We start from the raw sequence: 115,343 nt of genomic DNA on the forward strand, positions 1-115,343 counted from the left end.
ATTTTTGAATCTCAAATTCCAATCATTTCAAGTGTAGGGCATGAAACAGATACGACTTTGGCAGATTTTGTTGCAGATAGACGCGCTGCAACACCAACTGCCGCTGCAGAACTAGCAACGCCTGTAACAAAATTGGATCTCTTAGCGCACATACAGCAGCAACAAAATCGTTTGGCTACTGCTACATCTAATCGTCTTACTTATAATCGTGAGCGATGGGGTAAGTTGAGCCAGTCTGTCATTTTTCGTCAACCGGAACGATTATATGATGGCTATCTTCAAAAATTAGATCAATTAAATTTGCGACTCAAGCAACAAATTCGCGAATATTATAGTGAAGGGATGCAGCAAGCAAGGCTGTTAGAACATCGTTTGGAGGCTTTATCTCCCTTAAGGATGGTTCAGACTTATCAAGAACGTGCAGTCCAGTTGGAACGCCTTTTACGTAGCAATACGGCAGTGATTTATGATTACAAGGTAGCAGAAGTCAAGCGATTATCTGATGCATTGCTTATGTTGGATACCAGTCGAATTGTGGCTCGTGGCTATGCGATTGTTCAAAAAGACGACAAGGTGGTGTCGGGTGCCAAAGATATAGAAACAGGTGACAAGGTCAGTGTGGTTATGCGTGATGGTCATCTGGAAGTTGAGGTAAAAAATGTCAAAAGAAAAGAAATTTGAAGAAAATTTAGCTGATTTAGAAGTCATTGTGCAAAAGTTAGAAAACGGAGATGTCCCTTTGGAAGAAGCGATTTCTGAGTTTCAAAAAGGAATGCAACTTTCAAAAGAACTTCAAGCAACCTTAGATAAGGCAGAAAAAACACTAGTCAAGGTTATGCAGGCTGACGGCACAGAAACGGAAGTGGAATGAAACAAGACGAAAAATTGGTTAGAATTGGACGGACTATTGAGAATTTTTATGTTCAAAAGATGGTATCGGCTGATTTGATTGAAGCGATTCTTTACTCGATCAATGCAGGTGGCAAGCGGATTCGCCCTCTGCTGCTTTTGGAATTGTTAGAAGGTATGGGTTTGGAATTGACAGAGGCCCATTTTCAGGTGGCCGCAGCGCTTGAGATGATTCATACTGGAAGTTTGATTCATGACGATTTACCAGCTATGGATGATGATGATTATCGTCGTGGCCGTTTAACCAGCCACAAAAAATTTGGAGAGGATATGGCTATTTTAGCTGGGGATTCGCTCTTTTTGGATTCTTATGCCTTAGTAGCAGAAGCGGCATTACCTAGTCAGATTAGGGCAAACTTAATTGCAGAATTATCTCAAGCTGCTGGAACCTTTGGCATGGTTGGAGGTCAAGTTCTTGATATGCAAGGAGAAGGTCGTGACGTTAGTTTGGAAGAGTTACAGGTTATTCATGCTAACAAAACTGGTAAGCTCCTGACCTATCCTTTTATTGCAGCTGGTTTGATTGCTGAACTAGCAGAACCGCAGCAAGAAAAATTAAGAAAAACGGGTCAATTACTTGGACTAGCTTTTCAGGTGCGAGATGATATTCTAGATGAGACAGCTAGCTTTGAGGACTTGGGGAAGACACCACAAAAAGATGTAGCAGCAGGGAAGGCCACTTATCCAGCTATCTTGGGCTTGGATGGTGCTAAGCATTTCTTTGAAGAACAGTTGAGCGCAGCTGAGATTTTATTAGCAGAAGTAGAAATGGACATAGATTTTTCAGGGTCTGCTATCAGAAAAATAATAGAAAGTTTGAGGCTGAATGACGAAGGAAAGAGTAGATGTTCTAGCTTATAAGCAAGGTTTGTTTGAAACGAGAGAACAAGCTAAACGAGGGGTCATGGCAGGTTTAGTTGTTGCCATTGCCAATGGTCAACGTTTTGATAAACCTGGTGAAAAAATTGATGAAAGTATGGAGTTGAAACTCAAGGGAGAAAAGCTCAAATATGTCAGTCGTGGTGGTTTAAAATTAGAAAAAGCTTTGCAGGTGTTTGATATTTCAGTTGAGGAGCAGGTCACGTTGGACATTGGAGCCTCGACAGGTGGCTTTACGGATGTTATGCTGCAAAATGGTGCACAGCAAGTCTACGCAGTAGATGTCGGCACGAATCAGCTGGCATGGAAACTCCGTCAAGATGAGCGAGTGGTCAGCATGGAGCAATTTAACTTTCGTTATGCTGAAGCAACTGATTTTGAGAAGATACCTAGTTTTGCCTCCATTGATGTCAGTTTTATCTCGCTTCATCTCATTCTACCAGCTTTGCATAAGGTTTTGGCTAAAAATGGAGAAGTTGTGGCACTCATTAAGCCGCAGTTTGAGGCCGGTAGAGAGCAAATTGGCAAGAATGGAATTGTAAAAGATAAAAAAGTGCATCAAGCAGTTTTAGAAAAAGTAACGGACTTTATGGTTGAAGCCGGATTCTCTGTCAAAGGTCTGGATTTCTCCCCTATTCAAGGTGGACATGGGAATGTGGAATTTCTGGCCTATTTAGAAAAAAGGCTTCACCCCGAAAACCTAGTAAAGCCAATGATTACAACTGTCGTGGAAACAGCACATAAGGAATTTAAGGATGAATAAAAAAGAAAGATTAGAAAAAATTAGACATTTTGTGTCGGACTATGAAGTTGGAACACAAGAAGCCATTGTAGAATATCTGAAACAATCGGGAATCACAGCAACACAGGCAACCATTTCACGAGACATTAAAGAGTTGGGAATTGTCAAAATTCCGCAGAAGGATAACACCTATATCTATGAATTACCAAAATCAGCTAGTACAAGCTTAAAATTAGCGGATAACAATATTTTAGACTCTGAGTTGTTAAGAAATATGATCAACCTTCGCCTTGTCCCTGGAAGCACAGCTTTTGTGAAGCGACAAATTGTAGAAGATTTTTCTGATGACATTTTTAGTATTTTAGCGGATGATGACACAATCCTCCTTATTTTCCGTAATGAAGAAATGGCTCATAAGGTATTGGAAGAGATAAAAAATTGGTAGGTAGCCTATGTTACTTGAAATTTCCATTAAAAATTTTGCAATTATTGAAGAGGTTTCTCTCAATTTTGAGCAAGGCATGACCGTTTTGACAGGTGAAACGGGTGCTGGGAAGTCTATTATCATTGATGCTATGAATATGATGTTGGGAAGCCGAGCAACAACAGATGTGATTCGTCATGGCGCGCCAAAAGCTGAGATTGAAGGAATGTTTGCGATTGAACAGAGTAAAGCTTTGATTGAAATCTTTGAGCAGCAAGGGCTTGATATGACAGATGAGTTGATTATTCGACGAGAAATTTTCCAAAACGGTCGCAGTATCAGCCGTATTAATGGTCAAATGGTCAATTTATCCGTTTTGCGATCGGTTGGACAGCATTTGGTGGATATTCATGGTCAGCACGACCAAGAAGAGTTGATGCGTTCCCAGTTACATATTGCTATGTTGGACGAGTTTGGAGATGAAGTATTTTTTAAACTCAAAGCGGATTATCAGCAAACTTTTGATCAGTATCGTCAGTTGCGTAAGCAAGTCATAACGATTCAGAAGAATCAAGAAGAAAATAAGGCGCGAATTGATATGCTGGAATATCAGATTGCAGAGATTGAGGCGGCTAATTTAAGAGCTGGCGAAGATTTGGCATTAAACCAAGAACGCGATAAATTACTCAACCATAAGCAGATTGCAGACACTTTGACAAATGTCTACGCTATGCTGGATAATGAGGAATTTTCGAGTTTATCTAATATTCGAGCTGCCATGAATGATATGGAAGCTATCGAAGAGTACGATGTTACTTACAAAGAAATTGCGACTAGTCTTTCTGAGTCTTACTATGTACTGGAAGACGCAACAAAGCGTTTGGAAGACATTCTAGATAACATGGATTTTGATGGTGATCGTCTCTTAGAAATTGAAAGGCGTCTAGATCTGATTTATAGCATTACTCGTAAATACGGTGGGCATGTGGATGATGTGTTAGCTTATTTAGAGCAAATTTCTAAAGAATATGCGCTTCTGACTGGAAAGAATCTCTCATCAAATGATTTGGATCAAGAGCTGAGAAAGCTAGAGAAAGATTTGGTCTCTCTAGCAGGTCGTCTGAGTCGGGAACGGCACGAATTAGCCCAGCAATTAGAAGCAGAGATTCAGCAAGAATTAAAAGATCTCTATATGGAAAAGGCGAATTTTCGAGTTCAATTTACCAAAGGAAAGTTTAGCCGCGAGGGAAATGAGCATGTTGAATTTTACATTTCGACTAATCCGGGCGAAGATTACAAACCGCTCGTTAAGATTGCCTCCGGTGGTGAATTGTCACGTTTGATGTTAGCAATCAAGTCTGCTTTTTCTCGTAAAGAAGGCAAGACAAGCATTGTTTTTGATGAGGTAGACACAGGCGTATCTGGACGTGTTGCGCAAGCTATTGCTCAGAAAATTCATAAAATTGGCTCCAATGGACAAGTTCTTGCCATCTCGCACCTGCCACAAGTGATTGCTATTGCAGACTATCAATTTTTCATCGAGAAAATATCAGATGAATATTCAACCGTTTCAACAGTTCGCTTGTTGTCTGATGAAGAGCGTATCGAAGAGATTGCTAAAATGTTAGCGGGTGAAAATGTGACTGAAGCAGCTCTCACTCAGGCTAGAGAACTATTGAAACAGTAAATAGGCTGACGTTGTTTGTCTCCTTCGTTATGCCAAAGTTCTGGTATAATGCCCCTGGATATTTGTATAATCTAATTTTTACAAAGTTGCTTAAGCACCTAGAAGGCTGCTAAGTCAGCAATGGAATAAAACGAAGTTTTCGTCAAAAGCACTCTTCCAAATTTGGAAGAGTGACTTGCTTCGCAAGTTTTATCTGTAACTTTAAAGTAGTAGTTTGAGTAGTTCGTTTCTGCACCAGTTGTTTACTATACAAGAGGCTTTGAAGTTGGAGACTTGCGTTTCAATCTCTTCTTTTATCAGGAGGAAAACCATGACAAATTATTTTGTAATTGGAGATGTACATGGAAAGGCAAATATGCTAAAAATGCTACTCAAAAAATGGGATGGAAAAAGCCAGCTCATTTTTTTAGGAGATTTGATTGACCGTGGTGAGGATAGTAGAGCAGTTTTAGAGTGTGTGAAGAACCTTGTTGTAAAGCAAGGAGCGATTTGCATTTCTGGAAATCATGAGTATATGTTTCTAACTTGGTTAGATAATCCCGAGAGAGGATATGAACATTATCGCCGTAATGGTGGAGATACGACAATCAATTCCATTTTAAGACGACCTTTAGATACTCCTGTTGATGGAGTGGAAGATGCTAAGCGCGTATTAGAAGAGGCACCAGATCTCGTGACTTTCATCCGTCAGATGCCCTTCTTTGTTGAAACAGAACAGTATATTTTTGTGCATGCCGGTATTGATTTAGATTTGAAAGATTGGCACCAAACTAGTGATTATCAAAAGGTTTGGTTGCGTGAACCCTTTCATCAGGGATACAATCAAACCGGAAAGACAATCGTATTTGGTCATACCCCAACTTTTTATCTTTTTTCTGAGAGACCTGGGACAAGTCGCCTTTGGAGAACGCAGGATCAAAAAATTGGTATGGATGGTGGAGCTGTTTATGGTGGGGTTCTCCATGGAGTTTTATTCGGAGACGAGGGCATTTTAGAACATTATTTCGTCAAAAAATCATACATTGGTGGTTGAAGATAATTGAATGTTGTACAACAAAAGAGTTGAAAGAACTTTTCAAGTAAGTTTTCTTTCAACTCTTTTTGTTTATTTTCCAGCTATATTTTTGACATCTTTAATCATCAATTTAGTAGACTCGAGACCACCACCGCTAAGGTACCAAAGATCCGATGTTAAATTAACAATCGCTTTCTTTTTAGCAGCATTTGTCTCTTGAATTAATGAATTATTCAATAAATCTTTATTCACTGAATTATCACCGCCGATAGCAAGAGTTCGGTTGAGAGAGAAAATAATGTCTGGGTTAATTTGTTTGACACTTTCGAAACTGACCTCTTGACCGTGCCGAGAGTCTTTAATTTTGGCATCAGTGGCTTTGAATTTCAGGGTGCTATAAAGAAATGCAAAACGTGATTTCGCACCAAATGCTGACATTGCGCCCTCGTTCAACATAAGCGTTAAAGCTTTTTTAGTTGACTTTTCATTTGCACTTGCAACACTTTCAATCTCTTTATCTAATGCAGCTAGTTCGCTTTTAGCTTTTTTTGTTCCATCTTCTCCAAAGATACTTGCCAGGGAGAGAATGTTTTGTTTAGTAGACCCCCAGTAATCTTTATTATCTGCTTTAAAAAGGACAGTAGGAGCAATTTCTTTAAATTTCTTAACATACTGTGCCGTACGTGGAGAAGCAATGATTAAATCTGGTTTCAAGGCAGCGATTGCTTCCATATCAGGCTCTTTCATGGTGCCAACATTTTTGATGTTTTTTGAAAGATTTTTCAAGTAAGCAGGCAAGGTTTTCTTTGGGATCCCAGCGAGACTACTTTCCTTTCCTAGAGCCCGAATGGTATCGGCTGCACCAAGGTCAAACGTAACAATTTTTTTAGGATTGATTGGAACTTTAGTCTCCCCTGCTGCCGATTTAATAGAGACTTCACTTGCAGAAGATGAGGTATTTGTCTTTGTGTTTTGTTTATTATGAGCACCACAAGCTGCTAAAAGCACAACAGCAAAAGCTGTAAGGATAGATAACAATAGTTTTTTTGTATTCTGTTTCATCAGAAATCCTCCAAATTTAAATTATAGATATACACAGATTTTTTTCCCGTTGATTTCACCAAGGGTTATGTCCATTTCGTACAATGAATCTAAAGTTTCTTTTTTCATGATTTGTTCTGTCGTACCTTGACAAAAGAGTTTTCCATCTTTAAAGGCGACAATCTCATCCACATATTGACTAGCGATATTGATATCATGAATGACAATAATAATCGTTTTTCCCAGATCATCCACAAGTGAACGCAAGATTTTCATCATGGCAATACTTTGCTTAATATCCAGATTATTCAGTGGCTCATCCAAAAGAATAAAATCTGTATCCTGTGCCAAAACCATGGCAATGAAGACACGTTGCAATTGCCCTCCTGAAAGTGTATCAATAAAGCGATTTCGCAAGTCAAGGATATTCAGATAAATCAAGGCTTGCTCCACTTTTTGAACATCATCTTTTGTTAAGTGATCTTGGCTATATGGAAAGCGCCCAAATGAAACTAGTTCTTCAACGGTTAATTTCGATTGATAGTTGATTTTTTGCTTTAAAATCGTTAGCTCTTTAGCTAATTCTCTAGAATTCCAAGCTTCAATTTCTTTTCCTTTGATACTGAGAAACCCTTGATCTTTTTTGAGTAAGCGACTCATGATAGAGAGAAGAGTAGATTTTCCAGCACCATTTGGTCCGATAAAGGCGGTGAATTTACTGGGAGAAATTCTTAAACGAATGTCGTCTAAGACTAACTCTTCCCCAAATGATTTGCTAATGTTTTCTAATTGCATTTAACGTTTTGCCTCCTTTGCTAACAGATAGAAGAAGAAAGAACCTCCTACTAACTCGATGACCATGCTGACATTAATTTGTAGTTGAAAGATTCGCTCTACCAGCAGTTGTCCGCTGATTAGAAAGATAAAGCCGAGTAAACTGGCCACTAAAAAGAGCCATTTATGCTGGTATTCTTTGATGAGTAGATAGGCTAGATTAGACATCATAAAGCCAAAAAACATCATGGGTCCAGCTAAAGCAGTCGTTGACGAAGTCAGTAAAACAATAGCCCATAGCAGTTTTTTTTGCTCTTTTTCTACCTCTATGCCTAAAATCATAGCTGTCTTTTTATCTAAACGGAAGACATTGAGCACAGCATTCTTTTTCAGTACATATAGACTGACTAGTCCGATGATGACAGTAGCAATCAGAACAATTTCCATATTCATTCGTTGAAATGAAGGAAATAATTTTGTTTGAAGCTTATCGTATTCGTTAGGATCCATCAATACTTGCAGAAAGGTACTCGTACTTCTAAATAGTGTGCCTAATGCCATACAGATGAGTAAGATGAACACAAAACCTTGTTGTAACAGTTTTTTAATCATAGGCTGCAAACAAAGGAAAAATCCACATTGAATACTCATAATGATAATAAACTCAAACAAGGGATTTGATATCTTTCCAATAAACTGATTGGCAAAAAATAGATAGACAGTCTGCATGAGCACGTAGAGAGCATCCAGGCCTAGGATACTTGGTGTTAAAAATCGATTTTCAGTAATCGTTTGGAAACTGATTGTTGAAAAACTAGCAGCAACTGCAATGATTAGATAGGCCAATAACTTTTGCGATCGCAGTTTTATGATAAAGCCTGTCAAAGGATACTCTGTTGGCATCAGGTAGAAAAATATAGCTACTATAGCCACAAAAAGTAGCAAGATGATGAGCCCTCTTGTTTGGATTTTCATTTTATTCATGAGTGGCACCTCGCCATAAAAGATAAATGAATGTTAAACTTCCAAAAATTCCCAGAATCAAACTAACTGAGATTTCGTAGGGACGGATCACCATGCGTGACATAATATCACAGATTAAAATCAAGCCTGCTCCTGTCAGGGCAGTAATACTTTTGATGCGCGTGATATGATCTCCATAAAATTTTCGCACAATATTTGGTACAATCACGCCTATGAAAGGAAGTGAGCCCACTGTAATCATTGTCACACTGGTTGTGAGAGCAATGAGAAATAGGCTCAATCCTTCCATTTGATAAAAAGATATCCCTAGATTATGGCTAGCATCTTCTCCTAGATTCATGATTGTAAAAGTAGCAGACAACCGCCAGACAGCAATCAGAATAACAAAACTCAAAAAAAGCCACTCATATTGATGTGTCTGAATCATTGCAAAAGATCCTTGCGTCCACGATGTCATACTTTGCACTAGATCAAAACGATAGGCAAGAATTTCAGCAGCTGCACTAATGACACCACTATAAATAATTCCGACAAGTGGCAGCAACCATTTTTCCTTGAATGATAATTTTCTGATAAATCTAATAAAAATAATCGTAAAAAAAATAGAAGAGAGAAAGGCGAAGAGCATTTTTTGAGCCAAATTCGCTGTTGGAAAGAAGAAGAGGCTGAGAAGCATACCGAACTTTGCAGCATTTACTGTTCCAATTGTACTAGGCGCCGCAAAATGATTCTGTGTAACAGATTGCATCAAAAGCCCTGCAATACTCATGCTAGAACCTGCCAAAATGATACTAATGGTCCTTGGTAAGCGTGACTCTAAAAACAACAGCCAAGTGTTCGTCTCACCACTAAGTAGTTTATGCCAAGAAAAACTGCTAGCACCAACCATAATTGAAATGAAAGCCAGTATAAGACAAAGAATTCCTAAAAATTTTGTCTGTTTCATTTGTCAACTATTCCCTCTTTCTCTGAAAATTTACTTTAACTTAAGATACTAGAATAGGCTAACAAAAAAACATTAGAGTGTCAATTATTTTCTGAAAATTTAATAATTCTGTCTATTGAGAACAATAAAGAGCTATACACATCTTTTACATATTTTATTCAGAAAAATTATTCCACAAAATATTATTTTTTTGATATAATAAATTAAATAGATAAAAATTATAAAGTAGGGAAAACATGGCAAAAATCAAAATTGTAACGGATTCATCTATTACGATTGAACCGCAAGTTGTAGAGGATTTAGAGATTACAATCGTCCCTTTGTCTGTAATGGTAGATGGTGTTGTTTATTCCGACGCTGATCTGAAAGAAGGAGAATTTCTTCGCTTGATGCAGTCCAGTAGAAATCTTCCTAAAACAAGTCAACCGCCCGTTGGAGTCTTTGCAGAGGTTTTTGAACGATTAGGTGAACATGCTGATAAAATCATTTCAATTCATATGTCCCATGCTTTATCTGGAACAGTTGAAGCCGCCCGGCAAGGTGCTACTTTATCAAATGTTGATGTCACAGTCATTGATAGCTCTTTTACAGATCAAGCTTTGAAGTTTCAAGTGGTAGAAGCTGCCAAATTAGCCAAGGCAGGTGCTGATTTAGAAGATATTTTAGCAAAAATTGAAGAAGTGCGTGAAAAAACGGAACTTTATATTGGTGTATCAACTCTTGAAAATCTTGTAAAAGGAGGTCGCATTGGTCGTGTAACAGGACTTCTCAGCTCGCTTCTGAATATTCGAGTGGTGATGCAAATGAAACAGCATGAACTACAACCAATTGTAAAAGGGCGGGGCGTAAAAACTTTTAAAAAGTGGGTCAATGATTTAGCTGTCAATCTGCAAGATAAAAAAGTGGCAGAAATTGGAATTTCGTATGCAGGGACTGCTGAATTGGCGAACGAGATGAAACAAGTCTTGCAAGAGTATGTGACCATGCCAATTCCTGTTTTAGAAACGGGTTCTATTATTCAAACGCATACGGGAGAAAATGCTTGGGCAGTCCTAGTTCGTTATGAATAAGTTTAATATTTTGTGAAAAATATAAAAAAGTTCGTTTTGTGCTTGACCTAATGGTATTTTTTAGATATGATAATACTTGTTAGGATTAGTAACTACTAATTCATAAAATATTTTGGAGGATTTGTTAAATGGCTAACAAACAAGATTTAATCGCAAAAGTAGCAGAAGCTACAGAATTGACTAAAAAAGATTCAGCAGCAGCAGTTGATGCAGTATTTGCAGCAGTAACTGAATTTCTTTCAGCTGGTGAAAAAGTTCAATTGATTGGTTTTGGTAATTTTGAAGTTCGTGAACGTGCAGCTCGTAAAGGTCGCAACCCACAAACTGGTAAAGAAATCACAATTGCAGCTTCTAAAGTACCAGCTTTCAAAGCAGGTAAAGCTCTTAAAGACGCTGTAAAATAACAGCGATTTAAAAAGCCTATTGCGTCAAGCTTTCTAGCTTGTGCAATAGGCTTTTTTCTATAGTTTGAGGGAGAGGTTTAGCATTTGTTTTGTGTTACAATCATTCTAATACGCATTCTTCTGTTTTCATGATATAATAAAGAAAAATGATTATGAGTGAGTAGGAAATGAGTTTACATCCTTATTTAGAAATTAAAGATCAAAGTGATTATGAAAATGTTATTCAACGATTGAAAAAGAAAGGTGTGCGTATTACAGAAACCAGAAGGGCAGTTATTGCCTATATGATTTGGACGCATGCGCATCCTAGTGCAGAAAAGATTTATCAAGATTTGAGGCCTGAGTTTCCTAGCATGAGCTTAGCAACGGTTTATAATAATTTAAAAGTGCTGACTGACGAGGGGGTTGTGGAGGAAATTAAAATAAAAAATGATAACACGACCTATTTTGATTTTATGGGGCATGAGCATTTGAATATTGTTTGTGAAAAATGTGGGCGAATCGCTGATTTTGATGATGTAGATATTCCAGATATTAAGCGAGAAGCCGAGGAGCAAACAGGCTACAGTATTACAAAAACAAAAGTTTTGATGTATGGAATTTGCTCGGATTGTTTGAAAAACGGCTAAGATTATAGGTGCTATCTAAACAAAGAAAATTTTCAAAAATAGAATATTCTCCCGTTGATACTAGCTTTTTTTGAAAAAATTTTGTAAAATAGAGTAGTGACTGCAATACAGTTTTCAAAAATCAAAGGAGATATCTAATGGTAAAATTAGTTTTTGCTCGCCATGGTGAGTCTGAATGGAACAAAGCTAACTTGTTTACGGGTTGGGCTGATGTTGATTTGTCTGAAAAGGGGACACAACAAGCAATTGATGCTGGTAAGTTGATCAAAGAAGCTGGTATTGAATTTGACCAAGCATATACGTCTGTTTTGACACGTGCTATCAAAACAACAAATCTCGCTCTTGAAGCTGCAGGTCAACTTTGGGTTCCAGTTGAAAAGTCATGGCGTTTGAATGAACGTCACTATGGTGGTTTGACAGGTCAAAACAAAGCTGAAGCAGCTGAAAAATGGGGTGATGAACAAGTTCATATTTGGCGTCGTTCTTATGACGTATTGCCACCAGCAATGGCGAAAGATGATCAATATTCAGCACATACTGATCGCCGTTATGCAAATCTTGATGACTCAGTTATTCCAGATGCAGAAAACTTGAAAGTAACCTTGGAACGTGCACTTCCATTCTGGGAAGATAAAATCGCTCCAGCTTTGAAAGATGGTAAAAATGTGTTTGTTGGGGCACATGGGAACTCAATTCGTGCTCTTGTAAAACACATCAAGCAATTGTCAGATGACGAAATTATGAATGTAGAAATTCCAAACTTCCCACCACTTGTTTTTGAATTTGATGATAAATTGAATCTTGTAAAAGAATACTATCTTGGAAAATAAGTCCAATAAAATATTAAGAGGCTCTGCGTAAGCGGGGCTTTTTGATATTGTACCAAGCTTTCATTCTTTGCTTGTATTTTTTATCAGTATTTTCCATTTTACTTGACTTCATTTTCTTGGATTTGTGGTACAATAAAAGGTAGCATTTTGACTAGAATGAGAGAAAATATGTCTAAGAAAATAAGAAAATTTGATAGTCACTCTATCCCACGACGCTTGAATTTATTATTTGGAATTGTGATTTTATTGTTTATGGGCTTGATCGTTCGCTTGGGCTATATGCAGGTTGTCCATAAACATTTTTATACAAAAAAGTTAGCAACGGCCAGTAAAACCAAAGTGACAACCAGTTCTGTTCGTGGTCAGATTTATGATGCGAGTGGGAAACCTTTGGTTGAGAATACAACCAAGCAAGTTGTTTCCTTTACACGTAGCAATAAAATGACAGCAGAAAAGATTAAAAAAATTGCTCAGAAGTTGCTATCATTCGTTTCTATTTCCAATGTAAAGGTTACTGACCAGCAACAAATAGATTATTATTTAGCAGACAGTGAGATTTATAAGAAAGTTGTTAATCGACTTCCTAAAAATAAAAAATATAGTTCAGATGGAAATCGTTTGGCGGAATCTAAGATTTATAAGAATGCCGTTAAGAGTGTGGATGTGGCTGAGCTAAATTATTCAGATGAAGATAAAAAAACGATTTATTTGTTCAGTCAAATGAATGCCATTGCAAATTTTGAGACAGGAAATATTCGAACAGATGATTTATCGGCTGACCAAATTGCGACAATTGCCTCTAGTTCGAAAGACTTATCTGGTATCAGTATTACCACTAGCTGGGATAGAAAAGTACTAGATACATCTTTAGCCTCTATCGTTGGAAGTGTTTCCAGTGAAAAGGCAGGTCTGCCCGCTGAAGAAGTTAATGCTTATTTGAAAAAGGGTTATTCTCTCAATGATCGTGTTGGAACAAGTTACTTAGAGAAGCAATATGAATCTACTCTTCAAGGGAAACGTGCAGTCAAAGAAATCAATCTTGATAAAAATGGGAATATGGAAAGTGTTAAAAATATTTCCAACGGTAGTAAGGGAAATAATCTGAAATTAACACTGGATTTGGCATTTCAGAATGGTGTTGAAGATATTCTAAAACGATATTTTACGGCCGAGTTAGCTAGTGGACATGCCACTCATTCGGAAGGTGTTTATGCAGTTGCTATGAACCCTAAAACGGGTGCTATTCTAGCAATGGCAGGTCTGAAACATGACATCAATACAGGGAAGTTAACAGCAGATTCTCTGGGGACCATTATGAATAGTTTTGTGCCTGGTTCGGTTGTTAAGGGTGCGACTTTAACAGCTGGCTGGGAATATGGAGCTATCACTGGAAATCAAGTTATGACAGATCAGCCGATTTCTTTTGGAGGTTCCTCTGCAATCACTTCTTGGTTTACACAATATGGAGCGCGACAAATTACAGCTTTAGAAGCGTTGGAATATTCCTCTAATACATACATGGTCCAACTAGCGTTGAATATGATGGGAACGCCTTATTCGCCTAATATGACGATTGATTTGAAAAATTTGAATTCCTCTATGGACAAATTGCGTAAAACTTTTGCGCAATATGGATTAGGAGCATCCACAGGAATTGATTTACCAAGTGAGTCCGAAGGCTATACTCCTAAAAAATATACGTTTGCAAACTATTTAACCAATGCTTTTGGCCAGTTTGATAATTATACACCAATGCAATTAGCTCAGTATGCTGCAACGGTAGCTAATGGTGGTACTCGTATCGCACCACACTTAGTGGAAGGAATTTATGACAATAATGAAAAAGGTGGTCTTGGAAAATTAATTGAAGGAAAAGCCACCAAAGAGTTAAATAAAGTGGACATTTCAAAAGACAATATGGAATTAATTCGTCGAGGTTTTTACCAAGTAGTACATGGCACAAGCGGCTTTACAACAGGGCGTACTTTATCTCAAGGTGAAGCAGTGCCAATCAGCGCGAAAACAGGGACAGCAGAAACCTTTGCAGGTGGAAAAGAAGCCATCAACACCAATGTCGTCGCTTATGCGCCAAGTAATAATCCGCAGATTGCTGTAGCGGTCGTATTTCCACATAACACCAACCTATCTTCAACCGTTAGCCATAGTATAACTCGTGATATTATTAACTTATATCATCAACAACATCCGATGAACTAGAAAGGAACTTATGCTTTATCCAACACCGCTTGCAAAATTGATTGAAAGTTTTTCAAAATTACCAGGAATTGGCATCAAATCAGCAACACGTTTGGCATTTTATACCATTAGCATGAGTGATGATGATGTTAATGAATTTGCTAAAAATTTACTTGCAGCAAAACGTGAGTTAACATATTGCTCTATTTGTGGGAATTTAACGGATGACAATCCCTGTGCTATCTGTACCGATGAGACTCGTGACCAATCGACTATTTTAGTTGTAGAAGATAGCCGAGATGTCTCTGCTATGGAAAACATTCAAGAATATCATGGCTTGTACCATGTTTTGCAGGGATTGATTTCTCCTATGAATGGTATTGGTCCAGATGACATCAATCTGAAAAGTTTAATCACACGATTGATGGATAGTGAAGTGACAGAAGTGATTGTAGCAACTAATGCAACAGCAGATGGAGAAGCAACTTCCATGTATATTTCACGAGTGTTAAAGCCAGCTGGTATCAAAGTGACACGTCTCGCTCGAGGATTAGCAGTTGGTTCTGATATTGAATATGCAGATGAAGTGACTTTGCTTCGAGCTATTGAGAATCGTACGGAGTTGTAAAAGGGTGATAGAGCTTTGTTTAAAAGAAAATGAAAGCTCTGTTTCTGTTCAAAAACAAGCTAAAATATGGTATACTAAAAGGCGATTAAATTTGTAGATTTCTTTTAAGATGAGAAGGTTAGGTATGAAAATGTCAAAACAACAAATCATTCTTCTTTACGGCGGACGCAGTGCGGAAAGAAAAGTCTCTGTCTTATCAGCAGAGAGTGTCATGCGTGCGATTAATTATGACAAATTTTTTGTCAAAACTTATTTCATCACGCAAGCGGGTGATTTTATCAAGACGCAAGAATTTTCAAGCAAACCTGCTGATGATGAAAAATTAATGACCAATGATACCGTCATTGAGAGTCAAAAAATGAAGCCGAGTGACATTTACGAAGAAGGGGCAGTTGTGTTCCCAGTTCTTCATGGCCCAATGGGAGAAGACGGGTCTATCCAAGGATTTCTTGAAGTGTTGAAAATGCCTTATGTTGGCTGCAATATTCTTTCGTCGAGTATTGCGATGGATAAAATCACAACTAAACGTGTGTTAGCTTCTGCTGGTATTCCTCAAGTACCGTATGTAGCCGTAGTGGAAGGGGAAGATGTAGAAGAAAAGATTGCAGAAGTAGAAGTTAATCTGACTTATCCAGTCTTTACTAAACCATCAAATATGGGTTCTAGTGTTGGCATTTCTAAATCTGAAAACAAAGATGAATTGTGTTCTGCTCTTAAGTTAGCTTTTAAATACGATAGTCGTGTCTTGATTGAGCAAGGTGTCAATGCGCGTGAAATTGAAGTTGGTTTATTTGGGAACGAAGGAGCTAAAAGTAGTTTACCAGGTGAAGTGGTGAAAGATGTCGCTTTTTATGATTACGAAGCCAAGTACATTGACAATAAAATTACTATGGATATCCCTGCAAAACTCTCTGAAGATGTTATTGCCACTATGTGTGACTATGCTGAAAAAGCTTTCCATGCAATTGGTGGCGTTGGGTTATCTCGTTGTGATTTCTTTTATACTAATAAGGGTGAGATTTTCCTCAATGAGTTAAACACGATGCCTGGATTCACACAGTGGTCAATGTATCCACTTCTTTGGGAAAATATGGGACTTTCTTACTCTGACTTGATCGAGCAATTAGTCCTCTTAGCCCAAGAAATCTTTGCAAAACGTGAAAAACACTTACTGTGAGAAGATTTTGAGCGAGATGGATTAGGTGCTGTTTCAAGCTTGAAAAGCGAACAAAATTCAAGTTCTACTTTCAACTTTAAAGTTTTGTTCTAAGCAATTAGCCATTAGCGTTAAGATAAGACAGGGATAATATTTTTCCTGCCTTTTCATTTTTTCTGTTATTTTGCTAGATCTTTTAGTGAATCTGTAAAAGTCGGTTTTTCTGTGGTATAATGAGAGAGTTAGAGATATTTAAGATAAGCAGGGGATAAAAATGCAATTAACGTTCTATGAGGTGGCTTCTGTTTTGAAAGCCAAAAATGATGTTCATCTATTTCCAGATTATACATTTAGAAAGGCAGAATTTGACAGCCGATTGATTGGAGAGGGAGATTTATTTCTGCCTCTTAAGGGTGCGCGTGATGGGCATGACTTTATTGCGACAGCATTTGAAAATGGAGCTGTGGCAACCTTATCAGAAAAAGAATTGGAAGACTATCCTTATATTTTAGTAGATGATGTATTAGCAGCACTGCAGCATTTGGCACGGTATTATCTGGAAAAGATGAAGGTAGATGTTTTTGCAGTCACAGGTTCTAATGGTAAGACGACGACCAAAGACATGCTGGCTCACCTCTTGTCAATGGCTTATGAGACTTACAAAACGCAAGGAAACTACAATAATGAAATTGGTCTTCCTTATACGGTCTTGCATATGCCAGATGATACTGAAAAGTTGGTGCTGGAAATGGGGCAAGATCACATGGGGGATATTCATCTTTTATCTACTATCGCTCAGCCAAAAGTAGGCATAGTGACTTTAATTGGAGAAGCACATCTAGAATTTTTTAAAAGCCGTCATGAAATTGCAAAAGGAAAGCTACAAATCGCTGACGGTATGAAAAATGGGGCTCTTTTAGTTGTCCCAGCGGACAAGATTATCAATGACTTTTTACCAAGTCAGCAAAATGTTGTTCGTTTTGGTCCAGACGAAGATATTTGTCTAACAAAATTAGAAGAACGAAAAGATAGCTTGACCTTTGAGACCAACTTTTTAACTAGTGCTATTGACCTTCCAGTAACTGGAAAATACAATGCGGCTAATGCTATGGTTGCAACCTATGTAGCTTTAAAAGAAGGGGTGACAGAAGAGGCCATTCAAAAAGCTTTTTTGACTCTTGAATTAACGCGAAATCGCACTGAATGGAAAAAAGCTAAAAATGGAGCTGATATCCTCTCAGATGTTTATAATGCGAATCCAACAGCTATGCGTCTGATTTTGGAAACTTTTTCTACAATTCCTTATAATGATAATGGTCGGAAGTTGGTTGTTTTAGCTGATATGAAGGAGCTGGGGGCTGAGTCTAAACAAATGCATAGCGCTATGATAACTAGTCTAAATCCGGAAATTTTATCAGAAATATTTCTCTACGGAGAAGATATGGCTGCTCTTTTTAGCTATGCCAAGGAAATTTTCCCGCTAGGGAGAGTCCACTATTTTGTAAAAAATGCTGAAAAAGACCAGTTTCCGGCCTTAGTAAAAGCGATTAAAAAAGTGCTCCAACCAGCAGATCAAGTGTTGATAAAAGGAAGTAACTCTATGAATTTAGCTAATCTAGTAGAGGAATTGGAGAATGAGGTGTAAGCATCAGGTGCAGTATCTTGCTCTTCTTCGCGGTGTGATGCCTATGGGACCAAATCGAATTCCTAAGATGAGTGATTTAGTTCAATTGTTGGAAACATCTGGTTTAGATAATGTTTCAAGCTATATTCAATCAGGTAATGTGATTTGTGAAACGAGTATATCTGCTAAAGAATTGGCTCGACATATTCATCAATTGATTTTAGAGAAAATCGGCGCAAATTTAGCCATTATTGTAAAAGAAAAATCGGATTTAGAAAAAGCTATCTTACAAAATCCTTTCCCCGAGGAATTGGATTCATCACGGATTCATCTGGTTTTTACAAACAGTCATATTTCGACAGAGCGATTGACAGAAGTGAGAGAAATGAACTTTACAGATGAAATATTTGCAGTTGGAGAAACTTGCCTTTATATGTATCTACCAAGAGATGCTAGAATAAAGAAATTAAATAATAATTTTCTTGAAAAGAAATTAGGTATTATTGCTACAACAAGAAAATTAAGTGTCATAAAAAAATTAATTGATAGGATGGATTAGTAGAAGATGAATCTACAAGAATTTTTTACAAACCATAAAACGGAGGCACCACAATTGACCCCGTTTTGGTACGGAATAATGTTTTTAGGAATCATTTACATCATGTACAGTGCTGTAAAATATCATCAAAATAAGCGTTATCAAATTATTTTAAAATTTGTACAAGGATTCCAAATTCTAATGCTTTATAGCTGGTATGTCGCCACTTTGTCACCACTATCTGAGGCACTTCCTTTTTATCATTGTAGATTGGCGATGTTTGCTATTTTGTTTCTGCCTGATTCCTCAGTTTATAAACAATATTTTGCACTTTTGGGAGTATTTGGGCCTATTTGTGCATTGATTTATCCTTTGTTTGATCCATTTACTTTTCCTCATATTACCTTAGTATCTTATCTGATTGGCCACTATGCTCTTTTGGGAAATTCTCTTACGTATTTGATGAATCATTATGATAGTAAGCAATTGGGCTTGCGGCGAATTGTAGAGATTAGTTTTGCTATGAATCTCTTGTTATTATTTGTAAATTTTGTGAGCGGTGGAAATTATGGTTTTTTGAAGGAGCCGCCTTTAGTAGGTGATTATGGGATGATTAGCAATTATCTATTGGTATCATTGCCTCTGATTTTAGCTATTTGGATGATTTCTCTGGTCTTTAAACAAATACAGATTAAGCAAGAACAAGAAGAAACGATAAGACAGGAAAATTAAATTGTGCTGAAGAATTTTTTAACTACTCATACAACAGAACCGCCTCTGATATCGACATTTTGGCATGGATTGATGCTTATGTTTATCTTACTGTTCATCTATGTGGCTGTGAAATATCATGATAATTCATATATTGTAGAAACGTTTAAATGGATTCAAATCATACAGTTAGTTGTTCTTTATACATGGTATATTGGCTTTCGATTACCACTAGCCAATAGTTTACCCCTTTATCATTGTCGTTTAGCCATGCTTGCTGTTGTTTTTTTACCAGACAACTGGCGAATCAAACAGTATTTTGCTTTAATGGGAGTAAGCGGTGCGGTATTTGCTTTGGGCTATCCGGTCTTTGACCCTTATGATTTTCCACATATTACGAGCTTTTCTTTCTTGATTGGTCATTATGCCTTGTTGGGTAATTCCCTTGTGTATCTGATGAATTCGTATGATAAGAAAGCACTAAAAAAATATCAGATTCTTTTTTATACTTTTGCATTAGATTTATTTTTAGTAGGGGTTAATCATTTGACAGGTGGTAACTATGGTCTTATGACACACCCACCTTTTATTAAAGGGGAGAATATTTTGTTTAATTATTTGGTTGTTTCAACCATACTGTCTGTCACCTTGATTCTTCTTGATGAAATATTTAAAAGGCGATGGAAAAAGAAATCAAAAATAATTTCAAACTGATATATCTCAATATTTATTTTCCTGTCAAATTTACTTGGCAGGATTTTTTCCACTATTTTGTGCAATGTAAAAAATTTTTGCTAGATTTTATGCAAGAAAATAGTAAAATGAGAGTAGAAAGATAGGAGAGAGATTATGGAAATTGGTAAAAAATTAAAAGAAGCGCGGCAAATATGTGGCCTGACACAAGAAAGTGTCGCAGAAGAATTAAATGTATCTAGACAAACTATCTCAAATTGGGAAACAGAAAAATTTTATCCGGATATTTTATATGTTTTACAGTTAAGTGATTTGTATCAGGTTAGTTTGGATGAATTGTTGAAAGGAGATGAGCATATGATTCAGCACTTAGAAGATTCCACTAATACTGTTAAGAGCAATCGAAAGATTTTACTAGCCTTTATATGTAATATTTGTTTATTATTCCTTTTCTTCATTTTTGTCACTCCAATCTCTAAGAGTTATCTGTTGACCTTGTTAGCGGTGGCGCTGGTAACTGGGACAAGTGGGTATATCTTGGTGCAGATTATTCGCAAAATATAGGAGGTTTTATCATGACTTGGTATCTGTTGACCTTGATTGGTTTGCTTATCGTAACAAATGGACTGTTTGTTTATCAATTATTTAAATTGATTGAATTAGATGCTGCGGTTCGCGGGATGAAACACCCCAAATTTTGGGCTTTCTTAACGACTGGCGGTCAACGAGGAGAAGGATTGATTTTGTACCTATTAAAACGGAACAAGGCCGTTTTTTCCATGACAGCAGAAGAAACAGAAGAACTTCAAACGAGGAAACAACGGTTAATCTATTTACTGGTGTTAATGGTTATCTTAGCGATTTTTCTCTTTGCTAGTGTGCTTGTGAGATTTTAATAGAAGTCTCGACTATCGAAAAAAATAAATTAATCGCCCGAGAGGGCAATTTTTATCTTCTCTAGATTATTGAAAAAAAGCGCTAAATCCGCTATAATGGATAAGTTGAAAGGATCAAGGATTCCGATGTAAAGATAAAAAGTAGATGCTAACATTCACGATTATTCTAAAATGAAAGAAAGAGAAAAAGATGACTTTACAAGAAGAAATTAAGAAGCGACGGACTTTTGCTATTATTTCCCACCCGGACGCAGGGAAGACGACCATTACGGAGCAGCTGCTCTACTTTGGAGGCGAGATTCGTGAGGCTGGGACAGTCAAGGGGAAAAAGACCGGAAACTTTGCCAAGTCCGACTGGATGGATATTGAGAAGCAGCGGGGAATTTCTGTGACGTCCTCTGTCATGCAGTTTGATTACGATGGCAAACGGGTCAATATTCTGGATACGCCAGGGCATGAGGATTTCTCAGAAGATACTTATCGAACTCTGATGGCGGTCGATGCAGCGGTCATGGTCATTGACTCGGCTAAAGGTATTGAGGCCCAGACTAAGAAGTTATTTGAGGTTGTCAAACATCGCAATATCCCAGTCTTCACCTTTATGAACAAGCTGGATCGAGATGGCCGCGAACCTTTAGATCTACTGGAAGAACTGGAAGAAATTCTAGGCATTGCTAGCTACCCGATGAACTGGCCAATCGGTATGGGAAAAAGTTTTGAGGGTCTCTATGATCTCTATAATGAACGTCTAGAACTGTACAAAGGCGATGAGCGTTTTGCTTCTTTGGAAGATGGCGACCAACTTTTTGCTTCCAATCCTTTCTATAATCAGGTCAAGGAAGATATCGAACTCTTACAAGAAGCTGGAAATGAATTTTCAGAAGAAGCGATTTTAGACGGTAAGCTGACACCCGTTTTCTTCGGTTCAGCCTTGACCAACTTTGGCGTGCAGACTTTCTTAGAAACTTTCCTTAAGTTTGCTCCGGAACCACATGGCCATAAGAAGACAGACGGTGAAGAAGTCGAGCCACTCAGCCCAGACTTTTCAGGTTTTGTCTTTAAAATTCAGGCCAATATGGATCCGCGCCACCGCGATCGTATTGCCTTTGTCCGTATCGTTTCTGGTGAGTTTGAGCGCGGTATGAGTGTCAATCTGCCTCGCACTGGAAAGTCTGCCAAGCTGTCTAATGTCACCCAGTTTATGGCCGAAAGTCGGGAAAATGTCACAAATGCTGTGGCAGGTGATATCATCGGAGTTTACGATACTGGGACTTATCAGGTAGGAGATACTCTAACTGTGGGCAAGAACAAGTTTGAATTTGAACCTCTGCCAACCTTTACACCAGAGATTTTCATGAAGGTTGCAGCTAAGAATGTCATGAAGCAAAAATCCTTCCATAAGGGGATTGAACAGCTGGTGCAAGAGGGAGCCATTCAGCTTTATACCAATTACCAAACTGGCGAGTATATGCTAGGAGCTGTCGGTCAGCTCCAGTTTGAAGTCTTCAAGCATCGCATGGAAAATGAATACAACGCCGAAGTGGTTATGAATCCCATGGGCAAAAAGACAGTTCGCTGGATTTCACCAGATGACCTTGATGAGCGTATGTCCTCGAGTCGCAATATCTTAGCCAAGGACCGCTTTGACCAGCCTGTCTTCCTCTTTGAAAATGATTTTGCTCTTCGCTGGTTCGCAGACAAGTATCCGGATGTCAAGTTAGAAGAGAAGATGTGACGTACCAAAACTATCTGATTACAGACCGTGTATAGCAACATCATAGTTATAATAAAATCGGCTCGCTAGGTTAGTTGCTACAGGATATAAAGATTTACTGATTGTATATATTAAATTTTCCTAAGGATTGAGCTTTCTTCTCTCAGTCCTTTTCCATTGATAGTGAAAGGGGAAAGTAGTGTTTATCGAAAAGAAATTACAGAGTGGAATGGCCTGGATAAATTTGGATGCAGATATTTTAAGTCAACACCCAGGTTCTTATACAAAATACAATATTGATGAAGAAACAATTGAGTATGCACTGGATAAAAATGAACGCGCCCACATGGACTACAATCGTGAGACAGGAACAGTTGTTTTTATTTTCAATGTACTCAATTTAAAAAGATCTAAAAATTACTATGAAACAGTCCCTATGACCTTTGTGGTACAGCAGGATCGGCTCATTACCATTAGCAATAAGGAAAATACTTATGTTGTAGATATGATGAAAAATTATGTTGAACACCATGAACCAGTTACAGTTTACAAATTTCTATTTGCTAGTTTAGAATTGGTGTGTAATTCGTATTATCCTGTGATTGAACAAATGGACGAAACAAAAGATAACATCAATCATCTCTTGCACCAAACAACCACTAAAAAAAATCTCTTTGCTTTGGCAGACTTAGAGACTTCCATGGTCTATCTGGTCGCTGCTGCAAAGCAAAATCGCATGTTATTAGAGCATATTAGAGGACATGCAATTTATCGCCGTTTAGATGAAGTTGAAAAAGAGCAGTTTGATGATGTCATGATTGAAGCTCGCCAGTTAGTAGCAATGACTGACTTAATTTCTCAAGTTCTCAGTCAATTGTCAGGTTCTTACAACAATATTTTGAATAATAATCTGAATGACAATTTAACCGTTTTAACAATCATTTCTGTTCTCTTAGCGGTTCTTGCTGTTATTACTGGGTTCTTTGGCATGAATGTACCACTTCCGTTATCCAATGACAAGAATGCTTGGATTTATATTGTTGTCATTAGTTTAGTTATATGGGGACTTCTGACCAAGGTTCTTAAGTGGCTGGCCAATAAACGGTAATAAATTAAAAAGGCTTCCTTAACTCTTGGAAGCCTCTTCATCGCTTTTTTGTCTTTTTCGATATTCTAATCCCCAACCAATCATCCAGCAGAAAACCAGCAAATAATTTTCAATCCAGCCCAGTAGATTAGCTTGATTGGCTTTTTCCAGATAGCCTAGCAGATGGTTGGTGCCAAAGCCCAGTCCACCCAGAATTAGAGCTAGTAGGGTCATACGCAAATAGAACCAATCATACTTCATGTTGGCGGCAAGTAGTAACGGCAGAATAGCCAGATTCCAGAAGCCGATTTCTCTCTGCCAGTAGGGCGCTAGACCATAGATAGATTCAGCGCCTAAGAGTTGGGGCTGGAAAATCTGGATAATAGCTGCACTCAGCATAGCTAAGATAAGTAAAATGAAAATCACGCGTAAAAATTTATTCATACCTATCTCCTCTCTTCTTTGTAGATTATAATGTTTTTGAAAATGATTTTTAAGTTTTCATTTTTTACAGAGAGAATCTCTAATAAAATATTTTACACTCAAGTCCTATCTTTTTACCTTTCTTTATGTTATACTAGATAAGTTGTAAATTAGTTAGCTTTCTCATTCATCTTTGACAGAAAATTAAGCTGCAGTCGTTTCGATTGGAACCCTTGTGTCAGATTCGTTGAATGAAAAGCAAAATATGTTTGATAAGGTAGCTTCGCACTGCCTTTTTAGAAAGAAGAAGAACATTGAAATTTAATAAATTCCATTTGTCTGCTGAATTGTTAGCAGAGGTTGAAAAAGCTGGCTTTGTTGAAGCCAGCCCAATCCAAGAACAAACAATCCCGCTTGCTATGGAGGGAAAAGATGTGATTGGACAAGCGCAGACTGGTACAGGAAAGACAGCTGCTTTTGGTTTTCCAACTCTTGAAAAAATTAACACAGAAAATCCCTTTATCCAAGCGTTAGTTATTGCACCAACTCGTGAGTTAGCTGTTCAAAGTCAGGAAGAGCTCTTTCGCTTTGGCCGTAGTAAAGGAGTGAAAGTTCGATCAGTTTATGGTGGCTCTAGCATTGAAAAGCAAATTAAAGCCTTGAAATCAGGCGCCCACATTGTCGTAGGAACCCCAGGGCGTTTATTAGACCTCATTAAGCGCAAGGCGTTGAAACTCAATCATGTAGAAATTCTTATTTTGGATGAAGCAGACGAAATGCTCAATATGGGCTTCTTAGAAGACATTGAAGCAATCATCTCACGCGTACCAGAAGAACGCCAAACCTTGCTCTTTTCTGCGACGATGCCAGATGCTATCAAGCGGATTGGTGTGAAGTTTATGAAAGATCCAACACATGTCAAGATTGCAGCTAAAGAATTGACAACTGAGCTGGTGGATCAATATTATATTCGCGTAAAGGAAAATGAAAAATTTGATACCATGACACGCCTGATGGATGTGGAACAGCCTGAGCTATCTATCGTCTTTGGTCGGACCAAGCGACGGGTGGATGAGCTGACTCGTGGGTTTAAACTCCGTGGTTTCCGAGCAGAGGGTATCCATGGTGATTTGGACCAAGGCAAGCGCCTCCGCGTCCTCCGAGACTTTAAAAACGGCAATCTGGATGTCTTGGTGGCGACAGATGTAGCTGCACGTGGATTAGATATTTCTGGTGTTACCCATGTTTACAATTACGATATTCCACAAGACCCCGAAAGTTATGTTCATCGTATCGGACGGACAGGTCGTGCTGGTAAATCTGGTCAGTCTATTACATTTGTAGCGCCAAATGAAATGGGTTATCTTCAAATCATTGAAAGCTTAACCAAAAAACGTATGAAAGGTATGAAGCCAGCATCTGCAGAAGAGGCTTTTCAAGCTAAGAAAAAAGTTGCACTCAAAAAGATTGAACGAGATTTTGCAGATGAAGCTATTCGTAGCAATTTTGAGAAATTTGGTAAGGATGCTCGTAAGCTAGCGGCTAAATTTACACCGGAAGAATTAGCCTTATATATTTTGAGTCTGACAGTACAGGACCCAGATACTCTTCCAGAAGTGGAAATTGCGCGCGAAAAACCACTGCCGTTTAAATATGTTTCTGGTGCCAATAAGGGAAATCGGAATCATAAAGGTGGTAATCGTCGTGATCGTGGTAATAGACGCGATAATTACAAAAAAGGAGCTCGCAATGAGCATTTTGACAAGGAAAAACGCTACCGTAAAGATCACAAAAAACCTCGCAATACTTCAAGCGAAAAGAAAACTGGCTTTGTGATTCGGAATAAAGGGGATAAATAAGGATGCCATAATGATGGGGTGGGACAGAAATCAATCGTTTCGTAGAAACTTGATTCTATCTTCCCACCTCCACGATATGACCTTGGAAAACTTGTGGATTATTGAAGGTCGGAAATAAAGGCAAGTGAAGTGAAGCTTGACCTCTTGAAATCTGCAAAGTTGATTTATCAATGTATTAGAATCCGATCAACTAATGCATTTTGAAATTATAGCTATATAAAAATATGAAGCTGAGATAACAGAGCTCAGCTTCATATTTTTATAAGAAGATATAAAGTTATTAAAATGTAACTGGCGTAGCAGTTTCTTGAAGAACGGTATCTAATTCAATAATGTTTTGTTTGCCCACTGTTTCAAGCCATTTAATTGTAGCTTCTTGGCCACCTTCCTGATATGCTTTTGTAGCATCAGCCCAAGTAGCGCGTCCACAAAGGACACCGTTGAAAGTTGACCCGGCTTCTTTAGCAAAACGTAAAGTATCTTGAAACAGTTGAGCGGAAACACCAGCAGATAAGAAAATAAATGGAAGAGAAGTGGCGTCGCTTTGTTCTTTGTAGAAGGCTGCCGCTTCTTTTTTATTGTATAAGATGTCATCTTTAGCGAAACCTTCAACGTATTTCATATTAACAGGAACTTCAACTTTGAGGACATCAACACCAAATCGTTCTTGTGAGTATAGTTTCATAGCTTCAATGACTTTATGAGGTTTGAGTTTGGCATATTCTTTTTCATCTGTTACTTTGGCATCATAAGAAACCAACTCAAGGAAAAATGGCATATCTTCGGCTTTACACTCAGAAGCGATACGTTCAATAAAGGCCTCTTTAATATCATTGACTTCCTTGCCTTCGTCAATATCTACATAGAGTAAGACTTTTACAGCATCGGCACCTTGGGCTTTGAGGCGTTGAACTGATACATTTTCGACAAGGTCAGGGAAACGACCGGCTACAGTTTTATCATAACCTGTTTTTTCGTAAGCGACAAGTAATCCAGCGTTTTCGGATCGAGCGGTTGCAGCTTCCCATCCTAATTCTGGATCAAGTAAAATAGAAGAAGCATACCTTGTTAAATATTTCGATACTAATACTTTAAACTCTTCCAGTTGCTTAACCGGAGTATCTTCACCAAGCATACGGCGTAAAGCTCCACGTTGGTCAATGGCTAAAGCACCAATAATTCCATTTTTATCACATAAACGGTTTAATTTTTCTTGTTTTGTTGTCATTCCCAGACTCCTTTTATTTTATATGATTTCATTATAAAGTACAAACAAAACAAAGTCAAACAATAACTGACAAAAATGAAAAAAATCTTGTTTTTAATTTTTCAAAATGAATAATTTGTTGTATAATATATTTGAGGAATCTAATTATATGATTAGAAAGGAGACAAAATGAAAGAAGGACGACATAGAGTTATTCTTCAAGAACTGGATCAGCAAGGAGTTGTTTCTGTTAAGAAGTTAAAAGAACTGTTAGATGTGACCGATATGACGATACGTCGAGATTTGATCGATTTAGAAAAGCAGGGCTTGTTGACTCGGGTTCATGGAGGAGCTCATAAAAAAGTCAAAAATGGCTTGAACGAAGCTTCTCATACTGAAAAAACGATGTTGAATATTGAAGAAAAACAAGCTATAGCTCGAAAATGTGCCAGTTTAATTTCTTCTGGTGACACAGTTTTTATCGGTTCAGGAACAACGACGGATTTTATCGGAGATTATTTAGCTGATAAAAGCGTGAGCATTGTGACAAATTCGCTCCCTATTTTTGAAAAATTGAAAGATAATCCTAATTGTGATATTATTCTGATAGGTGGTCGCTATCGGGTGAAGACACAAACGTTTGTCGGGCAGTTTGCTAATAAATTATTGAAGGAAATCAAAGTTGTTAAAGCGTTTATTGGTGTCAATGGGATTGATGGACATAATGTTACTACTGCTAATGAAGAAGAAGGAAATGGCAATGCAATTATCTTGAATAATGCGATTGAAAAGTATATTGTGGCAGATAATAGTAAATTTGATAGTTATTCTTTCTATTGTTTCTACCAATTAGATGATTTGGATGCAGTCATTACAGACGATCATCTATCACCTAAAATCAAGGAAAAATATCAATCGTATACGCGTGTGTTATAGTTAATATTTTAATCACCTGTTCGTGAAGAAGCAGGTGATTTTTTTGAAGAAAGATTGACAGTTTCTATAAAAAACAGGTCTCATCTATGTTAGATTGAGCCTGTTTTTATGAGTATTAACTTTTATTTAATCATGATATTCGCCGCGAGCCCACTTCGCATTTTCTTCGTCAAAAATATGATCATTTTTGGCGACTTCAGGGCTGACTTCAATAATATTATTGATTTTTTCAATCAGTTGTCTATTGGATTCTGTTGGTTGGTATTCTGTTTCAAGAAAAACATCAACGATATTGTGGATGAGGTTTTGACCAAGAATGCGTCCTCCAAAGGCGATGATATTTGCATTCAGTTCTTTTTTTGCATAACGCGCAGTTAGAACGTCACCAACAAGAGCAACACGTGTACCTGGAACTTTATCGGCAGAGGCAGAAATTCCCACACCAGTGCCGCAAAGGGCGATTCCAAGATCAGCTTTTCCTGAAACAACATTTTCTGCAATTAAACGACCAAAGATTGGGTAATGAGTACGATGAAAATCATAGGTCCCAACATCAATGACTTCATGTCCAAGGTCTTTTAAGTGTTCAGAAATTTTCATTTTTGTATCCGTTACGATATGATCACAACCGAGAGCAATTTTCATAATCTTTTCCTCCAACTTTTTAACACAATTTATTAAGCATATCTATGCGTACTTGGTGCCGTCCAGCATCATAATCAGATTTTAAATAAGCCTCTGCGCAAGCATTTGCCAACTCTTCTCCAAGGATAGCTGCCCCCAGAGTGATAATTCGTGTTGAATTGTGACGAATAGTCATCATGGCAGAATGTTCATCTGAGACAGCAGCGCAGATAATGCCTCTATGTTTATTTGCGACCATGTAAGAGCCAATCGCAAAACGATCAAAAAGAATGCCGCGAGCTGTATCATCTTTTCGTAATTCTTTCACAAGAGAGACTGTAGAATCGACAAAGTCCAGTGCTCCTTCTGTTTCATTAAGATCTGTAATATCATAACCGATCTGAAGCAAATGAGTTTTCACTTTATTTTTTAAGTCAAAGCCGTCTCGGTCCGCTGCTAATATAACTTTCATTGTTATACCTCCTTTTTCTTTTACAACAACAATATAACATCTAAAAATAGCATTGTCAAACAAAAAACAACAAAATAAAGCATAATAAATCATTGACAACGCTTTCAAATAATTATATAATGGTTTTACAAACAAAACAACACAAATAAACAGAAGGAGAGGATATGATGGAACTTAATCATTTCTTTGAGAAAGATTTAGTTTTTTGCCTACATGCTGATAATCAAGAAGACCTTTTTAATCAAGTTGCTAATCTCCTTGAGGAGAGACACATTGTAACGTTTTCTTATAAAAATGCCTTGATTGAACGCGAAAGGGCATTTCCTACTGGATTGGATATGAATTTTTTAGGAAAGGATTTGCCGAATGTGGCGATTCCGCATACAGATATTGTCCATAATTTAGCAGAAAAAGTGGTAGTGGTTCGATTGGATCAACCGGTGACCTTTCATAATATGATTGTTCCATCAAATGAAGTGCAAGTATCGCTGTTGTTCTTCATTATCAATAATTCTAATGCTAGCCAAACGAATATTTTGGCTCAATTGATGGACTTTTTTACTGCTGCCGGAAACCTAGAGGCCTTATCTAAGATGGACGATGCAGATAAACTATTTCATTATATTTCGGAAACAATAAATCATTAAAAATAAAATGGAGGATTTTACAATGATTAAAATTTTAGCAGCCTGCGGAGCAGGAGTAAACTCAAGCCATCAAATCAAAAATGCACTGGAAGAAGAACTTTCAAATCGTGGTTATGATGTTCAGTGCGATGCTGTCATGGTAAAAGATGTTAATGAAGATTTGATAAAGGGGTACGATATTTTCACACCAATAGCAGCAACCGATTTAGGATTTGAACCGGGGATTCCGGTTGTTGAAGCTGGACCAATTTTATTCCGTATTCCAGCAATGAGTGCGCCGGTATATGACAATATTGAAGCAGCTATTAAGGAACAGGGACTTAGTTAAATAATCCATTAGAAAATTCATAATGAGAAGTTGAAATGGTAGGTAAGATGGATATTTATTGACTTTAGTATTTTGTCATTTCTCTTTTCGTTCACTATCATTCAAAAAAATAAAATCGGGAGGATTTTTTATGAATGTCATTATTGACTTAGCGAATCGCTTCTTTAAACCCATTTTAGATATGGGCGCACCAATCATCATGTTGATAGTTTTAACAGTACTTGCTTTATGTTTTGGAGTGAAGTTTTCCAAAGCTTTGGAAGGCGGTATTAAACTTGCCATAGCTCTTACTGGTATCGGCGCTATTATCGGTATGCTGAATGGTGCATTCTCAGCTTCGCTTGCAAAATTCGTTGAAAACACCGGTATTCAACTTAATATTACAGACGTTGGTTGGGCACCATTAGCTACGATTACATGGGGTTCTGCTTGGACGCTTTATTTCCTGCTCGTTATGCTCATCGTCAATGTTGTGATGTTGATTACAAAAAAGACAGATACCTTAGATGTTGATATTTTTGATATTTGGCATCTATCAATCACAGGTCTATTGATCAAATGGTATGCGGACAATAATGGTGTTAGTCAAGGTGTTTCTCTCTTTGTCGCAACGCTTGCCGTTGTACTCGTTGGAGTAATGAAAATTATTAACTCGGACTTAATGAAGCCAACATTTGATGACTTGCTCAATGCACCAAGTTCGTCTCCAATGACATCTACTCACATGAACTACATGATGAATCCAGTCATTATGGTTTTGGATAAGATTTTTGATAAATTTTTCCCTTGGCTGGATAAGTATGACTTTGACGCTGCCAAGCTGAATAAGAAAATTGGTTTCTGGGGTTCTAAATTCTTTATTGGATTTATTCTTGGAATTGTTATTGGGATTATGGGAACACCACATCCAGTATCTAGTGTTGCCGAAGCAGCAAAATGGTCACTCGTTATCAAAGGTTGGTTGTCTCTTGGATTAACTGCTGGTGTCTGCTTGGAATTATTCTCTCTTATTGGTTCTTGGTTCATCGCAGCAGTAGAACCTCTGTCGCAAGGGATTACAAATGTTGCGACAAAACGTCTTCAAGGACGTAAATTTAATATTGGATTGGATTGGCCATTTATCGCAGGTCGAGCAGAAATTTGGGCATGTGCTAACGTTTTAGCACCAATTATGTTGATTGAAGCAGTTCTTCTTTCTAAAGTGGGAAATGGTATCTTGCCACTTGCAGGAATCATTGCTATGGGTGTTACGCCAGCGCTTCTTGTTGTAACACGTGGTAAGCTGATCCGCATGATTGTATTTGGAACGTTGTTGCTCCCATTATTCCTTCTTTCAGGAACACTGATTGCACCATTTGTTACTGATTTAGCGAAAGGCGTAGATGCATTTCCTAAAGGTGTAGCAAGTACACAATTAATTACTCACTCTACTCTTGAAGGACCAATTGAAAAATTATTTGGTTGGACAATCGGGAATGCGACTACTGGTGATATAAAGGCTATCTTTGGTGTTATTGCCTTTCTAGCATTTTATATCGGTATCTTTGCTTGGTATAGAAAACAAATGATTAAACGAAATGAAGAATATGCTGCAAATGCAAAATAGAATAATAGAATAAAATAAGCTAGGCTATTCCTTTTGAAATAGTCTGGCTTTTGCTTGAAAAAAGAAAGGAAAAGAATGATTCATTTAGTTTGCCCCAATCCTGCTTTGGATCGGACTATTTTACTACATGATTTGAAAGAAGATCTAGTCAATCGTCCGGACGCAGTACATGAAAATGCTGGTGGAAAGAGTTTCAATGTTGCTTATGTTTTGAACTGTGAGAAAGACAAAGAGCAAGGAAATTTTTGTATTCATACGATGCTGGGTGGCAAAATGGGGGAATACATTGAGCAGTTAAATAAAGAAAACTCCATTCCGCTTGTCGTGACCAGAGTAGTGAAAAATACCCGTACTTGCACGATTACGATTGATACTGAAACTGGAAAGACTTATCTAGTTTATGAAAAAGGTTTTGATTTAGATGAAAAACTGCTGGATACATTTACAGCGAATCTTTTAAAATCTATCAAACCTGGTGACAATGTTGTCTTTTCAGGTTCTTTAATGAAAGGTATGCCAGATGATTATATCGCACAAATTAGTCGTCTTTTACCTCAAAATGTAAATTTAGTAGTTGATACTAGCGGCACAGCTTTACAAGCAGCTTTCTTAGCTCGTCCTAAAGTTGTAAAAATTAACGACGAGGAATTGACAGATCTGACTGGAAAACCAACTGATACAGTAGAGCAAGTGGCAAACATTTTGAAAGAGTATGCAGAAATTCCCTATTTTATCGTCACAATGGGTAGTAAAGGGGTTATTGCTCGTTTGCAAGATGATCTGTTTCAACTGACTTTTCCAAAAATTCAAGTCAAAAATCCTATTGCTTCGGGTGATTTCTTTCTCGGCAGCCTTTGCCATTCTTTAGACAACAAAGGATTCATTGATAGAGAAGCAGTCATTCGTGCCTGTGCTTACGCAACAGCGAACTGTCTGCAATGGATTCCAAAAGTAGATAAGGAGGATGTAAAACATATTATACAAGAGATTCAATTGAGATCTTTATAACATTGATAATTTGCTTGTTTTATGAAATTTTCTAAATGATAGCATTCCATCTTTATAGAAATCTTAAATATAGGAGGATTCATTTAGAGTAGAGTAAGCAAAAGAGCATTTTGGTGTTACAACTGGTTAACAATTCAATGAAAGGAAAATATATGAAGAGAGGACAATGTTTAAAAAAGTGTCGGTGTAGCTCAATCCGAAAGCTCATACTGAGTTTTGGTTTCATCGTTTCTAGTATGTTTTTATATAGTGTATTTTCAGTAGATGGTGATAATTTGTTATCAAATAAAGTTGATGCTGCAACCTATACACAAGCAGCACTTTATAAACAGAAGGAAAAAAATACTGTGAATTCAACTGGGTTAAAAAACGGAGAGGATAAGACAGAACCAACTAAAAAGTTGTTGACAAATCAATCTGAAAAAAAACAGTCAAAAAATTTCACTACCTCTCCAGAACAATGGTACAAAGTAAATCGTTACCTTAAAACTGATAAAACGGTTAATTTTGATTCTGCGTGGAAATTTGCGATGGGGGAACTTCCAGGAGCATCAGAAAGGAATTATGATGATTCTAGTTGGAAGACTTTAAATTTACCGCATGATTTTAGTTTAAAACAAGACTACACCCAAAGTGGTGAAGCAGAGAGTGGTTATAAATTAGGCGGAATTGGCTGGTATCGCAAAACGTTTTCTGTGAATGAAACAATCGCAAAAGGACGTGTCTACCTTAAGTTTGATGGATCTTATATGGAAACGGAAGTTTTCGTAAATGGCCATTCATTAGGAGTTCATTCAAATGGTTATACATCATTTACCTTCGATGTAACAAAATATTTAAAAATTGGGGAAGAGAATACCATAGCTATTAAAGTGACGAATAAAATACCAAGTTCGCGCTGGTATTCTGGTAGTGGTATTTATCGTTCGCTTCAATTAGTATTTACACCTGCGGTCCATTTGGCGGACAATGGAATTGTGATGAAAACGCCAGATTTATCACAGACAGCTCAGTCAGGAACTGGAAGTCAAGTGCATGTTACTGCTAAGGTTTACAATCAATCAGGGAATGCTTCGCAGATTCGTGTAAAATCAATATTGTACGAGCGGAAAGAAGACGGTAGTTTGGGTCAAAAAGCTGCTGAATCAGAATTATCACAACCAGTTGATGTCAAATCAGGTGAGCAAGTACCTGTCAATCAACAGTTTTCAATCGTCAAGCCGAAGTTATGGTCGCCTGACAATCCCACTTTATATGTGTTGAGAACAGAACTGTACCAAAATGGCCAAAAGATTCAGACTGTCGATCAAGAAACTGGTTTTAGATATACATCTTTTAATAGTGAGACGGGCTTTTCACTCAATGGACAAACGATGAAATTGAAAGGTGTCAGTATGCACCATGACCAAGGTGCCTTAGGTTCAGCTGCTTATTACAATGCTATTGAAAGACAAGTTAGCATTCTAAAGCGTATGGGTGTGAATGCTATTCGTGTTACTCATAACCCAGCTTCTCGTGCCCTGAAAGACATTGCGAATCGCATGGGAATGTTACTGATTGATGAGGCTTTTGATGGCTGGCGAGACTATAAAAATGGTAACACTTATGATTATACACGTTTTTTTGATAAAAAAATCGGAAACTCAGTAGAAGGGTTATCAAATGTAGAGTCACCTGATCAGACATGGGCAGAGTACCATATTAAACAAATGGTTCGGAGCGGGATTAATGATCCATCCATTATTATGTGGTCAACAGGAAATGAGGTAACAGAAGGAACTTCAAAAGCTTCTGCAGGCACTTATCCTCAACTGATAGCACAATTAATTAACTGGATTGACCAAGTAGATGGAACTCGTCCATCTACTTTAGGTGACAACTATTTAAAGAGTCGTGATACTACTTCTGTTGGAATGGCAAACGCCTTGACTAACAATAAACTTCAAGGTGTTGTTGGTTATAACTATGCAAATGGAAGCCAATATGATAAGGGACATGAATTGAACCCAAATTGGTTCATCTATGGATCTGAAACAGCTTCTTCTATTAACAGTCGTGGTGTTTATAATGTTAAGAATCAAGAACAACGATCAGATAAGCAATTAAGTTCTTACGATCAAAGCAAAGTTGGCTGGGGACATCTTGCGAGCGAAGCTTGGTATGATGTGATTAAGCGCGATTTTGTAGCAGGTGAATTTGTATGGACGGGATTTGATTATCTTGGTGAGCCTACTCCATGGAATGGAATTGGATCTGGTTCTGTAGGGACATGGCCTGCTCCAAAGAGTTCTTATTTCGGAATTGTTGATACAGCTGGTTTCCCTAAAGATAGCTACTATTTCTACCAAAGCCAATGGAATCAAAAAGTTAAAACACTTCATGTTTTACCAGGGACTTGGAATGAGTCTCTCATTAAAAAAGAGGGTGGCAAAGTAGAAGTTGCGGTTTATTCCAATGCAGCCAAAGTAAAATTAGTTCATGTTAGCGATAAAGGTGTTGAAACTGATCTAGGTACAAAGGCATTTACAAAAGTTACTACCAAAGCAGGACATAGTTATCAAATCTATAAAGGAAATGATAAGCAAGCAGCAGAGCATAAAAATTTATATTTGACTTGGAAGGTACCATACAAAAAAGGTTATCTTAAAGCTATAGCCTATGACGAAAATGGTAAAGTCATTAACAAGACAGAAGGCCGAAAAGAAGTGAAGATGGCTGAGAAAGCGACTAAATTAGCAGCCAAATTAGAAAGTAAAGTCGATTCTAAAGTAACCGATCACTCACTTGCCTATGTAGGAGTTGATGTGCAAGATGCGAAAGGCAATTTGGTAACAGATGCTAACAATAAGGTTGAATTTTCGGTTTCAGGGCCAGCTAAGTTGGTAGGTGTTGACAATGGAAATGCTGTTGATCATCAATCTTATCAAGATACGAATCGCAAAGCTTTTTCAGGGAAAGTTCTAGCCATTGTGAAGATGACTGGTAAGTCTGGGACAGTAACCGTTACAGCTAAGTCTAAAGGTTTGACAACAAGCACTGTTACATTTAAAGTGCAAGCAGGTAAAAAAGAAGTTGTAGATATTGATCAATATAAACTAGCTAAAACAATTTATTTGAAAAAAGGAGCAACGCCTCAGTTACCAAAAACAATCACTGTTAAAAATAGTGAAAATGTCGAATCAAAAGAATCATTAACTTTTGACAAAGAGCAATTAGCAAAAGGCTTGGCTTCAGGAAAAGATTTCACATTGCTTGGAAAGATTGGAAATACGGGTATAACAGTAGAAATTTTGATTTCTATTGTTGGAGATGTAGCTGCTATGAAAAATATCAGTACAGCTGTAGAAAAAGGCAGAGTACCAGATCTTCCAAAATATGTGCAAGCTTATGTGAAAAGTGGTAATCTATTGTCTGCACAATTTCCTGTGACATGGAAGATACCAACCAGTAGTATTTTTGATAAAGTTGGTACTGTAACGGTAAAAGGAGTTGCAGATGTACTAGGAGATAAATTCCCGGTAACAATAACTGTTCGGGTTGCAGAGAAAGGTGTTCAGCTTGGAACGAATGTTGCGCCGTTGACGACAGACTTATCTGCTACTACAACATCGGATACTTTGTCGGCAGTTAATGATGGCAAACGCAAGATGGTACCGAACACAACTTCTGGGCCAAACTCTACGCGATGGTCAAATTACGACGAGGCACAAAAAGGCAATCCAAAGGCAACGTTGACCTTTAATTATGCTACCGCCCAAAATATTAAATTGGTGAATATTGTTTATAACAAAGATAATTGGTCGTTGCGCATTCCAGAAAAAGGAAAAGAACTTGAAGCAGCTAACTTTACTTGGAGTCGTTTAAAAGGTGGAAAACCAGAGAATATTAAAGCCAAAGTTGTTGGTAGAAAAGAGCTGGATGGTAACAACGTATTAGTCACTTATGAACTAGAAAAAGCTGTACCGGCAGTTGAGTTTAAAATCAATGTGAAGAGTACGAATATTGATTTGGGAAATAGAAAATCGTCTCTTGGTATTTCAGAAATTGAATTGATGACAGCGATTGAAACTTTTGATTTGTATAATGAAGCTAAATTAAGTGAAATTCGAGTTGGCGATAAAGTTATTAAAGGGAAACAATTAACAAAGGACATTGTCACGCAAGCTTCAGGAAAAATTACGGCTTCTAATCCTTCTAAAAACGTAGCTGTTACAGTTGTGCAGACGAAGGAAGATGAAACAAGAATCTTTACAGAGTCAGAAGACAAATCGCAGCATGAAACCTATACACTACGTTTGCTTCCAGAAAATCCGAAAGCAAGTGCTAAAGATAAATATGTTCCGAGAAAAGATATTACATTGTCAGCAGGATCTGTTCAGCCGGGTGCAGAGAATGCGGTTGAAAATGCGAATGACTTTAATGTGGATAGCATGTGGCATTCTGATTGGGCAGGCACTTCTGCAAGAAATCTTTGGGCAACTTTTGATACTGGAAAAATAAGAACAATCAATGGTTTAGCTTATCTTGAGCGGATGGATAAAATCCAAAATGGTAAGATTATTGATTATGAAATTTATGCTAGCAAAAATAATAAAGATTGGTTTAAAGTCGCAAAAGGTCGCTTTGCAGATGTTGAAAAATGGCAGGAAGCCTCATTTGCTCCTGTAAAAGCCCGCTATCTCAAATTGGTCGGTGTAAAAACTCTGAGTGATAATTCTAAGAAGTTCATATCGGCTAGTGAACTGCGAGTTCGAGAAACGACTCAAAAAGCTTCTGATGAAATACCATTGACAGATAAAAATGTGACCTTAAAAGAAGATAAAATAGCTTATACAGGACAAGCCCTTACGCCAAAACCGGTTGTGAAAGTGGGAAATGAAGTATTAACTGAGGGTCAAGATTATAAGTTGACTTATGAAAATAATATCGGTAAAGCAGATAAAGATACTGTGGCCACAGTTACAGTAACGGGTATGGGCAAGTATACAGGTACTGTCAAGAAAACCTTTATCATTTCTGCCAATCCAAATCAAAAAGAGCCTGAAAATCCAGAACAAAAACAAAAATTGGCATTAATGAAAGCTATTTCATTAGATGCAGGGCGCAAATACTTCTCTGCTGCTCAAATCAAAGAAATTATTGATGAAGCAAGCAAGAGAGGTTATACACATCTGCATCTTCTGTTAGGAAATGATGCTTTGAGATTCTTGTTAAATGACATGACTCTGAAAGTGAATGGAAAAACGTATAGCAGTGATGAAGTAAAAGCAGCAATTGTACATGGAACAGACGCTTATTATAAAGATCCACATGGCAATCATTTGACACAAGCTGAGATGGATGACATTCTTCAATATGCGAAAACAAAGAATATTGCTCTGATTCCAGCGATTAACAGTCCGGGGCATATGGATGCTATTCTAGATGCAATGGAGCAACTCGGTATTAAAGATGCTCGATTTAGTTACAATGGTAAAAAATCAAAACGAACGATTGATTTGAATAATTCGGATGCAGTTCGTTTTACAAAAGCACTCATTAAAAAATATGCTGAATACTTCTCAAATAAGGTCGAAATCTTTAATATTGGTCTTGATGAATATGCAAATGATGTCAGCAAGGAAAGCGGATTTGGTCTTTTGCAACGAACGGGAAATTATCCTAAATTTATCAATTATGTAAATGAATTAGCAAAAATTGTTAAAGATCTGCATTTGAAACCAATGGCATTTAATGATGGGTTCTACTATAATAACGATAAGAGTTCAGGTGCTTTTGATTCTGACATTATTATTTCTTATTGGACAGCTGGTTGGAGCGGATATACTGTAGCTTCCTCCAAGTATCTATCAGAAAAAGGACATAAAATTCTAAATACGAATGATGCGTGGTACTATGTTTTAGGACGTGAAACGAAACATAGTGGCTGGTATAATCTTGAACAAGGCTTAAATGGAATGGATAAAACACCGCTAGATTCTGTACCGAAATCTGAAGGTGCAAAAATTCCAATTTTAGGTAGTATGATTGCTGCTTGGGCAGATGAGCCAAGTCGAGCGTTTAATAAAGAGAATTTCATTCGTTGGATAGATCGCTTTGTAGAACGCAATTCTTCTTACTTCCGAGCCAACTATAAACAGGTAGATTCTGAGTTAAGTAAAGTTCCTAAAAACTTAGAAGATTATACTTCTGAAAGTGTTGCGAAATTAAAGCAAGTGATGGATTCTATCAATCGAGATTTAAGTCGTGCAGATCAAGCAAAAGTTGATGCTTATGCAAACGCACTAAAGACAGCACGTGAAGGTTTAGTTGCCATTGAGCGAAAAGATTATACGTTAAAAATAATGGAAAATGGAGTACTTGCGAAATCTCAAGTCTTTAAACAATTAAAATTGACAGATTTTAAGAAAAAAATAGATGATGAAATTGCCCAACGCAAAGCAGCTGGTTGGATTTTAGAATCACAAGAGAACGAGGGAAATACCCATATCTTAAAATTTAAAAAGGACAAAGCGACCCCAGATCCAAAAGATAAAGATAAAGAGGGTAAGAGTCCTGACGGGTCAACACCTGAAAAACCGGCTCCTGGTGATAGTTCTCATCCGAAGAATCCAAATGTGCAAGATGGATCCACACCTCCATCTACGAATTCTTCTTCGGCAGAAACTAATCAGCCTTCTAACGATGCAGAGGAAACAAGAGGAAATTCATTACCTAAAGCAAATACGATAAATTCAAATCTTACATTCGTTGGTTTTGCAATCTTAGCTTCGGTTGCTGTTTTGAGATTTTTTGTCAAGAAAAATCGAAAGAAAAAATAACGATATTCTAAAGAGTTTGAATAGCATAAAAAGTTTAGTAGCCGTTTACTTCATAAAAAATGTTTTAAAAACAACACGTAAGGGTTTACAAAACAACTTATTTATGTTATAATAAATATACAATTAAATAGGGTGAGCGTTACTAAGCTTCATTAGGCGTAACCACAGATAAATGTGAAAAATTTATTCTAATTTTCCATTTGTTTGTGGTTACTTTTTATTTTATGAAAACTCAGTATACAATAAGGAGGATAATATGTACCGAATCGTACATCCTATGAATAATAATGTTGCTTTAGCTAAAAATGAACATCATGAAGAAGTGATGCTGATTGGTAGCGGCATAGCATTTAATAAAAAGAAAGGGGATGTTGTTCTTGAAAGTAAGATCGAGAAAATCTTTCATTTGAGAACTGAGGAATCAAAAGAGAATTTTGTTGCGCTTCTAAAAGACGTTCCTTTGGACTTTATTACAATTACTTATGATATCATTGAAAGTCTGTCTAAAAAGTACAATTATCCAGTACAAGAGTATATCTACATCACATTAGCAGATCATATTTATTGTGCCTATCAAGCTGTTATACAGGGAAACTATAAAGAAAGTGATTTACCAGATGCGTCTGATAAGTATCCGATTCCCTATCAGATTTCTAAAGAAGCGGTTGATATATATCGAGAACGAATCTTGGATAGTTTTCCGGATGATGAAATTAGTCGGATCGCCTTTCATTTTATCAATGCAGAAGGAACGACAAGCACAGTTGGACAACAGCATCTAGATCAGCGCAAAGAATTATTAATTTTGGTTGAAGCAGAATTGAGACGAAATGAAATTAGAAGAACAAAAGAGAATAGTAACTTTTATGATCGTTTCATGATTCATCTGAACTATTTCTTGGATTCTTTGAATAGAAGTCGGGATGATAATCGATCTCTGAGGGAAATGGAAACTCAAATCAGACTTACCTATCCTAAGGCATATAAAATTGCGACAGGGATTTATGATATTATCTCTCGTGAGACAGGAGTTGATTTGTATCAAAGTGAGCGTGTATATTTAGTTTTACATATTCAAAGATTGCTATAACATAAATCTATTAAACATAGGAAAGGAAATATACGAATGAATAGGGAAGAAACAACATTACTTGGCTTTGAAATCGTAGCTTATGCAGGCGATGCTCGTTCAAAATTATTAGAAGCTTTAAATGCTGCTCAGAAGGGTGAATTTGAACAGGCAGAAAAGTTAGTAAAAGAAGCAGATATCTGCATTGCAGACGCGCATCGTGCACAGACTGATTTACTGACAAAAGAAGCGGCTGGAGAAGATTTGGCTTATAGTGTTACCATGATGCACGGACAAGATCATTTAATGACAACATTATTATTGAAAGACTTAATGAAGCATTTCATTGAACTATACAAAAAGGAGGCAACAAGATGAATACTTTAATTGCACAGATTGAAAAAGCAAAACCTTTATTTGAGAAGATTTCTCGAAATATCTATTTGCAAGCGATACGTGATGGTTTTATAGCCAGCATGCCAGCGGTTTTGTTTTCCAGTATTTTCTTGCTGATTGCTGCTGTACCAAATATATTTGGTTTTAAATGGGCGCCTGCACATCTAGCACTCATTATGAAACCTTATAATTATACGATGGGATTTTTGGCAGTTTTAGTTGCAGGAACAACTGCTAAATCTTTAACGGATTCAGTCAATCGTAAATTGGAAAAGACCAATCAAATTAACTTTCTTTCAACGATGTTAGCTGCAGTCTGCGGTCTGTTGCTGTTGGCGGCGGATCCAATTAAGAATGGTATTGCAAATGGTCTTCTTGGGACTAGAGGTTTGCTGACTGCTTTTCTGGCTGCTTTTATCACAGTTAATATCTACAAGGTATGTATAAAAAATAATGTCACTATTCGTCTTCCGGAAGAAGTACCACCAAATATTGCACAGGTATTTAAAGATGTGATTCCATTTGCTTTATCTATTCTGTCTCTTTATGGACTTGATTTAATTGTTCGGCAAACATTGGGAACTAATGTTGCAGAATCTGTTGGTAAAATCTTAGCACCACTGTTTTCTGCTACAGATGGCTATATCGGCTTGGCGATTGTGTTTGGTGCCTATGCTTTCTTTTGGTTTGTTGGAATTCACGGGCCTTCAGTAGTTGAACCTTTGATAGTAGCAATCAGTTATGCAAATATTGAAGCAAATGTTAAGCTTGTACAAGCGGGTATGCATGCAGATAAAATTTTGAATCCAGTAACACAGACTTTTATAGTTACTATGGGTGGTACAGGTGCCACACTGGTTGTTCCGTTTATGTTCATGTGGTTATGTAAATCCAAACGCAACAAGGTGATTGGACGTGCGTCTGTTGTGCCAACGTTCTTTGGTGTAAATGAGCCAATCTTATTTGGGGCTCCAATCGTTTTGAACCCAATTTTCTTTATTCCATTTGTTTCTGCACCAATTATCAATGTTTGGATTATGAAGTTCTTTGTAGATGTTTTGCGGATGAACAGCTTCAGTATTATCCTACCTTGGACAACGCCAGCACCAATTGGTATTGTCATGGGAACAGCACTCGCACCGTTGTCATTTGTTTTAGCGATTACTCTCATTCTTGTCGATATTGCTATCTATTATCCATTTGTTAAAGTTTATGACAATCAAATTTTAGAAGAAGAACTCAATGACAAAGTTTCTGATGATTTAAAAGAAAAGGTTTCTGAAAAATTTGATACGAGAAAAGCAGATGCGATTTTGGAAAAGAGTTTTGACAAGCAAGCAAAATCTAATATTTCAAAACAAACCAATGTTCTCGTTTTATGTGCTGGTGGTGGAACGAGCGGTCTTTTAGCAAATGCTTTGACAAAAGCAGCGAAAGAATACAATGTCCCTGTGACAGCGGCGGCAGGAAGTTATGGTTCTCACCGCGATATTTTACCAGAATATCAATTAGTCATTCTTGCTCCTCAAGTTGCTTCTAATTATGAGGATATTAAAATTGAAACTGATAAATTAGGAATTAAACTTGCTAAGACAGAGGGTGGTCAGTACATTAAATTGACCCGTGATGGAAAAGGTGCATTAGCCTTTGTCCAAGAGCAGTTTGAGCAAAAAGGAGAATAGCATGACGAAAACATTGCCTAGAGATTTTATATTTGGTGGTGCTACGGCTGCTTATCAGGCAGAAGGTGCAACACACACCGATGGGAAAGGCCCAGTTGCGTGGGATAAGTATCTAGAAGACAACTACTGGTACACAGCAGAACCTGCCAGTGACTTTTATCATAAATATCCTGTTGATTTAAAGTTGGCAGAAGAGTTCGGTGTAAATGGGATTCGTATTTCAATTGCTTGGTCTCGTATTTTTCCAGCAGGGTATGGTGAAGTCAATCCAAAAGGTGTTGAATTTTATCATCGGTTGTTTGCGGAGTGCCATAAACGACATGTTGAACCATTTGTTACCTTGCACCATTTTGATACGCCAGAGGCGCTTCATGCAAATGGTGATTTCCTCAACCGTGACAATATCAAATATTTTGTAGATTATGCAGCATTTTGCTTTGAGGAATTTTCTGAAGTTAATTTCTGGACAACTTTCAATGAAATTGGTCCGATTGGAGAAGGACAATACATGGTAGGGAAATTTCCTCCAGGCATCACCTATGATTTTGCTAAAGTTTTCCAATCTCATCACAATATGATGGTAGCGCATGCTCAGGCAATCAAGATATATAAAGATAAACAGTATAAGGGAGAAATTGGTATTGTACATGCCTTGCCAACAAAATATCCTTATAATCCTGAAAATCCTGGCGATGTACGAGCAGCAGAATTGGAAGACATCATTCATAACAAATTTATTTTGGATGCCACTTATCTTGGTCACTATTCAGCAAAAACAATTGAAGGTGTCAATCATATTCTTGCTGTCAATGGTGGAGAACTGGATTTGCGTGATGAAGATTTTACTGCTCTTGAAGCAGCTAAGGATTTGAATGATTTTCTGGGAATTAACTATTATATGAGCGATTGGATGCGTGAATTTGATGGAGAAACTGAAATTAGTCATAATTCTAAAGGAGATAAAGGTGGCTCAAAATATCAGTTAAAAGGTGTTGGTCGTCGTGAATTTGACGTAGATGTTCCTCGTACAGATTGGGATTGGATGATTTATCCACAAGGTTTATATGACCAAATTATGCGAATTAAGCGAGATTATCCAAATTATAAGAAAATTTACATCACAGAAAATGGTTTAGGCTATAAAGATGAGTTTGTAGATAATACGGTTTATGATGATGCTCGAATTGACTATGTTAAGAAACATTTGGAAGTTTTAGCTGATGCTATTGCGGACGGCGCCAATGTAAAAGGCTACTTCTTATGGTCGCTGATGGATGTATTTTCTTGGTCAAATGGCTATGAGAAACGTTATGGTCTCTTCTATGTTGACTTTGAAACACAGGAGCGCTACCCTAAAAAGAGTGCTTACTGGTATAAAGAACTATCGCAAACGCGAAAAATTCGTTAATGAAGTTGAATGGCAGTATTGATATTTATCAGTCAAACTGCCATTTCTTATTGTCGCATATTACTTTATATATTTTTTGTAACAATTTCCTACGGTCCGTGTGATATTTTTGGAATCTATTGACTTGAAAAAATTCCTCTTTATATAATGGAATAGAACATTTTTATAAGGAGGTCATATGACTTTATCAGGACTCATTGTTTTGGTGGTATTTATATTTCGGTTGGTATTTTTGAAACGATCTATTAAAAACGAAAAGGCGATTCTGGCAAATGGTGGCCGCGAATATGGCGTTCAAAATACCAAATATATCACCATCCTTCATATTTTATTTTACCTTTCTTGCTTTGCAGAAGCCACAATACGTCAAGTTCATTTTGATACGTTCGGTGTTATGGGGCTAGGGCTCTTAATATTTGCGATGTTTATGCTCTATGTTGTGACAAAACTTTTAGGGGAAATTTGGACTGTAAAGCTGATGCTGGTTAAGAATCATCAATTTGTTGACCATTGGCTTTTCCGTTATGTCAAACATCCAAATTACTTCTTGAATATCATTCCGGAGTTGATTGGTTTAGCACTTCTTTGCCACGCTCTCCTTTCATTTTGCATTTTGTTTCCGTTCTATATTATTGTTCTATACAATCGTATCAAGGAAGAAGAACAGCTCCTTCGAGAAGTCATTATTCCAAATGGAATTGTTGAAAAATAATATTGGAATAACTGCTATTGTTTAAATAGCTGGAGATATAAATGATTCAACCTACAAATAGATAGTATAAAAAGAGGCGAGGCTAGGACAAAAGTCTTTAGTTTAAAAGTGTGCAGTTTAATAAAGCACAGAAGCTCTCTCCAATTGCTCAAAGCTATGCTTTGAGCAATTGGAGAGAGCTTCTGTAAATTTCAAGGTTATCGCTTTTCAGGTTCGGAAGAATACTCTTGATGAAAACTTCGTTTCCTTTATTGGGCACTTCAACAGCCTATCAAATTGTCGAATAAGCTTGTAGGGGTGAGACTATGAACTCAAAAATTTTCTATCTTGAGCATAATCTCACCTCTTTTTCTTATGCTCGTTGATATAGGCTAATTTTTGTTGGCGTGTTTTCCTTTTAAAGAGTGCCTCAGCTGACATGGCAGAGGGTTTATTGGAGAATTCCTCTTGGTATAAAAGAGTAACAGGTAATCGTGCACGTGTATATTTGGCGCCTTTCCCAGCATTGTGTGCGGCCACTCGTTTTTGGACATTGGTCGTATAACCTGTATAGAGAGAACCATCAGCACATTTTAGGACGTACATATAGGCTTTATTTTCCATAGTAGATCTCATGAATTTCGGGAGTGTAGCTGCCATCTTGGTTGTGAATGAACAGTGGTGGTAAGATTTTGAGTCCATCACGGGAGCCATCTTTGATAGCTTCAATAAGGAGCATATTGGCTTCTCGATTTGCCTTGGGATAAACAAACCGAATGCGCTTTGGTGCTAAATTATGAGCTGTCATAGTGTCCATAATGTCAAGAAATCGTTCAGGACGATGCACCATTGCCAAACGCCCATTAGATTTCAAAACTCGCTGAGAAATTTTGCAGATTTCTTCAAGATTTGTCGCAATTTCATGCCGTGCAAGCAGATAATGTCGACTTGCGTTGAGGTTGGAATGCTCATCTACTTTAAAATAAGGTGGATTACAGAGAATCATGTCTACTTGGTTACCACTAATGTATTTGGTAAGGTATTTCAAATCATCTTGAATCACCTGCATTTGACTAGTCAAGTTATTTAGCTCAATGGAGCGCTGAGCCATATCTGTCAATCGTTCTTGAAGTTCTACAGCAATGATTTGAGCTTGTGTGCGCGTGCTTGCAAAAAGGCCGACAGCACCATTGCCGGCACATAGGTCAATAATCAATCCACTCTTAGGTAATTTTGGAAAATGTGAGAGGAGCACGCTATCCACTGAGTAGCTGAAAACCTCTCGGTTTTGGATAATTTTGACGTCAGTGGAAAAGAGCTGATTGACCCGCTCCCCGTCTTTTAAAAAAATTTCTGCCATACAGTCTTATTATATCATGTTTTATAAAGGATGCAGCAATAAAAATAGGTGGTAAGGAAAAAGTGGAAACAACAAATTTGAAAAAGTCATTGCAAAATTTGTAGATCTTTTGGATAGTGCAAAAGATTAGTTTTCCAAGATGGTACCCAAAACGGTACTAAAAGTAAAAAAGCCAATTCCAATTTCTTGGAAAAGGCTTTGTATCAACGCTTTTAAGCAAGCAATGCGGTTGATTATTTGAGACCGTATTTTTTGTTGAAACGATCCACACGTCCGTCTGCTTGAGTGAATTTTTGGCGTCCAGTATAGAATGGATGTGAATCTGATGAAATTTCCACACGGATTAGTGGATAGGTATTTCCATCTTCCCATTCAACAGTTTCGCTAGAATGCTTAGTAGAACCACTAAGGAATTTGTAGCCAGTTGAAGTATCCATAAAGACAACAGGACGGTATTCAGGATGAATATCTTTTCTCATTTTAAAAAATTTCCTTTCTGCCATGGTCTCTCTGCGAGCCATAGATTCATTACTTTGATAGTTTACCAAATTCTACCGATTTTGACAAGTCTTTTCTCTCAATTTTAATGTCTTTTTGCCAATTCTTTTAATTCTTGGTAAATTTTTTCGATTTCTTCTGTAGAGTAAGCATTGGCACCACTAGCAAGTGGATGACCGCCTCCATCATGTTTTTTAGCCACTTCATTGATAGGGATAAATTTACTCCGTAGACGAACTCGGTAATTGCCATTTTCTTGTTCAACAAAAATTCCCCAAAGTTCAACACTGTCAATCCGCCCTGGAGCTGAAACGATAGCAGAAGTATCAGCATCTGTTAACTGATTGGATTTGAGAAGTTCTTGAGTTAAAATAACACGAGCTGCACCATTTTCATCGACTTCTAAATGATCGTAAACGTAGCCTTGAAGTTTAGCGATTTGATAGCTGAAAGAGTCCATTTTCCGCGCTAAAGCAGCAAAGTCAAAAGGATATTCGCGAAGTTTGCTGGCGATAGCCATAGTTCGGGCAGTTGTGGCAGGATATAGGAAACGCCCAGTATCACCAACGATTCCAGCATAAAGTAACTTAGCAGAATAATCATCTAATTTTAGATGATTTTCTAATGCAAAGAGAGCAATTAACTCACTAGCGCTACTTGAGCTAGTATCTACCCAAGCAATGTCTCCATAAATATCATCGTTTGGATGATGATCGATTTTGATGAGAAAATCTCCTTTGCTGTAGCGTTCATCATCAATTCGTGCAGTATTTGCTGTATCGCAAACAATCACTAAAGCATTTTTGTAATCATCATCTGAAATCTCATCCATGGTAGCCAGCCAAGCAAGACTAGGTTCAGTCGTTCCTGCTACTTTAATCTGTTTCTCAGGAAAATTTACTTGAAGTAATTTCTTTAAACCGACTTGGCTACCCAAGGCATCAGGATCAGGTCGCATGTGACGATGGATAATGATCGTATCATATTCTTTGATTTTATGTAAAATTTGCTTAAAAATTTCCATGTTATAACCTCTAATCTACCTTTTATTCATTGTATCATAAGATAACTATTTTAAAAAGAAAAAGTGGAAAGTGACAGGCCTTGGAGAGGTTTGAAGTGCAACTATTTGTTCAATGTGTTATAATAAGCTGATAGAACATTTTGGAGGAAATTATGGCTTTAGCAAAAATTGTATTTGCTAGTATGACAGGAAATACAGAAGAAATCGCAGATATTGTAGCTGATAAATTGAAAGAACTTGGTTTAGAAGTAGATATTGATGAATGCACAATGGTGGATGCAGAGGAATTTTTGGAAGCAGATATCGCAATTGTTGCTTCTTATACATATGGAGACGGTGAATTACCTGATGAGATTATTGACTTTTATGAAGATCTGGCAAGTCTTGATTTGACTGGAAAGGTTTATGGTGTTGTCGGGTCAGGTGACACATTCTATGATGAGTTTTGTAAAGCAGTAGATGACTTTGATCGTGCTTTTGCAGCGACAGGTGCTGAAAAAGGTGCTGAAAATGTCAAAGTTGATTTATCAGCAGAAGAGGAAGACGTTGAAAATTTGGAGAAATTTGCTGAAGAGTTAGCTGCTAAGGTGAGGTAATCATGTAAGAAGGCTAGGGAATTTCCTAGTCTTTTTTAGCTTAATTTATCAGATTTTAGGCATATGTTCTGACATTTTTAATATAGAATAGTATAATGGGAAAAGATGATTTGTAACAATGGGAGGAATAAGATGAAGAAAGAACGAGATTATGCTTTTGGATTTCATGATGATGTGAAACCGTTGTTCTCGACTGGTAAAGGTCTAACAGAAGAGGTTGTTCGTGAAATTTCTGAAATTAAAAATGAACCGCAATGGATGCTGGATTATCGTTTGCGTTCTTTAGAATTATTCCATAAATTGCCTATGCCTAATTTTGGTCCGGATTTATCCGACATACGATTTGATGACATTATCTATTATCAAAAATTAAGTGGAGAACGAGCTAGAAGTTGGGATGAAGTACCAGATGAAATCAAGAAAACCTTTGATCGTCTAGGTATTCCTGAAGCAGAGCGTCAATTCTTATCAGGAACTGTTGCTCAGTATGAATCTGAAGTAGTCTATCACAATATGAAAGAAGAATTTGCCAAGCAAGGGATTATTTTTACAGACACAGACACGGCGGTGCAAGAATATCCTGACTTAGTGAAAAAGTATTTTGGAACAGTAATTTCCAATGCAGAGCATAAGTTTTCTGCTTTGAATAGTGCTGTTTGGTCCGGTGGGACATTTATTTATGTACCTAAGAACGTTCAATGTCAGGTACCGGTTCAGACCTATTTCCGTATCAATGGAGAGAATGCTGGTCAGTTTGAACGTTCCCTCATTATCGTAGATGAGGGGGCCTCTATTCAATACATAGAAGGCTGTACAGCGCCGACTTATACAACCAATAGTCTTCATGCTGCAAATGTGGAAATTATTGTCAAAAAAGATGCCTTTTTCCGTTATACAACGATTCAAAATTGGTCAGACAATGTTTATAATTTGGTGACAGAGCGAGGAACGGTTGAAGAAGGTGGGACTTTGGAATGGATTGATGGCAATCTAGGCAGTAAGGTCAATATGAAATATCCATGCAGCATTCTCAATGGACGCAATGCAAGGACTTCGGTTCTTTCCATGTCCTTTGCTAATTATGGTCAGCACTTGGATGCAGGTTGTAAAGTTTATCATAATGCACCAAAGACTTCTAGCACCTTGATTTCCAAGTCTGTTGCAAAAGATGGAGGTAAAACGGATTATCGGGGGCAAGTCCGTTTTGGAAAGAATAGTGCGGGTTCTAAGTCTCACATTGAGTGCGATACTATTCTTATGGATGGTGAATCTAGTTCAGATACTATTCCATTCAATGAAATTCACAATTCAAATGTTACACTTGAACATGAAGCTAAGGTTTCAAAGGTTTCAGAAGACCAACTTTATTACCTCATGAGTCGTGGCATTAGTGAGGAAGAAGCCACTGCCATGATTATCAATGGCTTTATGGAGCCTATTACTAAAGAACTCCCGATGGAGTACGCAGTTGAACTCAATCAGCTTATCAACATGAGTATGGAAGGATCTGTAGGATAGAAGTAAAAACAGTCGGTAAGACTGTTATTTTTGTCCCTGATTAAAAGAAGAGAACACAAAAAGCACCGAATCGGTGCTCCCTTTTTCAAGTTGAGTACGGACTGGATTAAAAATCACTGCCTTATTTTAACTTGCTGTGTTGTTTCGAATGGTTCCAAAATATATATGCAGTTTTTTTAATTATTCACAAAGTATTACTCTTTCTTCAAGAATTTTTTAGTGAAAAATGCTACAATTAGATAAATAAAGAAAGGGTTGTCTGTATGGAACATAAAAAGAAGGATTTTAGCCTATCATGGTTTTTTCGATGGTTTTTGGATAACAAAGCAATCACCGGTTTTTTGGTGACTTTATTATTGGGGTTGAATATTTTTGTATTAAGCAAAATTAGTTTTATTTTCCTTCCTGTCTTAGAATTTATCGGAGTTATTATGCTGCCAGTTATTCTAGCGGGTCTTTTGTATTATTTATTAAATCCAATTGTTGATTTTATGGAAAAGCATAGAATCAACCGCTTAGTCGCGATTGCGATTGTCTTTATTTTGATTGCATTACTTTTAATTTGGGGATTAGCTGTAGCTATTCCGAGTTTGCAGCATCAGATAGTTAGCTTTGCAAAAAATTTGCCAGCTAATTTGAAAAAATCGAATAAAATTATTCAGGATTTTTTAGAAAATCGGATTTCTGATGATGTCAAGCCCCAATTGGAAGAGATTGCAAATAATTTTTCAAATCAAGTGACAACTTGGGCAAGTCATTTTTCATCGAAAGCAGTGAATTGGGTTAGTACATTGATTAGTACGGCTTCGCAGGTGATTGTAGCGATTATTATCATGCCCTTTATCCTTTTTTATCTTTTACGAGATGGAAAAAATTTGAAATCTTATTTGACAAAATTCATGCCAACAAAATTTCGTGACCCTGTTGGTCAAATTTTGACAGACGTCAATACACAGCTTGCTAATTATGTTCGTGGTCAGGTGACTGTTGCTATCATTGTAGCGATTATGTTTATCATTTTCTTTAAGATAATAGGCCTTCGTTATGCGGTTACGCTTGGAGTAACTGCAGGGATTTTAAATTTGGTTCCCTACTTAGGAAGTTTTCTCGCGATGTTACCGGCTCTTGTCTTAGGTTTGATTGCTGGGCCAATTATGCTATTGAAAGTTATTGTTGTCTTTATTGTAGAGCAAACGATTGAAGGGCGGTTTGTATCCCCATTGATTTTGGGTAGTCAATTGAATATCCATCCGATTAATGTCCTTTTTGTCCTTTTGACAGCTGGTTCTATGTTTGGTATTTGGGGTGTTTTACTGGGAATTCCAATTTATGCTTCTGCAAAAGTTGTGATTACTGCTATTTTTAAATGGTATAAAAAAGTTAGCGGTTTGTACGAAGAGGAATTAGTAGATGAAACAGGAGAGAGAATTGAACAACAGTAAAAAAATGGTTGCTTCTCTACAAAAGCAGGATTTGGCGCATGCTAATAAATATTTTGAGAGAGCCCTAACAAATGATACAGAAGAAGAATTACTTGAATTGGCCGATTACTTAGAAAGTATCGGCTTTTTCCCTCAAGCTAAGCAAATTTATGAAAACTTAGCTCCCCACTATCCAGAATCCTATATTAGTTTAGCACAGATTGCTAGTGAAGATGGGAAAGTGGAAGAGGCCTTTGCTTATCTAGAAGAAATTAAGTTTGATAGTGATTGGTACGTGACAGCTCTATTGGTCAAAGCTGATTTGTACCAAATGGAAGGGTTGCCAGACGTTGCAAGAGAAAAATTAGCCGAGGCAAAGCAATTGTCCGATGAACCCTTAGTAACTTTTGGTTTGGCTGAAATAGATTTTGAATTGGGAAATTTTAATCAAGCCATTAAAGAGTATGCTAGTTTAGACAATCGTATCATTTATGAGCAGACAGGTATTTCTACTTATCAGCGAATTGGCGTTTCCTATGCAAATCTTGGTAAATTTGAAGCAGCAGTTGAATTTCTTCAAAAAGCCTTAGAGATTGAATATGATGATATGGTGGCCTTTGAACTAGCAACTATTTTATATGATCAGAAAGAATATCAAAAAGCCAATCTGTACTTTAAGCAAATTGATACGATTTCGTCAGAATTTGAGGACTATGAGTACGGTTATGCTTTGTCGCTTCATGCAGAACATCAGACAGAAGAAGCTTTACGCCTCACGCAGCAGGGCTTATCGAAAAATCCGTTTGACACTCGTCTTTTGCTACTGGCTTCACAACTTTCTTATGAGCTACACGATGAGCAAAAGGCAGAAGAATATCTGCTGCAAGCGCAAGAAAATGCTGAAGACGAGGAAGAAATCGTACTACGTTTGACGAATCTTTATGTGCAGCAAGAGCGTTTTGATGAAGTTTTAGAATTTGAAAAGCGAGATGTAGACAATGTTCTGACGAGATGGAATATTGCGCGTGCCCATCAAGCGTTGGAACATACAAAAGCAGCTGTAGAGCGCTATCGTCTGTTGCTCTCAGACTTAAAGGAAAATCCAGAATTTTTAGAGCAATATATCTATCTACTTCGTGAAACTGGTGACTTTGAAGAAGCAAAATACCAAGCAGAGCATTATCTTCGCCTCGTTCCAGATGATGGTATTATGCAAGAATTGTATGCTAGTTTGTAAAAAGAGTAACAAGCACTATCCTATAAGGCGCATGAGAATTATGCTATAATGATGATCGTGATATTTAGAAAGGATCAAGAAAATGGCTGAAAAATTTGGTGCTGATTTAATTGTGGATAGTTTAATCAATCACAAGGTGGATTATGTATTTGGGATTCCTGGCGCAAAGATTGACCGTGTGTTTGATACATTAGAAGACAAAGGACCACAGCTTATTGTTGCTCGTCATGAACAAAACGCAGCTTTTATGGCGCAAGGGATCGGACGGATTACTGGAGAACCGGGAGTGGTGATTGCAACGAGCGGACCAGGAGCTTCAAACTTAGCTACAGGCTTAGTAACAGCAACAGCAGAAGGTGATCCAGTGCTAGCTTTAGCCGGTCAGGTCAAACGAGCTGATCTTCTCAAACGTGCACATCAGTCCATGGATAATGCTGCACTGTTTAAGCCGATTACCAAGTATTCTGTCGAAGTGCAAGATGGCAATACTCTTTCAGAAATTATTGCTAATGCTTATCGTCATGCTAAGTCCGGAATGCCGGGGGCAAGTTTCATTTCCATTCCGCAGGATGTGGTGGACAGTCAAGTACGAGTAGAAGCAATCAAACCGCTGACGGGTCCTCAACTGGGGTCTAGCTCAGTGGCAGATATCAACTACCTAGCGCAAGCAATTAAAAATGCTGTATTACCCGTTCTTCTATTGGGGAATGGGGCTTCAAGTGCCAAAGTGACAGCTTCGATTCGTCAGTTGTTGGAGCAAGTACAGTTACCTGTTGTGGAAACTTTCCAAGGTGCAGGGATTTTGTCTCGTGAATTGGAAGAAGCAACTTTCTTTGGACGGGTCGGACTGTTTCGTAATCAGCCAGGAGACATGCTGTTGAAGAAATCTGACCTAGTAATTGCTATCGGTTATGACCCTATTGAATATGAAGCGCGCAACTGGAATGCGGAAATTTCTGCTCGTGTTATTGTTATTGATGTAGAGCCGGCAGAGATTGATACTTACTTTCAACCGGAGCGTGAGTTGATTGGAGATATTGCCAATACTTTAGACTTATTGTTGCCAGCGATTAACGGTTATCAATTACCGGAAGGATCGAGAGAATATTTGCAAGTATTACATAATAAGATGGCTGGTGATGTGAAATTTGACCGCAGCCAAACTGAAACAGGACGACTACACCCGCTGGATATTGTCGAAGTCTTGCAGGAAAATACGACAGACGACATGACGGTTACTGTAGATGTGGGTACGCATTATATTTGGATGGCGCGTTATTTCAAAAGCTATGAACCACGGCACTTGCTCTTTTCAAATGGGATGCAAACGCTAGGCGTGGCATTGCCTTGGGCAATCTCAGCAGCCTTGGTTCGTCCTAACACCAAGATTATTTCTGTGTCTGGAGACGGTGGCTTCCTCTTTTCGGCTCAGGAGCTAGAGACAGCGGTTCGTCTACGATTACCAATTGTGCATCTCATTTGGAACGATGGTCATTATAATATGGTGGAATTCCAAGAAGAAATGAAATACGGTCGTTCATCTGGAGTGGACTTTGGGCCTGTTGATTTTGTTAAATATGCAGAGAGTTTTGGTGCAAAGGGATTTCGAGCAACATCTCCAGTGGAATTAATGCAGTTGCTCCAAAAAGCCTTAAAGGAAAATGGACCGGTTATCATTGATGTGCCAGTGGATTACAAGGACAGCAGCACGCTGGGAGAAACCATTCTGCCAGATGAGTTTTATTAAAGAAGAAGTGGGAAAGAACTCGAAATTTTTAAAAGAGTTCGTTTTTCCACGGTTTTTTCAAGGAAAGATAGTAAACATTGTCTAGGAGGAGAAATGGCAGAGCTTGTAACATTATTTCACTACAATACTTTGGGAGCTTTAATGGCGGGGCTTTACAAAGGAACGATGACGATTGGAGAATTGCTTAAACATGGTGATTTAGGGATTGGTACTTTAGACTCCATTGACGGAGAGCTGATTGTGCTTGACGGCAAGGCCTATCAAGCCAAGGGGATAGGAGCAAGTCCTGAAGTGATAGAAGTTTCAACGGATAGGACGGTTCCTTATGCTGCATTGGCTTTCCACCGAGCGGAAGTGCGTTTTCGTCAGGACATTGAGCTAAGCGATGAAGCGTTGAAGAAGTGCATAGAGGCTAGTTATGTCGGGGAAAATCTTTTTCACTCAATTAAGATTCATGGTGAATTTAGTAGCATGCATGTGCGCATGGCTCCAAAAACCTCTCCGGGAAAGAAGTTCGCAGAAATCGCAGCTCATCAGCCGGAGTATCATGCAGAACACATTTCGGGAACAATCGTTGGCTTTTGGACGCCAGAGCTGTTTCACGGTGTCAGCGTAGCTGGTTTTCATCTTCATTTTCTATCGGATGACCACCAATTTGGCGGACATGTTATGGATTTTATCATGAAAAATGGAGAGGTTGAAATCGGAACAATCGCAACATTAGAGCAACGTTTCCCTGTTCAAGACCAAGATTTTCTATCGGCCAAGCTAAATGTGGCGGAGCTAAAGGAAGATATTGAGAAATCTGAATAAAATAGCAGTTAGATAAAAACTCAAATTCTACTCAAAATTCAAGAAAAATGATACTAAAAAGACTTAAAATCAATTCTTTATCCAAGATGATTTTGAGTCTTTTACTATTGGCGAATTTGTGTTTAGTCTCTTATCATGAAAATTCTTGCGTCATCTTGGTCAATGGGCTGAATCAAAACGGTGTATTTTATTGACTACGGTAACAATCTTCCTGAGATGCGACTGGCTGTATCTGAGTGTTAGGCGTCCTAGTAAACACCTATCCCGTCTGATGAACGAAGAATAGTCCGAAAAAGGTGTCAGTTAGTAGACACCTTACATCTTCATGGATTTAATTTTGACTTCATCAGGAGTAACGCGTAGGGTCTTTTGCCCTGTGTAGGTTACAAAACCAGGTTTACCACCTGTTGGCTTGTTAAGTTTTTTGACTTCAATCATATCCACCTGAACGAGATTGGACAATCTCGCCTTAGAAAAGTATGCCGCCAATTCCGCAGCATCTGTCTTGACATCATCACTTGGATGTAGGTTGCCCGTGATAACGACGTGACTACCGGGAATATCCTTGGCATGAAACCAAAGTTCTTCTTTTTTAGCCATTTTAAAGGTCAGCTCATCATTTTGCAGATTGTTTCGTCCAACCAGAATAATTGTCTGTCCATCAGTAGACAAATATTTCTCAGGTTTCTTCCGTTTTTGGATTTTTTCACGCTGACGTCGACGAATAAAGCCTGTCTGAATCAATTCTTCTCGGATTTCTGTAATTTCTGTGAGATTAGCTTGCGACAAAGCTGTTTCTACGCTCTCCAAATATTGAATGGTTTCTTTAGTTTCTTCAATCAGTCCCGTTAAATGCTTGACTGCTTCTTTTAGCTTTTGGTATTTCTTAAAATAGCGCTGAGCATTTTGGTTAGGGGTCAAAGCTTTATCCAACACAATAGTAATTTTCTCGCTTGTGTAGTAATTGTCCAGTTCTACTTGGTCTTGATTGTTGGGAACTTGGTGCAAAAAAGTAGTGAGGAGTTCTCCCTTTTGTCGAAATTCTTCAGCATTTTCAGTCGCGACCAGTTCTTGCTCTTGTTTCGTTAATTTTTTACGATTCTTTTCTAATTCATTTTCCACTCGATGAATCAGTTCACTGGCTTGTTGATTAACGCGATCGCGTTCCGCCTTATCTTGATAGAAAGCATCTAACAATTGTGATAAACTAGGAAATTCTTTCTGACTATCCGCAAAGAGAATGGGGGTAAATGACTTGCTAGTCAGGGTTGCCTGAGTGGACTTAGCGAAGAAGGCGCGGAAGGTTTTTAACTTATCATTTGTTAAGCGCTGGCTGAGTTCAGCTGCTGTATCGTGTCCCAATCCTTGAAATAAGTTTTGTAAAGAACGGGCTGACAAATCTTCTGTATGCAGAATTTCAAATAGCTTTTCATCAGAAATGGTAAAGGGATTGCGCTTATCTGTTTGAGGTGGAGTGACATAGCTTGAACCAGGCAGAATCGTACGGTAACTATTTTGAGAAAAACCAACATGTTTAATAGCTTCAATAATATTGCCGCTTGCCTTATCCATTAGGATGATATTGCTGTGCTTGCCCATGATTTCGATGATAAGAGTTGCTGCCACGTTATCTCCGATTTCATTTTTATTGGAGACAGAAATTTCTAAAATTCGGTCATTCTCGATTTGTGAAATGTTTTCAATTGTAGCGCCTTGTAGATATTTTCGCATAACCATGATAAATGTAGTGGGCACTGCTGGATTTTCAAAGGCGGTACGGGTTAGTTGAATGCGACTAAAAACAGGGTGAGCAGACAAGAGCAATTTATAATTTTGTCGATTACTGCGAATTTGTAGCACTAATTCCTGATTAAACGGTTGATTGATTTTTTGAATGCGACCGTACAGTAACTGTTGCCGCAATTCATCTATCATGTGATGTAAAAAAAATCCGTCAAAGGACATGGTGTTTCTCCTTGAATGATACTAAAGAAAATTATAACAAAAAATAGCAAGAAAAGGTTGAAAAATTATTATCAGAAAAGTTTGACAAAATACTTGACATTTATTTCAGAAACCTCTAAAATAATATCAAATTAGAAAAGTAATAAAATGTCTGTTGGCAGAGAACTTGTGGTTGGTGGAAACAAGTAGCAGGGTTTTATGAAATTGGGCTAATGGATAGAACTTGAATTTGAAACGATAAAAATTCGGTAAGCACACCTTATAGTGCAACTTGTTGTTAGACAAGATAGAGATGTAGGAAAAGTGTATGATTTTTCCCATAATTGAGGTGGCACCGCGATTTACGCCCTCACACAGGATGAACTGTGTGTGGGTTTTCTTTTATTGTTTCCGTCTTGTTAAATGGAGGGGAAGTATGTTTAAGCGATGGCGACTCTGGATTTTACTTGAATAAACATTTGAAACATACGAAATGGAGAACAGATATGAAAAATAAACGACTAATGGCAATTATTGCACTTTTAGTAGTCTTAGTTGTTGGAAGAATCATTTATTCTAGCATTAATGATGGGAAAACAACGAAAATCAACAATACAACAAAAACAGTAAAAGTCGGCGTACTACAATATGTTAGTCATCCATCGCTGGATTTGATTTATAAGGGCATTCAAGAAGGCTTGGCCCAAGAAGGCTACAAAGGCAAGAAAATCAAGATTGATTTTATGAATGCAGAAGGTGATCAAAGTAAAGTAGCAACGATGAGTAAGCAACTGGTCGCAAATAATAATGATGTGCTGATTGGAATCGCAACGCCTGCTGCTCAGGGGCTAGCTAGTGCAACGAAAGACAAGCCAGTCGTTATGGGAGCAGTGACCGACCCAGCTGGAGCAAATTTGGTCAAAGATTTGAAACAGCCTGACGGTAATATCACAGGTGTTTCTGATCACAATCCAGCTAAGCAACAGTTAAATCTGATTAAACAGTTAACACCGAATGTGAAAACAATTGGTATTCTTTACTCAAGTAGTGAGGACAATTCCAAAACGCAGGTAGAAGAATTTACAACTTTGGCTGAAAAAGCAGGCTATAAGGTGCTTCCTTATTCTGTGCCTTCGACAAATGAGATTGCTTCAACTATGAATGTGATGACAGGGAAAGTAGACGCCATTTGGATTCCAATTGATAACACCATTGCTTCTGCTTTTTCAACGGTTGTTTCCAGCAACCAAACAGTTAAAAAACCTATCTATCCAAGCGCGACGGCTATGGTAAAAGAAGGTGGTCTAGGTTCCGTTGTAGTAGATCAAAAAGAACTTGGAGTAGCGACTGGAAAAATGACTGCGAAGATTTTGAAAGGGGCTAAACCAGCAAGCACAGCGGTTGAAATCTTTACTACTGGAAAAACGGTTATAAATAAAAAAGTGGCTGCTCAGCTAGGAATAACGATTCCAGAAGATATTCTGAAAAAAGCAGGACAAGTCATTGAGTAATCCGATTGATAAGAAATGATATTTTTTAAAGTTAGGACAACATTATGATTATTTCAATTGTCTCACAAGGCCTTGTTTGGGCCATACTAGGTTTGGGGATTTTTATGACTTTTCGTATTTTAAATTTCCCTGACATGACAACAGAAGGCTCTTTTCCATTAGGTGGAGCAGTGGCAGTTACGCTGATTAGTAAAGGCATCAATCCCTTTCTGGCGACTGTTGTTGCCATTCTGGCAGGGTGTTTAGCAGGTATGGCAACAGGACTTCTTTATACCAAGGGGAAAATACCTACTCTACTTTCTGGAATTTTGGTCATGACTTCCTGCCATTCGATTATGCTCATGTTAATGGGGCGAGCTAATCGTGGTCTTCTCGGAACGAAGCAAATTCAAGATTTTCTCCCATTTTCTAGTGAAATCAACAATCTTCTAACAGGGCTACTTTTTGTCAGTTTGGTAATAGCTGCACTGCTCTTTTTCTTAGATACAAAATTGGGTCAAGCTTATATTGCTACAGGAGATAATCCTGATATGGCGAGGAGTTTTGGCATTCACACAGGGCGAATGGAGCTGATGGGGTTGGTGCTATCTAATGGTGTTATTGCTCTAGCTGGAGCCCTCATTGCTCAGCAGGAAGGTTATGCGGATGTCTCGCGCGGTATTGGAGTGATTGTTGTCGGACTTGCTAGCCTCATCATTGGCGAGGTGCTCTTTATTAGTCTGACATTAGCAGAACGTTTACTAACGATTGTTGTCGGAGCTATTTTCTATCAATTTCTGATTTGGGGTGTGATTGCACTTGGTTTTAATACCAGTTATCTCCGTCTGTATAGTGCGGTTATCTTGGCGGTTTGCCTCATGATTCCGGCTTTTAAAAATAAATTCTTTAAAGGAGTCAAGTTAAGCAAATGACAGCAATTGTAGAATTGAAAAATGCAACAAAAATTGTCGATATAGGTGTTGAGGAAGAAAAAATCATTTTGAATGACATTTCGTTGGATATTTTTGAGCATGACTTCATTACCATTTTAGGTGGAAATGGTGCAGGGAAATCCACTCTTTTCAACGTTATTGCGGGTACATTACCATTAACAAGTGGGGACATTTATATTCTAGGTGAAAATGTGACGAGTTATTCGCCAGAGAAACGCGCTAAGTATCTGTCACGTGTCTTTCAAGATCCAAAAATGGGAACAGCTCCTCGTATGACAGTGGCAGAGAATCTGTTAATTGCAAAATTTCGTGGTGAAAAGCGTCGTTTGGTCCCACGTTGTCTGAAGCGTTATCGCAAAGAATTTCAAGAAATAATAGAGAAAATTGGCAATGGTTTAGAAAAACATTTGGATACGCCAATTGAATTTCTTTCTGGTGGTCAGAGACAGGCTTTGAGTTTGCTGATGGCGACTCTCAAGCGCCCAGAACTGCTTCTTCTAGACGAACATACAGCAGCGCTGGATCCAAAAACTAGTGTTGCCCTTATGGAGTTGACTGCTGATTTTGTCCAAAGAGACCAACTGACGGCTCTTATGATTACTCATCACATGGAGGATGCGCTCAAATATGGCAATCGTCTCATTGTCATGAAGGAGGGACAGATCATCTTAGACCTTAAGCAGAAAGAAAAAGCCAAGATGACCATAGCAGATTATTATGGTTTGTTTGAATAAAAAATTCCAATCTCATTTGAGGTTGGAATTTCTTTTTTGTGCTTCTCTAATAGTATTGGGAACGAGACGAATCCGTTTAATATCTGAAATACGAATGATAGTAGACATACTTTTTTGAAAGTTTTTGACAATCAATTGTTGGCGTCCTTTGTCATATTTTACAATATCACCAGTAAAACTTTTATCTAAAAAAATGACATGTACACCTGATTTCTTTTGCAAAGCGGTTTCAATCATCTGCAAGATATCGGCGTTATCTTCTTCCAGATCTTGAGTATCGTTTTTGTAATTGATAAATTCACTGGCTCGTTCTAAAATCATTTCGAGAAATTTTTTCATAGCTAAATTCTCCATAACTTGTTACAATATATTATATAACAAACTTGCTAAAAAAGTAAATTTTTTACGAATAAATCAAGAAAGAAGAAAAAGGAGACAATATGTCAGAGTTCAAATTTGAGATAGAAGAAAAGTTACTGGTGTTATCAGAAAATGATAAAGGCTGGACGAAAGAGCTGAACCGAGTGAGTTTCAATGGTGCACCAGCCAAATATGATATCCGTAGCTGGAGTCCTGATCATACAAAAATGGGAAAAGGGATTACACTTTCCAATGAAGAATTTCAAGTACTGGTGGATGCGTTTAAAAATTGATTGGAATTAAGGGGACATTGTTTTGTTAACAATGTTTTTTTATGTTTAAAAGATATTTTTGATTTTTAATACTTTTTTTCTAGACTAAAATGATAGTTTAAAGTCTACTCTAGTAGAAGAATAGCTTTGTATCAGCTTTTAGATTATGTTATACTCTAAGCTAGTTAGTAAATAATTATTTTATAGGATAACATAAGGAGGTGTTTTATGAAAACGAGGGAATGGATTGTGAAACTGTTACTATTAGTCATACCAATATTATTTATAGGAGGGTGTAAAATGTTTGAGAATAAACTAACTTTGACGAAAGAACAACAGAGGAATGTAGTATATTGGATAGTACGAAAATATGAGGTGAATTCTATCAATTTTACAGATTTTCAAAGAGATAATATGACAGGAAGTTATCACCTTAAATTTAAACTTAACAATCAATATGAAACAGGTTTAACGGTAAATGGCTTTAAAGAATTCAATGTTTCTGATGGAATTGTCACTTTGGGACCAATAGAAGACTTCCGAAAAATCGAAAAAAATCCGTCGCTTTCTGAGAATGACAAGGTGGATATTTCCAGCATTAAAATTACGTATTTAGGAGAATAATATGGCTTTTATAGATGAAGAATATAGATGGCTGTCGGAACAATCCTACTGGGTAGATTCAAAGAAGGATGATAAGGATTATACCCCTAAAGAAGGAAAGAAGAAGAGTACAATGAGTTAGAAAGCGCTTATCGTATTCAGAAAAAGGCATTTGAAGCCAAGCACGAGGAAATTTTTGATCGAAAATTTCAGCTTGCCCGAATCGCAGATGATGAGGCAGGAAAGTTGAATGCATTTTTATATAAGACCAATCATTCTTATCATGATGGAGAACGTTTTTTTCAAAATTTGCAGCAATTAATGGAACAATCAGATAGTGCATTTAGGAAGAGAAGTAGCACTTTGGAGATGGAAGAGGAAAAATTGGATCGTGCTTATCGTAAAGAACGAGCGGCGCTTGAAGAAGAAGTTAATAAATTGAGGAGAGAGTATGCTAACGCCAATTATGAATGACTATTATTCTGATAAGGAATATCATTATGCTTTAGAACAGATGTATCGGATGATGGAACGTAGCCGTATTCAAACGATGGCAATGATTTTGACCAATAGTAAAAAAGCTACTATGCAGACATACAAAGCAAAGGTTTCAGATAGTGCACAGCGAACTAAATTAACGCTTCAAGCTATTGAGGAACAGATGGATACAGCCTTTAAAGGGCAGGTGCAACGAAAAATTGAACAGGTGGTAAGCGAGAAAAGTAGCCAATATGACAAAATCTAGAGGAATTGATATGAAAATTTTTCTTATTTCAAATCAATTAACTCTTTTGTTTTGCTCTTCTACGGGAACTCTTTTTGGTAAGAAAAATTGTTTGAACCTAGAAATAATGGATATCAGTACTTGAAAAAATATTTTTAAAGCGCTATAATCAGTATAAATTTCTATATGCGCATATAGTGAACCTAGAACTGTAGGAGGTTTAGGATGCTTGAAATTCAAAAGTTAGAAAAAAGTTTTGGACAAAAACAAGTTCTATTTGGTGTCGATTTTAGAGCTGAATCAGGACAAATCCTTGGTCTGATTGGAAAAAACGGTGCTGGGAAAACAACGATTTTTCACAGCATTCTGCGTTTTTTAGAATATAGCGGTAGGATTTCTTTTGAGGGCAAAGCTATTTCTCAAGACACTTATCGGGAAATTGGCTATTTACCAGAAGAACGAAGTTTGATGCCTAAGTTGACTGTCTATGAGCAAGTTCGGTATTTGGCAAACTTAAAGGGAGTGCCCAATGCAGTTGTGAAAGAAAAGTTGCCCCAGTGGATGGAACGCTTGCAAGTCAAAGGGAAAGTGACTGACAAAATCAAGAGTTTGTCAAAAGGAAATCAACAGAAAGTGCAGTTAATCATTACACTACTGCATGAGCCAAATTTGATTATCTTAGACGAGCCTTTTAGTGGTCTTGATCCTGTCAATACAGAAATTTTAAAACAAGTTATTGTTGAAGAAAAAGAGCGTGGAGCTACGATTATCTTTTCTGATCATGTCATGACCAATGTAGAAGAATTATGTGATGACGTTGTTATGATTCGTGATGGTAAAGTCATTTTGGATGGTAGTGTACAAGAAGTTCGTAATCAATACGGGAAAACACGCTTATTTGTATCTAGCACACTATCCCAAACTGAATTAGAAGCACTTCCTCACGTAACCAAGGCTAATTTGACCAACCAAGGAACATGGCGGTTGATCTTAGATGACGAAGCGGCTGGTAAGGAATTGTTTGACTTGCTGACTAAGGGACAATATATTGCAACTTTTGACCAACAAGCTCCAACAATAGATGAAATCTTTAAATTAGAATCAGGGGTGGAACTATGAAACAGGCTTTAATTGTTATCCAAGAAACTTATCTTCGGCATGTCAAGTCATGGAGCTTTGTCTTTATGGTAATTTCGCCTTTTATTTTTATCGGTCTTAGTTTGGGAGTTGGCTATCTTTCTTCCATGTCAAGTAGCAATTCTAGCCGCATTGCAGTCGTAGCGAACCATACCCAGATTAAAGAAGTTTTAAAGGATACCAAGAATCTGGACTTCGATTATAAAGATGAAGCAGCAGCCAAGAAAGCTGTAAAAGACGGCGATATTGGTGGCTATTTATTAGTGTCAGAAGTAAATGGTCAGATTAAGGCTACTTACTTTGCGGATACAAGCATGAACAGCACGATTAAAGCTACGATTTCACAGAAACTGATGCAGTTGCAACAGGTGGCCAATATTAGCCAAGCTAATCTATCAGATCAGCAAGTCAAGCTTCTTTCTAGAGGCATTGATTTTAAGGAAAAAATTGACGAAAAGAAAGAGGCTAAGAAAACGATTCAAACAGTTGTTGCAACAGCAATTGGCTTGGTGTTGTACATGATTCTCATTGTTTATACAAGCTCAACTGCGCAGGAAATTGCAAGCGAAAAAGGAACAAAGATTATGGAGGTTATTTTCTCCAGTATCAAGGCATCTGAATATTTTTATGGTCGAATGGCTGGAATTTTTGCAGTTATCTTGACCCATGTGGGTATTTATGTAGTTGGCGCTATAATCTTGCTTGCTTTTTCAGGACAAATTTCTTTTGTGAAGCATTTCTTAGATGCTAATCCAAATTTAATGAAGCATTTAGGTGAGGCAATTTCCTTTAACACGATTGCTTTCATTACTTTGAGTGTCTTTATGTTTGTAGTCTTGTCTGCTTTTTTAGGCTCGATGGTCACGAGAATTGAAGATGTTGGCAAAGCCGTTCAACCAGTTGTGATGCTAGTTGTATTAGGATTCTTAGGTGTAACATCTTTGGGAAATGCAGGCGACACGATTTTACTGAAAGTAGGTTCTTATATTCCGTTTATTTCGACTTTCTTTATGCCTTTCCGTGCGATTAATGGTTATGCGAATGGACTCGAAGCGTGGGTTTCGTTTGCTATTGCTTTTATCTTTACATTAGGAATGACGGTCTATATCGGTCGGATTTATTCGAGTTTGATTTTGCAAACAGATGATATGGGCATTTGGAAGAGCTTCAAAAAGGCTTTAGCTTATCGTTAGTCGTTTATCTTCACAAGTTTTCTTGTGAAGATTTTTTGTTATGCTTCAAGGCAGTTGTTTTCTGTTGAACAGATTCAAAAATGATATAATAAAACTATATTTTGATAGAAAAAGGATGCACATGAAATTACTTTATACAGATATTCGCAATCCCTTAACAACGATTTTGGTGAAAGAAGCAGAGCGTTTGGCACAGGAAGGTAACCGCGTGTTTTATATTGCTCCTAACTCTCTTTCATTTGAAAAGGAGAGAGTAGTTTTAAGCCAGCTCACTCATCAAGCGTCCTTTGCTATTACAGTGACGCGGTTTACCCAGATGGCACGCTATTTTGTCCTCAATGATATACAGCAAGGTAGCCCATTAGATGATATTGGTCTGGGAATGTTATTTTACAAAGTCTTGTCAGAAATGGATGAGAAGGACTTGCGAGTGTATGGCGGTATTCGCACGGATGCACAATTTATTCAGCAGTTGGTTGAACTTTATCATGAGTTGCAGAGTGCTCAGATGACGTTCACGGATTTGGAACATCTGGAAGAAGATGAGAAGAAAGCAGATTTCCTCAAGATTTTGCAGGCTGTTACACAGCAGATCAATCAGAGTGAGTTTAGTTCTGAATCAAATATTATGACCTTTGCCAATCATATAATGACAGGTGATGTAGATAAGGAATTGCAAGATTTAGTCTTGGTGATTGATGGCTTTACGCGTTTTTCTGCTGAGGAAGCCTACTTGGTTGAGCTACTGCATAGCAAGGGAGTGGAAATTGTTATTGGTGTTTATGCAAGCGAAAAAGCATACCGTACAAGTTTTCGAGAGGGAAATCTCTATCAAGCTAGTGTAGATTTCTTACGCTATTTGGCAGATAAATATGAAGTGAAGCCTGAGCATAGACTAGCAACACCATTAGATGATGCATTTGGAAATATTTCAAAACTGTTAGAAAGTCGGTATGATTTCTCAGATGTTGACCTAGAGTTAACGGAGCAGGATCGCTCGCATGTGCAGATTTGGTCAACAGTCAATCAAAAGGAAGAATTAGAATATGTAGCAAAAAGCATTCGTCAGTTAGTTCATGATGGAGTTCGTTATAAGGATATTCGCGTTCTTTTGGGAGATGTGGAAGCGTATCATTTACAGTTAAAGACGATTTTTGATCAGTATCAAATCCCTTTTTATCTGGGACGAAGTGAGGCTATGGCCCATCACCCTTTGGTGCAATTTATTGAAGCTTTAGTGCGCCTAAAACACTACAATTTTCGAACGGAAGATTTGCTCAATCTCTTAAAAACAGGTCTCTATGGTCATTTAAACCAAGAAGAGTTAGACTTGTTTGAGCAATATATCTGCTTTGCAGATATAAAAGGAATGGGTAAGTTTTCTAAGGAATTTACTCACAATCAACATCAAAAATTTGATCTCATTCGCATCAATCACTTAAGAAAAGAAATAGTCATTCCTCTTTTGGATTTTTTAAAATCTCGTAGTCAAACAGCAATGGGGTTACTTCAAAACTTTCATCAATTTTTAACAACAATTTCTTTTTCTCAGAATTTTGCTGGTTTAGTAGATTTTACGAATCCGCAAGATCAAGAACGGCAAGAGGAAGTTTGGAAAGCTTTTTGTCATGTTTTGGAACAGTTTGCCAGTGTCTTTTCAGCCAGCAAGATTAAGCTAGATGATTTTTTGACCTTGGTGCAGTCGGGAATGCTGTTATCTAATTATCGGACTGTTCCAGCAACAGTAGATGTCGTAACTGTTCAGTCTTATGATTTAATTGAGCCTTTGTCGAGTCCTTTTGTCTATGCTATTGGTTTGACCCAAGATTATTTTCCAAAAATTGTCCAAAATAAGAGTCTTTTATCAGATGAAGATCGTTTATTGTTAAATGAAGCGACAGGTGAGTACTCAGAATTGGTGATTGCTACTCAGGAAAATCTTAAGAAAAATCGTTTTGTCGCCTTGTCACTTCTGAATGCGGCAACAGACAGATTAGTTCTCTCTACTCCTCAGATTGTCAATGAAATAGAAAACAATATTTCTTCCTATTTACTAGAACTACATGAACAACCAATTGCTTTGCCAATTGAAGTGAAGCGTCCACAGGCAACGAGTGATGATATTGGTACTTACCGCGGTTTATTGGCAAGGATTATTGAATTAAATCAAGGAGAGATTGACAAAGAGCGTTCTTTGTCTGATAAAGACCAGACTTTTTGGGCAGTTGCCGTACGAGTTTTGCGCAAAAGATTAGAAAATGAAGGTGTTTCGATTCCTAATGTAACATCAAGTCTTGAAACAGAGACTTTGTCAGATCAGACCTTACAGGTTCTTTATCCGTCTCATCAAGTATTTTTACTATCAACTTCAGCCTTGACAGAATTCTATCGTAATCAGTATGCTTATTTTTTGAAGTATGTCCTAGCTCTACAAGATGAAATGACGATCCATCCAGATGCGCGCAGTCATGGAAATTTTCTGCATCGTGTGTTTGAAAAAGTCATGCAAGATTCATCAAGTGAGCAGTTTGATTATCGGCTAGAAAAAGCTATTCAAGAAACGAGCCAGGAAGCGGAATTTAAAGCGATTTATACTGAAAATGCAGTAGCTTTATTTGCGCATGAAGTGTTGCTTGATACGGCGCATGCAACAGGGCTCGTTTTAGAAAAAAATGATTTGGTAGATACTATTCAAGAAGAAGCGGTTTTTGGACAAGAAGATGTGAACTTTTTAAGCTTATCAGATGGACGTAAGCTTCAAATTCGCGGGAAAGTTGACCGAATTGACCGATTGAGGAGTAATAACAGTTTAGGAATTGTAGATTATAAATCAAGTGATACGAATTTTGATTTTCAAAAATTTTTTAATGGCTTAAATTCTCAATTGCCAACCTATCTAGCGGCATTGAAGCAAGAAAAGTGGGTAGATGATGGTACGCAGTTTTTTGGAGCTATGTATTTACAGATGGGTAACCCACTTGTGCCTTTAGCTAAAACGAAGTCGTACGATGATACGGTCAAAGAAGCGATGAAAATTCTGGAATATAAGGGCTTGTTTTTATCTGATCAAGCTCATCAGCTCAATAACTTGTATAATAAAAAGAAAGTCAATTTGTTAAGTCAAGAAGAACTAGAAACTTTGTTAGCTTATAATGCACTTTTGTACCGTCGTGCTGCCGAGCAGATATTGGCAGGGCATTTTAAGATTAATCCTTATACAGAAAATGGCAAAAGTATTGCACCTTTTGTGGAGCAGTACAAGTCGATTACGGGCTTTGAAGCCAATCTTCACCTTTCTAGAGCCCGACATTTGGTTAAGCTAGATAAGCACTCAGCAGGTGAAAAAAAACGTCAAGCGTGGATAGAAAAGATGAAGGAGGAGCTAGAAAAATGAAGAGACTACCATTTTTGAATCAAGCAGAAATTTGTGCTTTGCAGCATCAAGAAGCACAGTCTAATAAAACTCAAAAACGTACAGCAGAGCAAATCGAAGCCATCTACTCCTCTGGTCAAAACATTCTCGTGTCTGCTTCTGCAGGATCAGGAAAAACCTTTGTAATGGTGCAGCGGATTATTGATCAAATTATGCGGGGAGTTCGTATTGAGCAGCTCTTCGTTTCAACTTTCACCGTAAAAGCAGCTAGTGAATTAAAAGAGCGCTTGGAGAAAGAGTTGTCCAAGGCCTTGAAAGAAACAACTAATGAGGAACTTAAACAGCACTTGGCGCAGCAATTAGCTGATATTCCCAATGCAGATATTGGAACTATGGACTCTTTCACTCAAAAAGTCCTGAATAAATATGGTTATCTGTTGGAGTTGGCACCAAATTTTCGCATTTTACAAAGTGCGAGTGAACAATTATTGCTACAAAACGAAGTTTTTGAGCAAGTTTTTGAAGACTTCTATCAATCTGATCAGGCAGCTTTGTTTAAAAAAATGGTCAAAAACTTTACAGGTCAGAGGAAAGATTTGTATGGTTTTCGAGAGCAAGTTTATAAGATTTATTCTTTTTTGCAGTCTACTAGTAATCCAATAGAATGGTTGGAAAAAGACTTTTTGAAAGGTTATGAGTTTGCAGATTTCCAAGAAGAGAAAGCACAACTCTTAACGAAGACTAAAGAAGCCCTCTTTGATTTAGAAGATTTTTTCCATTATCATTTGATCCATGAAGCCAAGGAATTTCCCAAAGCAAAATATCTTGAAAATGTGCAGCGTGTGCTTGATGGCCTTTCAAGTTTACAAGGGCATTCCTCTGAGAAAGTCTATCTCACAGCGCTCAATCATATTGTAGAAATATCGCGTGACAGCAATGGAAAAGCCTTGACGAACAGCGGTCGTAAAGAAGAATTAAAAGAAATCATCAACGCCTATAACGAAAAACGCAAAGAAAAAATTCAAGTTCTACGAGACTTGGCGGATCAATTTTATCGTTTTGAATTTCAAATGACCTACCATGAGGAAGCAAAAGAAATTTTGCTTGTTTTGCAGCAATTTATGAAATCGTTTGTTACAAGCTATTTGAATCGCAAAAAAGAAGAAAATGCTTTTGAATTTGCGGACATTAGTCATTTTGCTATTCAGATTTTAGAAGAATGTTCGGATGTGCGTCAGTTTTATAGGAACAAATACCATGAAGTTATGGTAGATGAATATCAAGATACTAACCACACGCAAGAGCGGATGCTAGAACTGTTATCAAATGGGGATAATCGCTTTATGGTAGGGGATATTAAACAGTCTATTTACCGTTTTCGTCAAGCGGATCCGCAGATTTTCAATGAGAAATTCAAAACCTATAAAGAAGATAGCAGACAAGGGAAATTGATTGTCTTAAAAGAGAATTTTCGCAGTCATTTGGAAGTCTTGGAAGCCACCAATGATGTGTTTAAGCGCCTCATGGATGAGGAAGTGGGAGAAATTGATTACAATGAAACGCATTATCTGGTCGCTGGAAATCCTGATAAAAAAGAACCAAATCCCTTGTATCAGACAGAATTTCTCATTTATGATGGAGCGCTTGAAGCGGATAAGGAAGAGAATGACAAGGAGGTTTCTTCTGTTTCTGCAGGAGAAGTAGAACTGGTAATTAAAGAAATTATTCGCCTGTACAATGAAGAAAATGTCCAATTTGAGGATATTACTTTGCTAACGGCTTCGCGGACGCGCAACGATGTGATTTTAGCTGAATTTGCTAAATATGGTATTCCTGTCGTTTCAGACGGTGGTGAGGACAATTACCTTCAGTCTGTTGAAGTCATGGTGATGTTAGACACCTTGCGTACAATTAACAACCCTCTCAATGATTATGCTTTAGTGGCGCTTTTAAAATCGCCAATGTTTAACTTTACAGAAGATGAATTGGCACGTTTAGCTTTGCAAAAGAAGGTGACTGAGACAAATTATGTTGTCCATCAGGAAAATCTCTATGAGAAGTTGAAGAATGCTCGGAATGGGTACGGGCAATATCCTGAACTTATCACGCCTCCTCTTTTAAAAAAAATCCAGCAATTTCAAGGAACACTACAGGCTTGGCGAGAGTATGTGAAAACAAATTCACTATATGATTTGCTTTGGAAAATTTATCAAGATCGCTTTTATTACGATTATGTGGGAGCTTTACCAAATGGAGCGGGACGCCAGGCCAATCTTTATGCACTGACCTTACGAGCAAATGATTACGAAAAAATGAGTTTTAAAGGCTTGTCACGTTTTATTGGGATGATTGATAAAATCTTGGAAACACAGAATGATTTAGCCAGTGTAGTCAGTGCAGCTCCGAAACATGCGGTTCGCCTGATGACGGTTCATAAGAGCAAAGGTTTGGAATTTAAATATGTCTTTTTGCTTAATATGGACAAAGTATTTAATCGTAAAGATAGCAGTTCTGCTTTGATTCTCAGTCGTCAAAATGGTGTTGGAATCAAGTATGTGGCTGATGTAGCAGTAGATGTTGCTGATAAGTTAGCTCCAAACCATGTTCGCTTGTCTATTGATACTCTGCCTTATGAGCAAAATGAACGTGAGATCCATTTAGCCAGCATTTCGGAACAAATGCGTCTACTCTATGTTGCCATGACACGGGCTGAAAGGAAACTGTATTTAGTTGGTAAAGGTCATCAGAACAGTTTGGAGAAAAAAAGCTTCCCTACTCCAGTGAAGGGGCATTTAGCTGCATCTATCAGGCAAAGTATGACAAGTTTTCAAGATTGGATGTGGGCTTTACATGTAGTATTTGAGAAAGATAATCTAGCTTTTTCAACGCGATTTGTGACAGATAATGACTTGACAAGTGAAAAAATAGGTCAACTGAAATTGAAAGATGCGGTTATTGAAGAGGATTTAATAGAGAATCGCCAATCTGAGGATATTCGCAGGGCTTTGGATATTTTGGAAAATGTAGATCGACTGAATACTCAGTATCGAGCTGCCATTCATCTACCGAGTGTTCAAACACCAAGTCAAATCAAGAAATTTTATGAACCAGTTATAGATACAGATGGTGTTGAAATTATGGAGAAAAGGAATCCGACCATTGTAGGAAAAGCTTCTTTTGAGCTACCAAATTTTGCTAAAAAAGCTCCAGTTACAGGAGCGCAAATTGGTAGCGCCGTCCATGAACTGATGCAGCGTATTCCTTTGGATCAAGCCCCTACGATAGCTATTTTGAGAAAAGTTTTAAAACAGGTTCAGGCAGAAGCAAGTGTTAAAAAGAAAATTAATTTGCAAAAGATAGCTAGTTTCTTTGGGACTGAACTTGGACAGCTCCTTTTGAAGTATACAGACAGAGTATATCGTGAAGCCCCTTTTGCTATGTTAAAGCAGGATCCAGCAAGTGGACAAGATTTTGTTGTTCGTGGGATATTAGATGGCTATCTTCTATTAGCTGACCGAATTATTCTCTTTGACTATAAAACGGATCAATACACTCATTCAAGTGAATTAGTCAAACGATACCGAGGGCAATTAGCACTTTATGCCGAAGCTCTTAGGCGTTCGTATGGTATTGAAAAAATTGAAAAATACCTAGTGCTACTAGGTGAATCTCAACTTCAAGTAGTCAAGGTGGATTAGATAAGATTTGGAAAGAAGTGGGCTGCTGAATGCGCCCACTTCTTTTTTAGAAAAAACCATTTTCCCGAACGTTAAAACATCACGAAGGATGAAAAGTTCATAAAATGTACAATTTATTTCAAAAAAATATTGAAAATTTCAGAAAAATTAGGTAAACTACTATGTAACCGGATGATGGAGGAATGATATTTGAAATTATATTCTGATGTTACAATTCAATATTATAAAAGAAATCAAAAGGCAGCTTTGTGCGGCCTTTTTGTTAAACTGAATAGAACTTTATGAAAATTTTCACTTAAAAAGTTTAAACCTTTTCGTGGGAATTTTGCAGCAATAGAATGAAAAGTATTAAACTCTATCAGAATCTAGTTATTTTTGATAATAGTACTCATTGTTTGAAGAAATGTTCGATTTTGAGAATTTTTTGTAATATTATTGGAAATTTACTTGAAAAGCAATAGGAAAAATAGTAAAATAGAATTAAAGAAAACGCTTACAAAAGTGAGGTGGCAGAATGGATAGACAAGAAGCATTAAGAACTTTTACCACAGGTGAAAATTTCCATTTACAGCACTATTTGGGAGCTCATCAAGATGAAGTAGATGGGCAAAGTGGCTACACATTTCGTGTGTGGGCACCAAACGCTCAAAGTGTTTATCTGATTGGAGACTTTACGGATTGGTATGAACATCAAATTCCCATGGTACGTAATGAAGGTGGCGTATGGGAAGTATTTACGGAGTTACCTCAGGAAGGAGACATTTACAAATATAACATTAAGCGAAGTAGCGGCCAAGAAATTTTGAAAATTGATCCACTGGCAGTTTATTTTGAAAAACGTCCGGGTACAGGAGCTGTTGTGCAAACGCTTCCTGAAAAGAAATGGAAAGATGGCCTATGGTTGGCCCGCAGAAAGCGCTGGGGATTTTTCTCTAGGCCAGTAAATATTTATGAAGTTCATGCAGGATCTTGGAAGAAAAATGAAGACGGAACTCCTTATTCATTTGCCCAATTAAAAGATGACCTCATTCCATATCTGGTCAAAATGAATTATACTCATGTGGAATTTATGCCACTAATGGCACACCCACTTGGCTTGAGTTGGGGCTATCAGTTGATGGGATATTTTGCCCTTGAACATACATATGGAACACCGGAGGAATTCCGTGATTTTGTAGAAGAATGTCATATCAATAATATCGGAGTTATCGTAGATTGGGTGCCTGGGCATTTCACGATTAATGATGATGCTTTGGCTTATTATGATGGCACACCTACATTTGAGTATCAAGATCATGATCGTGCCCATAATTATGGCTGGGGTGCTCTTAACTTTGATTTAGGAAAGAATGAAGTACAGTCTTTCTTGATTTCTAGTATCAAGTTTTGGATCGACTTTTATCACTTAGATGGAATCCGTGTGGATGCGGTTAGCAATATGCTTTATCTAGACTATGACAGCGGCCCATGGCAACCAAATATAGACGGTGGCAATCGCAACTACGAAGGTTATTACTTCCTTCAACGCTTGAATACTGTTATCAAGCTTGCTCATCCAGATGTTATGATGATTGCAGAAGAAAGCACGAGTGATACGAAGATTACGGGTATGACGGAAATGGGTGGTCTTGGATTTGACTACAAGTGGAACATGGGCTGGATGAATGATATTTTGCGCTTCTACGAAGAAGATCCAATTTACCGCAAGTATGATTTTAATCTAGTAACCTTTAGTTTCATGTACGCCTTCTCTGAAAATTTCTTACTGCCTTTCTCTCATGATGAAGTGGTGCATGGTAAGAAGAGCCTCATGCATAAAATGTGGGGAGATCGCTATAATCAATTCGCTGGCTTACGAAATCTCTATACATATCAAATGTGTCACCCAGGGAAGAAACTTCTTTTCATGGGTAGTGAATGGGGACAATTTTTAGAATGGAAATGCGAAGAATCTTTGGAATGGCATGACTTGGCGGATGATATGAATGCCAAGATGCAGCATTTCACTTCTCAGCTCAATCAGCTTTACAAAGAACATCGTGTTCTATGGGAAAATGATTTGAATTGGGACGGTTTAGAGATTATTGATGCGGATAACATTGACCAGAGTGTACTTTCCTTTATTCGTAAAAATGACAAAGGAGATATGTTGGTATGTGTATTTAATATGGTTCCAGTAGAACGTAAAGACTTTACCATTGGCGTTCCAGTAGCAGCAATATATGCAGAAATTTGGAATACCGAATTAGAAGAATGGGGAGGTGTATGGAAAGAGTACAATCAAACAGTTCAGTCTCAAGAAGGGTTGTGGAAGGATTATCCTCAGACGCTGACCTTTACTTTGCCAGCATTAGGGGCAAGTATTTGGAAAATTAAACGTCGTGTGAAATCAGCAAATGGAAGCAAAAAGTCCAAAAAGGAGTAGCAGATGAAGAATGAAATGTTAGCTTTAATTCTTGCCGGTGGGCAAGGAACACGTCTTGGAAAACTCACTCAAAGTATTGCCAAACCGGCAGTACAGTTTGGTGGGCGTTACCGCATTATTGACTTTGCATTGTCAAATTGTGCTAACTCAGGGATTCATAATGTAGGTGTCATTACTCAATACCAACCGTTAGCTTTGAATAGTCATATTGGAAATGGTTCTAGTTGGGGACTGGACGGTATTAACACAGGAGTATCTATTCTCCAGCCATATTCAGCAAGTGAGGGCAATCGTTGGTTTGAAGGAACGAGTCATGCGATTTATCAAAACATTGATTATATTGATACTATCAATCCTGAATATGTCTTGATTTTATCTGGTGATCATATTTACAAAATGGATTATGATGATATGCTTCAGTCTCATAAGGACAACAATGCTAGCTTGACAGTAGCTGTTCTAGACGTTCCGTTGAAAGAGGCAAGCCGCTTTGGTATTATGAATACGGATGCTAATAATCGTATTGTTGAATTTGAAGAAAAACCGGCTGAACCTAAGTCAACAAAAGCTTCTATGGGAATTTATATTTTCGATTGGAAACGTCTGCGCAATATGCTTGTCGCTGCTGAAAAGAGCAATGTAGATATGTCTGATTTTGGTAAAAATGTTATTCCAAATTATCTAGAATCTGGTGAAAGTGTCTATGCTTATGAATTCAACGGCTACTGGAAAGATGTTGGTACGATTGAATCGCTTTGGGAAGCCAATATGGAATATATCGATCCAAACAATGCTTTGGATAGTCGCGATCGCCAATGGAAGATTTATTCGCGAAATTTGATTTCCACACCAAATTTTCTTGGTAAACATGCTCATGTCGAAGATTCTTTGGTTGTGGATGGCTGTTTTGTAGATGGAACGGTTAAGCATTCCATTCTTTCTACGGAAGCCCAAGTGCGTAAAGATGCAGTCGTAGAAGATTCTGTTGTAATGAGTGGTGCTATCATTGGTCAAGGCGCAAAAATCAAACGTGCGATTATCGGTGAAGGAGCTATCATTTCTGATGGTGTAGAAATTGATGGAACAGATGAAGTGCAAGTTATCGGATACAATGAGAAAGTGGGGGTACCATCAGATGAAGATTGATAAATATTCAGCAATTTTAGGAAATACAGTTGGATTTCATGATATGCCTACTTTGACAAATCATCGTCCGGTTGCTAGTTTGCCGTTTGGTGGGAAATATCGTTTGATTGACTTTCCGTTGTCCAGCTTGGCTAATGCAGGGATTCGGAGCGTTTTTGGTATTTTCCAACAAGATAATATCAGCTCTGTCTTTGACCATATCCGTTCTGGACGTGAATGGGGGCTGTCTACTCTTTTGAGTCACTACTATCTTGGTATTTATAATACGCGTGTAGAAAGTTCTACTGTTGCTAAAGAATACTACGAGCAATTGTTAACTTACTTAAAACGTTCGGGTAGTGATCAGACAGTAGCATTGAACTGTGATGTTTTAGTGAATATTGACTTAAATCAAGTTTTCCACTTACATACGACAACTGACCAGCCTATTACAGTGGTCTATAAAAAATTGCCAAAAGAAGGTATCTCTGAAGTTAACGCGGTATTAGAGATTGATGAAACAGACCATGTGAAAAATCATCATCTTTTTGATGATAAAGAACAGCAAGATTTGTACAATATGTCAACAGATATTTTTGTTGTAGATACACTCTGGCTGATTGAAAAGTTAGAAGTAGAAGCACAAAAAGAATTTCCTCAAAAATTACGTTACGTTTTACGTGATTTAGCTGTTCAGGAAAAGGCATTTGCTTACGAATACACTGGTTATTTAGCAAATATTCATTCTGTCAAGTCATACTTCGATGCTAATATTGATATGCTTGATTCGCATAAATTCTATTCTCTTTTCTCTCCAAATCAAAAGATTTATACTAAAGTAAAAAATGAAGAGCCAACTTATTATGCAATCGGTTCTAAGGTTTCAAATTCTCAATTTGCTTCTGGTAGTATTATCGAAGGAGAAGTGAGCGATTCTGTCATTTCTCGTAATACTCGTATTAAAAAAGGAAGTCGTGTAAAAGACAGTATTCTTTTTCCTCGTGTCCTTATTGGTGAAAACGCAGTGGTTGAGTATGCTATTTTAGATAAGGGGGTTGAGGTTGCTGAAGATGTGACCATTCGAGGAACGGTTGATAACCCCGTTGTTATTAAAAAAGGTGAAAAAGTAACAGAGGATAGAATGCAATGAAAATCTTATTTGTAGCAGCAGAAGGAGCACCTTTTTCAAAAACAGGAGGATTGGGAGACGTCATTGGCGCTCTCCCTAAATCTCTTGTGAAGGCAGGTCATGAAGTGGGCGTGATTCTTCCTTATTATGATATGGTGGATAAAAAATTTGGCGACCAAATGGAAGACTTGTTCCATTTTGAAGTAAAGGTCGGTTGGCGCGGTCAATATGTCGGTGTGAAACGTACAATTTTAAATGGTGTGACCTTCTATTTTATAGACAATCAATACTATTTCTTTCGTGGTCATGTTTATGGTGATTTTGATGATGGTGAGCGTTTTGCTTATTTCCAAATGGCTGCTGTTGAGTTGATGGAAAGAGTAGATTTCATTCCAGATGTATTGCATGTGCATGATTATCATACCGCGATGATTCCATTTTTAGTGAAAGAAAAATACCATTGGATTCAAGCTTATCATGGAATTCGGACTGTGTTAACCATTCATAATTTAGAATTTCAAGGTCAATTTTCTGATGGGATGCTCTGGGATTTATTCGGAGTGGGTTATGAGCGCTATGCTGATGGAACATTGCGCTGGAATGATTGCCTTAACTGGATGAAAGCGGGGATTTTATATGCAGATCGTGTAACAACGGTATCACCAAGTTATGCACATGAAATTATGACACCAGAGTTTGGTTGTGGTTTGGATCAAATTTTGCGGATGGAGTCAGGCAAAGTATCAGGTATTGTCAACGGAATTGATACAGATATTTATAATCCAGAAACAGATGCGTTACTAGAATACCACTTTAACAAGGATGACTTATCTGGTAAGTTAGCAAATAAGCGTAGTTTACAGAAAAAAGTTGGTCTACCTGTGCGAGATGGTGTACCTCTAGTGGGGATTGTATCACGTTTGACTCGGCAAAAAGGTTTTGATTTAGTTGTGGATCAATTACACAATTTACTACAAGATGATGTACAAATTATTCTTTTAGGAACAGGAGAACCATCTTTTGAGCAATCCTTTTCTTGGTTTGGACAAGCTTATCCAGAAAAATTATCCGCTAATATCACTTTTGATGTGAAATTAGCCCAAGAAATTTATGCGGCGTGTGATGCGTTCTTAATGCCGAGCCGTTTTGAACCATGTGGCTTATCTCAAATGATGGCAATGCGTTATGGAACTTTACCGCTTGTACATGAAGTAGGTGGTCTTCGTGATACCGTTCAACCATACAATGCTTATGAAGGAACAGGAACTGGATTTAGTTTCAACAATTTCTCAGGTTATTGGCTGAAATGGACATTTGACAGGGCTATTGATGTATACCACAATGATAAAGAAGCCTGGAAGAAGCTTCAAAGGCAAGCTATGGAGCGTGATTTCTCATGGGATACCGCTAGCCAAGCTTATAGCCATTTGTACCAATCTCTTTATTCATAGAAAGGAGTTTGCCATTCAGAAATGGAGCTAACAAAAGAACAGTTTCTTCAAGATTTTAAAGATATTTTGCATGAAGAACAATTGATTAAGGTAGAAGATGCTACTCCGGCAGAGCTGTTTCAAACCTTAGCACATACTATTCGTAAATATATTACTCCTATGTGGTTAGAACGACGGAACAAACTAGTAGAAGATAAGCAAAAAATTGCTTATTACTTTTCTATTGAATTTCTGCCTGGGCGAATGCTGGAAACCAATTTATTAAATCTTGGAATCCTCGATGTTGTCAAAGAAGGCTTTGACGAATTAGGTGTTGATTTTACAGCTGTAAAACGGGCTGAACACGATATGGCGCTAGGGAATGGCGGTTTGGGTCGCCTTGCAGCAGCTTTTATGGATTCGCTTGCAACTACAGGCTATCCGGGATTTGGTAATGGAATCCGCTATCGCTACGGACTTTTTAAACAAAAAATTGTAAATGGATATCAAGTCGAATTGCCAGATGATTGGTTTGGCAGCCTGGGAAATGTCTGGGAAACGCGGAAAGATCATGATGTTGTAGATGTTAAAATCTTTGGAAATGTCTATCTGCAAGCCAACAAAGAAGGGCGAATGCTTCCCATTTATGAAAATTCACAAACTCTTCGTGCAGTGCCTTACGATGTGCCACAAATTGGCTTTGAAAATGATACTGTCAACAATCTTCGCCTTTGGGATGTCGAAATTCCTGAAGAATATGAGCTAGAATATCCAACGATTGAAGCACGCCGCAAAGTACAAGATATTACAGCTATTTTGTATCCAGATGATTCAAACTATGAAGGAAAAGAACTGCGCTTGATTCAAGAATATTTCATGACCAGTGCTGGCTTGCAGACAATTATCAAATCCTATCGGAAACAAGGTCTGCCTTTAGAGCAAATTCATGAAAAGGTATCGGTTCATATCAACGATACCCACCCAGCAGTAGCACCAGCAGAGTTTATGCGGCTTTTACTTGATGACTGCGGTCTTGAATGGGCAGATGCTTGGAATGCAACAGTAAAGACGATGAGTTATACCAATCACACCATTCTTTCGGAAGCCTTAGAAAAATGGGATGCGGAACTCTTTAAAAATGTTCTTCCTCGTGTTTACCAAATCATCCTTGAAATTGACAATCGCTATGTCTCTGAAATGGCTGCGCGTGGCATTGATCCGCAAGTGATTGAACATACACGGATTGTCAAAGATAATCAAGTGCATATGGCTCACTTGGCTATTATTGGTGGTCATTCTGTGAATGGTGTAGCTAAACTTCACACAGAACTTCTAAAAGAAGATACGCTCCGTGATTTTTATGCCATTTATCCTGAAAAATTCAATAATAAAACGAATGGTATCATTCAACGCCGCTGGCTGCAAATTGCAGATGAACCTTTATCAAATGAAATTGACCACTTGATTGGTAAAGGCTGGCGGACGGATATTCATGAATTGCGCAAACTTTTAGACTACAAAGATAATCAGCATGTTTTGAGCGAATTTTATAATGTTAAGCAGGAAGCTAAAGCACGTTTAGCAACTTTTATCAAAGAATCTACAGGAGTGGAAGTATCAACGAAAGCTATCTTTGATGTGCAAGTGAAACGACTCCATGCTTACAAACGCCAGTTGCTCAACCTGCTTCATATCCTTAAATTGTATTGGGATTTGAAAGATAATCTTGATAAAGATATGGTGCCGCGAGTTTTCATTTTTGGTGCTAAAGCAGCACCAGGTTATCATTTTGCAAAATCTGTTATTAAATTGATCAACGAAGTAGCAAATCTTGTGAATAATGATGAAAGTTTACAAGGCAAATTAAAAGTTATTTTCCTTGAAAATTATCGTGTCAGTTTAGCTGAACTCATCATTCCAGCGGCAGATGTGTCTGAACAAATCTCTCTTGCTTCCAAAGAAGCTTCTGGGACCTCTAATATGAAATTTATGATGACGGGAGCTATTACCTTGGCAACTCTTGATGGCGCCAATATTGAAATCAAAGATGAAGTTGGAGACGACAATATTGTGATTTTCGGTATGGACAAAGATGAAGTCTACGACCATTATGCACGTCATGATTATAATTCACGTGGTGTATACGAAAATAATCCAATCATTCGTCGTGTGGTTGATAGTTTGGTAGATGGTACTCTTCCAAATGTCCGAAATGAAGGCTCTGAGATTTATGAAGCTTTGATTACACACAATGACGAATACTTCCTTCTGGAAGATTTTGCTTCGTATGTAGCTGCACAAGAAAAAATTGATCAACTCTATCGCGACAAAGAAAAATGGGCGCGTATGAACCTTGTTAATATCGCAACGTCTGATAAATTCACATCAGATGATACGATTGAACAATACGCCAAAGAAATTTGGAACCTGAAAAAGGATTAAGCTAGAGGCTGGAACCTATCCAGCCTCTTTGTTGAAAAGTTAGTTTATTTCATTTGATAGAGGAAGATTTTGTGAAGTATCAGATTTCAATAAATAAGAACAAGATTACTGTTTTTTTATAAAGGTAGATTTATAGTGAAACAAACTTCGTATTTTCGCTATCTAGGTTTACCATTATTGCAGAAATAATTTGCTTTTTCAGAAAATGAAATAAATACTTATAAAACGTTTCCAAAAGACAAAAACATTTGACAAAAAGAGTTTTTAGGACTAAACTAAGTAAGTAAATTTTAAACATAAAGGAGAATTCATCATGAATTTAACATTTTTTGGATTATGTCTTGCCTGTATGGGTGTTTCGCTCGCTGAAGGTTTTTTAATGGCAAATCTATTTAAATCCGCATCGCGTCAACCAGAAATCATTGGTCAGTTGAGAACGCTCATGATCATGGGGATTGCCTTTATCGAAGGTACTTTCTTCGTAACACTTGCGATGTCATTCATCATTAAATAAGAAAAGAAAGTTATCCTTTAGAAAAGGGGGTGGAGTTCGTTGGAAGAAAGTGTAAATCCAACCATCACTTTAGGTCCGGTGACCTTTGATCTGACTCTACTTGCTATGTCTCTTCTAACTGTATTTATCGTATTTGCCTTTGTTTATTGGGCTAGTCGGAAAATGACGCTGAAGCCTTCTGGTAAACAAAATGTCTTAGAATACCTCTATGATTTTGTCATTGGCTTTACAAAGGGAAATATTGGCGATAAATATATAAAGAATTATTCTCTATTTATCTTTTCCTTATTCCTTTTCGTTGCAGTAGCTAACAATCTTGGTTTGATGGCAAAAGTGCAGACAACCAATGGTTATAATTTGTGGACATCTCCAACGGCCAATCTTGCCTTTGACTTAGGATTTTCATTTTTGATTACCTTAATTTGTCATGTTGAAGGAATTCGCCGACGGGGAGTGAAAGCTTATCTCAAGGCATTTGCGACACCTGCTGGAATGACTCCAATGAATATTTTGGAAGAATTCACTAATTTTGCCTCTCTGGCTCTGCGTATCTATGGTAATATTTATGCAGGTGAAGTTCTGTCTGGTTTGTTGTTAACTTTATCACAACAAGCTGCTGGTTGGTATCCAATTGCTTTTGTCTTGAATCTTGTTTGGACTGCTTTTTCAGTCTTTATTTCATGTATTCAAGCATATGTATTTACCATGTTGACATCTATGTATCTAGGTAAGAAAATTAACAGTGAGGAATAGAAGGGAGATAAGAGATGAATATTACTTTAGGTAGTCTTATTGGGGATTTTATCCTTGTAGCAGGCTCATTTCTTCTGTTAATCATTTTAATCAAGAAATTTGCCTGGGAGAATATCACAAGTACTTTTGAGCAACGTGCTAAAAAGATTTCAGATGATATTGATGGTGCAGAATCAGCTCGTCAAAAAGCAGAAGATTTGGCGCAAAAAAGAGAAACAGAATTAGCAGGTAGTCGTCAGGAAGCGACAACTATTATTGAGAATGCTAAAGAAACTGCTGAGAAAAATAAGGCAGGAATCTTGGCAGATGCAGCTGATGAAGCTGGACGTTTAAAAGAGAAAGCAAATCAAGAAATTGCTCAAACCAAAGCAGAAGCCTTGAACAGTATTAAAGGTGATGTAGCTGATTTGACTGTAAATCTTGCTAGTAAAATTTTAGGACAACAGTTGGATCAAGAAGCTCATAAAGAGCTGATTGACCGCTACATTGACAAGCTAGGAGATGCTTAATGGACAAAAAAAGATTTGCGGTAGTTGAAAAATATACCACACCTTTTGTCCAGCTTGTGATTGAAAAAGGGCAACAAAAAAATGTCTTTGAACAGCTTTATCAAATGAAAGACATTTTGGATGATACAAACTTAGTTGCCTTTCTATCGCACATTGGTGTTGATGATACAGAAAAAGAAAAAAGCCTTCGCTATTTTCAAGGATCTGATTCGCTTTTGATTGACAACTTCATTGAAGTTATTATTCACAATCATCGTGAAGATCTTTTTTATGATATTTTAGTAGAAAGTCTTCATCAGCTTGAAATGATTAGTAATGAATTTGAAGTGACGATTAAATCCGTTCAGACTTTATCTGAGACTCAAAAATCCAAAATTATTCCAATTGTTGAACGAAAATTTGGATTGCAAGTTCGTTCCTTAAAAGAAGAACTTGATGCGAGTCTTATTGGTGGCTTTATCATCACTGCTAATAATAAGACAATTGATGCAAGTATTAAACGTCAATTACAAATAGTAAAAGAAAAATTGAAATAGAAAGTGGTGTGAATTTTGGCGATTAACGCACAAGAAATCAGCGCTTTAATTAAGCAACAAATTGAAAATTTCCAGCCAAATTTTGACGTCACGGAAACAGGGGTCGTCACTTATATTGGTGATGGAATCGCACGTGCCCATGGTCTTGATAATGCTATGAGTGGTGAGTTGTTGATTTTTGAAAATGGCTCATATGGTATGGCACAAAACTTAGAATCAACAGATGTTGGGATTATCATTCTAGGTGATTTTACTGATATTCGCGAAGGTGATACAATCCGTCGTACTGGTAAAATCATGGAAGTACCTGTTGGAGATGCTTTGATTGGGCGGGTTGTTGATCCACTTGGTCGTCCGGTTGATGGACTTGGTGAAGTTAAGACAGACAAGACACGCCCAGTTGAAACGCCTGCTCCAGGAGTTATGCAACGGAAATCTGTATCAGAACCTCTTCAAACGGGGTTGAAAGCGATTGATGCTTTGGTACCAATTGGTCGTGGTCAACGGGAATTGATTATCGGAGATCGTCAAACTGGTAAAACAAGTATTGCAATTGATGCGATTTTGAACCAAAAGGGACAAGATATGATTTGTATCTACGTTGCTATTGGACAGAAAGAGTCAACGGTTCGTACGCAAGTAGAAACGCTTCGTCAGTATGGAGCGCTTGATTATACAATCGTTGTGACGGCGTCAGCCTCTCAACCGTCACCATTGCTGTTTTTGGCTCCTTATGCTGGTGTGGCAATGGCAGAAGAATTTATGTATAATGGTAAACACGTTTTGATTGTTTATGATGATTTATCCAAACAAGCGGTTGCCTATCGTGAACTGTCGCTTCTACTTCGTCGTCCACCAGGGCGTGAAGCTTTCCCTGGAGATGTGTTCTATCTTCACAGCCGTCTTTTGGAACGGTCTGCAAAAGTTTCAGATGAATTAGGCGGTGGCTCTATCACAGCGTTGCCGTTTATTGAAACACAAGCAGGAGACATTTCAGCTTATATTGCAACTAATGTGATTTCCATTACAGATGGTCAAATCTTCTTGAGCGATAGCCTCTTTAATGGGGGGGTTCGACCAGCTATTGATGCCGGTTCATCTGTATCGCGTGTAGGTGGTTCTGCTCAGATAAAAGCTATGAAAAAGGTAGCTGGTACACTTCGTATCGACCTTGCTTCTTATCGTGAACTAGAAGCCTTTACCAAGTTCGGTAGTGATTTGGATGCTGCGACACAAGCGAAGTTAAACCGTGGCCGTCGGACAGTAGAAGTATTGAAACAGCCTGTTCATGAACCACTACCAGTTGAAAAACAAGTGGTTATCTTGTATGCATTGACACACGGCTTCTTGGATAGTGTACCAGTTGATGATATTCTTCGTTTTGAAGCAGAATTGTTTGATTACTTTGATGCTCATCATGAAGGTATCTATGAAACTATTCGTCGGACAAAAGATCTTCCAGAAGAAGCTGCTCTAGATGCTGCAATTACTGAATTTATCAATCAGTCGAGCTTCAAGTAAGAAGAGAGGTGTCAGATGGCAGTTTCATTAAATGATATAAAAAATAAAATTGCATCCACAAAAAACACCAGTCAAATCACAAATGCTATGCAGATGGTGTCTGCTGCAAAGTTGGGAAAATCTGAAGAAGCAGCCAAAAATTTTCAAATCTATGCTTCTAAGGTCAGAAAATTATTGACGGATTTACTTCATGGACATGAAGCTCAAAATTCCAAATACCATCCTATGCTTGTTAGTCGTCCGGTTAAGAAAACAGCTTATATCGTTATCACATCGGATCGTGGCTTGGTAGGTGGTTATAATGCGACCATTCTCAAATCCATGATGGAACTTTTTGCGGAATACCATGATAAAGATGATTTTGTCATTATTTCAATCGGAAGTATGGGTTCGGATTTCTTTCGTGCTCGTGGTCTCCAACCAATTTATGAACTGCGTGGTTTAGCAGATCAACCAAGCTTTGATGAAGTCCGTAAAATCATTAACAAAACGGTTGAAATGTATCAAAACGAATTATTTGATGAATTGTATGTTTGTTATAATCATCACGTCAATAGTTTAACAAGCCAAATGCGTGTTGAACAAATGCTTCCAATTGTGGATTTGGATCCAAATGAAGCAGATGAAGACTACGTTTTGAATTTGGAATTGGAATCAAGTCGTGATGTCATTTTGGATCAATTGTTGCCTCAATTTGCTGAGAGTATGATTTATGGGGCAATTATTGATGCGAAAACTGCTGAAAATGCAGCAGGAATGACCGCCATGCAGACAGCAACAGATAACGCAAAGAAAGTTATCAGTGATTTAACGATTCAGTATAACCGTGCTAGACAAGCTGCTATCACGCAAGAAATTACTGAAATTGTGGCGGGTGCAAGTGCACTAGAATAGTGTCACATAAAATAAATAGATAGAGGAGAAAAGAATGAGCTCAGGCAAAATTGCTCAGGTTATCGGACCAGTCGTTGATGTCGCGTTTGCAGCTGGTGATAAATTACCTGAGATAAATAATGCACTTGTAGTCTATAAAAATGACGAAAATAAATCAAAAATCGTCCTTGAAGTAGCTCTTGAGCTTGGTGATGGAGTGGTTCGAACTATTGCCATGGAATCCACTGATGGGTTGACTCGTGGCATGGAAGTTCTAGATACTGGTCGACCAATTTCTGTTCCAGTTGGGAAAGAAACACTTGGTCGCGTCTTTAACGTTTTAGGCGATACCATTGATTTGGATACTCCATTCGGCGAAGATGCAGAACGTCAACCAATCCATAAAAAAGCTCCAACTTTTGATGAGTTATCTACTTCATCAGAAATCTTAGAAACAGGAATAAAGGTTATTGACCTTTTAGCCCCCTACCTCAAAGGTGGGAAAGTCGGCCTCTTCGGTGGTGCTGGCGTTGGGAAAACTGTCTTGATTCAAGAGTTGATTCATAATATCGCCCAAGAACACGGCGGGATTTCAGTCTTTACTGGTGTTGGGGAACGAACTCGTGAAGGGAATGACCTGTACTGGGAAATGAAAGAATCTGGTGTTATCGAAAAGACGGCTATGGTCTTTGGGCAAATGAATGAACCGCCTGGAGCACGTATGCGTGTAGCTTTGACTGGGTTAACGATTGCAGAGTATTTCCGTGATGTGGAAGGTCAAGATGTTCTTTTGTTTATTGATAATATTTTCCGTTTCACTCAAGCTGGTTCTGAAGTGTCAGCCCTTCTTGGTCGTATGCCATCAGCTGTTGGTTACCAACCAACCTTGGCTACTGAAATGGGGCAATTACAAGAACGTATTACATCAACGAAAAAAGGTTCTGTTACCTCAATTCAGGCTATCTATGTGCCAGCTGATGACTATACTGACCCTGCGCCAGCTACAGCTTTTGCTCACTTAGATTCAACAACTAACCTTGAACGGAAATTGGTACAATTAGGTATTTATCCAGCAGTAGATCCGCTTGCTTCTAGTTCACGTGCGCTTGCTCCTGAAATTGTCGGTGAAGAGCATTATGCTGTTGCAGCAGAAGTAAAACGCGTCCTTCAACGTTACCATGAATTGCAAGATATTATTGCTATTTTGGGTATGGATGAATTGTCAGACGAAGAAAAGACCTTGGTTGCTCGTGCACGTCGGATTCAGTTCTTCTTATCACAAAACTTTAATGTGGCGGAACAATTCACCGGTCAACCAGGCTCTTATGTGCCAGTTGCTGATACGGTTCGTGGCTTTAAAGAAATTCTTGAAGGTAAATATGATCATCTTCCTGAAGATGCCTTTCGCGGCGTTGGTTCTATTGAAGATGTGGTTGCTAAAGCTGAAAAAATGGGATTCTAAGAGGTGACTTATGGCTCAAATGACAGTACAAATCGTTACACCTGATGGTCTGGTTTTTGATCATCATGCAACGTTTGTTTCCGTTAAAACTCTTGATGGAGAAATGGGGATTTTGCCGCATCATGAAAACATGATTGCTGTTTTGGCTGTCGATGAGGTCAAAGTGAAGCGGATTGATGAAGAAGATCATGTCAATTGGATTGCGGTGAATGGTGGAATTGTCGAAGTTGCTGATAATTTGATTACCATCGTTGCAGACTCTGCTGAACGCGCTCGTGATATTGACATTAGTCGTGCTGAAAGAGCAAAATTGCGTGCCGAGCGTGCCATTGAAGAAGCACAGGAAAAGCATTTAATTGACCAAGAACGTCGTGCCAGAATTGCCCTTCAACGTGCCATTAATCGAATTAACGTTGGAACAAGATTATAATAAAAAGGCCATTTGGCCTTTTTATTATAAGGACAACATTACTTTATGATTTAAATAAATTTTTGAGATGAGTTGATAGTTTCCGCTTATCTTTTTTTATCAATCATTCACTATAATTTATCGATTTCAAAGAATTCTTTAGTTATGTTTTTAAGAACTGACTGTCCTTTTCTAATATTTAGATTCTAATCTTATAATATCTTCACATTATAATTTTTATATTTGCATCATAGAAAACTTCAATATCAAAAGTGTTGTAAAGATATTTAAAAAATGATAATATATAGTGAAGTTATTGATCTATCAAGATTATATCTTGTTAACATGCGTTATATATAGAGCATTTGTTCCATGGAGTTATAAATTGAAAAAGTTTTTATCCCTATTTACAATATTAATTGTATTGTTCCCATATATTCATTTCACAACAGCATTTGCAACAGATATTTCGGGTTCTCAAGTTCAGCAGTCACGTTCGTCTGATGAATCTGCTTCTGTAAATTCTGGTAGTGCTATATCAGATGGTACAAGCACGACAGCCTCTGCTTCTAAAAAAGAGTTAACGAAACCTTCTTCCAAAACACAATTTTCAGGTGACGAAGTCGATGTTACAGTAGAGGGTACATCAGAAGTTATAAACTCTTCTTTGACGGTCAAGAGGATATTGCCAAAGACAAAAGAAGAAATTACAAAGTATACTACCACGATAAACGCAGTACAAAATTCTTCTAATAAATTAGTAAATGCAGCACAGATTTATCAATTGGAAAAATCAAAGGTGACAAATTCTCAGCTTTCAACAACATTTACGTTTAAATCACCCTTAAATTTAAGAGGAATAAAGAACGATAAAAGCAATGTTGCTGTTGCAGCTATTGATCGAAATCAGAATGTTAAAGATTTGAATGCTGATATTACTCTAGATGAGTCTGGTTCTATTGCCAGTATAAAATTAGCGCGACTGCCAGATGTATATCGATTCGTCATTTATACAACTTCTGAAAAAACAGATTCTACAGTACTTTCCTTTGAAGGGTATGGAAGGATTACATTTGCCGCTGGAACAACGATTCAGGAAGCTACAAAATATACTTTAGAGGATTTTAGCAGGAGAGTTCAAGTTAAGATTTTGGTATCGGACAAAGAAAAAACAGAACTTTCTGATTATAAAGAAGTTGCTTTTAAGCAGGTAACGACGTGGAATAATACGGTTACAATTGAAGATGTTGACCTCGACAAATATGATTTAGTCAAGGTTCGGTACCAAGAAGCACACACTAATCAAGAAACAGATAGCTACAAGTTAGCAAACGATTATCCAGTGTCCTCTTATCTTGGAGGAAATTACCAAGACGATAAAGCTAGCTTTAAAAAAATCTGAGAACATTATCAAAGTGTATCTAAAAAAGACAAAATCAGTCTCTGATGGAGCTCCCATTGCAAAGCCAAGGACGAGACGAGCTACTCAAAATCGTGCGGCTGATGATGGAAATAACGCAGCAAGTTTACCACATAATAAACGAATTGATTATTTGGGCGATAAAAAGAACAATCCTGATACAACTGTGGATGACGGACAGCGTGATACATCTGACCTGTATCGCTTATATATGGATATTACAGGCAAACAACAACCTATAGATGTATTGGTTGTAGCTGACCAATCTGCTAGTATGCAATTTGGTATTGGTGGGGGACAGCCTTCACGGCATAACATACGGCGTGATACTGCTATTAATAATGCTTTGAATGGACAAAACGGTTTATTGAAAAAATTTCTTGATATGAATCCTGAAAATAAGCTTGCTGTTATTAGCTTTCAAGGAAATGTACAAAAACAATATTGGAATGGAAATTACTGGGACGCAGATCATCCGTCAATTGCAGAAAGTAAAGATGCCAGCATCTTAGCAAATTGGGGACGTCCAAATTCAGTTTCAGTACAAGCGAAAAATAGGAATGGTACCAACTATGCTGCAGGTCTTCACTTGGCAAATAAAATGTTAAACGACCCAAGCATTGCAAATAATGGTCATCGTAAGATTATGATTTTTATTAGTGATGGTGTTCCGACTTTTTATTTCCATAATGGATATAGATATGGAACAGGTATTGGTACGGATGTGAATAATGTTCGAAATTCTAAAGAATACTCTAAACAGGCTTTTGATGAGTTTAAGAATAAGAACCCAAATGTAACAACGTATACATTAGGTGTTTCAAAAGACATTACAAGTGAAACAGAAACTTCTAGTCCTGAAGTCCTTAAATATATGGCTGAACATGGGAATGGATTATTTGCTGGTGTGACTGATACTGCGTCACTTGAAAGAAGTCTAAATGCGATTGTGGATGCTACTAAAGTTACCGAAATGAATGTGACGGATGAACTAAGCCAATATGTTAACTACTACAGCGAACAACCTGATGTTAAGATAACTAGAAAGCATGTTGGGACAGGACAAGTGGAAACGCTTTATGAAAAGAATCAAGTAACTACAAAAGGTAGAGGCATTATTGATTCAGTAGGCTTCCACCAACTATCTTCCAAAGATTCTACAGGAAAAATCAATCTGAAGTTTAAGTCGAATTTTCGGATGGACGATCAGTATATCTACACCTTATCTTATAATGTGAAATCATCAGAAGAAGCTTATCGTACATATTCTCATGATAAAGGTAAATATAAGGCTAAGGGAGATGACGATACTGACTATAAAGGCAATGTCACAAGTTCCAGTAAAGAAGGATTCTATACCAACAAAGATGCTTATGCTACCTATAAAGTGGACAATGTGATTAGAACGATTCATTATAAGCATCCAGTTGCTCAAGTTGAGCCTACAGAAACTTCTTTAACGAAAGTTGCTTTTGAAAATCAAAACACAAAATTATCAGCAGTTCGTTTTGAGTTAAGAGAGGAAGATAAGCGATCTGTTTGGACTAGTGGGGAAACAAATAGTAATGGTCAGTTAACCTTATCTCATTTAAAAAAAGGAAAAACTTATTATCTATTTGAGACCAAAGCTGCTTCGGGTTATACCTTACCAGAAAAGCCTTGGAAAATAACGGTAACAGAAAATGGCGAAGTTTCCATAATAGATCAGTTAAATCATAAACTAAGTAAACAAAGTAATCGCTTTGTGATTACCAATCATAAAATATATCAGCTACCATCTTCAGGCGGAACAGGTCCATATCTGTATACAATTATTGGTGTTATGGTGGTAGCGACTTCAACACTCGTTTATGTTCAGCGTAAACGAAGGGAGGTGATGGATGATGCTTAGTAAAAGATAGTTTCAGACAATCGTTATCCATCACACAAAAAATAATGAAGAAAGAAAGTGAAAAAGATGAATTTATTGAAAAAGTTAGTTGCATTTATCGCGACTATGTTTGCTGTAGGAGTTTTTGGAACATTAAATGTCTCAGCGACATCAAACACAGATACAGCTACGTTAAAGATTACTAACATTGAAGGTAATCCAACTGTTAAATTGTATAAAATTGGTACAGGTGAGTATAATGCTAACAATGATTCCTTTATAAAGTTTAAGTATGAAAATGGCGTTTCATTAACTGAAACAGGTCCAACATCCCAAGAAATTACAAAGATAGCTAACGATATTAATAAAGGTATAATTTCGCCTACGTTAGTAAATACTGGAAATGCGACTAATGGTACCTATACATATCAAGCGACTGGTGCTGGTGTATATATTGCAATTTTGACTGGTGCGACAGATGGTCGGACTTATAACCCAGTTCTTCTTGCAGCTTCTTATAATGGCGAAGGTATATTAAAAGGTGGAGAAGTTTCAAGCAAAGCTAACTATCTTTATGGCCAAACGACAGTTGCTAAGTCAACTTTGCCATCTATTAAAAAAGAGGTAAGTAATACTACTAAGGATGGTGACAAAGATACAGCTTCAGTGGGTCAAGAGTTAACCTATAAATTAACAGTACAATTACCAAGTTACTCTGAAAATGCTTCAAATAAGACAGTATTTGTTTCTGATGAAATGTCAGAGGGTTTGACGTTTGATTATACTAGTTTAACAGTCACCATGGGTAGTAAAATTGGTAAAATTGATATAACTACGAATTCAGTAAGTATTGATGGTAAAAAAATTGCAAATGTCGCTAAAACTGCGAATGGTTTTCGTTTAAACTTTGATTATGATAATTTAGATTCTACTACTAGCCTACAGGTGACGTATAAGGCTGTTGTAAATGAAAAAGCTGTTGTTGGTAGTACAGGTAATACAAATACAGCGAATTATTACTATGCTTCAAATCCCACACAAGGAGAAACACATAAAACAACAGACGAACCGGCAGAAGGAAATGGCCTTACAAAAAAAGAAGATAGTAGAAAAGTTTATACTTATCGTATAGCATTCAAGAAAACTGGTCAAAATAAAACTGCACTTGCAGATGCTGTGTTTGGAATTTATGCAGATCAAAATGCGACTAGGTTGATTGATATTGTTAAAACAAATAATAAAGGATATGCTACTTCTAACCAAGTGGGAGCTGGTACGTATTATATCAAAGAAATGAAAGCTCCAAAGGGCTATTCATTAAATACTAAAGTCTATTCTGTGGAAGCAAAATGGAGTTCAGTTACAGCATCAACAGTTGTTACTAGAACAGAAACAATTTATACAACAAATGAATCTGAAAAAGCACCAGGTTCAAGTAGTGTAGGTTGGCTAAAAAATGGAAATTACTATAAACAAAAGATTGATGGAGCTCAAGAGGCTTATATCAAGTCAACAACGGGCTCAACTGCTACAACTTCAACAGTAGAATTGAATAAAGGGGAGGGAACTGGTACTGCTGTATTAACCACTGACATTCCCAACACAAAACTTGGAGAACTACCTTCAACTGGTGGTATTGGTACACTTTTATTTACAATGATTGGTGTAGTAGTGATGGCAGCTACAGCTGGAATTTATGTTCTTAAACATAAAAAATCATGATGAATGAAATACTGGGATTGCCTAATACAATCCCAGTATTTATATGAGGTTAGAGTGAAACATAAGAAAAAAAATATTGGTTTAATTCTATTTTTTATATTTGGTTTTCTTATTCTGATATATCCGATTGTTAGTAATGCTTGGAATTCCTATCGGGCAAATCAACTTTTATCGTCTTATGACAAAAAAATCAAATCAAATCAAAAAAAAGAAAATATCAAGATGTGGGAAGATGCAATTGCGTATAACAATGAGTTGGGAATACAACCAGTACCGGATGCCTTCTCTGTACGGGATGGTATTCATGATACAAAATATGAATCGCTTTTGAATGTGAACAAAAATGGTATTATGGGATATGTTGATATTCCGTCAATTAAAGTAAAACTTCCAATTTATCACTATACTACTGACGAGTCGCTAAGCAAGGGAGCTGGTCACTTATTAGGGAGTTCCTTACCAGTTGGTGGAGAGGGGACTCATGCTGTTGTGTCTGCTCATAGGGGGCTTCCAACTGCAGAGATGTTTACCAATCTTCCTAGTTTAAAAAAAGGAAAGTATTTTTATTTTCATGTTTTAGATAAAATTATTGCCTATAAAGTTGACCAGATTTTAACAGTTAAACCTTATCACGTTTCTGCATTATCTGGAGAAAAAGGAAAAGATTATGCGACGTTGATTACTTGTACACCATATGGGGTCAACACGGAGCGTTTGCTCGTTAGAGGACATAGGGTACCATATAATCCAAAAACATATCAAAAGGAAAAAGCAAGTAAAGGAAAAATTGATTCTAGTTTTTGGTTCCTGCAGTTGCTATCGGTTGTGATCGGATTGATATTAGCTTTTGTAGTCGTCTATTTTTATGTATTATTTACTAAAAAGAAGTAAACACGGTAAAGGCCATTTGGCCTTTTTATATTGGTTCTGTTGCTATCAATACATGATTCATCTTTGAAAATTTGCTCTCATCTGTTTTTTTGGTATAATAGGAATATGATTCAGTTAATTTTTACACTTAGTAGCCATATGATTTTTATTTTTCTTTCATTTCACTTGCTTTCTACTGTTGTGAATTGGGAAAGACTATTAAAGGTGAATGCTGATAATGCTCTTAAGATTCGATTATTAATTTTATTGCTTAGTATTGCATTAGGTTTTTTACTTAGTTCTTTCTTCCTTAATCTCTATACATTGGGACGAGATGTGTTTAATAGTAATTTATAAGATAAGAAAAGAAATACAATAGGTGTTTTGGAGAAATATGGATAAAATTATTATACAAGGCAGTTCGAATCCATTAGTTGGTTCGGTTAAAATTGAAGGTGCCAAAAATGCTGTTTTGCCCTTGCTTGCAGCAACTATTCTAGCGACGACAGGGAAAACAATTCTAACCAATGTTCCGGTTCTATCGGATGTGTTTACGATGAACAATGTGGTTCGTGGATTGAATACAAAAGTGACTTTTGAGCAAGAAGAGAACAGGATTACGGTGGATGCTACACAGCCGTTGAGTGAAGAAGCGCCTTATAAATATGTGAGTAAAATGCGTGCTTCTATCGTGGTATTAGGTCCGATTTTGGCACGTAATGGTCATGCCAAAGTTTCTATGCCTGGTGGTTGTACGATTGGAAGTCGTCCTATTGACCTTCATTTGAAAGGATTAGAGGCAATGGGGGCTGAAATTAAGCAGACGGCTGGATTTATTGAGGCCAAAGCTAACCGATTGCATGGAGCTCATATTTACATGGATTTTCCAAGTGTGGGTGCGACGCAAAATATCATGATGGCAGCAACTTTAGCAGATGGTGTAACAGTGATTGAAAATGCAGCGCGCGAACCGGAGATTGTTGATTTAGCTGTTTTATTGAACAAAATGGGAGCTAAAGTTCGTGGTGCAGGTACAGAGACACTAACCATTACTGGAGTTGAGGAGCTGATGGGGACAAGCCATAGTGTAGTACAAGACCGCATTGAAGCCGGGACTTTTATGGTAGCAGGTGCTATGACTGGTGGTAATATTCTTATTCAAGACGCTATCTGGGAGCATAATCGTCCACTTATTGCGAAATTGCTAGAAATGGGTGTCTCTGTTACCGAGGAAAATGAGGGGATTCGGATTCGTTCAGATTTGGGCAAACTGAAGGCAGTCAATGTCAAAACACTTCCTCATCCTGGTTTCCCAACAGATATGCAGGCACAATTTACAGCTTTGATGACGGTTGCTAAGGGCGAATCCACTATGATTGAGACTGTTTTTGAGAATCGTTTCCAACATCTGGAAGAAATGCGTCGAATGGGTCTACACTCGGAAATTATGCGAGACACAGCTCGTATTGTTGGTGGCCAAGCTTTGCAAGGGGCCGAAGTGATGTCAACGGACTTGCGTGCAAGTGCCGCGCTAATTTTGACTGGTTTGGTTGCAGACGGTGAAACAAAAGTAGGACAACTAACTCATTTGGATAGAGGTTATTATCAATTTCATAAAAAACTAGCTAATTTGGGTGCAAATATTAAGCGAGTGAAGGAAGAAGACGATGAATAATAATTTGAAATATGTTAAAAAACAAGTCGGAATTGTTTTGGCCGTCTTATTGTTTGGTTTGATTTTGTTTGCACTTGGCTTGGTTGTTGGCTATGGTGGAAAAAATCCATGGGATATTCTATCTCCAGACAAGTGGCAGGAGATTGTTAGCAAATTTACAGGACGATAGTATTTATTGAAAGAAGGTTGAGAGTTGCTCAGCCTCCTATTTTATTTTAAGAAAGGAGAAAAATGTCGCAGAGAAAATCCAATCAAAAAGTAATGCAGAGTGTTATTGGAGGGATTATTGCACTTAGTTTAGCTATTGGTGCTTATTATTTTCGAACAAATAATAATGGTACAGTTCATCAAGATAGTTCTGCCATTAACAAAAGTCTCGAGCAACATCATGCGGGTCCTAGTAAAGATCTGGCTCAGAGTGTATTGACAGGTAATGTGCGTTCACAATTTAAAGGGAAAATCGAGTGGAATGGCGCAGGAGCTTTTATTGTCAATGAGAATAAAAATGATTTAGATGCTAAAGTGGGAAGTATTCCTTATGCGGATAATAAGACAAAATTGGTCAGAGGTCGAACTGTTCCGACGGTAGCAAATGCTCTTTTGTCTAAAGCTACTCGTCAGTATAGGAATCGTGAAGAAACAGGTAATGGTTCAACAACTTGGACACCTGCTGGCTGGCATCAGGTGAAGCATTTATCAGGTGAATATCATCATGCAGTTGACCGTGGACATCTGCTAGGCTATGCCTTGATTGGTAACTTGAAAGGTTTTGATGCTTCGACTAGCAATCCTAAAAATATTGCGGTGCAAACGGCTTGGGCGAATCAAGCAAATGCTAGCCATTCTACAGGTCAAAATTTTTATGAAACGAAAGTACGTAAAGCTCTTGATAAAAATAAACGAGTTCGGTATCGAGTAACCTTGATTTACGCAAGTGAGCAGGATTTAGTACCGGTTGGTTCACATATTGAAGCCAAGTCTAGCGACGGTAGTTTGGAAATAAATGTCTTTGTGCCAAACGTACAGACAGGAATTCGATTAAATTATCAGACAGGAGAAGTGACGGTCACCAACTAAATTTGGAGTTAATAGCTCATATGCTTTTGCATTTTTATCATCTTTTTGTTATACTGTTTTTGCATAGGCGTGCTTTGGCACGCTCTATTTTGTCTAAAAAGTGTATAAGTGCTTTTTTATTGCGGATTATTTTATGATGTAGGGAGGAGAAACATGAAGTATATTTGGTCTTATTTGAAAAAATATCCAAAATGGTTGCTATTGGATTTCTTTGGTGCTGTCTTCTTTGTTGTGGTGAATCTCGGTTTACCGACTGTTTTAGCACGGATGATTGATGAAGGGATTAATCAAGAAGACAACAACCGTTTGTATTATTGGGCGATTGTGATGCTTATTGTGATTTTGTTGGGAATTTTGGGGCGGATCGTGCTTTCTTATGCAGCTGGTAAGTTGACAACGAGTATGGTGCGTGATATGCGTAATGACATCTACGACAAATTGCAAGAGTATTCCCATCATGAATACGAGCAGATTGGTGTTTCATCCTTAGTGACACGGATTACCAGTGATGCTTTTGTTTTGATGCAGTTCGCAGAACAATCCCTAAAAATGGGTGTCATTACACCAATGATGATGATTTCTAGTGTGATGATGATTTTTTTCACTAGTCCTTCCTTGGCTTGGATTGTTGCAATTTCTGTTCCTTTCCTCGGTATTGTCGTTTGGTATATAGCGGTCAAGACTCGTCCTTTATCAGAAAAACAACAAAAAACTTTAGATAAAATCAATCAATATGCACGTGAGAATTTAATGGGTCTGCGCGTTATTCGTGCTTTTGCTCGAGAAGAATTTCAAGAAGAGCGTTTTGCTTCACAAAATGATATTTATGCGAATAATTCGAATCGTCTGTTCAAGTTAACTGGTTTGACAGAACCTCTTTTTGTTCAAATTATCATCGCGATGATTGTTGCCATTGTCTGCTTTGCTTTAAAACCACTAGGTACAGGAGATTTGCAAATTGGAGATTTGGTTGCTTTTATCGAATACAGTTTTCATGCATTGCTGTCATTTCTGTTGCTATCTAGCTTGTTTACTATGTATCCTAGAACTGCTGTTTCGAGTGAACGGTTGAAAGAAGTAATGAAAATACCCATTTCGATCAATCCAAACGAAGATGGTGTGATTGAGACAGAGAGTCATGGTTATTTAGAGTTTGATAATGTTACCTTTGCATATCCTGGTGAGACAGAGAGTCCAGTCTTGCATAATATTTCCTTCAAAGCAAAACCTGGTGAAACAATTGCCTTTATTGGTTCAACAGGTTCAGGGAAATCATCTCTGGTGCAGTTAATTCCACGCTTCTATGATGTAACTTTAGGAAAAATTTTAGTGGATGGGGTAGATGTGCGCTCCTATAATCTAAAAGCATTGCGGCAGAAGATAGGCTTCATTCCACAAAAGGCTTTGCTATTTACGGGAACAATCGCAGAAAATCTGCGGTATGGGAAAGAACATGCCAGTTATGAAGAATTGACACAAGCGGCAGATGTAGCACAAGCTAGAGATTTTATCGAAAGTAAGGAAGAACGCTTTGAAACCCATTTAGCTGAAGGGGGAAGCAATCTCTCAGGTGGGCAAAAGCAACGCCTTTCTATCGCACGTGCTGTCGTGAAAGAACCAGATATTTATATCTTTGATGATTCATTTTCTGCGTTGGACTATAAGACCGATGCCATTCTTCGAAGTCGACTCAAAGAAGTTACGCAAAATGCTACTGTATTGATTGTAGCACAACGTGTGGGAACCATTATGGATGCAGATCAGATTATTGTTCTGGATAAGGGAGAAATTGTCGGGCGCGGAACACATGAAGAATTGTTGCAACAAAACGATATCTATCGTGAAATTGCTAATTCTCAGCTTAATAGTCAGTCACTAACAGAAGAATAGGAGGGAAAGATGAAACAACATAGTTTTATGCGTTTGTGGAGTTACTTAAAAGTTTATAAACTCTCAGTAATCCTTGCTATCTTTTTGAAGGTGGTGAGTATTGTGATGAGCGTGCTAGAGCCTTTTGTACTTGGTCTTGCTATTACAGAATTGACACGAAATGTGCTGGACATAGCAAAAGGAGTCGAAGGCGCCAGTATAAACACAACATATGTTTTTTGGGTAATGGCACTTTACCTTTTGCGTGGTTTGTTCTATGAAATTGGGGCTTACTATTCTAATTATTTTATGACCAATGCAGTGCAAAATACAGTACGGGACATGCGCAATGAGTTGAGTTCTAAAATTAATCAAATTCCAGTTTCTTACTTTGATAAGCATCAATTTGGAGATTTACTAGGGCGCTTTACCAGTGATGTAGAGACTGTTTCAAATGCGCTTCAACAATCATTCTTACAAGTTGTAAATGCGGTTTTGACCATTACCTTAGTTATCGGAATGGTCTTGTATCTTAATTTTCAACTGGCTTTGATAGTGATTGCTAGCATTCCATTGACCTATTTTGGGGCGACCTTTATTTTGAAAAAATCACAACCGTATTTTAAAAAGCAAGCAGATACGCTAGGTGTCATGAATGGATTTGTTCAAGAAAATCTAACTGGTTTTAATGTGCTGAAACTCTATGGTCGTGAAGAAACATCTTCAGACGATTTTCGAGAAATCACGCAAAACCTCCAAGAAGTCGGGTTCAAAGCTAGTTTTATTTCTGGCTTGATGATGCCAATTTTGAACGCAATTTCAGATTTGACTTATCTGCTTGTAGCAGTTGTTGGTGGTTTGCAAGTCATTTCTGGACAATTAACAATTGGGAACATGCAAGCTTTTGTACAATATGTATGGCAAGTAAACCAACCAATTCAAAATTTAACGCAGTTAGCTGGGCAATTACAAAGTGCTAAGTCTTCGCTGGATCGTATTTTCCAAGTCTTAGATGAACCAGACGAAGTAACGGATATAAAAGAGCAATTAGAACATGATTTGACAGGACAGGTTAGTTTTCAACATGTTGATTTTCAATATGTTGAAAGCAAACCGCTCATTCGCGACTTCAATTTGGAGGTAAAGCCGGGTGAAATGGTAGCAATTGTCGGTCCGACCGGTGCTGGAAAGACCACCCTCATCAATCTACTTATGCGCTTTTACGATGTAACAGCAGGTTCAATTTCTGTTGATGGTCACGATATTCGCAACTTATCGCGCCAAGATTACCGCAAGCAATTTGGCATGGTCTTGCAAGACGCTTGGCTCTATGAAGGAACAGTCAAGGATAATTTGCGTTTTGGAAATCTGAGTGCAACAGATGAAGAAATTATGGACGCTGCCAAAGCTGCTAATGTAGATCATTTCATTCGGACACTCCCAGGTGGCTATAATATGGAAATGAATCAGGAATCTAGCAATATCTCGCTGGGGCAAAAACAATTATTGACCATTGCGCGAGCACTATTGGCAAATCCCAAAATCTTAATTTTGGATGAAGCAACCTCGTCAGTGGATACGCGCTTAGAGCTCTTGATTCAAAAAGCGATGAAGAACCTCATGCAAGGACGGACAAGCTTTGTCATTGCTCACCGCTTATCGACAATTCAAGAAGCTGATAAAATTTTAGTCCTTAAAGACGGACAAATTATTGAACAAGGAACTCATGAATCACTTCTAGCTGATAGAGGCTTCTATTATGATTTATATACGAGCCAATTTGCTAAGAAAGAAGCTTAATAAGTAAGAGAATAGACAAAGCCTCTCAAAGTAATGAAAACACGACCTCAGTCTGGACTAGCAGTTAGTTAATTGGATGAGTTCGTGTTTTTTATTTTTGATCGTACTAAGATTGAAAGGCAATCATTTTGTATCGCGACTATTTTTCACAACATCTTTGAGGAGAAAGTCCATTTCTTCGATCAGTTTGGGAGATGTAGGGAATAGGTTTCGTTTTACATGTCAGCTAGGCTGATAGCAAGAACTGGTTTTATACATAATTGTCCTAGTCGATAGCAAGCATTCATTTTAGTTTGCCTGTTATCCTCGTTGATGATTTTAATCGTGGCTTGTGAATGGCTCCATTAAGGCAAATAGCTGCAAAGATTACATTATCGAAAGAGATTAATCAACCAAATAATGAAATAAAATCCAAGAAAAATAGCATGCCATTTCCAATAGAGTACAATCAGTCCGATTGTTTCGCGAATCCAAGCTGATGGGAGAAAATAAAGAGCAGTCCTAGATCCGATGCTTCGCCCTTTTAAGCCAAGTTTTCGCATGTAAATACCAGCTCGCAAAGAGTGGAAAGAATTGGTGATGACCAAGCAATAGTAATTTTCCTTACTTTTTTCGTCTAAAATAGTTTTGCTAAACTGCAAATTTTCTAAGGTATTGGTTGACTGCCGTTCAATTATAATATCGTCTTGTGGAATACCTACTTGTCTTAAATATTGTGCCATTGCTTCTGCTTCGGCTATTGGTTCATCGACACCTTGTCCTCCAGAAACGACAATTTTGGGATGGTTATGAAATTTTTCATACATCGTTTTCCCCTTTTCGAGTCGTTGAGCTAGAAGAGGCGGTATTCGGTCACCAATCAATCCTGAGCCTAAGATGATAAGATAGTCCGGACGTTTTATGACGGGGAATATATTATAAACAAAACCGTAAAGGATATAGGACGCATAAAGATAGCTACCATAAATTAGAAGTCCATTTGTAAGAGATAGAATCTTATGAAGAAAGATAAAATGAGGGAAGAAAAAAGTAAGTACTAGGGAAAGAGCAATGGTGATACCATAAAAGAGGGAGAGGAGATTAGCTATATGCCTACCTTCATAGATCATCATCTGCCGGCCATTAAAAATGAGATAACTAGATGAAGCTATGACACTCAATGGAATGAAAAAGGCTAGGATGAGTAAAATAAGCATTGTTAGATTTCTATTGGCAAGTTGCTCAATATGGACTACAAAACGACCAGAAATAATTAGGGCGAATAAAATAAGAATGATACTAAGGAAATATGCATGGAAAAGTCGCCTTGGTTCTATATAGAATAAAATGAAAAAAAGCAGAGCAGGAAGAAACCAAACAAGATGCAATACCATATCTAGATAACAATCCTTTCAAACAAATTCCATTTTAGTATAGCATAAAAGTTCTTATAAAAAGTAGATTTCAAAAACAATGGACGCAAAAAATTGAAATTTTTAGTAAAAGTGTGGTATAATATTTTCATGTCTTGGGGTCGTTACGGATTCGACAGGCATTATGAGGCACATTTTGCGACTCATCAAGCGGATGTAAAGCGCCAGTTAAATATAACTGCAAAAAATAATAATTCTTACGCTTTAGCTGCCTAAAAAACAGCCAGCGTGACCAGATTCGGATCGCTCGTGTTCGATGACAGGTCTTAATAATAGCGAGATACGATTAAGTCTTGTCTAGGGACTTGATAAGAGATTAATAGACTCGCTTGGCTTTGGCTTGAGTTATGTGTCAAAGTGAAGTTAAATCCAATACATAACCTATGGTTGTAGACAAATGTGTTGGCAGGTGTTTGGACGTGGGTTCGATTCCCACCGGCTCCATTTATAAATGTGGAAGATTACTCAAGAGGTTTAAGAGGCTGTGTTGGAAACGCAGTAGGCGTGTAAAAGCGTGCGTGGGTTCGAATCCCATGTCTTCCGTTTTGGGACAAAACGCTCATTGGTGGCGTTTTTTTACTAGAAGATAAAATGAGTGAGAAACGGATTCACTCATTTATTTTTTGAAAAATATTGAAATTTTTCTGAAAAGTAGTAGACTGTTACTAGAAAGTTTGGAGGTTTCTCGTGAAATTATACGTACAGTTGATGATTATCTTTTCGATTTCTTTAATAGGAGAAGGGATTTCCTATCTTTTTCATTTGCCAATTCCAGGAAGCATTATTGGGCTCGTTCTTCTTTTTTTAGCTTTGCAATTTAAAATGATCCGATTACGACATGTAAGTATGGTGGGCAATTTTTTATTAGCTAATATGACGATTCTTTTTTTGCCACCGGCTGTCGGAATTATGGATAAATTTTCTGTGATTGCGCCTTACTTGCTGCCAATTATTTTAATGATTATTGGAGCGATTGTAATTAATGTGATTATCATTGCTCTAGTCGTTCATTTTATCAAAAATCACTTTGAAGGAGATTATGGAGAAGGAGAAACAAGAAATGTCTAATTTGTGGGGCAATCCTTTATTTGGTTTAGCTTTATCAATTTTTGCTTATCTGGTAGGAATGTTGATTTTTCGTAGATTTCCGCACCCTTTGACGCCCCCTTTATTATTAGCCACCATATTTGTCATTGTATTTTTAAAATTGACAGGTATCTCTTACAAACATTACTATGTTGGTGGGGCTTATTTGAATAATCTCATTGTACCGTCAACAGTTGCACTAGGAATTCCTTTGTATAAAACATTTCATCTTATGAAACATCACGCCAGAAGTATCTTGATTGGTATTTTTGTAGCAGTTGTGGTCAATACGAGTTTCACTGCTTTAGTCGCTAAGGCTTTTGGAATGGATTTTTTCTTAGCCATTTCATTATTTCCAAAATCAGTAACAACAGCAATGGCAGTCGGAATCACGGATAAAATGCAAGGGATAACAACGGTGACTTTGGTGGTCGTAGTAGCAACGGGAATTTTGACAAGTGTGATAGGTCCGACCGTTTTAAGGATATTAAAAATCAAAGATCCTGTTGCAGTGGGATTAGCTCTTGGAGGAACGGGACATGCTGTTGGGACAGGAACAGCCTTTAAATACGGACAGGTTGCAGGTGCCATGGCTGGTCTAGCCATTGGAGTGACAGGAATTATGTATGTTATTGTCAGCCCAATTGTTGCAAGTATTATTTTAAAGTAGTAAACAATCTAATTGTTATTTTTGCTAGGAGAAAAAATCATGTGCTCAGCATGTTTTCTGTCCCATTTCCTAAAAAACATGGTATAATAGAGAGTAAAAACTTTTTTTGATAGAAAGACAGTTATGGATTTAAAAAATTATATTGCAACCATTGAAAATTATCCACAAGAAGGAATTTTATTTCGTGATATTAGCCCATTGATGGCAGATGGAAATGCATACAGCTATGCCATTCGAGAAATTGTTCAATATGCTACAGACAAGAAAATTGACATGATTGTTGGTCCAGAAGCGCGTGGCTTTATTGTTGGATGTCCAGTAGCTTATGAGCTTGGTGTTGGTTTTGCTCCAGTACGTAAGCCTGGGAAATTACCCCGTGAGGTTATCTCAGCTAGTTATGAAAAAGAGTATGGAATAGATACTTTAACAATGCATGCAGACTCCATCAAACCTGGACAACGTGTACTGATTGTTGACGACCTCCTTGCAACAGGCGGAACGGTTAAAGCAACCATCGAAATGGTTGAACGTCTAGGTGGTATCGTTGCAGGTTGTGCTTTCCTTATTGAACTAGATGAATTGAAGGGGCGCGAAGCTATCGGTGACTATGATTATAAAGTGCTCATGCACTATTAAGATATAATTGAAAGCTGTATCTTTTTTCACTATAATAAAATAAGAAAATAAAAGGAGATATTTTCAAGCCTATTAAGATTGATTAGAAATTACCAGCTGTTGACATTTTAAGATCGGAAAATATCTTTGTCATAGATGGAGAGCGTGCAGAACACCAAGATATTCGTTCTTTGAATATCTTGATTTTAAACTTAATGTTACAAAAGATAGTGACGGAAACATAGTTGTTGCGGTATTTAGCAAATACGCCTTGCAACTTCGTATTGGGTTCCTTTTCATGTCATCTCATGTCTTTAAAACAATGCATGCAGACTATCTGGAGACTTTTTATAAGATCTTTGGTGAGATGAAAGATTACTATTTCGCTGGTTTGATTATCGCTGGAGCCCAGTCGAACAGTTATTTTTTAAAGCAATAGATTATTGGGAAGAGTTTCAGCAAGGCATTGATTGATCCAAATCACATGTGTATTCTACTTTGCATGGTTGTTAGGGAGCGCAAGCAGCTCTTTATGTTTGGTATGGTATTTCTAAACATCAGTTGAATCGTAAATTGTCTGGTATCTACAAGCAATCCATACCAGAAAAGTCAAATCTATTATTTTCTGGTTTTGATGATGAATATAGGGCGTTTCATTCGCGCTATACAGAAGGTTGCAAAGAAAATATAATTTGGAAATTTTATTTTGTGAAAAAAAGACTAGTGCCTCTGTTATAGCAAGTCGTGATCTTCATGAGGTCTATAGTTTTGCTCATTTAGAATATGACCAGGGAACCTTAGCAAGAGAATATTTTTGGGATCTAGATGCAGGGTTAAATCCATATATTCCAGAAAATTATTTCAAAAATGATGATATTGCTTCAGTTCCATGTTTGTGTTGGAATCTAGCTGCGGCACTTTTTTCAATAATTTGATTCATTATGCTGTTTACCAAGAAACGCCATTTGACTGAGAAAGTGCAGCTAATGACGCTTCCTTCTTTGCTTATTTATAAGAGGTGTTATGACTTATTTATCAGCGTATAAAACAGGCAATTTAGTATTGCCAAATGATCTTCTTTTTCATTTTCATAAGATATTTGATAATAGTGATGATTTTTTAGTTTGGCAATTTTTCTATTTGCAAAACACAACATCAATAGAAGAGATTTCACCTAATCAGATTGCGGAAAGTATTGGGAAATCCGTTTCAGAAGTCAATCGTTCCATGTCAAATTTGACAGAAAAAGGATTGTTGCAGTACAAAACGATTGTACTCAATGGTGAAATTGAGGCGGTTTTTGATGCGTTACCAGCACTTGAACGGTTGGATGAAATTGTAGGGAGTCACTCAACTACTGTGCAGACTGTTCCTCAAAATGTTTTAAAAGACTTGGTTGAGACTTTCCAGCAGGAACTAGGTCGTCTTTTGACGCCATTCGAAATAGAAGATTTAACAAAAACGATTCAAGATGATAAAACTAATCCTGAACTTGTTATTGCTGCTCTTCGGGAGGCTGTTTTTAATGGTAAAGCAAATTGGAAGTATATCCAAGCCATCTTACGAAATTGGCGTCGTGAAGGCATTACAACAGTAAGCCAAGTCGAAGCGAAGCGAGAGGAACGTGAAACGACTAATCCGCAAAATATCACTGTTTCAGATGATTTTTTGAATGCTATGGATTTGTGGCGCGATTAAATGTTGGAGTTTATTGAAACACCATTTGAATATTGAAGAAGAATGATGTCGTCATTATCTAGATACCTGTTGAGTGGTAAATTTAGAAATAATAATGAAGTATAGCAACTTTATTTTTCAAAGTGGCTATGGGGTAAGTGTTGGCAAAAGAGTAAAAATTCAGGCTTTATCATAGCAGTAGTGGATTGGCTACCGCTATGATAAAGCTCATTTTTGTGCTCATTTACCCCAGACTGAGTTTTTAATCAATGATTGGACGAGTGGCAGGTAGGCAGTGTCAGTTGGGAAAGTAAAGAAAAAAATGTCAACTACTCAATACTGAACTATTTAGACAGGAGAATCTCTCTAATTCTTCTTCTGAAAAATAATTAAAAATCTTTTGAATTTATCTGTACCAAACAAAAAAATGCAAGCGTTTTAGATAAAAATTAGAAAAAGGATTGATAAAAACGAAAAGGTAGTATAGAATGGAATTAGTGAGAAATAATATAATAAAAGGAGTCGTTATATGAACTATAAAGAAGTTTATGAACAATGGCTAAACAATGATTTTTTCGATGAAGAAACAAAAGCTGATTTGTTATCTATTAAGGATGATGAAGCTGAAATTGAAGATCGATTTTATAAGGGACTTGAATTTGGGACAGCTGGTCTTCGTGGGAAATTGGGTGCTGGTACCAACCGCATGAATAAATATATGGTAGGAAAAGCAGCACAAGCATTGGCTGAAACACTAAAAGATCATGGTGAGGAGGCTGTTAAAAGGGGTGTTGCAATCAGCTATGATGTTAGATACAAATCGAAAGAATTTGCTGAACTAACATGCTCTATTATGGCTGCACACGGAATCAAAACATATATTTACAATGGAATTCATCCTACGCCAATGTGCTCATATGCGATTAGAAAATTGCACTGTAAGGCTGGTGTGATGGTGACAGCTAGTCATAATCCACAAGAATACAATGGCTATAAAGCATATTGGGAAGAAGGGTCACAAATTTTAGATGACATTGCAGGCCAAATTGCAGGTCACATGGATGAAATTGTCAACTTTGAAGACATCAAATCTATTCCTTTTGAAGAAGCTTTGGAAAGTGGGCTTGCAAATTATATTGATGTATCTGTTGAAGAAGATTACTACAAAGAAGTTCTTAACTTGACCATCAATGAGGATGTTGATAAATCTATCAAAGTTGGCTATACGCCTTTGAATGGTACAGGAAACATTCCGGTTAGAGAAATTTTAAAAAGAAGAGGTTTTGAAAATATCTATGTCGTAAAGGAACAAGAATTTCCTGATCCAGATTTTACAACAGTTGGTTATCCCAATCCAGAATTTCCAAAAGCATTTGCTTATTCTGAAAAACTTGGAAAAGAAAATGATTGTGATATTTTGATTGCCAATGACCCAGACTGCGATCGTGTTGCGCTGGAAGTAAGAAATGCAAACGGTGATTATGTCTTTTTAAACGGAAATAAGATTGGTGCTTTGCTTTCTTATTATATTTTCTCACAACGTTCTGCTCTCAATAATTTACCTGAAAATCCTGTCATGGTGAAATCTATTGTTACAGGTGATTTATCTAGAGCGATTGCGAAGAAATATGGTATTGAAACAGTAGAAACCCTGACTGGATTTAAAAATATTTGTGGCAAAGCTAACGAATATGATCGTACTAAAGAAAAAACGTATGTTTTCGGTTACGAAGAAAGTATCGGTTTCTGTTATGGAACATTTGTTAGAGATAAAGATGCTGTCAGTGCTTCTATGATGATCGTGGAGATGGCTGCTTACTTTAAGAAACAGGGTAAGACTCTGTTAGATGTTTTAAATGATATCTATGCAGAATTTGGTTTCTATAATGAAAGACAAGTTTCTCTTGAGTTAGAAGGTGTAGAAGGTCAAGAGAGAATCGCTCGCATGATGGAAGAATTTAGAGAACATCCTTTGACAACAGTTGGAGCAATGGAACTTGAAAAAGTGATTGACTTTAAAGATGGCTACCTTGATTTTCCAAAACAAAACTGTTTGAAATATTACTTTAAAGATGGTTCATGGTATGCACTCAGACCGTCAGGGACCGAACCTAAAATCAAACTATACATCTATTCAATTGGTAAAGACGAAAAGGAAAGTGTTGAAAAACTCGATCTCATCGAAAAGGCTTGCCGAGAAAAAATGGATAGCGTGAAATAAGTGCAGCACATATAAAAACTTGAAGTTCTCTTTTGAAGAACTTCAAGTTTTTTTGCGTTTTAAAGACTAGTCGAATGTTTTGGTTGTACTTTTTGTTCTGGATAGATATAGTTCATAGCATTGTTGATGGCTGTAGGAGCTTCCCCAAGACCAGTTGCAATCAAATCAATTTTACCATCATAGCTGCAACAATCTCCAGCAGCATAGATCCCTACAACAGAAGTTTCTTGTTTGCTGTTCACAATAATCTTATGACGATTAAGCTCCAATCCCCAGTTTTTTAAGTTCCCAACAGATGATTTAAAGCCATAATTGACAAACAGTTGATCCAGCGGAAGAAGCTCCTTTTCATCACTCTTTACTTTAGTGATTTCAAGATGAGTAAGTTTATTTCCTTCGCCGATAAGCTTATTTGGTACAAATGGTGTTTTGATTGTTACATTTGAAGCTTTTAATTGATTCACACTATGTTCTAAAGCTCGGAAGGTGTCTCGACGATGGATGATCTGTGTCGGAGCGATTTTATCAAAAGCAAGTGCCCAATCCACTGCAGAATCACCACCTCCTAGAACCACAATGTTCTGTCCAGCGTATTGATTGATATTGGAAACGTGATAATGAATGTTTTCAAATTGTTCTACATTGTCCAAATCAAGTGAGCGAGGTTTAAAAGCCCCACCTCCCATGGCAATTAAAATTGCTCTTGAAATGTGTTTTCCTTTACTTGTCGTCAAGGAAAACAATCCATCATTTTTTTCAATATCTAATACTGTCTCATCAAGGTGAATGCTTGTTTCAAACGTTTTCAGTTGCTCAATTAAACGTTCAGTCAGTTCTTCACCAGTTAAATCAGTAAAACCAGGAACATCCAGAATTTTCTTTTCAGGATAGAGAATGGCGGGCTGTCCACCGAGCTGAGGAAGTGAATCAATCACATTCACCTTTGCTTGACGCATGTGTGCATAAAAAGCAGCAAAAAGTCCCACGGGACCTCCACCAATAATCGTAATATCAAAAATTTCAGACATGATTTCTCCTTAAAATGATAACGTATTTCTATTTTATCACAAAATGTAGGAAAACTATAGAGAATACGTGTTAGCAGGCATGAATTATGATACAATAGTTACAGATTATATTATTTATTAAGGAGAAATACATGCAAGCAGTTGCACATTTTATTGAAACATTTGTTCCAAATCACTATACGATTTTTTTAGATTTGAATCGGGAGCAAAAAACATTTACAGGTAAGGTAACTATTAGCGGAGAAGCAAGAGGTGAAACAATTTCACTTCATCAGAAAGATTTAGTGGTTCAATCTGTCGAAGTAGCTGGTCAAGCGCGCCCGTTCTCTGTAGATAATGAAAATGAAGCAGTTTATATTGAGCTTGGTCATTCAGGAACTGTTGAAGTAACTCTCTCTTATACAGGTAAAATTACAGATAATATGACAGGAATTTATCCTTCTTACTATACTGTTGATGGAGTTAAAAAAGAAGTGCTTTCTACTCAATTTGAAAGTCATTTTGCGCGTGAAGCTTTTCCAAGCGTAGATGAGCCAGAAGCAAAAGCAACTTTTGATCTTTCTTTGAAATTCGATCAAGCAGCAGGAGAAATAGCGCTTTCAAATATGCCGGAAATTGATGTAGAAAATCGGAAAGCAACTGGGATCTGGACATTTGCAACAACGCCTCGTATGTCCTCGTACCTCTTAGCATTTGCAGCCGGCGATTTGCAAGGTGTTACAGCTAAGACAAAGAATGGCACTTTGGTGGGTATATACTCTACTAAAGCCCACCCTGCTTCAAACTTAGAGTTTGCCCTAGACATTGCAGTTCGCTCTATTGACTTTTATGAAGAATATTATGGGGTGAAGTATCCAATTCCTCAATCCCTACATGTAGCTTTACCAGATTTCTCTGCAGGTGCTATGGAAAATTGGGGCTTGGTCACTTATCGTGAGGTTTACCTCTTAGTAGATGAAAATTCAACTGTTACTAGTCGTCAGCAAGTAGCTCTTGTGATTGCTCACGAATTGGCGCATCAATGGTTTGGTAACTTGGTCACAATGAAATGGTGGGATGATCTTTGGCTCAATGAAAGCTTTGCCAACATGATGGAATATGTCTGTGTGAATGCCATTGAACCAACTTGGAACATCTTTGAGGATTTCCAAACAGGTGGTGTTCCTTTGGCTCTAAAACGGGATGCGACTGATGGTGTCCAATCTGTCCATGTGGAAGTAAAACATCCAGACGAAATCAATACGTTATTTGATCCTGCGATTGTTTATGCTAAAGGAAGTCGTCTTATGCACATGCTTCGTCGTTGGCTAGGAGATGAAGCTTTTACAAAAGGCTTGAATGCTTATTTTGCCAAACATCAATATGGTAATACAATTGGTCGTGACTTATGGAATGCTCTTGGTGCAGCTTCAGGACGTGACGTAGCAGCCTTTATGGATTCGTGGCTAGAACAACCAGGCTATCCTGTTTTGACAGCGATTGTGGAAAATGACACTCTCAAAATTTCTCAAAAACAATTCTTTATTGGTGAAAAAGAAGAAAAAGGTCGTCTATGGGTTGTACCGTTGAATAGTAATTGGACTGGTATCCCAGATACTCTAGAAACAGAAACGCTTGAAATTCCAAATTATACAGCTCTTGCAGCTCAAAATGAAGGAGCACTTCGTCTTAATACGGAAAATACAGCGCATTACATTACTGATTATCAAGGCGAATTGCTAGACAATATTTTGGCAACTATTACAGACTTAGATAATACAAGTAAGCTACAAGTAGTGCAAGAACGTCGTTTATTGGCTGAAGCTGGTTTCGTTTCATTTGCAGATTTGATTCCAATGGTTGAAAGATTAACTAATGAAACATCTTATCTTGTGGTATCTGCAGTGAAGTCTGTGCTAACTAGTTTGAAGATTTTTGTGGATGAAGGGACAGAAACAGAGGCAGCCTTTAAGAAGTTACTTATCAAACTGAATCAAGCTAACTTTGACCGACTTGGCTTTGAAGCGAAAGACGGTGAAACAGATGAAGATGAATTGGTTCGTCAAATCGTTGTAGCGAATATGATTGCGGCTGATGATGAAAAAGCGAGTCAAAAAGCTAGCCAAATTTTTGAAGCTTATCACGATACTTTGGAAAAACTTCCTGCAGCCACTCGTTTGCAAATTTTGATTAACCAAATCAAACACCATGAGACAAAGGAATTGACCGATAAATATCTATCAACCTACATCACAACGGTTGACGGTAACTTCCAACGTCAATTGGCTTCTGCTCTATCTTATACGAAGAACGAAGCAACTCTAGCGCATCTTTTAGAAGAATGGAAGAATAAAGATGTTGTGAAACCACAGGACTTAGCAATGAGTTGGTATTTTACTTTCTTACAACACGATTTCACACAAGGAACAATCTGGACTTGGGCACGTGATAATTGGGAATGGATCAAGTCTGCTCTTGGTGGAGATATGAGTTTTGATAAATTTGTCATTTATCCAGCAAGTGCTTTCAAGACGCATGAACGTTTAGCAGAATACAAAGCTTTCTTTGAACCGCAATTATCAGATCTAGCAATTAGCCGTAATATTAGTATGGGAATCAAAGAAATTGCTGCCCGTATTAATTTGATTGACAAAGAAAAAGCAGCTGTTGAAGCAGCGATCCAAGCTACTGTATAACAACTAAATAAAAAGAAAGGTTGAATGAAAGTTCAGCCTTTTTGTAATGTTCGTTACTGTTTTAGTAAAAGAATGATAGTTTTTGAAAGAAAATGCTTGACTTTGAAAGAAAAAGGCGTATAATAAATTGTAAACGATTGCAGAGAGGGTGGTATTATTTTAAAATCAGAGCGCAAACAGGCGATCTTAGAGGAGCTCAATCGTCATCAGGTTGTTTCACTGGACAACTTAGTTCGTTTGTTAAATACTTCTGAATCAACAGTTCGTAGAGATTTAGATGAATTGGAGGGCGAAAGAAAACTGCGCCGGATTCATGGTGGAGCAGAAAGCATTCACTTTCTCCAAGAGGAAGAAAGCAATCAAGAAAAATCTATCAAAAACGTTCAAGATAAATTGCGAATTGCACACAAAGCGGCGGGATTGATCCAAGAACAAGATGTCATTTTTATTGATGCTGGAACGACAAATGAATTGTTAATCAATGAGCTCTCAAGTACGCATATGACAGTTGTGACCAATTCTATCCACCATGCGACAAAATTAGTTGAGAAAAACATTCCAACAGTTATTATCGGTGGGGTGGTTAAAAGCTCAACGGATGCTAGTATCGGGGGTGTTGCTTTGAATCAAATCGGCCAGTTGAATTTCAACAAAGCCTTTATTGGTATGAATGGAATTGATGAAAATTTCTATACAACGCCTGATATGGAAGAAGGAGCAGTCAAACGAGCGATTCTTGAAAACGCCAAGCAGACCTACATCTTAGCTGATGCTTCAAAAATCGGTCATTCCTCTTTCGTGAAAGTCGCCCCTATCAAACGTGCTAGCATTATTACGAGTGCATGTGTCAATGAGCAATTGGAAAAGATAAAAGAAAAAACGGAGGTTATTGAAGTATGATTTATACTGTTACGCTTAACCCTTCTATTGACTATATTGTCCGTTTGGATAAGGTCAATGTTGGAAGCGTGAATCGTATGGAGAGCGATGATAAATTTGCTGGTGGCAAAGGTATCAATGTCAGTCGTGTGCTCAAACGTTTGGGAATTGATAACACAGCGACTGGCTTTATCGGTGGTTTTACTGGAAAATTTATTACTGATACCTTGGAAAATGAAGCGATTGCGACTGATTTTGTTCAAGTGTTAGAGGATACGCGCATCAATGTGAAAATTAAAGCAGATGCTGAAACAGAAATCAATGGAACGGGTCCGATCGTCACATCAGAGCAATTAGCAGAATTGAAAGAAATCCTTTCAGGACTGTCAGAGCAAGATACAGTGGTGTTTGCAGGATCAAGCAACAAAAATCTGGGGAATATCGTCTATAAAGAGTTGATTCGTTTAACGAGACAAACCGGTGCACAGGTTGTTTGTGACTTTGAAGGACAAACCCTTATTGATTCACTGGAATTTCAGCCATTGTTGGTTAAGCCGAATAACCATGAACTTGGTGATATTTTTGGAGTGAAGCTGGAAAAGCTGGATGAGATTGAAAAATATGCTCGTGAAATTCTAGCCAAGGGTGCGCAACATGTCATTATTTCTATGGCAGGTGATGGAGCGCTTTTGGTAACAAAGGACGGAGCATATTTTGCAAAGCCAATCAAAGGAATCGTAAAAAATTCTGTTGGAGCTGGTGACTCCATGGTTGCAGGCTTTACTGGTGAATTTGTTCGTTCAGGAAATGCTGTTGAAGCTTTTAAGTGGGGAGTAGCTTGCGGAACTGCAACAACCTTCTCTGATGATTTAGCGACAGCCGATTTCATTAATAAAACGTATGAAAAAGTAGAGGTAGAAAAAATATGAAGATTCAGGACTTACTGAGAAAAGATGTAATGTTGCTTGATTTACAAGCGACTGGAAAAACAGCTGCTATTGATGAAATGGTTCATTGTTTAGTTGACCGTGGTTATGTGACAGATTTTGAAACATTCAAAGAAGGAATCTTGGCTCGTGAAGCGTTAACGTCAACAGGCTTAGGGGACGGAATTGCCATGCCACACAGCAAAAATGCCGCAGTAAAAGAAGCAACAGTTCTCTTTGCAAAATCAAACAAAGGTGTGGATTATGAAAGTTTAGACGGGCAACCGACAGATTTATTCTTCATGATTGCTGCACCAGAAGGAGCGAATGATACTCACTTGGCTGCACTTGCAGAATTGTCCCAATACCTGATGAAAGATGGATTTGCAGATAAACTTCGTCAAGTGACTTCACCAGACGAAGTGATTGCGTTATTTGACCAAGCGTCTGATAAAGCAGCAGAGTCTGCAACGGTAGAAACGGCAAGCAAAGATGGTGATTTTCTTGTTGCAGTTACAGCATGTACAACAGGTATTGCACATACTTATATGGCTCAAGAGGCACTTCAAAAGGTAGCCGCCGAAATGGGAGTTGGTATCAAAGTCGAAACCAATGGTGCCAGTGGTATCGGAAACAAGCTGACAGCAGAAGATATTCAAAAAGCAAAAGCAGTTATTATTGCAGCCGATAAAGCTGTAGAAATGGATCGATTTGATGGGAAACCATTGATTAATCGTCCGGTTGCTGATGGTATTCGTAAAACAGAAGAGTTGATTAACTTAGCCCTATCAGGGAAAGCAGAAGTATATGATGCAGCTAATAAAGAAGCGGCCTATTCTACAACGAATGCAGCAGGCGGTTTCTACAAACACTTAATGAGTGGTGTTAGCCAAATGCTTCCATTTGTTATTGGTGGTGGTATTATGATTGCTATTGCCTTCTTGATTGACCAAGCGATGGGAGTTCCAAAAGATCAATTGGCAAATCTTGGAACTTACCATGAACTTGCAGCTATGTTTAAGAATATTGGTGGTTTGGCTTTTGGCTTTATGCTTCCTGTTCTTGCTGGTTATATCGCTTATTCTATTGCTGAAAAGCCAGGCTTGGCACCAGGGTTTGTAGCAGGTAGTATGGCTGCGGCAGGTCTTGCTTTTGGAAAAATTCCATTTGCAGCAGGCGGGAAAGCAACCCTTGCTCTTGCTGGCGTCCCTTCAGGTTTCCTTGGAGCACTAGTAGGTGGTTTCCTTGCAGGTTACGTTGTAAACTTCCTCAAGAAAGCTTTGAGCGGTCTTCCAAAATCACTAGAGGGCATCAAGTCTATTTTGCTTTATCCGCTTTTAGGAATCTTGCTGACTGGTTTCTTGATGCTATTGGTGAATATCCCAATGGCAGCTATCAATACTGGTTTGAATAGTTTCCTAGAAGGCTTATCTGGTAGTTCAGCTGTCCTTCTTGGACTCGTTGTAGGTGGTATGATGGCTATTGATATGGGTGGTCCTTTCAATAAGGCAGCATATATCTTTGGTACAGGAACTCTTGCAGCAACTGTTTCAACAGGTGGTTCAGTTGTGATGGCAGCAGTTATGGCTGGTGGTATGGTTCCTCCTCTTGCAGTTTTTGTTGCTACTCTTCTTTTCAAAGATAAGTTCACCGAGGAAGAACGTAATTCAGGGTTGACAAATATTGTCATGGGGTTATCATTTATAACAGAGGGTGCTATTCCCTTTGGTGCTGCTGACCCTGCCCGTGCTATTCCAAGCTTTATGGTTGGCTCTGCTTTAGCAGGTGCTCTTGTCGGCATGGCTGGTATTAAATTAATAGCACCACACGGAGGAATCTTCGTTATTGCACTTACTTCAAATGCTCTTCTCTATATCATCTTTATCTTGATTGGTGCAATTGTAAGTGGTGTATTATTCGGAGCACTTCGCAAACCATTGAATAAATAATGATGAGTTTCATCATTCTAGGAGTTGGAGAAAAATTCTCTGACTCTTTTTTAATCCTAAAAGAAACATTGGAAGAAGATGATTTTCATATTGATTAAAATAGTCAGGTGTTTGAAAATATGATATAATTTTACTAACGCATATTTTGAGGAGAAACGAAATGGAATTACAACGCGAAAAAGAGTTTGTCAGTCAATATCATTATGACGCACGTAATCTAGAATGGGAAAAAGAAAATGGAACCCCAGAAACAAAAGTAGATGTCAATTTTCAATTGTTAAATCAAAATCACGAAGAACAAGTGACTTCTATCGTTGTAATTGTGAGTTTTATGGTTGTCTTTGATGCTTTTGTAATTAGTGGAACCATCTCGCAGATCAATCATATTATAGGGCGAATTATAAACGAACCAAGTGAATTTGAGCAGGACGAAGTAGAACAATTGGCCCGCCCAAGTTTATCCATATTAAATCGTTTGACCTACGAAGTAACAGAAATTGCTTTAGATTTACCAGGTATCAATTTGGAGTTTTAATGCATGAAATTAGCCGTAATTACCGATTCATCAGCATATTTGGATAGCAAAGTAGCAGAAAATGAGCATTTATTTGTCTTAGATATTCCTATTAGGATTGACGGGGTTGAGTATATCGAAGGAAAGAATCTTTCTGCTAGCGAATTTTATCAAAAAATGGCAGCTTCGAGTGAATTGCCAAAGACGAGCCAACCGAGTATTGCCAGTTTAGTAAATCTCCTTTCCTTAATAGAAGGGCAAGGTTATACGCATGTCATTGGCCTGTTTTTATCAAGTGGGATTTCGGGTTTTTATCAAAATATCCAGTATTTGAAAGATGAATTTCCAAGCTTAGAAATTGCTTTTCCAGATTCAAAAATTACAAGTGTGCCGCTTGGGATGATGGTGGAACATATTTTAAATTGGGCTCGGCAGGAATTCTCATTTGAGCAAATTTTAAGCAATCTTGACGTTCAAATCAAGGGAATTGGCGCTTTTATTATGGTGGATGACTTAAATCACTTGGTGAAGGGGGGGCGTTTGTCCAATGGCGCTGCTATTCTTGGAAACTTGCTCAGTATCAAACCAATTCTTTATTTTGATGACGAGGGAGTTATTGAAGTTTATGAGAAAATTCGTACCGAGAAAAAAGCTACGAAACGGCTGATTGAGATTATCAAAGAACAAACAGTACAAGGAAATTATCAAGTGATGATTATTCATGGAAATGCACTAGAAAAAGCAGAACATTTACATAAGTTGTTGTTAGAAGATGGTGTTTCCGGAGAGATTCCTATTGCGACATTTGGTA

At 37.6% G+C, this 115,343-nt stretch carries 101 protein-coding genes, 1 tRNA gene, 1 other RNA gene, 1 pseudogene and 1 other annotated feature (2 of these 105 only partly in view); of the genes and pseudogenes, 88 read left to right on the plus strand and 16 right to left on the minus strand.

The genetic code is table 11. The features are described from left to right. From xseA to HMPREF1654_RS04440, 7 genes are all read left to right on the plus strand, one after another. A protein-coding gene (gene xseA / locus HMPREF1654_RS04410) for an exodeoxyribonuclease VII large subunit (RefSeq protein WP_003076702.1) crosses the window boundary here: on the plus strand, positions 1 to 681 show its 3' portion. Its footprint begins 660 nt before the window's first position; the window shows 681 of its 1,341 coding nt (coding positions 661–1,341); the start codon falls outside the window, past its left edge; it ends in the stop codon at positions 679 to 681. Next, positions 659 to 871, plus strand: coding sequence for an exodeoxyribonuclease VII small subunit (locus HMPREF1654_RS04415; RefSeq protein ID WP_003068213.1), 213 nt, complete (start codon positions 659 to 661; stop codon positions 869 to 871). Before xseA ends, HMPREF1654_RS04415 begins: the two co-directional genes overlap by 23 nt. Then, positions 868 to 1,770, plus strand: a complete 903-nt coding sequence (locus HMPREF1654_RS04420; RefSeq protein WP_003076895.1) for a polyprenyl synthetase family protein — start codon at positions 868 to 870, stop codon at positions 1,768 to 1,770. Before HMPREF1654_RS04415 ends, HMPREF1654_RS04420 begins: the two co-directional genes overlap by 4 nt. Continuing rightward, complete coding sequence (locus HMPREF1654_RS04425; protein ID WP_003076365.1) at positions 1,736 to 2,551, plus strand: TlyA family RNA methyltransferase; 816 nt, start codon at positions 1,736 to 1,738, stop codon at positions 2,549 to 2,551. The genes HMPREF1654_RS04420 and HMPREF1654_RS04425 overlap by 35 nt, the downstream gene beginning before the upstream one ends. Continuing rightward, positions 2,544 to 2,975 (plus strand): arginine repressor, encoded by a 432-nt coding sequence (locus HMPREF1654_RS04430; protein WP_003076987.1) that lies wholly within the window; start codon positions 2,544 to 2,546, stop codon positions 2,973 to 2,975. The genes HMPREF1654_RS04425 and HMPREF1654_RS04430 overlap by 8 nt, the downstream gene beginning before the upstream one ends. 7 nt (positions 2,976 to 2,982) lie before the next feature. Then, positions 2,983 to 4,641, plus strand: coding sequence for a DNA repair protein RecN (gene recN, locus HMPREF1654_RS04435; RefSeq protein WP_003071995.1), 1,659 nt, complete (start codon positions 2,983 to 2,985; stop codon positions 4,639 to 4,641). 310 nt (positions 4,642 to 4,951) lie between these two features. Continuing rightward, positions 4,952 to 5,674 (plus strand): metallophosphoesterase, encoded by a 723-nt coding sequence (locus HMPREF1654_RS04440; protein WP_003076446.1) that lies wholly within the window; start codon positions 4,952 to 4,954, stop codon positions 5,672 to 5,674. A gap of 72 nt (positions 5,675 to 5,746) precedes the next feature. Here HMPREF1654_RS04440 and HMPREF1654_RS04445 read toward each other — a convergent pair whose 3' ends face one another. The 4 genes from HMPREF1654_RS04445 to HMPREF1654_RS04460 are packed head-to-tail and all read right to left on the minus strand — an operon-like array spanning position 5,747 to position 9,401. Beyond that, positions 5,747 to 6,718, minus strand: a complete 972-nt coding sequence (locus HMPREF1654_RS04445; protein WP_003076389.1) for a siderophore ABC transporter substrate-binding protein — start codon at positions 6,716 to 6,718, stop codon at positions 5,747 to 5,749. A 21-nt stretch (positions 6,719 to 6,739) separates the two neighbouring features. Then, the gene (locus HMPREF1654_RS04450; RefSeq protein WP_003072001.1) at positions 6,740 to 7,492 is read right to left on the minus strand and encodes an iron ABC transporter ATP-binding protein; all 753 of its coding nucleotides are present in this window, start codon (positions 7,490 to 7,492) and stop codon (positions 6,740 to 6,742) included. Then, complete coding sequence (locus HMPREF1654_RS04455) at positions 7,493 to 8,455, minus strand: iron chelate uptake ABC transporter family permease subunit (RefSeq protein WP_003076294.1); 963 nt, start codon at positions 8,453 to 8,455, stop codon at positions 7,493 to 7,495. After that, entirely contained in the window at positions 8,448 to 9,401 is a 954-nt protein-coding gene (locus HMPREF1654_RS04460; RefSeq protein ID WP_003072006.1) for an ABC transporter permease, read from the minus strand. The genes HMPREF1654_RS04455 and HMPREF1654_RS04460 overlap by 8 nt, the downstream gene beginning before the upstream one ends. A gap of 236 nt (positions 9,402 to 9,637) precedes the next feature. On the opposite strand from HMPREF1654_RS04460, the gene HMPREF1654_RS04465 reads away from it, so the two are divergent. The 15 genes from HMPREF1654_RS04465 to HMPREF1654_RS04535 all read left to right on the plus strand — a co-directional run bounded on the left by HMPREF1654_RS04465 (position 9,638) and on the right by HMPREF1654_RS04535 (position 23,598). Next, positions 9,638 to 10,471: a DegV family protein gene (locus HMPREF1654_RS04465; RefSeq protein ID WP_003076577.1), complete on the plus strand. Its 834-nt coding sequence runs from the start codon at positions 9,638 to 9,640 to the stop codon at positions 10,469 to 10,471. Positions 10,472 to 10,599: 128 nt separating this feature from the next. Next, on the plus strand, positions 10,600 to 10,875 hold the full coding sequence (locus HMPREF1654_RS04470; protein ID WP_003036014.1) for an HU family DNA-binding protein: 276 nt from the start codon (positions 10,600 to 10,602) through the stop codon (positions 10,873 to 10,875). Positions 10,876 to 11,042: 167 nt separating this feature from the next. Next, complete coding sequence (locus HMPREF1654_RS04475; protein WP_003076242.1) at positions 11,043 to 11,504, plus strand: Fur family transcriptional regulator; 462 nt, start codon at positions 11,043 to 11,045, stop codon at positions 11,502 to 11,504. Between the two features lie 137 nt (positions 11,505 to 11,641). Further along, positions 11,642 to 12,334 carry a phosphoglycerate mutase gene (locus tag HMPREF1654_RS04480; protein WP_003036126.1) on the plus strand — a complete coding sequence of 231 codons (693 nt, stop codon included), beginning with the start codon at positions 11,642 to 11,644 and terminating at the stop codon, positions 12,332 to 12,334. Positions 12,335 to 12,490: 156 nt separating this feature from the next. After that, the gene (gene pbp2b / locus HMPREF1654_RS04485; RefSeq protein ID WP_014829747.1) at positions 12,491 to 14,551 is read left to right on the plus strand and encodes a penicillin-binding protein PBP2B; all 2,061 of its coding nucleotides are present in this window, start codon (positions 12,491 to 12,493) and stop codon (positions 14,549 to 14,551) included. A gap of 10 nt (positions 14,552 to 14,561) precedes the next feature. Continuing rightward, positions 14,562 to 15,158 carry a recombination mediator RecR gene (gene recR, locus HMPREF1654_RS04490; RefSeq protein ID WP_003072014.1) on the plus strand — a complete coding sequence of 199 codons (597 nt, stop codon included), beginning with the start codon at positions 14,562 to 14,564 and terminating at the stop codon, positions 15,156 to 15,158. Positions 15,159 to 15,288: 130 nt separating this feature from the next. Continuing rightward, a complete protein-coding gene (locus HMPREF1654_RS04495) occupies positions 15,289 to 16,335 on the plus strand; it encodes a D-alanine--D-alanine ligase (RefSeq protein ID WP_037589469.1) in 1,047 nt (348 codons plus the stop codon). A gap of 253 nt (positions 16,336 to 16,588) precedes the next feature. Then, positions 16,589 to 17,959, plus strand: a complete 1,371-nt coding sequence (locus HMPREF1654_RS04500) for a UDP-N-acetylmuramoyl-tripeptide--D-alanyl-D-alanine ligase (RefSeq protein WP_003076247.1) — start codon at positions 16,589 to 16,591, stop codon at positions 17,957 to 17,959. Then, positions 17,949 to 18,497, plus strand: a complete 549-nt coding sequence (locus tag HMPREF1654_RS04505) for a DUF1697 domain-containing protein (RefSeq protein WP_003072020.1) — start codon at positions 17,949 to 17,951, stop codon at positions 18,495 to 18,497. The genes HMPREF1654_RS04500 and HMPREF1654_RS04505 overlap by 11 nt, the downstream gene beginning before the upstream one ends. Before the next feature lie 6 nt (positions 18,498 to 18,503). Beyond that, on the plus strand, positions 18,504 to 19,208 hold the full coding sequence (locus HMPREF1654_RS04510; protein WP_003076653.1) for a YwaF family protein: 705 nt from the start codon (positions 18,504 to 18,506) through the stop codon (positions 19,206 to 19,208). 6 nt (positions 19,209 to 19,214) lie between these two features. Beyond that, entirely contained in the window at positions 19,215 to 19,901 is a 687-nt protein-coding gene (locus tag HMPREF1654_RS04515; protein WP_037589467.1) for a YwaF family protein, read from the plus strand. Between the two features lie 135 nt (positions 19,902 to 20,036). Beyond that, complete coding sequence (locus tag HMPREF1654_RS04520) at positions 20,037 to 20,444, plus strand: helix-turn-helix transcriptional regulator (RefSeq protein ID WP_003072025.1); 408 nt, start codon at positions 20,037 to 20,039, stop codon at positions 20,442 to 20,444. 11 nt (positions 20,445 to 20,455) lie between these two features. After that, on the plus strand, positions 20,456 to 20,776 hold the full coding sequence (locus tag HMPREF1654_RS04525) for a hypothetical protein (RefSeq protein WP_003076723.1): 321 nt from the start codon (positions 20,456 to 20,458) through the stop codon (positions 20,774 to 20,776). A 190-nt stretch (positions 20,777 to 20,966) separates the two neighbouring features. Then, the gene (locus HMPREF1654_RS04530; protein ID WP_003076775.1) at positions 20,967 to 22,511 is read left to right on the plus strand and encodes a peptide chain release factor 3; all 1,545 of its coding nucleotides are present in this window, start codon (positions 20,967 to 20,969) and stop codon (positions 22,509 to 22,511) included. Between the two features lie 178 nt (positions 22,512 to 22,689). After that, complete coding sequence (locus tag HMPREF1654_RS04535; protein ID WP_003077002.1) at positions 22,690 to 23,598, plus strand: magnesium transporter CorA family protein; 909 nt, start codon at positions 22,690 to 22,692, stop codon at positions 23,596 to 23,598. Between the two features lie 18 nt (positions 23,599 to 23,616). On the opposite strand, the gene HMPREF1654_RS04540 is transcribed toward HMPREF1654_RS04535, so the two are convergent. After that, positions 23,617 to 24,021 (minus strand): hypothetical protein, encoded by a 405-nt coding sequence (locus tag HMPREF1654_RS04540; protein WP_003076367.1) that lies wholly within the window; start codon positions 24,019 to 24,021, stop codon positions 23,617 to 23,619. A 293-nt stretch (positions 24,022 to 24,314) separates the two neighbouring features. Here HMPREF1654_RS04540 and cshA point away from each other — a divergent pair, with 293 nt between their 5' ends. Then, on the plus strand, positions 24,315 to 25,859 hold the full coding sequence (cshA, locus tag HMPREF1654_RS04545; protein WP_003076676.1) for a degradosome RNA helicase CshA: 1,545 nt from the start codon (positions 24,315 to 24,317) through the stop codon (positions 25,857 to 25,859). A 280-nt stretch (positions 25,860 to 26,139) separates the two neighbouring features. Here cshA and HMPREF1654_RS04550 read toward each other — a convergent pair whose 3' ends face one another. Continuing rightward, the gene (locus HMPREF1654_RS04550) at positions 26,140 to 27,087 is read right to left on the minus strand and encodes a tagatose 1,6-diphosphate aldolase (protein ID WP_003076750.1); all 948 of its coding nucleotides are present in this window, start codon (positions 27,085 to 27,087) and stop codon (positions 26,140 to 26,142) included. Positions 27,088 to 27,255: 168 nt separating this feature from the next. Between HMPREF1654_RS04550 and HMPREF1654_RS04555 the strand changes: the two genes are divergently transcribed. Further along, positions 27,256 to 28,002, plus strand: a complete 747-nt coding sequence (locus HMPREF1654_RS04555; RefSeq protein WP_003072041.1) for a DeoR/GlpR family DNA-binding transcription regulator — start codon at positions 27,256 to 27,258, stop codon at positions 28,000 to 28,002. A 126-nt stretch (positions 28,003 to 28,128) separates the two neighbouring features. Here the strand turns inward: HMPREF1654_RS04555 and lacB are convergent, their stop codons facing one another. Both lacB and lacA read right to left on the minus strand, forming a co-directional pair. Continuing rightward, positions 28,129 to 28,647 carry a galactose-6-phosphate isomerase subunit LacB gene (gene lacB / locus HMPREF1654_RS04560; protein ID WP_003072044.1) on the minus strand — a complete coding sequence of 173 codons (519 nt, stop codon included), beginning with the start codon at positions 28,645 to 28,647 and terminating at the stop codon, positions 28,129 to 28,131. Positions 28,648 to 28,666: 19 nt separating this feature from the next. Further along, positions 28,667 to 29,098 carry a galactose-6-phosphate isomerase subunit LacA gene (gene lacA, locus HMPREF1654_RS04565; RefSeq protein WP_003076692.1) on the minus strand — a complete coding sequence of 144 codons (432 nt, stop codon included), beginning with the start codon at positions 29,096 to 29,098 and terminating at the stop codon, positions 28,667 to 28,669. Positions 29,099 to 29,265: 167 nt separating this feature from the next. Between lacA and HMPREF1654_RS04570 the strand changes: the two genes are divergently transcribed. The 10 genes from HMPREF1654_RS04570 to HMPREF1654_RS04615 all read left to right on the plus strand — a co-directional run bounded on the left by HMPREF1654_RS04570 (position 29,266) and on the right by HMPREF1654_RS04615 (position 44,775). After that, on the plus strand, positions 29,266 to 29,745 hold the full coding sequence (locus tag HMPREF1654_RS04570; RefSeq protein ID WP_003076613.1) for a PTS sugar transporter subunit IIA: 480 nt from the start codon (positions 29,266 to 29,268) through the stop codon (positions 29,743 to 29,745). 22 nt (positions 29,746 to 29,767) lie between these two features. Further along, the gene (locus HMPREF1654_RS04575; RefSeq protein ID WP_003072052.1) at positions 29,768 to 30,073 is read left to right on the plus strand and encodes a PTS sugar transporter subunit IIB; all 306 of its coding nucleotides are present in this window, start codon (positions 29,768 to 29,770) and stop codon (positions 30,071 to 30,073) included. 130 nt (positions 30,074 to 30,203) lie between these two features. Then, the gene (locus HMPREF1654_RS04580) at positions 30,204 to 31,679 is read left to right on the plus strand and encodes a PTS galactitol transporter subunit IIC (protein WP_003072056.1); all 1,476 of its coding nucleotides are present in this window, start codon (positions 30,204 to 30,206) and stop codon (positions 31,677 to 31,679) included. Between the two features lie 75 nt (positions 31,680 to 31,754). Next, positions 31,755 to 32,687: a 1-phosphofructokinase family hexose kinase gene (locus HMPREF1654_RS04585; RefSeq protein WP_003076936.1), complete on the plus strand. Its 933-nt coding sequence runs from the start codon at positions 31,755 to 31,757 to the stop codon at positions 32,685 to 32,687. 152 nt (positions 32,688 to 32,839) lie between these two features. Continuing rightward, positions 32,840 to 39,508, plus strand: a complete 6,669-nt coding sequence (locus tag HMPREF1654_RS10310) for a family 20 glycosylhydrolase (protein WP_016670388.1) — start codon at positions 32,840 to 32,842, stop codon at positions 39,506 to 39,508. Positions 39,509 to 39,764: 256 nt separating this feature from the next. Further along, entirely contained in the window at positions 39,765 to 40,598 is an 834-nt protein-coding gene (locus tag HMPREF1654_RS04595) for a PRD domain-containing protein (RefSeq protein WP_003076334.1), read from the plus strand. Positions 40,599 to 40,634: 36 nt separating this feature from the next. Next, positions 40,635 to 40,955, plus strand: a complete 321-nt coding sequence (locus tag HMPREF1654_RS04600; protein ID WP_003076629.1) for a PTS lactose/cellobiose transporter subunit IIA — start codon at positions 40,635 to 40,637, stop codon at positions 40,953 to 40,955. Continuing rightward, positions 40,952 to 42,655: a lactose-specific PTS transporter subunit EIIC gene (locus HMPREF1654_RS04605; RefSeq protein ID WP_003072071.1), complete on the plus strand. Its 1,704-nt coding sequence runs from the start codon at positions 40,952 to 40,954 to the stop codon at positions 42,653 to 42,655. Before HMPREF1654_RS04600 ends, HMPREF1654_RS04605 begins: the two co-directional genes overlap by 4 nt. 1 nt (position 42,656) lies before the next feature. Then, on the plus strand, positions 42,657 to 44,063 hold the full coding sequence (gene lacG / locus HMPREF1654_RS04610) for a 6-phospho-beta-galactosidase (RefSeq protein ID WP_003076308.1): 1,407 nt from the start codon (positions 42,657 to 42,659) through the stop codon (positions 44,061 to 44,063). Between the two features lie 178 nt (positions 44,064 to 44,241). Beyond that, positions 44,242 to 44,775: an isoprenylcysteine carboxyl methyltransferase family protein gene (locus tag HMPREF1654_RS04615; RefSeq protein ID WP_003076686.1), complete on the plus strand. Its 534-nt coding sequence runs from the start codon at positions 44,242 to 44,244 to the stop codon at positions 44,773 to 44,775. Between the two features lie 339 nt (positions 44,776 to 45,114). On the opposite strand, the gene HMPREF1654_RS04620 is transcribed toward HMPREF1654_RS04615, so the two are convergent. The 4 genes from HMPREF1654_RS04620 to HMPREF1654_RS04635 all read right to left on the minus strand — a co-directional run bounded on the left by HMPREF1654_RS04620 (position 45,115) and on the right by HMPREF1654_RS04635 (position 47,636). After that, positions 45,115 to 45,378, minus strand: a complete 264-nt coding sequence (locus tag HMPREF1654_RS04620; RefSeq protein ID WP_003076565.1) for a GIY-YIG nuclease family protein — start codon at positions 45,376 to 45,378, stop codon at positions 45,115 to 45,117. After that, a complete protein-coding gene (locus HMPREF1654_RS04625; RefSeq protein WP_003076302.1) occupies positions 45,368 to 46,114 on the minus strand; it encodes a tRNA1(Val) (adenine(37)-N6)-methyltransferase in 747 nt (248 codons plus the stop codon). Before HMPREF1654_RS04625 ends, HMPREF1654_RS04620 begins: the two co-directional genes overlap by 11 nt. A gap of 233 nt (positions 46,115 to 46,347) precedes the next feature. Continuing rightward, the gene (locus HMPREF1654_RS04630; RefSeq protein ID WP_003076512.1) at positions 46,348 to 46,593 is read right to left on the minus strand and encodes a type B 50S ribosomal protein L31; all 246 of its coding nucleotides are present in this window, start codon (positions 46,591 to 46,593) and stop codon (positions 46,348 to 46,350) included. A 104-nt stretch (positions 46,594 to 46,697) separates the two neighbouring features. Next, the gene (locus HMPREF1654_RS04635; protein WP_003072081.1) at positions 46,698 to 47,636 is read right to left on the minus strand and encodes a DHH family phosphoesterase; all 939 of its coding nucleotides are present in this window, start codon (positions 47,634 to 47,636) and stop codon (positions 46,698 to 46,700) included. 152 nt (positions 47,637 to 47,788) lie between these two features. On the opposite strand from HMPREF1654_RS04635, the gene HMPREF1654_RS04640 reads away from it, so the two are divergent. The 6 genes from HMPREF1654_RS04640 (at position 47,789) to budA (ending at position 54,968) form a co-directional block, all read left to right on the plus strand. Next, positions 47,789 to 48,232: a flavodoxin gene (locus tag HMPREF1654_RS04640; protein ID WP_003072083.1), complete on the plus strand. Its 444-nt coding sequence runs from the start codon at positions 47,789 to 47,791 to the stop codon at positions 48,230 to 48,232. A 132-nt stretch (positions 48,233 to 48,364) separates the two neighbouring features. Next, positions 48,365 to 49,750: a Fe-S cluster assembly protein SufB gene (gene sufB / locus HMPREF1654_RS04645; RefSeq protein ID WP_003076986.1), complete on the plus strand. Its 1,386-nt coding sequence runs from the start codon at positions 48,365 to 48,367 to the stop codon at positions 49,748 to 49,750. A 263-nt stretch (positions 49,751 to 50,013) separates the two neighbouring features. Beyond that, positions 50,014 to 51,192 carry an AI-2E family transporter gene (locus HMPREF1654_RS04650; protein ID WP_003076312.1) on the plus strand — a complete coding sequence of 393 codons (1,179 nt, stop codon included), beginning with the start codon at positions 50,014 to 50,016 and terminating at the stop codon, positions 51,190 to 51,192. Beyond that, positions 51,179 to 52,408 carry a tetratricopeptide repeat protein gene (locus HMPREF1654_RS04655; protein WP_003076573.1) on the plus strand — a complete coding sequence of 410 codons (1,230 nt, stop codon included), beginning with the start codon at positions 51,179 to 51,181 and terminating at the stop codon, positions 52,406 to 52,408. Before HMPREF1654_RS04650 ends, HMPREF1654_RS04655 begins: the two co-directional genes overlap by 14 nt. Positions 52,409 to 52,490: 82 nt before the next feature. Next, positions 52,491 to 54,155, plus strand: a complete 1,665-nt coding sequence (alsS, locus tag HMPREF1654_RS04660; RefSeq protein WP_003076780.1) for an acetolactate synthase AlsS — start codon at positions 52,491 to 52,493, stop codon at positions 54,153 to 54,155. A 93-nt stretch (positions 54,156 to 54,248) separates the two neighbouring features. Continuing rightward, on the plus strand, positions 54,249 to 54,968 hold the full coding sequence (budA, locus tag HMPREF1654_RS04665; RefSeq protein ID WP_003076642.1) for an acetolactate decarboxylase: 720 nt from the start codon (positions 54,249 to 54,251) through the stop codon (positions 54,966 to 54,968). Between the two features lie 315 nt (positions 54,969 to 55,283). Here the strand turns inward: budA and fbp62 are convergent, their stop codons facing one another. Beyond that, positions 55,284 to 56,933, minus strand: coding sequence for an Rqc2 family fibronectin-binding protein Fbp62 (fbp62, locus tag HMPREF1654_RS04670; protein ID WP_003076478.1), 1,650 nt, complete (start codon positions 56,931 to 56,933; stop codon positions 55,284 to 55,286). 117 nt (positions 56,934 to 57,050) lie between these two features. Then, positions 57,051 to 57,287: a binding site (T-box leader), on the plus strand. 131 nt (positions 57,288 to 57,418) lie between these two features. Here fbp62 and trpX point away from each other — a divergent pair. From trpX to HMPREF1654_RS04685, 3 genes are read left to right on the plus strand one after another with little or no spacing between them, the layout of a single operon-like run. After that, complete coding sequence (gene trpX / locus HMPREF1654_RS04675; protein ID WP_003076284.1) at positions 57,419 to 58,423, plus strand: tryptophan ABC transporter substrate-binding protein; 1,005 nt, start codon at positions 57,419 to 57,421, stop codon at positions 58,421 to 58,423. Between the two features lie 44 nt (positions 58,424 to 58,467). After that, entirely contained in the window at positions 58,468 to 59,334 is an 867-nt protein-coding gene (locus HMPREF1654_RS04680) for an ABC transporter permease (RefSeq protein ID WP_003076762.1), read from the plus strand. Continuing rightward, positions 59,331 to 60,089: an ABC transporter ATP-binding protein gene (locus tag HMPREF1654_RS04685; protein ID WP_003076679.1), complete on the plus strand. Its 759-nt coding sequence runs from the start codon at positions 59,331 to 59,333 to the stop codon at positions 60,087 to 60,089. Before HMPREF1654_RS04680 ends, HMPREF1654_RS04685 begins: the two co-directional genes overlap by 4 nt. A gap of 12 nt (positions 60,090 to 60,101) precedes the next feature. Here HMPREF1654_RS04685 and HMPREF1654_RS04690 read toward each other — a convergent pair whose 3' ends face one another. Beyond that, positions 60,102 to 60,443, minus strand: a complete 342-nt coding sequence (locus tag HMPREF1654_RS04690; RefSeq protein ID WP_037589458.1) for a hypothetical protein — start codon at positions 60,441 to 60,443, stop codon at positions 60,102 to 60,104. An 86-nt stretch (positions 60,444 to 60,529) separates the two neighbouring features. Between HMPREF1654_RS04690 and HMPREF1654_RS04695 the strand changes: the two genes are divergently transcribed. The 31 genes from HMPREF1654_RS04695 (at position 60,530) to HMPREF1654_RS04835 (ending at position 98,880) form a co-directional block, all read left to right on the plus strand. After that, complete coding sequence (locus HMPREF1654_RS04695; protein WP_003076737.1) at positions 60,530 to 60,742, plus strand: YdbC family protein; 213 nt, start codon at positions 60,530 to 60,532, stop codon at positions 60,740 to 60,742. Positions 60,743 to 61,021: 279 nt separating this feature from the next. Then, on the plus strand, positions 61,022 to 61,345 hold the full coding sequence (locus HMPREF1654_RS04700; RefSeq protein WP_003076631.1) for a hypothetical protein: 324 nt from the start codon (positions 61,022 to 61,024) through the stop codon (positions 61,343 to 61,345). 225 nt (positions 61,346 to 61,570) lie between these two features. Then, complete coding sequence (locus HMPREF1654_RS04705; protein WP_003076583.1) at positions 61,571 to 61,798, plus strand: hypothetical protein; 228 nt, start codon at positions 61,571 to 61,573, stop codon at positions 61,796 to 61,798. Beyond that, positions 61,776 to 62,069 (plus strand): hypothetical protein, encoded by a 294-nt coding sequence (locus HMPREF1654_RS04710; protein WP_003072122.1) that lies wholly within the window; start codon positions 61,776 to 61,778, stop codon positions 62,067 to 62,069. The genes HMPREF1654_RS04705 and HMPREF1654_RS04710 overlap by 23 nt, the downstream gene beginning before the upstream one ends. Positions 62,070 to 62,273: 204 nt before the next feature. Further along, a complete protein-coding gene (locus tag HMPREF1654_RS04715; protein WP_003072123.1) occupies positions 62,274 to 63,167 on the plus strand; it encodes an ABC transporter ATP-binding protein in 894 nt (297 codons plus the stop codon). Next, a complete protein-coding gene (locus HMPREF1654_RS04720; protein ID WP_003076401.1) occupies positions 63,164 to 64,378 on the plus strand; it encodes an ABC transporter permease in 1,215 nt (404 codons plus the stop codon). The genes HMPREF1654_RS04715 and HMPREF1654_RS04720 overlap by 4 nt, the downstream gene beginning before the upstream one ends. Positions 64,379 to 64,499: 121 nt before the next feature. Beyond that, positions 64,500 to 67,772, plus strand: coding sequence for an ATP-dependent nuclease subunit B (gene rexB / locus HMPREF1654_RS04725; protein WP_003076275.1), 3,273 nt, complete (start codon positions 64,500 to 64,502; stop codon positions 67,770 to 67,772). Next, a complete protein-coding gene (addA, locus tag HMPREF1654_RS04730) occupies positions 67,769 to 71,449 on the plus strand; it encodes a helicase-exonuclease AddAB subunit AddA (protein ID WP_003076813.1) in 3,681 nt (1,226 codons plus the stop codon). Before rexB ends, addA begins: the two co-directional genes overlap by 4 nt. Positions 71,450 to 71,963: 514 nt before the next feature. Beyond that, positions 71,964 to 73,874, plus strand: a complete 1,911-nt coding sequence (gene glgB / locus HMPREF1654_RS04735) for a 1,4-alpha-glucan branching protein GlgB (protein WP_003076251.1) — start codon at positions 71,964 to 71,966, stop codon at positions 73,872 to 73,874. 3 nt (positions 73,875 to 73,877) lie between these two features. Then, on the plus strand, positions 73,878 to 75,020 hold the full coding sequence (locus tag HMPREF1654_RS04740) for a glucose-1-phosphate adenylyltransferase (protein WP_003072133.1): 1,143 nt from the start codon (positions 73,878 to 73,880) through the stop codon (positions 75,018 to 75,020). Next, positions 75,010 to 76,149, plus strand: a complete 1,140-nt coding sequence (gene glgD / locus HMPREF1654_RS04745) for a glucose-1-phosphate adenylyltransferase subunit GlgD (RefSeq protein ID WP_003076392.1) — start codon at positions 75,010 to 75,012, stop codon at positions 76,147 to 76,149. Before HMPREF1654_RS04740 ends, glgD begins: the two co-directional genes overlap by 11 nt. Then, complete coding sequence (gene glgA, locus HMPREF1654_RS04750) at positions 76,146 to 77,579, plus strand: glycogen synthase GlgA (protein ID WP_003076501.1); 1,434 nt, start codon at positions 76,146 to 76,148, stop codon at positions 77,577 to 77,579. The genes glgD and glgA overlap by 4 nt, the downstream gene beginning before the upstream one ends. Before the next feature lie 21 nt (positions 77,580 to 77,600). Further along, positions 77,601 to 80,000, plus strand: a complete 2,400-nt coding sequence (locus HMPREF1654_RS04755; RefSeq protein ID WP_003076777.1) for a glycogen/starch/alpha-glucan phosphorylase — start codon at positions 77,601 to 77,603, stop codon at positions 79,998 to 80,000. Between the two features lie 313 nt (positions 80,001 to 80,313). Beyond that, positions 80,314 to 80,514, plus strand: coding sequence for a F0F1 ATP synthase subunit C (locus tag HMPREF1654_RS04760; protein WP_003025282.1), 201 nt, complete (start codon positions 80,314 to 80,316; stop codon positions 80,512 to 80,514). 39 nt (positions 80,515 to 80,553) lie between these two features. Then, positions 80,554 to 81,267, plus strand: coding sequence for a F0F1 ATP synthase subunit A (gene atpB / locus HMPREF1654_RS04765; protein ID WP_003076253.1), 714 nt, complete (start codon positions 80,554 to 80,556; stop codon positions 81,265 to 81,267). 14 nt (positions 81,268 to 81,281) lie between these two features. Further along, positions 81,282 to 81,776 carry a F0F1 ATP synthase subunit B gene (gene atpF, locus HMPREF1654_RS04770; protein WP_003037243.1) on the plus strand — a complete coding sequence of 165 codons (495 nt, stop codon included), beginning with the start codon at positions 81,282 to 81,284 and terminating at the stop codon, positions 81,774 to 81,776. Next, a complete protein-coding gene (locus HMPREF1654_RS04775) occupies positions 81,776 to 82,312 on the plus strand; it encodes a F0F1 ATP synthase subunit delta (protein WP_003076989.1) in 537 nt (178 codons plus the stop codon). Before atpF ends, HMPREF1654_RS04775 begins: the two co-directional genes overlap by 1 nt. A gap of 15 nt (positions 82,313 to 82,327) precedes the next feature. Further along, the gene (atpA, locus tag HMPREF1654_RS04780; RefSeq protein WP_003069752.1) at positions 82,328 to 83,833 is read left to right on the plus strand and encodes a F0F1 ATP synthase subunit alpha; all 1,506 of its coding nucleotides are present in this window, start codon (positions 82,328 to 82,330) and stop codon (positions 83,831 to 83,833) included. A 15-nt stretch (positions 83,834 to 83,848) separates the two neighbouring features. Continuing rightward, entirely contained in the window at positions 83,849 to 84,727 is an 879-nt protein-coding gene (locus tag HMPREF1654_RS04785; protein WP_003069751.1) for a F0F1 ATP synthase subunit gamma, read from the plus strand. 34 nt (positions 84,728 to 84,761) lie between these two features. After that, a complete protein-coding gene (gene atpD, locus HMPREF1654_RS04790; RefSeq protein ID WP_003076325.1) occupies positions 84,762 to 86,168 on the plus strand; it encodes a F0F1 ATP synthase subunit beta in 1,407 nt (468 codons plus the stop codon). A 10-nt stretch (positions 86,169 to 86,178) separates the two neighbouring features. Beyond that, the gene (locus HMPREF1654_RS04795; RefSeq protein ID WP_003069748.1) at positions 86,179 to 86,598 is read left to right on the plus strand and encodes a F0F1 ATP synthase subunit epsilon; all 420 of its coding nucleotides are present in this window, start codon (positions 86,179 to 86,181) and stop codon (positions 86,596 to 86,598) included. A gap of 364 nt (positions 86,599 to 86,962) precedes the next feature. Then, positions 86,963 to 87,979: a hypothetical protein gene (locus HMPREF1654_RS10215; RefSeq protein WP_016670389.1), complete on the plus strand. Its 1,017-nt coding sequence runs from the start codon at positions 86,963 to 86,965 to the stop codon at positions 87,977 to 87,979. Between the two features lie 13 nt (positions 87,980 to 87,992). Beyond that, on the plus strand, positions 87,993 to 89,888 hold the full coding sequence (locus tag HMPREF1654_RS10220; protein ID WP_016670390.1) for a VWA domain-containing protein: 1,896 nt from the start codon (positions 87,993 to 87,995) through the stop codon (positions 89,886 to 89,888). Between the two features lie 66 nt (positions 89,889 to 89,954). Continuing rightward, positions 89,955 to 91,589: a SpaA isopeptide-forming pilin-related protein gene (locus tag HMPREF1654_RS04805; protein ID WP_003076532.1), complete on the plus strand. Its 1,635-nt coding sequence runs from the start codon at positions 89,955 to 89,957 to the stop codon at positions 91,587 to 91,589. Between the two features lie 54 nt (positions 91,590 to 91,643). Then, positions 91,644 to 92,480, plus strand: a complete 837-nt coding sequence (locus tag HMPREF1654_RS04810) for a class C sortase (RefSeq protein WP_003076412.1) — start codon at positions 91,644 to 91,646, stop codon at positions 92,478 to 92,480. A gap of 105 nt (positions 92,481 to 92,585) precedes the next feature. After that, positions 92,586 to 92,816 carry a DUF1146 family protein gene (locus HMPREF1654_RS09775; protein ID WP_014829739.1) on the plus strand — a complete coding sequence of 77 codons (231 nt, stop codon included), beginning with the start codon at positions 92,586 to 92,588 and terminating at the stop codon, positions 92,814 to 92,816. 37 nt (positions 92,817 to 92,853) lie between these two features. Continuing rightward, on the plus strand, positions 92,854 to 94,134 hold the full coding sequence (gene murA, locus HMPREF1654_RS04815) for a UDP-N-acetylglucosamine 1-carboxyvinyltransferase (protein WP_003072160.1): 1,281 nt from the start codon (positions 92,854 to 92,856) through the stop codon (positions 94,132 to 94,134). Beyond that, a complete protein-coding gene (locus HMPREF1654_RS04820; RefSeq protein ID WP_003072163.1) occupies positions 94,127 to 94,303 on the plus strand; it encodes a DNA-directed RNA polymerase subunit beta in 177 nt (58 codons plus the stop codon). The genes murA and HMPREF1654_RS04820 overlap by 8 nt, the downstream gene beginning before the upstream one ends. A 62-nt stretch (positions 94,304 to 94,365) precedes the next feature. Beyond that, positions 94,366 to 95,211, plus strand: coding sequence for a DNA/RNA non-specific endonuclease (locus HMPREF1654_RS04825; protein ID WP_003076919.1), 846 nt, complete (start codon positions 94,366 to 94,368; stop codon positions 95,209 to 95,211). A gap of 153 nt (positions 95,212 to 95,364) precedes the next feature. Then, positions 95,365 to 97,101 carry an ABC transporter ATP-binding protein gene (locus HMPREF1654_RS04830; RefSeq protein ID WP_003076797.1) on the plus strand — a complete coding sequence of 579 codons (1,737 nt, stop codon included), beginning with the start codon at positions 95,365 to 95,367 and terminating at the stop codon, positions 97,099 to 97,101. 9 nt (positions 97,102 to 97,110) lie between these two features. Next, a complete protein-coding gene (locus HMPREF1654_RS04835) occupies positions 97,111 to 98,880 on the plus strand; it encodes an ABC transporter ATP-binding protein (protein ID WP_003076994.1) in 1,770 nt (589 codons plus the stop codon). 371 nt (positions 98,881 to 99,251) lie between these two features. Here HMPREF1654_RS04835 and HMPREF1654_RS04840 read toward each other — a convergent pair whose 3' ends face one another. Next, positions 99,252 to 100,253 carry a YdcF family protein gene (locus tag HMPREF1654_RS04840; RefSeq protein ID WP_003076707.1) on the minus strand — a complete coding sequence of 334 codons (1,002 nt, stop codon included), beginning with the start codon at positions 100,251 to 100,253 and terminating at the stop codon, positions 99,252 to 99,254. 136 nt (positions 100,254 to 100,389) lie between these two features. Here HMPREF1654_RS04840 and ssrA point away from each other — a divergent pair. From ssrA to HMPREF1654_RS04875, 8 genes and pseudogenes are all read left to right on the plus strand, one after another. Next, positions 100,390 to 100,739, plus strand: a transfer-messenger RNA (tmRNA) gene (ssrA, locus tag HMPREF1654_RS09780). Between the two features lie 8 nt (positions 100,740 to 100,747). Continuing rightward, positions 100,748 to 100,835: transfer RNA gene (locus tag HMPREF1654_RS04845), tRNA-Ser, on the plus strand. 144 nt (positions 100,836 to 100,979) lie between these two features. After that, positions 100,980 to 101,360, plus strand: a complete 381-nt coding sequence (locus HMPREF1654_RS04850) for a CidA/LrgA family protein (protein ID WP_003076913.1) — start codon at positions 100,980 to 100,982, stop codon at positions 101,358 to 101,360. After that, entirely contained in the window at positions 101,353 to 102,048 is a 696-nt protein-coding gene (locus tag HMPREF1654_RS04855) for an LrgB family protein (protein WP_003076265.1), read from the plus strand. The genes HMPREF1654_RS04850 and HMPREF1654_RS04855 overlap by 8 nt, the downstream gene beginning before the upstream one ends. Before the next feature lie 123 nt (positions 102,049 to 102,171). After that, complete coding sequence (locus HMPREF1654_RS04860; protein WP_003076608.1) at positions 102,172 to 102,684, plus strand: adenine phosphoribosyltransferase; 513 nt, start codon at positions 102,172 to 102,174, stop codon at positions 102,682 to 102,684. Positions 102,685 to 102,788: 104 nt separating this feature from the next. Further along, a pseudogene (locus tag HMPREF1654_RS04865) lies at positions 102,789 to 103,636 on the plus strand (homoserine O-acetyltransferase/O-succinyltransferase family protein). Positions 103,637 to 103,686: 50 nt separating this feature from the next. Beyond that, on the plus strand, positions 103,687 to 104,361 hold the full coding sequence (locus HMPREF1654_RS04870; RefSeq protein ID WP_003077037.1) for a DnaD domain-containing protein: 675 nt from the start codon (positions 103,687 to 103,689) through the stop codon (positions 104,359 to 104,361). Between the two features lie 508 nt (positions 104,362 to 104,869). Then, complete coding sequence (locus tag HMPREF1654_RS04875) at positions 104,870 to 106,561, plus strand: phospho-sugar mutase (RefSeq protein WP_003076463.1); 1,692 nt, start codon at positions 104,870 to 104,872, stop codon at positions 106,559 to 106,561. Between the two features lie 59 nt (positions 106,562 to 106,620). Here HMPREF1654_RS04875 and HMPREF1654_RS04880 read toward each other — a convergent pair whose 3' ends face one another. Further along, entirely contained in the window at positions 106,621 to 107,589 is a 969-nt protein-coding gene (locus tag HMPREF1654_RS04880; RefSeq protein ID WP_003076561.1) for an NAD(P)/FAD-dependent oxidoreductase, read from the minus strand. A 131-nt stretch (positions 107,590 to 107,720) separates the two neighbouring features. Here HMPREF1654_RS04880 and HMPREF1654_RS04885 point away from each other — a divergent pair, with 131 nt between their 5' ends. The 6 genes from HMPREF1654_RS04885 to HMPREF1654_RS04910 all read left to right on the plus strand — a co-directional run. Further along, positions 107,721 to 110,264 carry a M1 family metallopeptidase gene (locus HMPREF1654_RS04885; RefSeq protein WP_003076875.1) on the plus strand — a complete coding sequence of 848 codons (2,544 nt, stop codon included), beginning with the start codon at positions 107,721 to 107,723 and terminating at the stop codon, positions 110,262 to 110,264. Positions 110,265 to 110,420: 156 nt separating this feature from the next. Continuing rightward, positions 110,421 to 111,164, plus strand: coding sequence for a DeoR/GlpR family DNA-binding transcription regulator (locus tag HMPREF1654_RS04890; RefSeq protein ID WP_037589453.1), 744 nt, complete (start codon positions 110,421 to 110,423; stop codon positions 111,162 to 111,164). Then, positions 111,161 to 112,072, plus strand: coding sequence for a 1-phosphofructokinase (gene pfkB, locus HMPREF1654_RS04895; protein ID WP_003076273.1), 912 nt, complete (start codon positions 111,161 to 111,163; stop codon positions 112,070 to 112,072). The genes HMPREF1654_RS04890 and pfkB overlap by 4 nt, the downstream gene beginning before the upstream one ends. Then, entirely contained in the window at positions 112,069 to 114,018 is a 1,950-nt protein-coding gene (locus HMPREF1654_RS04900; RefSeq protein WP_003077048.1) for a PTS fructose transporter subunit IIABC, read from the plus strand. Before pfkB ends, HMPREF1654_RS04900 begins: the two co-directional genes overlap by 4 nt. 160 nt (positions 114,019 to 114,178) lie before the next feature. Continuing rightward, the gene (locus HMPREF1654_RS04905; RefSeq protein ID WP_003072200.1) at positions 114,179 to 114,553 is read left to right on the plus strand and encodes a DUF1149 family protein; all 375 of its coding nucleotides are present in this window, start codon (positions 114,179 to 114,181) and stop codon (positions 114,551 to 114,553) included. A gap of 3 nt (positions 114,554 to 114,556) precedes the next feature. Then, positions 114,557 to 115,343, plus strand: partial view of a DegV family protein gene (locus HMPREF1654_RS04910; protein ID WP_003076459.1) — the 5' portion only. 62 nt of this gene lie beyond the right edge of the window; only the first 787 of its 849 coding nucleotides appear in the window; it begins with the start codon at positions 114,557 to 114,559; its stop codon lies beyond the right edge, outside the window.

Origin of the sequence: Streptococcus intermedius SK54 = ATCC 27335 (assembly GCF_000413475.1) — a bacterium.
Classification (GTDB): domain Bacteria; phylum Bacillota; class Bacilli; order Lactobacillales; family Streptococcaceae; genus Streptococcus; species Streptococcus intermedius.

Coding starts and splice junctions, on each gene's coding strand:
- HMPREF1654_RS04710 (WP_003072122.1), top strand. CDS start 61,776: ATGCTAACGCCAATTATGAATGACTATTATTCTGATAAGGAATATCAT.
- lacG (WP_003076308.1), top strand. CDS start 42,657: ATGACGAAAACATTGCCTAGAGATTTTATATTTGGTGGTGCTACGGCT.
- glgD (WP_003076392.1), top strand. CDS start 75,010: ATGAAGATTGATAAATATTCAGCAATTTTAGGAAATACAGTTGGATTT.
- HMPREF1654_RS04580 (WP_003072056.1), top strand. CDS start 30,204: ATGAATGTCATTATTGACTTAGCGAATCGCTTCTTTAAACCCATTTTA.
- HMPREF1654_RS04695 (WP_003076737.1), top strand. CDS start 60,530: ATGTCAGAGTTCAAATTTGAGATAGAAGAAAAGTTACTGGTGTTATCA.
- HMPREF1654_RS04870 (WP_003077037.1), top strand. CDS start 103,687: ATGACTTATTTATCAGCGTATAAAACAGGCAATTTAGTATTGCCAAAT.
- recR (WP_003072014.1), top strand. CDS start 14,562: ATGCTTTATCCAACACCGCTTGCAAAATTGATTGAAAGTTTTTCAAAA.
- HMPREF1654_RS04885 (WP_003076875.1), top strand. CDS start 107,721: ATGCAAGCAGTTGCACATTTTATTGAAACATTTGTTCCAAATCACTAT.
- HMPREF1654_RS04430 (WP_003076987.1), top strand. CDS start 2,544: ATGAATAAAAAAGAAAGATTAGAAAAAATTAGACATTTTGTGTCGGAC.
- HMPREF1654_RS04785 (WP_003069751.1), top strand. CDS start 83,849: ATGGCAGTTTCATTAAATGATATAAAAAATAAAATTGCATCCACAAAA.
- pbp2b (WP_014829747.1), top strand. CDS start 12,491: ATGAGAGAAAATATGTCTAAGAAAATAAGAAAATTTGATAGTCACTCT.
- HMPREF1654_RS04480 (WP_003036126.1), top strand. CDS start 11,642: ATGGTAAAATTAGTTTTTGCTCGCCATGGTGAGTCTGAATGGAACAAA.
- HMPREF1654_RS04495 (WP_037589469.1), top strand. CDS start 15,289: ATGTCAAAACAACAAATCATTCTTCTTTACGGCGGACGCAGTGCGGAA.
- HMPREF1654_RS04760 (WP_003025282.1), top strand. CDS start 80,314: ATGAATTTAACATTTTTTGGATTATGTCTTGCCTGTATGGGTGTTTCG.
- lacA (WP_003076692.1), bottom strand. CDS start 29,098: ATGAAAGTTATATTAGCAGCGGACCGAGACGGCTTTGACTTAAAAAAT.
- HMPREF1654_RS04840 (WP_003076707.1), bottom strand. CDS start 100,253: ATGGTATTGCATCTTGTTTGGTTTCTTCCTGCTCTGCTTTTTTTCATT.
- HMPREF1654_RS04525 (WP_003076723.1), top strand. CDS start 20,456: ATGACTTGGTATCTGTTGACCTTGATTGGTTTGCTTATCGTAACAAAT.
- HMPREF1654_RS04460 (WP_003072006.1), bottom strand. CDS start 9,401: ATGAAACAGACAAAATTTTTAGGAATTCTTTGTCTTATACTGGCTTTC.
- HMPREF1654_RS04550 (WP_003076750.1), bottom strand. CDS start 27,087: ATGACAACAAAACAAGAAAAATTAAACCGTTTATGTGATAAAAATGGA.
- recN (WP_003071995.1), top strand. CDS start 2,983: ATGTTACTTGAAATTTCCATTAAAAATTTTGCAATTATTGAAGAGGTT.
- HMPREF1654_RS04620 (WP_003076565.1), bottom strand. CDS start 45,378: ATGGAAAATAAAGCCTATATGTACGTCCTAAAATGTGCTGATGGTTCT.
- HMPREF1654_RS04700 (WP_003076631.1), top strand. CDS start 61,022: ATGTTTGAGAATAAACTAACTTTGACGAAAGAACAACAGAGGAATGTA.
- addA (WP_003076813.1), top strand. CDS start 67,769: ATGAAGAGACTACCATTTTTGAATCAAGCAGAAATTTGTGCTTTGCAG.
- HMPREF1654_RS04625 (WP_003076302.1), bottom strand. CDS start 46,114: ATGGCAGAAATTTTTTTAAAAGACGGGGAGCGGGTCAATCAGCTCTTT.
- HMPREF1654_RS04650 (WP_003076312.1), top strand. CDS start 50,014: ATGGAACATAAAAAGAAGGATTTTAGCCTATCATGGTTTTTTCGATGG.
- lacB (WP_003072044.1), bottom strand. CDS start 28,647: ATGAAAATTGCTCTCGGTTGTGATCATATCGTAACGGATACAAAAATG.
- HMPREF1654_RS04420 (WP_003076895.1), top strand. CDS start 868: ATGAAACAAGACGAAAAATTGGTTAGAATTGGACGGACTATTGAGAAT.
- HMPREF1654_RS04520 (WP_003072025.1), top strand. CDS start 20,037: ATGGAAATTGGTAAAAAATTAAAAGAAGCGCGGCAAATATGTGGCCTG.
- HMPREF1654_RS04575 (WP_003072052.1), top strand. CDS start 29,768: ATGATTAAAATTTTAGCAGCCTGCGGAGCAGGAGTAAACTCAAGCCAT.
- HMPREF1654_RS04595 (WP_003076334.1), top strand. CDS start 39,765: ATGTACCGAATCGTACATCCTATGAATAATAATGTTGCTTTAGCTAAA.
- atpF (WP_003037243.1), top strand. CDS start 81,282: ATGAATATTACTTTAGGTAGTCTTATTGGGGATTTTATCCTTGTAGCA.
- HMPREF1654_RS04445 (WP_003076389.1), bottom strand. CDS start 6,718: ATGAAACAGAATACAAAAAAACTATTGTTATCTATCCTTACAGCTTTT.
- HMPREF1654_RS04755 (WP_003076777.1), top strand. CDS start 77,601: ATGGAGCTAACAAAAGAACAGTTTCTTCAAGATTTTAAAGATATTTTG.
- HMPREF1654_RS04775 (WP_003076989.1), top strand. CDS start 81,776: ATGGACAAAAAAAGATTTGCGGTAGTTGAAAAATATACCACACCTTTT.
- HMPREF1654_RS04415 (WP_003068213.1), top strand. CDS start 659: ATGTCAAAAGAAAAGAAATTTGAAGAAAATTTAGCTGATTTAGAAGTC.
- HMPREF1654_RS04615 (WP_003076686.1), top strand. CDS start 44,242: ATGACTTTATCAGGACTCATTGTTTTGGTGGTATTTATATTTCGGTTG.
- HMPREF1654_RS09775 (WP_014829739.1), top strand. CDS start 92,586: ATGATTCAGTTAATTTTTACACTTAGTAGCCATATGATTTTTATTTTT.
- HMPREF1654_RS04635 (WP_003072081.1), bottom strand. CDS start 47,636: ATGGAAATTTTTAAGCAAATTTTACATAAAATCAAAGAATATGATACG.
- budA (WP_003076642.1), top strand. CDS start 54,249: ATGGCAGAGCTTGTAACATTATTTCACTACAATACTTTGGGAGCTTTA.
- HMPREF1654_RS04600 (WP_003076629.1), top strand. CDS start 40,635: ATGAATAGGGAAGAAACAACATTACTTGGCTTTGAAATCGTAGCTTAT.
- HMPREF1654_RS04690 (WP_037589458.1), bottom strand. CDS start 60,443: ATGGAGAATTTAGCTATGAAAAAATTTCTCGAAATGATTTTAGAACGA.
- HMPREF1654_RS04805 (WP_003076532.1), top strand. CDS start 89,955: ATGAATTTATTGAAAAAGTTAGTTGCATTTATCGCGACTATGTTTGCT.
- glgB (WP_003076251.1), top strand. CDS start 71,964: ATGGATAGACAAGAAGCATTAAGAACTTTTACCACAGGTGAAAATTTC.
- HMPREF1654_RS04470 (WP_003036014.1), top strand. CDS start 10,600: ATGGCTAACAAACAAGATTTAATCGCAAAAGTAGCAGAAGCTACAGAA.
- fbp62 (WP_003076478.1), bottom strand. CDS start 56,933: ATGTCCTTTGACGGATTTTTTTTACATCACATGATAGATGAATTGCGG.
- HMPREF1654_RS04820 (WP_003072163.1), top strand. CDS start 94,127: ATGAATAATAATTTGAAATATGTTAAAAAACAAGTCGGAATTGTTTTG.
- HMPREF1654_RS04880 (WP_003076561.1), bottom strand. CDS start 107,589: ATGTCTGAAATTTTTGATATTACGATTATTGGTGGAGGTCCCGTGGGA.
- HMPREF1654_RS04530 (WP_003076775.1), top strand. CDS start 20,967: ATGACTTTACAAGAAGAAATTAAGAAGCGACGGACTTTTGCTATTATT.
- HMPREF1654_RS04680 (WP_003076762.1), top strand. CDS start 58,468: ATGATTATTTCAATTGTCTCACAAGGCCTTGTTTGGGCCATACTAGGT.
- HMPREF1654_RS04500 (WP_003076247.1), top strand. CDS start 16,589: ATGCAATTAACGTTCTATGAGGTGGCTTCTGTTTTGAAAGCCAAAAAT.
- HMPREF1654_RS04475 (WP_003076242.1), top strand. CDS start 11,043: ATGAGTTTACATCCTTATTTAGAAATTAAAGATCAAAGTGATTATGAA.
- HMPREF1654_RS04720 (WP_003076401.1), top strand. CDS start 63,164: ATGAAACAGGCTTTAATTGTTATCCAAGAAACTTATCTTCGGCATGTC.
- murA (WP_003072160.1), top strand. CDS start 92,854: ATGGATAAAATTATTATACAAGGCAGTTCGAATCCATTAGTTGGTTCG.
- HMPREF1654_RS04570 (WP_003076613.1), top strand. CDS start 29,266: ATGGAACTTAATCATTTCTTTGAGAAAGATTTAGTTTTTTGCCTACAT.
- HMPREF1654_RS04450 (WP_003072001.1), bottom strand. CDS start 7,492: ATGCAATTAGAAAACATTAGCAAATCATTTGGGGAAGAGTTAGTCTTA.
- trpX (WP_003076284.1), top strand. CDS start 57,419: ATGAAAAATAAACGACTAATGGCAATTATTGCACTTTTAGTAGTCTTA.
- HMPREF1654_RS04795 (WP_003069748.1), top strand. CDS start 86,179: ATGGCTCAAATGACAGTACAAATCGTTACACCTGATGGTCTGGTTTTT.
- HMPREF1654_RS04425 (WP_003076365.1), top strand. CDS start 1,736: ATGACGAAGGAAAGAGTAGATGTTCTAGCTTATAAGCAAGGTTTGTTT.
- HMPREF1654_RS04860 (WP_003076608.1), top strand. CDS start 102,172: ATGGATTTAAAAAATTATATTGCAACCATTGAAAATTATCCACAAGAA.
- HMPREF1654_RS04855 (WP_003076265.1), top strand. CDS start 101,353: ATGTCTAATTTGTGGGGCAATCCTTTATTTGGTTTAGCTTTATCAATT.
- HMPREF1654_RS04685 (WP_003076679.1), top strand. CDS start 59,331: ATGACAGCAATTGTAGAATTGAAAAATGCAACAAAAATTGTCGATATA.
- atpD (WP_003076325.1), top strand. CDS start 84,762: ATGAGCTCAGGCAAAATTGCTCAGGTTATCGGACCAGTCGTTGATGTC.
- alsS (WP_003076780.1), top strand. CDS start 52,491: ATGGCTGAAAAATTTGGTGCTGATTTAATTGTGGATAGTTTAATCAAT.
- HMPREF1654_RS04875 (WP_003076463.1), top strand. CDS start 104,870: ATGAACTATAAAGAAGTTTATGAACAATGGCTAAACAATGATTTTTTC.
- rexB (WP_003076275.1), top strand. CDS start 64,500: ATGAAATTACTTTATACAGATATTCGCAATCCCTTAACAACGATTTTG.
- HMPREF1654_RS04465 (WP_003076577.1), top strand. CDS start 9,638: ATGGCAAAAATCAAAATTGTAACGGATTCATCTATTACGATTGAACCG.
- HMPREF1654_RS04740 (WP_003072133.1), top strand. CDS start 73,878: ATGAAGAATGAAATGTTAGCTTTAATTCTTGCCGGTGGGCAAGGAACA.
- HMPREF1654_RS04605 (WP_003072071.1), top strand. CDS start 40,952: ATGAATACTTTAATTGCACAGATTGAAAAAGCAAAACCTTTATTTGAG.
- glgA (WP_003076501.1), top strand. CDS start 76,146: ATGAAAATCTTATTTGTAGCAGCAGAAGGAGCACCTTTTTCAAAAACA.
- HMPREF1654_RS04640 (WP_003072083.1), top strand. CDS start 47,789: ATGGCTTTAGCAAAAATTGTATTTGCTAGTATGACAGGAAATACAGAA.
- HMPREF1654_RS04835 (WP_003076994.1), top strand. CDS start 97,111: ATGAAACAACATAGTTTTATGCGTTTGTGGAGTTACTTAAAAGTTTAT.
- HMPREF1654_RS04830 (WP_003076797.1), top strand. CDS start 95,365: ATGAAGTATATTTGGTCTTATTTGAAAAAATATCCAAAATGGTTGCTA.
- HMPREF1654_RS04555 (WP_003072041.1), top strand. CDS start 27,256: ATGAAAGAAGGACGACATAGAGTTATTCTTCAAGAACTGGATCAGCAA.
- HMPREF1654_RS04505 (WP_003072020.1), top strand. CDS start 17,949: ATGAGGTGTAAGCATCAGGTGCAGTATCTTGCTCTTCTTCGCGGTGTG.
- HMPREF1654_RS04825 (WP_003076919.1), top strand. CDS start 94,366: ATGTCGCAGAGAAAATCCAATCAAAAAGTAATGCAGAGTGTTATTGGA.
- HMPREF1654_RS04900 (WP_003077048.1), top strand. CDS start 112,069: ATGAAGATTCAGGACTTACTGAGAAAAGATGTAATGTTGCTTGATTTA.
- sufB (WP_003076986.1), top strand. CDS start 48,365: ATGAAGAAAGAACGAGATTATGCTTTTGGATTTCATGATGATGTGAAA.
- HMPREF1654_RS04905 (WP_003072200.1), top strand. CDS start 114,179: ATGGAATTACAACGCGAAAAAGAGTTTGTCAGTCAATATCATTATGAC.
- HMPREF1654_RS04440 (WP_003076446.1), top strand. CDS start 4,952: ATGACAAATTATTTTGTAATTGGAGATGTACATGGAAAGGCAAATATG.
- HMPREF1654_RS04630 (WP_003076512.1), bottom strand. CDS start 46,593: ATGAGAAAAGATATTCATCCTGAATACCGTCCTGTTGTCTTTATGGAT.
- pfkB (WP_003076273.1), top strand. CDS start 111,161: ATGATTTATACTGTTACGCTTAACCCTTCTATTGACTATATTGTCCGT.
- HMPREF1654_RS04510 (WP_003076653.1), top strand. CDS start 18,504: ATGAATCTACAAGAATTTTTTACAAACCATAAAACGGAGGCACCACAA.
- HMPREF1654_RS10310 (WP_016670388.1), top strand. CDS start 32,840: ATGAAGAGAGGACAATGTTTAAAAAAGTGTCGGTGTAGCTCAATCCGA.
- HMPREF1654_RS04540 (WP_003076367.1), bottom strand. CDS start 24,021: ATGAATAAATTTTTACGCGTGATTTTCATTTTACTTATCTTAGCTATG.
- HMPREF1654_RS04585 (WP_003076936.1), top strand. CDS start 31,755: ATGATTCATTTAGTTTGCCCCAATCCTGCTTTGGATCGGACTATTTTA.
- HMPREF1654_RS04715 (WP_003072123.1), top strand. CDS start 62,274: ATGCTTGAAATTCAAAAGTTAGAAAAAAGTTTTGGACAAAAACAAGTT.
- HMPREF1654_RS04455 (WP_003076294.1), bottom strand. CDS start 8,455: ATGAATAAAATGAAAATCCAAACAAGAGGGCTCATCATCTTGCTACTT.